This window comes from Parenemella sanctibonifatiensis (assembly GCF_002250565.1).
In the GTDB taxonomy this organism is placed as follows: domain Bacteria; phylum Actinomycetota; class Actinomycetes; order Propionibacteriales; family Propionibacteriaceae; genus Parenemella; species Parenemella sanctibonifatiensis.
The window spans coordinates 228,271-343,613 of the sequence record NZ_NMVJ01000006.1; the positions used below are offsets into that span (position 1 = coordinate 228,271).

Sequence of the window (115,343 nt, forward strand, 5' to 3'; positions counted from 1 at the left end):
AACCCCTGGGCCAGCCCGATCGCCAGCAGGCCGCCCGCGCAGGCAAAGAAGCCGAATGCGAAGGGCGACATCTGCAGCAGCCGGTTGCTGGGCTCGCTCATCGACGGCGGTGGAGCCGCGGCCGAGACTGGCGCAGGCTGCGGTGGCTGGACGACATTGCGAGCCGTGCGGCGGAGCCGGGACAGCAGCCCACGGCCCGCCTTGCCCCCACTGGGTTCCGCTGCGTCCGGGGTCGCCGGATCGGTCACGCGAGTTCCTCGGTGCGCGGGCCAGTGTCGCTGCTCTGGTCCTCGAGCTCAGCTGCGCTCAGATCGGGTTCGATGCTGGTGACCGGGGCGACTGCCTCGTCCTCGACCGACTCGTCCTCGACCGACTCGTCCTCGACCGACTCGTCCTCGGTTGACTCATCTTCGACTGCTTGCTCGCCGGCCGGCTCGGGCTCGCTCGCATCCGCTCCGGCTGGCTCGGCGGTGGCGGACTCCTCGGTGGCGGCCCTGCCCGGCACCGACTCGGTGTCGCCTGCCCGGTCGTCGGTGTCCTCGGTCTCGACGACCACCGTATCGGTCAGTTCGTCGGGCGCGTCCTGCCCGGCCTGGTCGGTCTCAGTGAGGCGGGACAGCACCCTGGTGTCCTCCTCGGCGGGTTCGGCACTGGTCGACTGATCCGAGGCCGCGGCGACCGGCTGGTCGCGGAGATCCTCGAGCTGTTCCAGCAGCGTCTCGGGCAGCGGCTCGGCGTCGGTGACCCCGGCCGCGGTCTGCTGGGCCAGGCCGGCGAGCAGCTGCAGCTGGGCGGCGACCGAGTCGCGGCGCTGCTCCATCGCGATGCTCTCGCGCTGCAGTTCGGCGCGCCGGCTGGCGTACCGGCGTTCGGCGCGCTCGGTCAACGCCTTGGCCTGTTCGTGGGCCCGGGAGATGTGTTCCTCGGTCTCGCGGGCGGCGCGGACCTTGATGTCCTCGGCGTCCCGCAGTGCGTCGCGGCGGATCCGGGCGGCCTCGGCGGCCTCCTCGGCCAAGCGCTGCGCGGACTCGGCATGGTGACGGCGGGAGTCATTGGCCAGACTGATGGTGCGGGCGCTGGCCTCCTCGTGCTCGGTGCTGAGACGGCTCAGCAGTTCCTCGCGTTCCTGGGCCGAGGCCAACCTCATGGCCGCGACATCGCGCTCCGCGCTCTGGCGCATCTGGTCTGCTTCCAGGCGAGCGGCCTGGACGGCCTGGTTGGCTCGCAACTCACCTTCCCTGGCCACCGACTCGGCGTGCCGCTGGGCGGCGGTCAGCAGCGAGGTCGCTTCCTCCCGAGCCCGGGCGATCTGCTCGCTGGTCTGGCGCTCCAGCTCGGTGCGCTGGTCCCGCAGGCTGGCGAGGCCGGCCATCTTGATGTCCTCGGCCTCGCGCCGACCCGACTGCCGGATCTCGTCGGCAGCCCGACGGGCCGTTTCGGTGATGCCGGCGGCCTCCCGCTCGGCCACGGCGACGATGTCGGCGGCCTGCGCCTCCGCGTTGCGCAGCAGGCTGGTGGCGTACCCGCCGAGATCCTCGAAGGTGGGAGGCACCGGATCCGCCTCCAGCGAGGCAATCTGGTTTTCCAGGTGGTCGATGCGCTGGTGGGCGACTCGCAGCTCGTCGCTGACATTACCCAGGAAGTCGTCCACCGCCTGCCGTTCGTAGCCGAACATCGCGTGGGGGAAGTTGGCGGAACCCTGCTGGGGTCGGCCGGGCTGGGGCCGGGTGGTTCCGGGACGACCATCAGTTGGTCGGCCCTCGGTAGGGGTGGATCGGGACGTGCCGTCGCTGCTCACCGTCTGCTCCTCTCGGTACGGTGGCAGGCTACTTGCCCCGGGCCCGATCCGGGAACCCTGGGACAACCCGCAAGAAGGGGTTGACAGTGGCCGGTCTGCCGTCGCCTGCGTGTCGCAGCCGCGATGTGACCGAGGTACGGGCAAGAATGACAGCGGTCGAGTCAGAAAGGAGGGGCCGCATGGTCAGCTGGGTCAAGCGTGTGCTGTTGGTGTTGGTCGTTGCCTTCGCGTTGTTCTTCCTGTTCACCCGCCCCGAGGACGCGGCAAATGCCGTTCGTACGTTCTTCGGCGCCTTCGAATCGCTCGCAACCTTCTTCAACGAACTCATCTCCTGAGAGCCCGCCATGGCGCAGTCCTTCCTGGACCCGTGCGTCGACCGGCATCTGTTGGTCGATGAGGGCGAGGTCATCATCGACGAGGTACGCCGCCACTGGGTGAGCGCGCTGCCCGGGTTGGCGCTGGTGCTGCTCTCGTTGCCGATCTTCGCGGCCATGATCCCGGTGCCGCAAGCGTGGCTGATCTGCCTCATCCTTGGCGCGATCCCGCTGTTCTGGGGCCTGTGGAAGATCCAGGAACAGCACATGGACCGGTTCGTCATCACCAACATGCGAGTGTTCCGGGTGCACGGAATCCTCACCCAACACACCGCAACCATGCCGATGTCGCGGATCCTCGACATCTCGGTCACCAAGACCGTCACCGGGCGGATGTTCGGCTATGGCCACTTCGTCTTCGAGTCCGCCGCCCAAGCGCAGGGGTTGCGGCTGATTCGGTTCGTTGGTCGACCAGATGAGCGTGACCTGACCATCCAGCGGGTGATCCAGAAGGCCGGCCTGCGCGCCAGCGTGCCCGGGCCCGGTGGGGTGCCGCAGCCGGCGTACCCGGCCGGGCACCAGCTGCCGCACCATGACGATGACGAGACCGGGGCGATCACTGACCATCACGGCGCGGACGACTACGGACGTCGGGCCCTGAGCGCCCGCTCGGCCGACAGTGCGGTGGTCGGCAACCGGGTGCTGCGGTCGGCGGAGTCGGCCACCGAGAGGTCGGTCTGGCGGGCGCCGCGGTGGTCCCCCTCGGAGGTCCGACGCAGGAGGAAGTCATGACCCGGGTGGTGGCGGTCGCCGACAGCGATTCCTACCTGAAACTGGCCGATCACCTGCTCGCTCAGCTGCCGGCCGACTGGCAGACCGAGCTGGCGGTCGTGGCCAACCCGGTTCAGCCCAGTCCGGCCCAGACCACTGGCCTGACAACGCGGCCGGTCGCCACGGTGGGCGTACGCCGCTGGACCGAGCTGGTCGCCGAGGCCGACGTGGTGCTGCTCAGCTGCACGGGTCCGGCGATGATGCCGCTGCTGCGCCGGCTGCGGTCTCTGGCCAACCGTCCGGTGCTGGTGTCGGCGCTGCCGGGCATCAGCCTGCCGGCCAACGACCGCGCCGTCTGGGTGCGCAGCCAGACCGACCTGCTGGTGGTCAACAGCCATCGGGAACGCGAGGCGTTTCGCGGTCATCGGCTCGCCGAGGGGCTGCGGGTCGGCCTGGGCCACCTGCCGCAGGTGGGGAGCCCGGCGCCACGGGTCGAGGGCGATGAGGTGGTGTTCGCGGCCCAGTCGTTGGTGCCAGCGAAGGCGGAGCAACGCCGCGCAGTGCTGGCCACGTTGGGACACCTGTCCGACCCGTGGCGGGCCGTGCTCAAGGTGCGGGCGCTGGGCGGCGAGCGGCAGACCCACAATGAACGCTGGCCCTATCCCCAGCTGTTGGCAGCCCTGGAGCAGGAGGGCGCCGTGCCGCGCGGCAGCATCGAGGTCCGGGCGGGCAGCATGCAGCAGGCACTGGGGCGGGCCGGGGCGATGGTGACGGTGTCCTCAACGGCGGCGCTGGAGGCGATCACCGCCGGCGTACCGGTGGCGGTCATCAACGACTTCGGCGTCAGCGACGATCTGATCAACCCGGTCTTCGAGGGCTCCGGGCTCTTCACCAGCCTGGCCCAAATCCGCGCCGGTTGGTTCCCCGCACCTGATCCGGCCTGGCTGGAGGCCAACTACTTCCACGACGTCGCCGCTGACGATTGGACCGCCGAACTCGACGGACTGGTGGCGCAGCGCGGTGCCGGCGAACTGCCGCAGCGTCCGCTACGGCCGGAGGCGATGGCCGGTCGACTGCGACAGGAGCTGCGGTTGGCGCCGCCCGGCTGGCTCTGGCAGGCGGCGCGGCGCATCAGGCGCTAGGTGCCGGCGTACGCCTCCCAAGATGGGGTCGTGGAGTCAACAGCCGTGCGATAACGACGGTAACTTCCGCCGATTTGCTGCTGAGAAGCAAACCGCCCGAAGTTACCGTCGTTATCGCACGACCGGGGGCGTACGCGCGGCCGGTGCGTACGCCTCAGGGCCGGTCGGTCGTCGGGGCGTCAGGGGTGGACAGCGCCGACCAGGTCTCCTCGGGGCGTACCCGAGAGGCCAGGATCCGGTCACAGGCCTCCCGCACGGCCCCCTTGCCGCCGCTGGCGGTGAGCACCAGTCGGACTGCCTGGCGTACGGCCGGATGGGCGTCGGCGACCGCGATCGGCCACCCCACCACCTGCATCGGCGCGAGATCGTTGACGTCATTGCCCACGTACGCGACGCGCTGTGGATCCAGACTCTTGTCGGCCATCCAGTCCCGCAGGGCGCTCGCCTTGTCGTCGATGCCCTGCAGCACCTCGGCGCCGACCTTGCGGGCGCGGGCCGTCACGACCGGGTTGCGTTCCCGGGACAGGATCAGCAGCGGGACCCCGGCCTTGCGAAGCATCGAGATGCCCATTCCGTCGCCCCGATGCACCTGGACGTGTTCGTGGCCATCCTGGTCGATGAAGGCCGTGTCGGGGGTGTGGACGCCATCGAAGTCGGTCACCAGGGCATCCACGTCGAGCACGTCGCCGACATCGGAGGGCGCCCGATCCAGAACGCCGGCGAAGGCGTCGGCCAGGGCGAGTTCCTCTGCCGTGTCGATCTCCAGGGCGGACAGTTCTGAGACCGGGACCACTGCCGTACGCCCGAAGAACCGGTGGCCGTGCTCTCGGAAGCCGGCCACGCTCATGACATAGAAGGCGCCGGTCTCCCGATAGTCGGGTTCGCGGTCCTGCCGGCGGGGTCGGTGGCGGGCATCATGGTTCTGGCCCTGGACCAGACCACTGCCGGGCTCGGCCTCACGCCACAGGAACTCATACGTGGCGATCGCGGAGAAGGCCGAGTCGGCGGCACCGGAGCGGATCAGTTCGATGCCACGATCCAGGTCCTCACCGGAGACGAACGGGCTGGTGCACTGCACGAAAGCCAGCTCGGTGGCTGTGACCCCGCTGGCGGCGATCTGGTCCAGAGCATGGACCAGAGCACTCTCGGAGCTGGCGTGGCTGCCGGACAGGTTGTCGGGGCGCCGAATGATCTGGGCGCCGGCGTCCTCGGCGACCACGGCGATACGGTCGGAGTCGGTGCTGACATAGATCACGTCGATGCTGTGCGCGGCCCGGCAGGCCCGCACCGCGCGCGCCACCAGGGGGACGCCGCCGATGGGTCGCAGGTTCTTGTCAGGGATTCCGACAGAGCCGCCTCGGGCCGGGATGATCGCCACCGTTGTCATGGACGACCACGCTAGTCGAGAACGGCACTGGGCGGCCACAGACACCGTTTCCGGGCACCTGCCGGGCTTGTGAGGCAGATCACTGGCGGTGGTCTCGCCAGCGGCTGTTCCGCTGTCGTAGCATTAACTACGACAGCAAGTAGTACTAGAGGAAAGGTCCCCACCATGACCGCCGTCAAGCCCATCAAGATCACGGGTATCGCCAGCCTTGTCCTGGCCATCGTCTTTGTCCTCGCCGGTGCCGTGACCTGGGGCATGGTCACCAGCCAGTTGCGCGCGGAGAACATCAACGTTCCTGGCGACAGCTCGCTGCTGCCCGGGGCTCGCGTCCAGGGCCCGGTCTCGGCCTACGCCCAGGCGCAGATCATCAACGAACACGCACTCAAGGCGACCGGCGGCAAGACGTACGCCGAGCTGGGCAAGCTGGCCACCGAGGCTGAGAAGGCCGGTGACGCCGACGCGGCCGCCGAATACCAGAAGCAGCGCGCCACCATCATGAACGCGTCCTTCCTGCGTGCGTCCCTCTTCACCTCTGTGGTGGCCTACGGCGTCGCCCTGCTGGTGATCGGCCTCGGATTCTTCATTGGGCTGGTCGGCTGGTCGCAGCTGTCCATCGCCAAGGCGGTCGAGGCCCGCACCGAGCCCGCAGTCGAGTGAAACTCGGTTCCCAGACCAGCTGAACTCCTACCTCAGCTGAAGCTGCCACCGCCCCGGACGTCAGGTCCGGGGCGGTTGCCTGTGCTGCGTGTGCACAGATTCACACTCGATGGCCAGATCGGCACCTCAACCCCCTCGAATCGGGATCGAGTGTGACCTGGGCGCACGGCGCAGGGCTCAGGAGCCCAGCACCTCATCCACCAGTGCCGCCGCCTCCTGCTGCACCTGCGCCAGGTGGTCGGCGCTCAGCAAAGACTCGGCGTAGATCTTGTACTTGTCCTCCGTGCCCGAGGGCCGGGCGGCAAACCAGGCGTGCTCGGTGGTGACCTTGAGACCACCGATCGCCGCGTCGTTGCCGGGCGCGTGGCTCAGCACCGCGGTGATCGGTTCGCCGGCGAGTTCAGTGGCGGTGACGTCCTCAGGGGAAAGGTTGCTGAGGCGCTCCTTCTGCTCCCGGTTGGCGGCCGCATCCACCCGGGCGTAGTGGGACTCGCCGTGCCGGTCCTGGAGTTCGGCGTACAGCTGGGAGGGCGACTTGCCGGTGACGGCGATGATCTCGGCCGCCAGCAGGCACATGACGATGCCGTCCTTGTCGGTGGTCCAGGTCGAGCCGTCGCGCTGCAGCAGGCTGGCGCCGGCGGACTCCTCGCCACCGAAGCCCAGTGTGCCGGCCGAGAGACCGTCGACGAACCACTTGAAGCCGACCGGGACTTCCACCAGCGTCCGCTCCACCTCGGCGGCGACCTTGTCGATCAGGCTGGAGGACACCAGGGTCTTGCCGACCCCGGCGTTGCTCGGCCACTCGGGACGATTGCGGAAGAGGTAGCCGATGGCGACCGCCAAGTAGGCGTTCGGATTCATCAGCCCGCCATCGGGGGTGACGATGCCGTGCCGGTCGGAGTCCGCATCGTTGCCGGTGGCGAGGTCGTACTTGTCGCGGTTGGCGACCAGCGAGGCCATCGCATCGGGGGAGGAGCAGTCCATCCGGATCTTGCCGTCGGTGTCGAGGGTCATGAAGGACCAGCGCGGGTCGACCTCAGGATTGACCACGGTGATGCCCAGGTCGAACGTGTCGGCGAGCCGCTGCCAGTACTGCACCGCCGCGCCGCCCATCGGATCGGCGCCGATGGTCAGCTTGGCCTCGCGGATGGCGTCGAGGTCGATCACGCCGGCGAGTTCGTCGCAGTAGGGGGACAGGAAGTCGTACGTGGTGACCGCGCGGCTGGCTTCCTCGAAGCTGATGCGGCGGATCCCCGAGGGGTCGGCGAGCAACTCGTTGGCGCGTGCCGCGATCGCCTTGGTGGCCGTCGAATCCGCCGGGCCGCCGTTGGGCGGGTTGTACTTGAAGCCACCATCACGGGGCGGGTTGTGGGAGGGCGTCACCACGATGCCGTCGGAGATGGTGTCACCGCCGGTGTTCTGGCGGATGATCGCCCGTGACAGCGCCGGGGTGGGGGTGAAGTCGTCCTCGGCGTCGGCGCGTACCTCGACACCGTTGGCGACCAGCACCTCGATGGCGGTACGCCAGGCCGGCAGCGACAGCAGGTGGGTGTCCTTGGCCAGATACAGCGGCCCCGTCACCCCTTCCTGGTCCCGGTGCTCAGCGATCGCCTGACTGATCGCTGCGATGTGCGCGTCGTTGAAGCGGGTGTCCAAGCTGGAGCCGCGGTGACCGGACGTGCCGAACACCACCTGCTGATCGGGGTCGCTCGGATCCGGCGTCAGATCGGTGTACGCCGCGAGCACCGCATCGACGTCGATCAGGTCCTCTTCACGGGCCGGTTGCCCTGCGCGTTCATGTGCCATGCGCACATCATGCCAAGCCGGACGGCTCTGCAAGACTGGGGGCATGAGCGCAGCGAACTTCAGCCGTCCCGGAGCGATTGACCTGTCCAGCCTCAAGAAGAAACCGGAGGCGCCAGCCCCCGCCGGAGGCCGGCCGAAGACTTCCGGTGGTTATGTGGTCGACCTCACTGAGGCCAACTTCGACCAGATCATGCAGGGCTCCCTGCAGCACCTGATCGTGTTGGAGTTCTACTCGCCCCGGGCGCAGGGATCCGAACAGCAGAGCGCCGAACTGCAACGGCTCGCCAATGCGGCCGAGGGCCGCTACCTGCTGGGGCGGGTGAACGCCGACGAGCAGCCGCGGATCGTGCAGGCGCTGCAGGTGCAGGGTGTTCCCTTCGTCGCCGCCGTGCTGCAGGGGCAGTTGGCGCCGCTGTTCGAAGGGGTACAACCCACCGAACAGTTGGCAGCGGTGTTGGACCAGGTCGTCCAGGCTGCGGTCGCGAGCGGCATCACCGGCCGCGCTGAGCCGGTCGGCGGGGCGGTCACCGACGAGACCGATGATGACGAGCAGGCCGATCCGCGTTACGCAGCAGCGGACGAGGCGATGGGTGAGGGGGACTTCGCCCGCGCCGAGGCCGAATTCGACAAGCTGCTGGCGGCCGACATGAACGATGCCCACGCCAAGGCCGGGAAGGCCCAAGCCGGGCTGCTGGCGCGTACCACCGGGGTGGACGTGGCTGCGGTGGTCGCTGCCGCCCAGGCCAACCCTGCGGACGTGGACGCCCAGCTCGCCGCCGCCGACGCGCTGGTGGTCAGCGGCCGAGCCGAGGAAGGCTTCACGCTGCTGATCGAACGGATCAAGGTGACGGCTGGTGATGACCGCGGCAAGCTGCGGGCGCACTTGCTGGCGCTCTTCGAGACCAGTGAGGCCGCCGACCCGGTGGTGCTGCGGGCGCGTCGCTCCTTGATGAGCGCCCTGTATTGATGGCTCCTTGATGAGCGCTCTGTATTGATGGCTCCTTGATGAGCGCCCTGTATTGATGGCTCGTTGATGAGCGCCCTGTATTGATGGCTCGTTGATGAGCGCCCTGTACTGATGGCCAACGAGCATGAATGGGCCGGGCGGTGCCCGCGGCAAAAATGTCCAGCCGCGGGCCAGCCCGGTGCACGGTCGTCCCTCTCGTGCGCCCACTCTCGCCGCAACTGAGCCCACCTACTACCGTGGTCCCATACCGTTGTGAGACAAAGGAGTTGCAGTGAGCGACAAGTACGTCATTGCCATTGACCAGGGCACGACCAGCACCCGCGCGATCGTGTTCGACAAGGGCGGCAACATCATTTCGGTCGGTCAGCTCGAGCACGAGCAGATCATGCCGAAGCCGGGCTGGGTCGAACACGACGCCATGGAGATCTGGAACAACACCCGTGAGGTGGTCGGCCAGGCCCTGTCGAAGTCCAACCTGACCCGTCACGACATCGCCGCCGTGGGCATCACCAACCAGCGCGAGACCGCAGTGGTGTGGGACAAGAACACCGGCGAGCCGGTGTACAACGCCATCGTGTGGCAGGACACCCGCACCCAGAAGATCGTCGACGAGCTCGCCAAGGATGGCGGTGAGGAACGCTTCAAGGACAAGGTCGGTCTGCCGCTGGCGACCTACTTCTCCGGCACCAAGATCAAGTGGATCCTCGACAACGTCGAGGGGGCCCGCGAGAAGGCCGAGGCCGGTGACCTGCTCTTCGGCAACACCGACTGCTGGCTGCTGTGGAACCTCACCGGCGGCACCGACGGCGGCGTTCACAAGACCGATGTGACGAACGCGTCGCGCACCCTGTTCATGGACCTGCCCTCGCTGTCGTGGGATCAGGAGATCCTCGACGTCTTCGGCGTACCGGCCTCAATGCTGCCCGAGATCTGCTCCAGCTCCGAGGTGTATGGCACCGTGCACGGCTCGCAGCTGCTGCGCGAGACCCCGGTCGCCGGCATCCTCGGCGACCAGCAGGCCGCCACCTTCGGCCAGGCCGGTTTCGAGAAGGGCGCCGCCAAGAACACCTACGGCACCGGTAACTTCCTCATCGTCAACACCGGCGAGGAGATCGTCCGCTCCGAGAATGGCCTGCTGACCACGGTCTGCTACCAGCTCGGCGACGACAAGCCGATGTACGCCTTGGAGGGGTCGATCGCCGTCACCGGTTCGCTGATCCAGTGGCTGCGCGACCAGCTCGGCATCATCTCCTCGGCGCCGGAGTCGCAGACCTTGGCCGAGACCGTCGAGGACAACGGCGGGGTCTACTTCGTGCCGGCCTTCTCGGGCCTGTTCGCGCCGTACTGGCGTGGCGACGCCCGCGGTGCCATCGTCGGCATGACCCGCTACGTCACGAAGGCCCACCTGGCCCGCGCTGCTCTGGAGGCCACCGCCTTCCAGAGCCGCGAGGTCCTCGATGCGGCCAACGCTGATGCTGGCACCGACATGCCTGACCTGCGCGTCGACGGCGGCATGGTCGCCAACGACACCCTGATGCAGTTCCAGGCCGACATCCTCGGCATTCCGGTGATCCGCCCGAAGGTCATCGAGACCACCGCGCTGGGTGCCGCGTACGCCGCCGGTCTGGCCGTCGGCTACTGGGACTCCATCGAGGACTGCCGCAAGAACTGGCAGGAGGACAAGCGCTGGGAACCGCAGATGGACAGCGAGGAGCGCGACCGTCAGCTGCGCCTGTGGAAGAAGGCGGTCACCCGCACCTTCGACTGGGTCGACGACGACGTGCAGTGACATTCGTCGCCTGACAACACTCAACAAGCGGTTAGGACTGGGCGAACCGGTCCGGCGCGAGACGACGCCCGGGGCTTTGGCGCCCCGGGCGTCGTCCCGACTCCGAGGCATTGCTGATTGGGGGCGACGAGGGTTGAATGGTGGCACGGGGTTGTACATCGGGGAGGATGGAAGATGAAGAAGCTCATCAATGATCCGGACAATGTGGTCGCTGACGCCCTCAAGGGCATCGAGACAGCCCATGGTGACCGGATTCGGGTGGACCACGAGAATCGATTGATCGTCCGCAAGGACGCACCGCGCACCGGCAAGGTCGGCTTGGTGTCCGGCGGCGGTTCGGGACACGAACCGTTGCACGGCGGCTTCGTGGGACTGGGCATGTTGGATGCGGCCGCGTGCGGCGAGGTCTTCACCTCTCCGGTGCCCGACCAGGTGCTGGCTGCCACCGAGGCCGTCGACGCCGGTGCTGGCGTGCTGCACATCGTCAAGAACTACACCGGCGACGTGATGAACTTCGAGATGGCAGCCGAACTGGCGACCGCCGAGGTGCGTTCAGTGGTGGTCGCCGATGACGTGGCCGTTCAGGATTCGCTCTTCACCGCCGGCCGCCGAGGGGTCGGTCTGACGGTGTTGCTGGAGAAGATCCTCGGTGCTGCAGCCGAGGCAGGTGCGGGTCTGGACGACCTGGTCGCGCTCGCGGAACGGGTCAACGGGGCGGGGCGCTCGATGGGCATGGCGCTGACCCCCTGCACGGTCCCGGCCGCAGGTAAGCCGACATTTGAGTTGGGTCCCGATGAGATCGAGATCGGCATCGGCATTCACGGGGAACCCGGTCGGGAACGCCGGCCGCTGGCCACGGCCGACGAGGTCGCCGAGATGCTGGTGGAGCCGATCCTCGCTGACCTGGACTTCAGCGGGGCCCCGGTGATCGCGTTCGTGAACTCGATGGGCGCCACTCCGCTGCTGGAGCTCTACACCGTGTACGCCAAGGTCGCCGAGATTCTCGCTTCCAAGGGCGTCACCATTGCCCGAAACTTGGTGGGGCCCTACATCACGTCATTGGAGATGGCAGGCTGTTCGGTGACCTTGCTCAAGGCTGATGAGGAGATGCTGAAGATGTGGGACGCGCCCGTGAACACCCCCGGCCTGAGGTGGGGTGTCTGATGCTCAACCAGGACACCGCCAAGGCGTGGATCCGGCGCGCCGCAGAGATCATCACCGAGAATGCCGGCGTACTCACCGAGCTGGACTCGGCCGTCGGCGACGCCGACCACGGGTCCAACCTCAAGCGCGGCATGACTGCCGCGGTCGAGCAGCTCGACCAGGACTTCGCCTCCCTGGAGGCACTGCTGAAGAAGCTCGGCATGACGCTGGTGAGCACCGTCGGTGGCGCCTCCGGACCGCTGTACGGCACCTTGTTCATCCGAATGGCCAGCGCCGTGGTCGGCCATGATGAGGTCGGTGGCGAGCAACTCGCCGATTCCTTCGAGGCGGGCGTCGGTGGGCTGCGGCAGCGCGGGCACGCCGAGCCGGGCGAGAAGACCATGATCGATGTGTGGGTGCCGGCGCTCGCGGCGTACCGGGCATCCTGGCAGGCCGACGGTGACCAGGCTGCCGCACTCAAGGCGATGGCGGAGGCGGCCGATGCCGGCCGTGATTCGACCAAGGATCTGGTCGCCACCAAGGGCCGGGCCAGCTATCTGGGGGAACGCAGCCGCGGTCACGTCGACCCCGGCGCTGCCTCCAGCGCAATGCTGATCCGCGCCGCCGCTGAGATGCTGGGCTGAGCCCCGTGGTCGGCATCGTCGTCGTCTCCCACAGCCGCGCCCTCGCCGAGGCAGCGCTGCAGCTGGCGCTGCAAATGGCAGGGGATCAACCGCCCCCGGTCCGGCTGGCGGCAGGCGCTGCCGACGGCGAACTTGGGACCGACGCGACAGCGGTGTCGGCGGCACTGGAGGAGCTGGGCGACCAGGAAGGCGTCGTGGTGCTGGCCGATCTGGGCAGCGCGCTGCTGAGCGCTGAGATGGCGCTGGAGTTCATCGACGCTGAGCTCGCCCAGCGCACCACCATCTCGGGTGCGCCGCTGGTGGAGGGCCTGGTCACTGCGGTGGTCGCGGCGGGCTCCGGTGCGAGCGCTGCTGACGTCGTCGCCGAGCTCGATCAGGTCGCCGCAGGCAAGGCCGCTCAGGTGCAGCCGAGTGCTGCCGGTGCAGCCGACGGCGAACCGCTGCACTCCGCCGGCCAGCCAGCGGCTGATGCCGTGGTGGCCGAGTTGGAGGTCACCCCGGCGCACGGCCTGCACGCCCGACCCGCCGCGGCCTGGGTACGTCTGGTGCGGGAGCACGACGCCCAGGTGCAGGTCGAGAACCTCACCGCTGGCACCGGACCGGTACGCGGCGATTCCCTCACCTCGATCGCGATGCTGGGTGCCCGCCGCGGCCACCAGCTGCGGATCACCGCCACCGGACCGCAGGCCGAGGACCTGGTCGCCGCGCTGACGGCCTTCGCCCGCGCGGGCTTCGGTGACGAGCCCGAGGCGACGGCGACCGAGCCGGAGCCGACTGGGTGGATGCTGCAGGTGCCGGGGTCGGGACTGGACATTGCCATGGGCCCGGCCTTGGTGCGCGGTGGCGAGGTCGACCTGAGCGGATACGAGCCCAGCGCTGACGAACACCAGCGCCTCAGCGACGCGATCGCTGCGGTGACCGGAGAACTGCAGGAGTTGATCCTGGCCAGCCATGGCGAGACCGCGATGATCCTCACCGCGCAGCTCGAGTTGTTGGACGACCCGGCGCTGCGGGAGGGGGCCGACGAGGCGATCGCCGCAGGGGAGAACGCTGCCCAGGCCTGGGCCGACGGGTTGCTGCGGATCGCCGAACGTTATGCCGCGCTGCCCGACAGCTATCAGGCTGCGCGCGATCAGGACGTGCTGAGCGTCCGCGATCAGGTGCTGCAGGCACTGCTGGGCGCAGCCGAGGACACCGGCGCCCCCATGGAACACATCTTGGTCGTCGACCAGCTTGATGCGATCTCGGCTGCCGGTCTGGACGGATCGATCACGGCCGGCGTCATCACCCGCCGGGGCGGGGCGACGGGGCACGGCGTGATCGTGGCGAGGTCGCGTGGCATCCCGGTCTTCACCGACGCCGAGGCCGACCATGGGGCGACGCTGAGGGCGATGCGCTCGGGGATGAGGGTGGCCTTCGACCTGCGTGGTCGGCAGATGGTCGCCGATCTCGATGAAGGGCAGCGGCGGGCGTACACCCAGGAGATCGGTGCGCGGGCCAAGGCGCTGGCGGTCGCCGAGGCGGAGGCGGGGGAGCCCGCCCGCACCCAGGACGGCACAACGGTGCTCGTCATGGGCAATGTCGGCAGCCGCGGCGACGCCGAACAGGTCGGCAGCAGGGGAGCGGACGGTTCCGGCCTGGTCCGCACCGAGTTGGTTTTCGGCCATCGCCAAACCGCGCCCAGCGTGGCCGGACAGATCACCGAGCTGTCGGCGATCGCGGTAGCCGTCGGGGGTCCGGTGACGGTGCGGACCTGGGATGTCGGCGCCGACAAGCCGTTGGCCTATCACCACCAGGACCCGGAGCAGAATCCCTTCCTGGGTGTACGCGGGTTGCGGTCCTTCCGCAACAACCCCGGTTTGCTCGACGACCAGCTTGAGGCGATCTGCCGGGTGGCAGCAGACCACCCGATCGATGTCATGTTTCCGATGATCACCACCCGGGCCGAGGTCGACTGGGCGCTGGAGCGGCTCGCCGCCGCTGCGGAGCGCGCCGGACACCGGCCCCGCGGGGTCGGCATCATGATCGAGGTGCCGGCCGCGGCGCTGAAGATTGCCGACCTGAGCGCCGGGTTGGACTTCGTCTCCATCGGCACCAACGACCTGACCCAGTACGCCTGTGCTGCCGAACGTGGCAACGCCGGCGTCGCGGACCTCGGCGACGTCCGGGATCCCGGCGTGCTGCGACTCATTGAGATGGTGTGTGCCGAGGTCAGCGAGGGCTGCCTGGTCGCGGTCTGCGGCGATGCCGCCAGCCAACCGGACCTCGCCGAGCAACTGGTGAGGTTCGGCGTACGCGAACTGTCGGCGACGGCTCCGGCCGTGCCGCTGATCAAGCAGATCATCCGCGGGCTCGACCTGTCCTGAGCTGTCGGCGCAGGTGGCCTTCTCCGCGTACTAGGGTGAGCGCAGCCGCGGGCCTCCCGTGGCATGACACGAGAGGGGACCTGGTGACCGAGGAACTAGTGCGGATCGGTGATGTCGAGCGGGATCGCGCCGCCGGGAAGTTGCGGGACCATCTGGTCGCCGGTCGACTGACCGCCGAGGAGTTCAACAGCCGACTCGACCAGGCCATGCAGTCACGCACCAATGATGATCTGAGTGGGCTGTTCACCGACCTGCCGGGCGGCGCTGAAGTCGTGCTCGCCAGCGAGACCTCACCTGCCCCGGTCGAGCCGGTCGAACCGGAGCCCACCACGACCACCGCGGTCGCCGAACGGGATCCCGACGAGGATCCGCGGCTGTGGACCGGGGCACCGTTCGTGCTCGCGGGCGCCGGGGCGCTGCTGTTGGCGGTCCTGGTCGTGCTCGTGGTCCTCGACGGGCCGGGCGCTGGCGCGATCATCCTGCCCATCGCGGCCCTGATCTGTTTCGTGATGGCCGGTGTCACGCACCACGAGGTCGGCAAGAGGCGCCGCCAGCGCGGGGTCTGAGCGTCGATCCCGCCCCGCGCCTCAGGCCAGCGGCCGACCCGCCTCGGTCGGCACCGGATCGGAGCCGTCGATCGCCGCGACAGCGATGCGCAACCGTTCGGCGATGGCGGGCTGGAGATGCCCGCTGGCCTCCTCCACGTCGGTCCAGTGCAGGTCAGTGATCTCGCTCTGCTGCAACCGGATCGATTCGACCTGGGCCGGGGTCAGGACGCCCCCGTCGAAGATGAACTCGATGGCATCCGACCAGCCCTGGTAGGGCGGCAGCCAGTCCACGACCAGGACGCGGCTCAGCGGCACCTCGATGCCGAGCTCCTCGGCCACCTCGCGTTCGGCCGCCGTACGCGGTGACTCGCCCCGTTCGGCGACGCCGCCGGGCAGCTCCCAATCGTTCTTGTAGTTGGTGCTCAGATAGAGCAGCCGGCCGGACTCGTCGCGCAGCAGCGCGTGCGCGATCAACCGCTTGGTCGGCAGCACCGAATCCATCACCGAGGTGAAGCCCCGCTCGCCATAGACGATGTCCTCGGCCAGCCGGGCGTACAGGGCGACATCGACCTCCTCGCCGTCGATGCGCACGTAGCGCCGTTTGATGCCCTCGAGCCGGAAGCCGGCCGCGTGGACGGCGCGACGTCCGATCCGGTCATCGGTGCGCAGGTTGATCTCCAACCGGCGCAGTCCATGGGCCATCAACGCGTCATCAGCAGCCAGCGAGACCCCGCGGCGCAGCGTGTCGGCATCCGGTGGGTCGTCCCACTGCATCTCGCCGACGCCGTCGGCACCGACCTTGACGTTGACCTTGAATTCGGCCTGGGCCATCGAGGCTCAATCCTCCCGCAGCAGCCACACACAGCTCAGCGGCGGCAGGTCCACCGCAGCCGACTGGGCGGCGCCGTGCCAGGGCGTCTCCTCGGTGTGCGCGACATGGTTGAGGTGCTCGCCGGTGCCGGCGTAGCGGCGGTCGTCAGTGTTGATGATCTCGCGCCAGCGACCCGGCTCCGACAGTCCGAGTCGGTAACCCCGCCACGGCTCGGGGGAGAAATTGGTGATGCAGGCGACCCGCTGCCCGTCGGCCGAATGCCGCTCGTAGGCAAAGACGTTGTGGCCGGCGTCGTCCGCCTCGAGCCAACGGAAGCCGGCCGGTTCGTTGTCCAGCTGCCACATCGCCGGCAGACCCCGATAGGTGTCGTTGAGGTCCTTGGTGAGCAACTGCAGGCCGCGATGGTCGGGTTCGTTGCTGGTCCACCACTCCAGCCCGGAGATCTCGTTGAACTCGCTGGCCTGGCCGAACTCATTGCCCATGAAGGTGAGCTGCTTGCCCGGGTGGCTCCACATGTACGCCGAGAAGGCCCGCAGCGTCGCGAACTGACGCCACCGGTCCTCGGGCACCTTCGCCAGCATCGAGCCCTTGCCGTGGACGACCTCGTCGTGGGAGATCGGCAGGATGAAGTTCTCGCTGAAGGCGTACACCATCGCGAAGGTGAGCTCGTTGTGGTGGTACTGCCGATAGATCGGTGGCACCTGCAGATAGCTCAGCGAGTCGTTCATCCAGCCCATGTTCCACTTGAAGCCGAAGCCCAGACCGCCCTCGGAGACCGGTCGGGTGACCCCGGGCCAACTCGTCGACTCCTCGGCGATCATCATCACGCCGGGCACCCGCCGATACAGGTGCGAGTTGACGTAGCGCAGGAAGTCGATGGCTTCGAGGTTTTCGTTGCCGCCGTACTGGTTGGGCACCCATTGGCCGGGCTGACGGGAGTAGTCGAGGTAGAGCATCGAGGCGACGGCGTCGACGCGGAGCCCGTCGATGTGAAACTCGCTGACCCAGTAGAGCGCGTTGGAGACGAGGAAGGACTTCACCTCGTTGCGGCCGTAATTGAAGATGTAGGTGCCCCAGTCACGGTGCTCGCCCTGCCGCGGATCAGCGTGTTCATACAGCGCCGTGCCATCGAAGCGGCCCAGCGCCCACTCGTCCTTGGGGAAGTGGCCCGGCACCCAGTCCAGGATGACGCCGATGCCGGCGCGGTGCAGCCGGTCGACCAGATGACGGAACTCATCGGGCGTACCCAGGCGGGACTGGGGCGCGAAGTAGCCGGTGACCTGATAGCCCCACGAGGGAACGTAGGGGTGTTCGGCGACCGGCATGAACTCGACGTGGGTGTAGCCCTGCCAGGTGACGTACTCGGTGAGTTGGTCAGCCAGCTCCAGGTAGGTCAGACCAGGTCGCCAGGAGCCCAGGTGGACCTCGTAGATGCTCATCGGCTCGGCATGCGGTCGGGCTGCGGCCCGCTGCTCCAGCCACTCGTCGTCGCCCCAGTCGTAGGTCGACTCGTAGACGATTGATCCGGTGGCCGGCGCGGACTCGGCGAAGGCTGCCATCGGGTCGGCCTTGTCGCGCCATACGCCGTCGGTGCAGTGCACGGCGAACTTGTAGACCTCACCGCTGGCCACGCCGGGGGCGAACACGCCCCAGACGCCGGTGCCGGGGATCAGCTTCATGGGCGTACGCGAGCCGTCCCAGTCGTTGAAGTTGCCCTTCACGTGGACCTCGCGAGCATTGGGCGCCCAGACGGTGAAGCTGGTGCCCGCGACGCCGTCGACCGTCGTGACCCGGGCGCCGAGCCGACGCCACACCTCGGTGTCGCCACCGGTGTGGAAACCTTCCAGATCCCAGCCCGTGATCGGCGACGGCGTCCAGTGCTCGGAGGCGGCGGGCTGCGGATCGGCGCTGAGCTCCTCGACGACCAGGTCGCCCGAGTCGCTGCGCCCCTCGGCCGTGGCGGCCTCGTCGGTCGTGTGGGTGTCGGTCGCGATCAGCTCGGGTGCCGACTCGGCCTCGGCCGTCGCCGGCAGGTCAACTTGGCGGGCCACGCCGGCCAGCGGGATGTGCAGCCAGTCCGGGCGATGAGCGGCCTCGTAGCCGACCTCGTAGATCGCCTTGTCCATTTCGTACGCCTGCAGCACCACGGCCTCGTCGCCGTCCAGCGGCTTGCCCCAGTAGCCGTCCAGGAAGGCAGCCCGGCAGGCCTGCTCCCAGCGGTCACCAGCAGCCTCGTCGGAGGCGGCGGTGCGGGCGTACGCGAAGGAGCGCAACATGCCGGCGACGTCACGCCACGGGGTGTCCAGGCGGAGCCGTTCGGCACGTGCTTTCATCGGTTCACCCTCGAAGTCGATGATCCGCCAGCCGCCGGGAGTGGCGAGCGTCTGGCCCAGATGGAAGTCACCGTGCACCCGCTGGCTGGGCAGTTCCTCGGCCTGCAGTGCGGTGAACAGCTCCACCAGGGCCGGTGCGTGAGGGCGCAGCTCGGGCACCACTGCGACAGTGTCGGCGAGCCGTTGCAGCATGCCCTGACCGATCTCGGCGGCGAGCAGCGTACCGGTGGGAAAGGCGCGACGCAGCCGACTGTGGACGTCGGCCAGGGCCACACCCAGGTCGTGGGCCTGCTCGGTGAAGTCGGCGTCCTCGGCAGCCGCCTGCGCTGCCATCGCCCAGCCGTCGCTGGCCTCGGTCAGCAGCTCCAGCGCCACCGCGATGTCGGAGCGGCACAGCTCTTCGTGGCTGTTGTACCAAGCGGCCTCAGCGCTGGCGTAGAGCGTGGCGGTGGTGGGGCTGCGTCGACCCAGCGCGGCGTGCACCTCGACGTCGGGATTGCCGCCCAACTCGAGGCGGCGGAAGAACTTCACGATGGCTCCGCCGACCAGCACCGAAGAGTTGGACTGTTCGCCGGCGAAGAGCCGGATGGGGTCGGATTCAGTCACCGGCAGCGGCTCCACGGCGTGCCACTGCCAGCCCTCGGTGTCGGTGTCGCCGATGCCGCCGGCCACGATCGCGGCCCGGATCCGGTCCAATCCCGCGGGCAGGGCGAGCGCGTCGACGATCGCCTCCTCGTCGGCGACCATGATCGGGTCGAGATCCTCAGGTACGTCGCTGGCCGGCAGGGCAGCCAACAGCAGCTGGTAGTACTCCAGTTCGTCGGTGTCGTCGTAGCTGATCTCGCAGATCACCGGGCGCACCGTCACGGCGTCGTTGGTCCCGTCGCCGTGATGGTGGCCGTCCGCGCCCAAGGCAGGCAGCAGGCTGAGGTCGGTGATGCGGAAGGGGCGGCCCTTGCCGGCAAACCAGCGGGCGGACTCGAGGTGACGCTTGAGTTCCATGGTGACCTCCGGGTGTGGTGATGGGCTGGCGCTGTGGGTGATGGGGACTGTGGGGTGAGGCCCGTGCTCAGGCGTCGGGCTGGGTCTCGGGTTCGATCTCTGGGAAGTCGGGGGTGTCGTCCTCGGGCCAGCTGCGGGCCAGGACGGCTTCCTCGTGTTCGGCCGGTGCCGGCACCTCGGGCACCAGCTCGTCCTTCAACTGCAGCCAGAAGAAACCATGCGGGGCGACCTCCAACCGATAGGGCTCGCTGCCGACCAGTGGGTGGTCCAGGTCACGCAGCAGGTTGACCGGGCGTACGCCGTTGAACATCGCCAGGTCCAGGCTCACCTGTTGCGGCTCGCTGGAGAGGTTGTTGACGCACAGGATGGAGCTGTACTGGTCGTAGCGCAGGAAGGACAGCACCGCATCGTTGTCCCCGCCCAGGTCCAGGAATGCGCCGGTGCCGAAGACGGCGTGGTTGCGACGGATCACCAACATGGCGCGCAGCCACTGGAGCATCGAGCCCGGATCGACCATCTGGGCCTGCACATTGATGGTGGCCGGGTCATAGCCCGGGTCCTGGATCATCGGCAGGAAGAAGTGCTCGTCGGGGGCGGTGGAGAAACCGGCGCCGCGACCGTCGTGCCACTGCATCGGCGTACGCACGCCGTCGCGGTCGTTGAGCCAGATGTTGTCGCCCATCGCGATCTCGTCGCCGTAGTAGAGCACCGGCGAGCCGGGCAGCGCCAGCAACATCGCGTGCAGCAGGTGGATCCGAGCGTGGTCGCCGTCCACCAGCGGGGAGAGCCGACGCCGGATGCCGATGTTGGCTTTCATCCGCGGGTCCGGGGCGTACTCGGCCCACATGTAGTCGCGGTCCTCCTCGGTGACCATCTCAAGCGTGAGCTCGTCGTGGTTGCGCAGGAAGGTGCCCCACTGACAGCCCGGCGGGATCACCGGGGTGTCGGCGAGGATCTCGGAGATGCACGTACGCGACTCCTGCCGCAGCCCCATGTAGAGCCGGGGCATCACGGGGAAGTGGAAGGCCATGTGGCACTCGTCGTCGTTGCCGAAGTACTCGACGACGTCGATGGGCCACTGATTGGCCTCGCACAGCAGGATCCGCCCCGGATACTCCTCATCGACCATCGCGCGGATCTCTTTGAGGATCGCGTGGGTGCCGGGCAGGTTCTCGCAGTTGGTGCCGTCCTCCTCGATCAGGTAGGGGACTGCGTCCAGTCGGAAGCCGTCGATGCCCCGGTCCAGCCAGAACCGGATTGCGTCCTTCACCTCGGCCAGGACGCGGGGATTCTCGAAATTCAGGTCGGGCTGGTGGTCAAAGAAGCGGTGCCAGTAGTACTGGCCGCGGACCTCGTCCCAGCTCCAGTTGGACGGTTCGGTGTCCACGAAGATGATCCGAGCATCGGCGTACGCCTCGTCGCTGTCGGCCCACACGTAGAAGTCGCCGTAGGGACCCTCGGGGTCCAGTCGGGATTGGATGAACCAGGGGTGCTGGTCCGAGGTGTGATTCATGACGAAGTCGATGATGATCCGGATGCCGCGGTCGTGGGCCTTGGCAACGAACTCGGTGAACTCCTCGATGGTGCCCAGCTCGGGCATGACCCCGGTGTAGTCGGCGACGTCGTAGCCGCCGTCACCCAGTGGGGAAGGGAAGAAGGGCGGCAGCCACAGACAGTCGACGCCGAGCCACTGCAGATAGTCCAGTTTGCTGGCCAGTCCGGCGAAGTCGCCGATGCCGTCACCGTTGGAGTCGCAGAAGGAGCGGACCATCACCTCATAGAAAACGGCGCTCTTGAACCACTCGGGGTCACCCGACAGCCCACGGCTCGTGGCCGGGGTCACGGGTAGGGGTGTGGCCTGTTGTGCCGACCACCCGGTGACGGACTCCGCCTGTGTCATCTGACCCCTTCCGATGTGCAGGTGTGCCCAACGCTATCCAAGTCGTCGCCCAGTATTGCGGGGGGTCGGGGCGCACCGAAAGTTCAACTGACGATGCGCCGTTTTTTGGGAGCGGAGCCAGTACCCTTGGGCCGTGCGCGCGATTCGACGACTCAACGTCCACCCCGTCCTGCCGGCGGCTCTGGAACCCCTCAAGGAACTGGCTCTCAACCTGCGTTGGGCCTGGCACCGTGACACCCAGCTGCTCTTCCGGGCAGTCGACCCCGAGTTGTGGGACGAGATGGGCCCCGACCCGACCCGACTGCTGGGCCGGGTCAGCCCGTCCCGGCTCGCCGAGCTCGCTGAGGACACCACCTTTGTGCGGAATGTCGAGCGAGCTGCCCGCGATCTTGAGGACTACCTGTCGGCCGACCTGTGGTATCAGCGGCAGGCCCGCGAGGAGGCGCTGCACGGCATCGGCTACTTCTCGGCCGAGTTCGGCATCACCGAGGCGTTGCCGCAGTATTCCGGTGGCCTGGGCATCCTGGCCGGCGATCACCTCAAGGCGGCCTCGGACCTGGGCGTGCCGATCATCGGCGTCGGGCTGCTTTATCGGGAGGGCTACTTCCGGCAGTCGCTCAATGCCTCGGGCTGGCAGCAGGAGCGCTATCCGGTGCTGGACCCCCATGACATGCCGCTGCGGCTGCTGCTCGAGGACGGCGAACCGGTGCAGATCACCGTGCCGCTCGGCGACGGCGAGCTCACCGCCCAGGTCTGGATCGCCCAGGTCGGTCGGGTGCCGTTGCTGATGCTGGACTCCAATCTGGCCGCGAACACGCCCGAACAGCGCCACGTCACCGACCGGCTCTACGGTGGCGACGCCGACCACCGGCTCGCCCAGGAAGTGCTGCTGGGTGTCGGAGGCGTACGCGCGCTGCGGGCGTACTGCCGCATCACCGGCCGCCCCGCGCCCGCGGTCTATCACTGCAACGAGGGCCACGCCGGCTTCCTGGGCCTGGAGCGGATCCGCGAATACATGGCCGAGGGCCTGGACTGGCAGACCGCGGTGGAGCACACCCGCGCCGGCAATGTCTTCACCACCCACACCCCGGTGCCGGCCGGCATCGACCGGTTTGGCCGTGAGAAGGTGGCCGACCAGTTCGGCGGCTTCGGGGACCTGCCCGTTGACCGGGTGCTGGCGCTGGGCAGCGAGGACTACGAGGGCGGCGACCCCGGTGTCTTCAACATGGCCGTGATGGGCTTCCGTCTGGGGCAGCGCGCCAATGGTGTGTCGAAGCTCCATGGGGTCGTGTCGCGCGAGATGTTCCAGGGCCTGTGGCCGGCCTTCGACACCTCCGAGGTGCCGATCCGCTCGGTCACCAACGGCGTCCACCATCGGACCTGGATGCACCCCGAGCTGCTGGAGCTGGTCGAGGCTCGCACGGGCGATGCCGCCTCGGTCACCGACGGCAGTGACTGGTCGGCCATCGACCGGATCGACGACAACACGTTGTGGTCCCTCAAGCGACAGATGCGCGGTGAGCTGGTCACCGATGCCCGCGTCCGACTGGCGCGCTCCTGCCGCCAGCGCGGTATCGGCGGGGAGTGGGTCAGCAATGCGCTCAGCCCGCACACCCTGACGCTGGGCTTCGCGCGGCGGGGCGCCTCGTACAAGCGGCTCACGCTGATGCTCACCGATGCCGACCGACTGGCACGGCTGCTGAACGATCCGGACCGCCCGGTCCAGATCGTCATTGCCGGCAAGTCCCATCCGGCCGACGACATCGGCAAGTCGCTGATCCAGCAGATGGTGCAGTTTGCCGACCGGCCCGACGTACGCGGCAAGATCGTCTTCCTGCCCGACTACGACATTTCGCTGGCGCGGACCCTGTATCCGGGCTGTGACGTGTGGATGAACAACCCGCTGCGCCCCTACGAGGCCTGTGGCACCTCGGGCATGAAGGCGGCCATGAACGGCGCCATGAACCTGTCGGTCCGCGACGGCTGGTGGGACGAGCTCTACGACCGGCGCTGGGGTTGGGAGATTCCCTCGGCCGAGGCCACCATCGATCCGCAGTTGCGGGATCGACAGGAGGCGGAGTTCCTCTACGAGATCATCGAGAGTCAGATCGTGCCGCTCTTCTACGAGCGCGACAGCCAGGGCCTGCCGACCGGCTGGCTGCGGATGATGCGCGACTCGATCGGCCGACTCGCCCCGCAGATCACCGCGGGTCGGATGGTGCGCGATTACGTACAGGAGCTCTACCTGCCGGCCGCCGACGCGAGCGCCGATTTCGATCGGGACGGCTTGGCGGCCGACCTGGCGCAGTGGAAGCACCGCGTACGCGATGCCTGGTCCGGGGTCGAGGTGGTTTCGGTCGACCAGGACGACCGGGTCGCTGCGCTGGGGGACACCCTCGACTTTGCCGTCGAGGTCCGGCTCGGTTCGCTGTCGCCTGGTGACGTGGCCGTCCAGGTCGTCACGGGCGAGGTCGACGACCACGACGTGCTGCACGAGGTCAGCACCCACGTGTTGAGCCACGCCAACGGCGGGGACGGAACGTATCGGTACGAAGGCCAGGTCACCCCGGCAGTGGCCGGCACGCTGGGCTACACGGTGCGAGTGATTCCGCACCACCGCGGCCTGGTGTCGGGCGCCGAGATGGGCCTGGCGGCGGTCGCCGAGGGCTGAGCCGGGCACCGCGACAACGGTCACAAACAGCAGAGCCCCGCCTCGACCGAGGCGGGGCTTTGCTGTGTCAGCGGACTGGTCGGCTCATTCCTCTTCGTCGGAGCCGGCGGTCCCGACCTGCTCGATCTCGTCGTCCCGGAAGGTCGCCTGCAGCATCAGCAGGCTGTGGCCGTGCAGCTCGACCTGCGCGCCCGCGGCGTACTCGGCGGCGTGTTCGCCGGGCACCCCGGAGCTGGCGACCACCTTCCAGTGTTCGGCCCACGGCTCGCTGGGCAGCGTCAGCGTGGTGCCGTTGCCGCTGCTGTTGTGCCACACCAGGAAGGCGTCGTCCTCGTCGGAGACGTACATGCCCAGGCTGCGTCGACCGTCATCGTTCCAGTGGCCATCGGTCATCGGTCCGTCCTCGGCGAACCAGTAGACCTCCTTGCGTCCCAGGTCAGCGCCCTCGTCGTCGACGATCTCCTCGGCCTCCCGGAACACTTCGGGCCGCAGCACCGGGTGCTGGGCACGCAGCCGCAGCAAGTTGCGGGTGAATTCGTAGAGGTCGCCCCACTCCTCGCGGGTGTCCCAGTGCACCCAGGAGATCGGGCTGTCCTGGCAGTAGGCGTTGTTGTTCCCCTGCTGGGTGCGTCCCATCTCGTCGCCGGCGGTGAGCATCGGTACGCCGGCCGCCAACACCAGGGTGCCCATCAGGTTCTTGGCCTGCCGGTGCCGTAGCGCGGTGACGGCCTCGTCGTCGGTGTCACCCTCGGCGCCACAATTCCACGACCGGTTGTCGGAGTGGCCGTCGCGGTTGTCCTCGCCGTTGGCCTCGTTGTGCTTGTCGTTGTACGACACCACGTCGCGCAGCGTGAAGCCGTCGTGGGCGGTGATGAAGTTGACCGAGCTGGTCACCGGTCGGCCGCCGTGGTTGAAGACGTCCGAGGAGCCCGACAGCCGGGTGGCAAGCTCGCGTACGCCGGCGACCTGGGAGCGCCAGTAGTCGCGGGTGTAGTCGCGGAACCGGTCATTCCACTCCGACCAGTCCTGACCCCACTGACCCACCTGGTAGCCGTAGGGACCCATGTCCCAGGGCTCGGCGATCAGCTTGACCTGGCTCAGCACCGGATCGTTGCGGAAGGCCTGCTTGAAGGGATGGTTCTGGTCGACGTGGTGCTGTTCGTCGCGGATCAACTCGGTGGCCAGGTCGAAGCGGAAACCGTCCACACCCATGTCGGTCACCCAGTAGCGCAGCGAGTTCAGGATCAGATCCAGGACGCCGGGCTGGGAGGTGTCGACCGAGTTGCCGCACCCGGTCACGTCGTAGTCGTTGTGCAGGTCGTCGGTGAGCCGGTAGTAGCCGGCGTGGTCGATGCCACGGAAGGACAGCGTCGGGCCCTCGTGTCCGCCCTCGCCGGTGTGGTTGTAGACGACGTCGAGGATCACCTCGATGCCGGCCTCGTGGAAGGCGCTGACCATGTCCTTGAACTCGGTGACCTGGTGGCCCAGGGTGCCGACCGCGCTGTAGGCGGCGTGGGGCGCGAAGAAGCCCAGCGTGTTGTAGCCCCAGTAGTTCGACAGCCCGCGTCCCACGATGAAGGGCTCGGAGACGAAGTGCTGGACCGGCAGCAGTTGGATCGCGGTGACGCCCAGATCGAGCAGATGCTCGATGACGGCCGGGTACGCCAGCCCGGCGTACGTCCCGCGCAGGTGCTCCGGCACGGCCGGATGAAGCTGCGTCATGCCTTTGAGATGGGCCTCGTAGACGATCGTCTCGCTCATCGGGCGGCGGCGGTCCACTGGCTTGGGCGGCGGGCTGGGCGCGACGACAACGCTGAGCGGCACGGCCATCAGCGAGTCGGTCGGGTCCAGCTCATAGTCGTCATGGCTGGGGTGGTCCAGGATCGGACCGTTGTAGTCCACGCCACCGGTGATGGCGCGGGCGTACGGGTCCAGCAGCAGCCGGGCCGGGTTGAAGCGCTTGCCCTGCGGCGGCTCCCAGTCCCCGTGGACGCGATAGCCGTAGCACTGCTCGGCCTCGACGCCGGGCACGAAGACCGACCAGACGCCGTCGTCGCCGCGGGTCATGTCGTGGTTGCGTTGGCTGCGGTCCTCGGCGACCAGCGCCAGTTCGACGCGGGACGCACGCGGGGCCCAGACAGCGAAGTGAGCGCCACCGTCGCGGAGATGGGAGCCGAGCGCCGCCGAGTTTTCCGGTCGCGGCAGCGGGCCGAGCTCCTCGCGCGCCTCCTGGATGGGATCAACCGAGGGGGCATCGGTGGTGCTGTTGGCGTCCATGGACCTACTTTCTCGCTGCGGACATGACAAACCTCGCACGCGGCGAGGCAGGACCATTGTGCCTTGCCCGGCAAAGCAGTGGCACAGCGGCGCCGGGGCCGGGGTGTCGCAGCGGGCACAGCCGGGGCCCGCGATGGTGCGGATGTGGTTTGCTCGGGGCATGGACCAGCCGCGCGCCCGTGATGATCGCAGCTATCTCGACCACGCTGCGTCCTCTCCGCTGCGTCCCGAGGCCGCCCGGGCGATGACCGAGGTCTGGGCGATGGCCGGCAACCCGAGCTCCCGGCACGGCAGCGGCCGCGCGGCCAAGGGGCTGCTGGAGGATGCGCGGGAGTCGATCGCGGAGGATCTGGGGGCCGATCCGGCCGAGGTGATCTTCACCAGCGGCGGGACCGAGGCCGCCACGCTGGCCGTGTTGGGCAGCATCGGCGCCCGCCCGGAGCGACCCGCGTACGCCGTCAGCGCGGTGGAGCATCCCGCCATCGACGGCATTGCCGTCCCGTACCGGGAACGCATCGAGCTGCCGGTGGGGCAGGGCGGTGCCGGATTCGGCAGGGTCGATCCGATCGCGGTGGCTGATGTCGCGCCCCGGTGCAGCGTGGTGTCGGTGCAGTGGGTCAACAACGAGACCGGCATCGTGCAGCCGCTCACCGATGTGGTCGCCGCGGCCCACGAGGGCGGTGCCTGGATCCACACCGATGCGGTGCAGGCGCTCGACACCATGCCCGTCGACTTCGCCGCGCTGGGGCTGGATCTGCTGAGCGCCAGCGCCCACAAGTTCGGCGGGCCGGTCGGCGTCGGGATCCTGCTGGCCCGACGGGAGGCCGAGTTGGTACCGGTGGGGGCCGGCGGTGGCCAGGAACGTCGGGTGCGCAGCGGCACGGTGCCGATGGCACTGGCCGTGGGGATGGCGGCCGCGCTGCGGGCCGCCCGCGCCGAACGCGAGCAGCGCCACGAGCGCGACCGGCGCTGGCGCGCGCAGATCATCGAGGCTGCCCAGCGGCTGCCCGAGGTCGAGGTCCGCGGTCTCGATGGCGTCGATGGTGGGCAGCAGCCCAGCATCCTCAACCTGGGCATCCTGGGCGCGAAGTCGGAGGATCTGCTGGTGTTGCTGGACCGCGCCGGCATCGATTCCTCTGCCGGGGCCGCCTGCCAGGCCGGCGTCCAGCGCGACAGCCACGTGCTGGCGGCGCTCGGGATCGACCAGGCCCGCAGCGGCAGCGTACGGCTGTCATGGGGATGGAGCACTGGCCAGGCCGACATCGACCGGGTCTGCGCGGCGCTGCCCGACGTCGTGGCCAAGGCGAGGGCTGCCGGTGCAAAGAAGGTGGGTTTTTGACGGTTCGGCCTTAGGCTGGTGGGGCTTCCAGGGCGTGTGCCCTGATGTGACCGAGGAAGGACGTGACCGTGCAGGTACTCGCAGCCATGTCAGGCGGGGTGGACTCCGCCGTCGCCGCTGCCCGGATGGTGGCGCAGGGCCACGACGTCACCGGCGTACATCTGGCACTGTCGCGCAACCCGCAGTCCTACCGTTCCGGCGCGCGTGGCTGCTGCTCGCTGGAGGACAGCAACGACGCGGCCCGCGCGGCGACCAAGCTGGGCATCCCGTTCTACGTGTGGGACCTGTCGGAGGAGTTCCACGAGGAGGTCGTGGAGGACTTCCTCGCCGAGTACGACGCCGGGCGTACGCCGAACCCCTGCCTGCGCTGCAACGAGAAGATCAAGTTCGCCGCCGTCCTCGACCGGGGCATCGCCCTCGGCTACGACGCCGTCGCCACCGGCCACTACGCCCGCCTGACGACCGGGCCGGACGGGCTCGAGCTGCGCCGCGCGGTCGACCCGGGCAAGGACCAGTCCTACGTCCTCGGCGTGCTGGACGCCGACCAGTTGGCGCACTCGCTCTTCCCGCTGGGCGACTCGTTGAAGTCCGACGTGCGCGCCGAGGCGGCCGCGCTGGGCCTGTCGGTGGCGAAGAAGCCCGACAGCCACGACATCTGCTTCATCCCCGACGGTGACACCGTCGGCTTCCTCACCGACCGTCTCGGCGCGCGGCCCGGCAGCATCGTCGACGAGTCCGGGGCGACGCTGGGTGAGCACGACGGCACGTACGGCTTCACCGTCGGCCAGCGCAAGGGCCTGCGGCTGGGCCGGCCCGCCGACGACGGCAAGCCCCGCTACGTCCTGGACATCGAACCCGTCACCAACACCGTGACCGTCGGCCCGCGTGAGCACCTCGCCGTCGACCGCATCACCGGCATCCGGCCGATCTGGACCCAGCGGCCGCTGGTGGGGACCCACCGGCTGGAGCTGCAGTTCCGCGCCCACGGGGCTCCCGTACCGGTGACGGCGGAGTTGTCGGCCGACGGCTGCACGCTCACGCTCGACGAGCCGGTCCAGGGCGTGGCGCCGGGCCAGGCCGCCGTGCTGTACGACGGCGACCGGGTGGTCGTCGCGGCGACCATCGAGAGCGCCGCGCGGACCTCGGAACTGGCCGGCCGTGGCTGACCCGGCCCCCCGCGTCACCGGCCTGGGGTCCTGGCCCGGCACCGACCAGGCCGCCGCGACCCGCCTGACGCTCGGCGAACTGCCCGACCTGGCCTACCTGCCCGAGCTGCCCGACCGCGGCCCCGAGTCCGGGATGATCGGGCGTGGCTGCGCGCTGCTCGACGGCGTCGACACCGACCGCGTCCCCAGCGGCTGGCGGCTGTCGCCCGGGACCGGGCTGGAGCAGGTCCGGGCCGCCCGCCGGCTCCGCGAGAACGTCGACCTCCTCGAGGAGGAGGCCCAGGAGTATCCGGGCCGGGTCACGCTCGGCGTGGTCGGGCCGTGGACGCTGGCCGCCTGCCTCGAGCTGCAGCGCGGCGAGAAGGTGCTGAGCGACCTGGGCGCCGTCCGGGACATCGCGCAGGCGCTGGTCGGTGGTGTACGCCGCTGGCTCGCCGACGTGCAGCGCCGCCTGCCGGGGCCGGTGGACCTGAGGTGGGACGAGCCGTGCCTGTCAGGTGTCCTGCAGGGCCGGATCCGCACCGCCTCGGGCTACCGCCACTACGACCCGGTGCCGCTCGAGATCGTTGCCACGGTGCTGGGAGAGGCCGTGGGCGCGATGACCTCGACCGGGGCGCGGGTCGCGGTCCACAGCTGCGAGAACCTGCCGCCGCTGGAGGCACTCGCCGAGGCGGCCGTCCCGGCGTGGTCGGTGCCGGCGGCGTACGTGGACCCGGCGAAGATCGAGCGCTCCGATCGGCTGGACCGCGTCGGCGTGCACCTCGAGGCGTCGATGCGGAGGGACGAGGGGAGCGGGCTGTGGCTCGGGCTGGGCCCGGCCGACCCGCGTACGCCGCTGCCGAGCGTCGACGCCCTGGTCGACGAGGCGCTGGCGGTGCTGCGGCCACTGGAACTGGGGCCCGGTGTCGCGCAGCGCACCGTGCTGACGCCGACGTGCGGTCTGGTCGGCTTCCGCGAACGCGATGCCGTGGAGCTGCTGCGCCGCCTCGGCTCGGCCGCCGCGCTGCTGCCGGAACTGCTGTCGCGCTGACTCAGAGCATCCACTCGACGGTGCTGTCGGCGTGCTCGTCGACGATGGCTTGGGCTTGGCGGTCGGATTCGGCGACGGCGTCGCGGATGAGGGCAGTGTCGTCGAGGTAGGCCTTGATCAGTTCCTGACCCTCGGCAGTCCGGTTGCTCGCCTCTAGCTCTGCGGTGACCGGCATCCATCCCTGCATGAGTTCGACAAGGAAGAGCCATTGGTCGCGGCGAAGGACGAGCATGACGGTGGTGTCGTCGGTGTAGGAGGGCAGTTCTCCGTACGTGCGCGGGTCTTGCGCGTCGACGGCGTCGCGGATCTCGGCGACGCGGGCATGGAGACCGCGCCAAGGCGCGTCCCCTTCGCCGAGGTCTCTGCTATCCCCGATGACCTTGGCGAGGTGTCTCCAGACGAATCCTGGGGTAGCGGCGATGGGGATGACGCGGTAAGGGTCGATCATGCGGGCCACCACCATTCGGGGGCGCTGGTGAGCGGGAGCCACCGGCGCATGTTGGCGCGGTGGTCGTTCGCGGCGACGTCGCGGTCTATGCAGGCGAAAGCCTCGGGGAGGTCCACGCTGGATTCCACAAAGCTTCGGACGTAGGCCCATTGGTCACGGCGCAGACAGATGCGCTGGGTGTGGTTGGGATTGCCGGGGCTCGATGGTTGAGCGTCCCAGGCCACGAGGATCGCCTGCCAGAACGACATGTCGGCGGTCATCCCCTCCAACGGTGGATCTGGGACGTAGGGACCCTCCAATGCCTCGCGTACGGCCTTCGCCTCCGGAGTCGGCAACACGACCGGGACGATCTCGATAGTCGACACGGCGATCTGGGGAGAGTCGTGGGGGGGGTCAGCGGTACTCGCCATATGGAGGGCCTCCTGGTACCCACGTGATGAATCCGTTCTCGAAGAAGGAGATTCGCGCTCCTGCCGCTGCCGGGCTGGCTTCCTCCGTTCCTTGCGGGTAGCCGAACGGGCCGTTCTCGGCGCCGTTCTCCACCCAGTGGGCTTGGATCAGACCATGAACACTGCCGACGCCACTGGTGGGTGACCAGTAGATGGATCCGTGCTCGAAGTGGCTGACGCAGCCTCCATCGCGGAGGCCGCACGACTCGTTCGCCACTGGGTAGCCCAGTGGGCCTGTCTCCCACGAGAGGGTTGAGTAGTGGTTTAAGATCTCGCCGCGGACAAACCGGGGCGGGGTTGCTTGGGACGAGTAGATCATGCCCCCTTCGAAGCGCTGTGCGCATCCTCCGTTGCGGAGGCCGCAGAACTTGGATCCGGTCGGAACTCCGAGCGATCCACCCTCGTAGGACTGCTGTCCGTAGGGAGAAAGGAATGCGTTGTCGACCCGGAAGGCGTCTGTCTTGAGGGTCCAGTAGATGTTGCCCTTGGAGAACCGCTGGACGCGCACATGAGTGGCCGTGCCGGTGAATTCGTCGCCGAGAGGGTAGCCGAGGCCTGCGAGAGCGCCGTCCTGTCGGAAGCGGTCGAGGATCCTGCCCTTGACGAGGTCCACATGCGGCCGTGACGACCCTTGCGCGAGAACTCCCCGTTCGAAGGTCTGGTTGCAACCGCTCGTCGTGCACTCCGCGCCCGAGGTCGGCAATCCGAGCTCGTGGGCGCCGCCCTCGGCGTCGTAGCGATCAAGGAACTGGCCGTCGAAGACGGGATGGGCTCCGGACCTCAGCGACCAGTAGACTGTTCCTTCGTCGAACGTCTGGCTACAGCCGCCGCCGGGAACGTCGCAGTGCTCGTTCTCGAGGGGGAGGCCGAGGCCTCCGTAGGCCGAGTAGCCAGCGTAGATTGCGCCGTGGACGACCAGCGCCTCACCTCCCTTCAAGACTGCCATTCCGTGCGCGAACATCATGATGCAAGCGCCTCCGGCACAGACGGCAGGGCCGAGGGGGGCGCCAAGCTCGTGGGGCTCGACAGCGTCCTCCAATTGCTGCTGCTCCTCCTCCGTTGGCTGGTCTTCCTCTTCTGGACTGCCGTCGGTGAATGCAATCCTGAACTTGTCTCCGCTCAGAACTCTGTTCGCATCGTATCCTTCGAGCAGCTTTTGGCCGGCGACGGCATTATGTTGGGCATTAATGAAGCACTCGCTGATGCCGGTTCCATCGTTCTCGGGAAGGGTGGGCATACTGCACCAAGGGAAGGTGTGGCGGACTCCAGTGCCGGCAGGATTGGCTGCTCCCTCCACCGTGCTGGCGAAGGGGAACTCGTCGCACTGCGTTCCGTCGGGCCGGTCCGCTGGCGTCCAATGGCAAGAGCGATTTCGGTTCTTACCCTTCTCAGCAGTAGTGGCCCGGGTGAGTTCGGAATAGTTCGACATGGCGAGGAAGCCCTCAACGTGTCTGGCGAACTCCGGAGCACTGGATCGCGAGAAAACCACCGTTGGTATAAAGCCTGGAAAAATGCACCCCGCCCGCACTCTGACGCCCCGCTCGTGATCGCACCGGGCCTGGGCTGTGCCGTAGGGAACCTCCTCGTACGCGTCCCAGTCGTCGGGGAACGGCCCCTGCCAGTCCGTGATGCGCATGGTAATCGACCAATCAGCGCTGACGGCCCGTCGGGGTGCTCGATTGCCGATCGAGACGACTCCCGAAAACTCGGAGAACCAGTGATCCGCATCAATCTGCCGGGTCTCGCAGTTGGCGGGTGAGCCGGCGAGGGTGCACCCGAAGCTGGTCGGCCGGATCTGGTCGGCCTGGTATCCTTCTTGATTCACTCGGTAGACCTCGATCTTTGACGACCATGCGGGAGAATTACTGGTCGTCGTGACCTCGATCCGGATGAGGAAGGTCGCGGCGGCCTCCTCGAAGATGCCACCAAGCGCGGGTCGGGTGACGCGCTTCTTATGGTAAACGCAGGCGGTCGTGCGGCTGCCCAGCTCCCAGCCCTCGGGGCCAATTTGGGGGTCGGTGGCGCCGCACGGCTTGGTTGCATCCGGAGGGTCCCTCCGGGCCACCCTCGGACTCGAGTCCAGCTCGGCGAGATACTCCTCAAGGGTCAACTCCTCGACCTTCGGCGCGCAGAGAGCGTCGGCAGTCCAGGAGCAGGTCGCGGTTGGGAGTGAGGGCGTCGGCCCAGGAGAGGCCAACGACGGCCTGGGCGTCTGCCCGCTGGACGGGGTGACCGCAGGGGAGCCCGGGGATGGAGGCGGACTGGGGGAGGGAGTCCGATCGCTCGTGGGTTGATCGCCAGTTGGTGTCAGCTGCCCCGGAGACGGCTCGGTCGTGGTGGGTGAAGCTTCGGTAGGTTCCACCGGCGGGCTGGACGCACTGCCAGGGGTGATGGCCGGGGTTGCTGGCGGTACCGGGTGCGCTTGTGCGACCAGCAACACCGCGACCCCCAGGCTCAGGGCCAGGATCGATCCGGATCTGACCCAGCGTCGAGCCTTGCTCATCCTATGCCTCCAATGCTTTATGTCCTGCCAGAACGCTAATGCCGATCTCTCGGATGCGTCCCCAGCAGATGGTGGCCGCTTGGAGCCATGGCCCCAGACGGCCTCGACTCGGGCGTCCCGTCGGTGGTCCCGCCGACGTCTGCGCGACGGTGGCGTCACTCGCAACGAGATTGACCCCCATGGGTTCCGAGACCTCGATCCGTCATCGTGGGACCGGCACCATGAGCTGTGCCAGATCCTCGATGACCATCGGTGGCGCTATCACGTGCTCGATTCACCGACGGTGAGCGACGGCGAGTATGACGCGCTGATGCGCGAGCTGGAGGGGCTAGAGGAGAAGTTCCCCGACCTGCGTACGCCCGACTCACCCACCCCAGCAGGTCGGCGGGCCGCCGACCACCACCTTTGCCCCGGTGGAGCACCTGCGCCCGATGACCAGCCTGGACAATGCGTTCAGCCGCGAGGAACTCGACAAGTGGTTCGTCCGGGCCGAGACCGCGGATCCGGCGTACGACTGCGAGCTCGAGATCGACGGCCTGGCGGTCGACTCCGTGAAGAGGAGGAGGCCCAGGAATACCTGGGCCGGATCACGCCGGGACTGGCCGGCCCGTGGACCTTGGCGGCGCACCTGGATCCGGCGCGGGTGGGGCGGATGGATCGGATGGACCAGGTCGGCGAACACCTGAGCGCGGCGCTGCACAGCGACGGTGCCCGCGGCGAGGGGCTCTGGTTGGGCCTGGGGCCGGTGGACCGTGGTGAGGCGCTGCCGAGCGTTGACCGGCTGGTGGACCAGGCGCTGGCGGTGCTGCGTCCCCTCGAGCTCGGCCCCGAGGTGTGTGGCCGGCTGGTGCTGACTCCGACCTGCGGGCTGGTGGGCTTGCGCGAGCCCGAGGCACTCGAGCTGCTGCGCCGACTCGGGGCCGCGGCGGAGCTGCTGCCCGAGTTGCTGTCACGCTGACCTGGGCGGGCGTACGGCGCAGGCCGGTCTGCCCTGAGCGCCGGCTCAGAGCATCCACTCGATCGTGCTGTCGGCGTGCTCCTCGACGATGGCTTGGGCCTGTCGGTCGGAGGCGGTGACCGCGTCGCGGATGATGGCCATGTTGGCAAGGTCGGCCTGTACCGATTCCTCGAGTTCGTCCGGGGGGATCCGGCATTCTGGCCACCGCGAGACCTCCATCCAGCCGTGGATGAGTTCGACGAGGAAGAGCCATTGGTCGCGTCGGAGGACCAGCAAGACGATCGTGTCATCAGTCTCGGAGTGGAGTTCGCCAGCCGCTCGTGGGTCTTGCGCGGCGATCGCGTCCTGAATCTCGTGGACCCGTGCGGTGAGTCCGCGCAACGTCTCGCGGCCCTCCAGGAAGTGTTGCCAGCTGGCTTCGGTTGGAGCGGCGAGGCCTCCCCACGCGAACTGGGCGGTGACATGGATGGGGATCACTCGGTAGGGGTCGATCACGGCAAGGTCCACCACTGCATCGGTTTGTCGCCCACGAGGAAGTACCAGCGTCGATCGAACGAGCGGCGGTCATTGGCGGCCACGTCGTGTTCGATGCACTCGAAGGCGGCGTTCAAGTCTGTTTCGGTGCTCAGCAGGCTGCGGATGTACGCCCATTGGTCTCGGCGCAGACAGACGCGGCGGGTGGGGTGTGGGTTGTCAGGGTTACGTGGCTGGGCGTCCCACGCGGTGAGGATGGCGTGGTGGAACGGAAGGTCGGCAGCCATGCCATCCAGGGGCGCTTCCACTGGCCAGTCCAGAGCCTGGCGGATGGCGTCGGCTTCGGCCATCGGGAACACCACCGGCACCAGTTCGATGGTCGAGACGGCGATCTGTGGCAGCGGCCCGGGACGGTGCCGAGGCGGCAGAGCGGGAGGCTTGTGCTGTTCCTGCTGCTGGCGCTCGCGCTCGGAGTCCGAGTCCTCGCGGGGCTGGGGCAGGGGGCGGCCCGCCTTTCGCATTTCCTGGACGTACTCTTCGATGGTCAACTCAACGGCTGTCGGGGAGGCTTGGTCGGGGGTGGCGCGACGCCGAGGCGGATCTTCCCCACCTGTGTTCGTCATGGTCGTCCTCGTCGTGGGCGTTGGCTGTCTCCTGAATGACTGCGTGCGGCCGGTGAACCCAAACGCTATCTCTTGACGGGAGGACGTGTGCACGGGGCCTCGGCGCACCATTGACCGATAATCGACGATGTGCCAGCCTGTGACCAGGGGCAGTGTTGCCCGCGGAGGGAGATGCTTGCCCCAGCCTGCCCTGTTTCAGAATCCCTCATTTCAGGAATCACATGCGCATCGTCCTCAATGTCATGATCGGCGCCGTGGTCGCCCTTGTCCATGTTCTTTTCGGCGGGCTCATAGCTGTGCAGATCTCGGCCACTGAAGGTGGCGCCGTCGTCGACCTGAGCAACGCCGTCGCTTCCGTCCGCGACCCTGGGCCGGCGCCACTGGCGAACGTGGCCCTCGTGATCCTCGGATGCGTGGCGCTCGGCCTGATCGGGGCGCTCCCGGGACAACGGCGTGACCAGCGCCGGACGGCGCGACCCATCGCGTACGTGGTTATCTCGCTCGCCCTGATCGTGACGGCCCTCCGCGTAGAGGTCTTTCCGCCGGAGGGGTTCTTCCTCGGCCCGCTGGGTTGGCTGGTCGAAGGTGGCCAGGACTCCTCGGTGCAGCTCAGCTGCGCCCTCGCTGCGGTCGTGGTCGTGATGTCGTCGATCCGTGGCCGGGTCAGTGCCGACCGCGACGGATCGGAAACTGTCACCGACGACCACTAGATTGACCTGCATGACCGCAGAGTCCGAGCCCGACACCGCCGATCTGCCCGCGACCACCGCCGAGGCGGCGCCGGCCGCGGATCCGTCATCGCGGGACCGGCACCATGAGCTGTGCCAGATCCTCGATGACCATCGGTGGCGCTATCACGTGCTCGATTCGCCGACGGTGAGCGACGGTGAATATGACGCGCTGATGCGTGAGCTGGAGGGGCTGGAGGACCGATTCCCCGACCTGCGCACGCCGGACTCGCCGACCCAGCAGGTCGGCGGGCCGCCGAGCACGACCTTTGCTCCGGTGGAGCACCTGCGCCCGATGACCAGCCTGGACAATGCGTTCAGCCGCGAGGAACTCGACAAGTGGTTCGTCCGGGCCGAGACCGCCGACCCGGCGTACGACTGCGAGCTCAAGATCGACGGCCTGGCGGTCGACCTGGTGTATCGCAACGGCCGGCTGACCGGCGCCGCCACCCGTGGCGATGGCCGCACCGGCGAGGACGTCACCGCGAACGTTCGGACCATCTCCTCGATCCCGCAGCACCTGACCGGCGAGGACGTGCCCGACCTGCTCGAGGTGCGCGGCGAGGTCTTCCTCGGGGTCGCCGAGTTCGCCGACCTCAACGCCAGCCTGGTCGAGGCGGGCAAGACGCCGTTCGCCAATCCCCGCAACTCGGCTGCCGGATCGCTGCGCCAGAAGGATCCACGGGTCACGGCCACCCGGCCGCTCGACTTCATCAGCCACGGCCTCGGCGTCGTCGAGGGAGTCGAATTCACCTCGCTGTCGGAGGCCTTTGCCAAGCTGGAGGAGTGGGGGATCCCCACCAGCAGCGACCGCCGGCTGTGCCGTACCCCCGATGAGGTGTGGGCCTTCATCGAAGAGGTCCAGGACCGCCGCCACGCCTACCGACACGAGATCGACGGGGTGGTCGTCAAGGTCAACGCCTTCACCGACCAGGAGCGGCTCGGCTACACCACCCGGGCGCCACGCTGGGCCATCGCCTACAAGTACCCGCCCGAAGAGGTCACCACCAAGCTGCTCGACATCCGGGTCAACGTGGGCCGCACCGGCCGGGTCACCCCCTACGCCGTCATGGAGCCGGTCAAGGTGGCCGGCTCGACGGTGGAGATGGCAACCCTGCACAACAGCAACGAGGTACGCCGCAAGGGCGTCCTGATCGGCGACACCGTGGTGCTGCGCAAGGCCGGCGACGTCATCCCCGAGGTGCTCGGCCCGGTCGCCGACCTTCGTGACGGCAGCGAGCGAGAATTCGTGATGCCGACCGAGTGCCCGGCCTGCGGCACCACCCTGGCGCCGGCCAAGGAGGGCGACGTCGACATCCGCTGCCCCAACCAGCAAAGCTGCCCCGCCCAGCTGAGGGAACGCCTCTTCCACCTCGCCTCCCGGGCCGCACTCGACATCGAGGTGCTCGGCGAACAGGCCGCAGATGCGCTGGTGTCGGCCGGACTCATCACCGACGAGGGTGACCTGTTTGCGCTGACGGCCGAGGACCTGGGCCGCTCACCCTTCTTCACCCGCGACGACGGCGAACTGACCAGCAACGCCCACCGGTTGATCGCCAACCTGGATCAGGCCAAGACGCGGCCGTTCGCCAAGTTTCTGACAGCGCTGTCGATCCGGCACGTCGGCAAGGGCGTCGCCCCCGATGTGGCGGCCGCCTTCGGCTCCATCGACAAGTTGCAGGCCGCCAGCGAGGAGGACCTGCTGGCCGTCGACGGCATCGGACCCACGATGGCCAAGGCCATCCGCGAATGGTTCGAGGTCGACTGGCATCGCGAGATCGTCCGCAAATGGCAGGAGGCTGGCTGCGTCATGGCCGACCCCGAACCGGAAGCCGGTGCGGAGACAGTCGAGCAGAATCTGGCCGGAGTGACCGTCGTGGTCACCGGCAGCATCCCCGGCCACACCCGCGACTCCGCCGCCGAGGCGGTCACCAGCCGCGGCGGCAAGGTGTCCGGATCCGTGTCCAAGAAGACCGCGATCGTGGTGGCAGGCGACAGCGCCGGCTCCAAGCTGGAGAAGGCGTACGCGCTGGGCCGCCCGGTGCTGGCGGCCGAACACTTCGAGGTGTTGCTGGAGCAGGGACTGGAGGCGGCGCTCGAGTTGGTCGAGGCTCCCGCTGAGGAGTGAGGTGCGCCGGCCGGATCAGCCCTGGCCGGTGGCCTGCTCAAACATGGTGATGATCTGGTCGATGATGTACCAGCCCCAGGCGAACACGGCGACCGCGCCGATGACCAGGGCCACCACCACCAGCCAGCGCTGAATCTTCTTCCAGCGGGTGGTCGGCACCTTGCGGGGTCCCCACGCACCCAGTTTGGGCTGCACGCGGACCGGAGTCCGGCCGTTGAGGTTCAGCTGCGAGGTGAGGCGAGGCACGGTGACACTGTAACGCGGCAACACTCGAGCGCGGGCACACTCCAGCGCGGGCACACTCCAACGCGGGCACGCGCCGGGCTCAGGCCAGCCGGGCCAGGTAGCGCAACCGCACCAACTCGCTGTCGACGAACGGCGGGCCGCCCTGGCGACCGACCACGATGCTGAGGTTGCGGTCCGGCACATTCACCGGGGCGCGGGCGACCAGGGTCTCGCCCCAGTCCGGCAGCCAGCCCTCGGGCAGCACCAGCGCGTCGGCGGTGCCGCGAGCGCTGCCGTCGGTGGCGGGCCAGGGGCCCAGCCGGTCCCAGGCGTCACCGGCCAGATCGGGGGCCATCGGAGAGGCGTGCAGCACCTCACGGCTGTCGACATCGGCCAGCAGTGCCCAATGGCAGTGGAACACCGCCGGGGCATGCTCGGTGAGCAGCCACGGCGCCCGCTCCGGGTCCGAGGCCATCTGCTCCAGCAGCGACAGATCCGAGAGCAACCCGGCCGTGGTGGGGTATCGGCTCAGCCACAGCACCTCGACATCGGGCAGCGCATTGCACGCCGACACCAACGCATCGGGCAGCACCTGGGTCGGCAGACTCACCATGAAGTCATCCAGAGCTGTCTCCTCGTCGCGCTCGACGATCTCCACGGCCAGGATGTCGGCACCGACCGAGCCCATTGCGGTCGCCACCGCACCCAGGGATCCGGGACGGTTGGGGACGACGACACGTACGAGCAGCACGCCTGTCAGTCTCCGCGAATCGCGGCCGGGAATCAATCCCGATCCCGGTCGTCGGGGCAGCCGGACGGCGTTGCCGGCACTGCTTGGTCGCCGCCTCATCAGGAATCTCCGAACCCACTACACTGCCCAATGACCTTGCGGCGTGGCCCGCCGCAGGGGTGGGCCATCGCCCACAGCACTGTGTTTTTTGAACGGCATGTTTGAACGGCATGACATTTCTGACGAGGAGAGCGGCGTGGCGCTGAGCGCACAGGACGTGGCTCGACTGGGCGATCTGGCCCGGATCGAGCTGACAGCCGAGGAACAGGAACGACTCGCCCCCCAGCTGGACCAGATCCTGGAATCGGTGTCGCGGGTGCAGGAGGTGGCTGGTGAGGACGTGCCGCCGACCTCCCATCCGATGCCGCTGACCAACGTCTTCCGGGACGACGAGGTGCAGCCCTCCCTCACCGCCGAGCAGGCCCTGGATCAGGCGCCGTCGGCCGAGATGGACCGCTTCCGAGTGCCGCGGATCCTCGGGGAGGAAGCATGAGCAGCGAGATCCTGCGCAGCACCGCCGCCGGACTGGCCGAGGCGATGGCTGCTGGCGACCTGACCAGCGTCGAGATCACCCAGGCCCACCTGGACCAGATCGCGGCCGTGGACGAGCAGGTGCATGCCTTCCTGCACGTCGACGGCGAACGCGCGCTGGCCGCCGCGAAGTCCGTCGACGACCGCCGCGCCGCAGGGGAGAGCTTGGGCGCCCTGGCCGGCGTACCGCTGGCCCTCAAGGACGTGCTCACCCAGCAGGGCGCGCCGACCACCTGTGGCTCGAAGATGCTGGAGGGGTGGCACCCGCCCTTCGACGCGACCGTCACCCGTCGGCTCATCGATGCCGGCGTGATCATCCTCGGCAAGACCAACATGGACGAGTTCGCGATGGGCTCCTCCACCGAGAACTCCGCCTACGGCCCCACCCACAATCCGTGGGACCTGGACCGGATCCCCGGCGGCTCCGGCGGCGGCTCGGCCGCAGCCCTGGCCGCCTTCGAGGCGCCGCTGGCGATCGGCACCGACACCGGCGGTTCGATCCGCCAGCCCGCAGCCGTCACCGCCACCGTCGGCGTGAAGCCGACCTACGGCGGCGTCTCCCGCTACGGCCTGGTGGCGCTGGCCTCCAGCCTGGACCAGGCGGGGCCGTGCGCGCGTACGGTGCTCGATGCCGCCCTGCTGCATGAGGTCATTGCCGGCCACGACCCGCGCGACTCGACCTCCATCGATGCGCCGGTGCCCGACGTGGTCGCCGCAGCCCGCGAGGGTGACGTGTCCGGCATGAAGGTCGGCGTGGTGCGCGAGCTCGGCGGTGAGGGGTACGCCCCCGGCGTCGAGGAGAACTTCCAGCGCAACGTGGCCCTGCTGGAGAAGCTCGGGGCCGAGATCGTCGAGGTCTCCTGCCCGACGTTCGACTACGGCCTGGCCGCCTACTATCTGATCCTGCCTTCGGAGGCCTCCTCCAACCTGGCGAAGTTCGATGCGATGCGATTCGGCCTGCGGGTCGGCGACGACGGCCTCAACTCCACCGAGGACGTGATGCGACTCACCCGCGGCGCCGGCTTCGGCGACGAGGTCAAGCGCCGCATCATCATCGGCACCCACGCCCTGTCCGCGGGCTACTACGACGCCTACTACGGCTCGGCCCAGAAGGTGCGTACGCTCATCAGCCGCGACTTCGAGCAGGCCTTCAGCCAGGCCGACGTGCTGGTCTCGCCGACCACGCCCACCACCGCCTTCAAGCTGGGGGAGCGGGTCAACGATCCGCTCGCGATGTACAAGAACGACCTGTGCACCATCCCCTCCAACCTTGCCGGGAACGCCTCGGCGTCCTTCCCCGGCGGCCTGTCCAGTGACGACGGTATGCCCGTGGGCTTCCACGTCATGGCGCCGCCGATGGCCGACGACCGGCTCTACCGGGTCGGCGCAGCGTTGGAGCGGGAACTCACCCAGGAGTGGGGCGGCGCCCTGCTCGACCAGGCACCGGCGCTGGCCGGCAGCCTCGCCGCGAAGGGAGCGTCCAAGTGAGCATCGATGTGATGGAGTACGACGAGGCGCTGGCCAACTTCGACCCCGTGATGGGACTTGAGGTGCACGTGGAGCTCGGCACCCGCTCCAAGATGTTCTGCGGCTGCTCCACCACCTTCGGCGCCGAACCCAACACCCAGGTCTGCCCGGTCTGCCTCGGCCTGCCCGGCTCGATGCCGGCGGTCAACGGCAAGGCCATCGAGTCGGCCATCCGGATCGGCCTCGCGCTCAACTGTGAGATCGCCGAGTGGTGCCGGTTTGCCCGGAAGAACTACTTCTATCCGGACATGCCCAAGGACTACCAGATCTCCCAGTACGACGAGCCGATCGCCTTCGACGGCTGGATGGACGTCGAGGTCGACGGCGAGACCTACCGGATCGAGATCGAGCGCGCCCACATGGAGGAGGACACCGGCAAGTCCCTCCACGTTGGTGGCGCCACCGGACGCATCCACGGCGCGGCCTATTCGCTGCTGGACTACAACCGCTCCGGCGTCCCCTTGGTGGAGATCGTCACCAAGCCCATCGAGGCGACCCGGGAGAAGGCACCGGCCGTGGCACGGGCGTACGTGCAGCAGCTGCGTGACCTGATGCGTGCCCTGGACGTGTCCGAGGCCAAGATGGAGCAGGGCAACCTGCGCTGCGACGCCAACCTGTCGCTGCGACGTACGCCGTCCGACCCGCTGGGCACCCGCACCGAGACCAAGAACGTCAACTCGCTGCGCAGCATCGAGCGGGCGGTCCGCTTCGAGATCTGTCGGCAGGCAGCGGTGCTGACCGCCGGTGGCAGCATCCGCCAGGAGACGCGCCACTGGCAGGAGGACTCGGGCACCACCAGCCCCGGTCGTTCCAAGGAGACCGCCGAGGACTACCGCTATTTCCCCGAACCCGATCTGGTGCCGGTGGCGCCGTCGCGGGAATGGGTCGAGGAGCTTCGCGGCACGCTGCCCGAGCCGCCGGCCGAGCGCATGAAGCGGCTGGTGGAGCAGTGGCAGTTCTCCGACCTCGAGATGCGCGACGTGATCGCGTCGGGGGCGACCAATGTCATCGAGGCGACCGTCGAGCAGGGCGCCAGCCCGCAGTCGGCCCGCAAGTGGTGGATGAGTGAGCTGGCGCGCCGGGCCAACGAGGCCGGCGTGGAACTGGAGGCCGTCGGGATGACCCCGGCCCAGGTCGCCCAGCTGCAGCGGCTGGTCGACGCCGGCACCCTCAACGACAAGATCGCCCGTCAGGTCATCGACGGCGTGTTGGCCGGCGAGGGTGACCCCGAGGCCGTCGTCGCGGCCCGCGGGCTCGCGGTGGTGTCCGACGACGGTGCGCTGTCGGCCGCCGTCGACGAGGCGATCGCCGCCAACCCTGATGTCGCCGACAAGATCCGCGGCGGCAAGGTCCAGGCCGCGGGTGCCCTCATCGGTGCGGTGATGAAGCAGATGAAGGGTCAGGCCGACGCCGGACGGGTACGCGAACTGATCCTCGAGAAGCTGTCGTGACCGAGTCGGAGCAGGCCCCCATCGTGCGCAAGAGCTTCGACGTGTCGGGGCTGCCCTGGCCCGACAACGGCCTGCTCCCGGTCATCGCCCAGGAGGCCGACACCGGCACCGTGCTGATGTTGGCCTGGATGGATGCCGAGGCGCTGCGGCGTACGCTCGCCACCGGCCGGGCCACCTATTGGTCGCGCAGCCGGCAGGAGTACTGGGTGAAGGGCGCCACCTCCGGGCATCACCAGCGAGTCCGTTTGATCCAGCTCGACTGCGACGGCGACGCGATCCTGCTGAGCGTCGACCAGACCGGGCCCGCCTGCCACACCGGGGCGCACTCCTGCTTCGAGGTCGGCGTACGCCTGACCCCGGATACGCCCTGAGGTCAGCGCGAACCACCACGACGTCACCACCCGACATCAGCCCCACCCGAGAGGAATGCCACCGATGGACCTCCAGCCGAGCCTGGCCGACTTCGTGTCCCAGGCCGACCACCAACGTGTGATTCCGGTGTGGACCACGGTGATGGCGGACGACTGGACCCCGGTCGGGCTCTACGACCACCTCACCGGTGCCGCGGCGGACAGCTTCCTGCTGGAATCGGTGGAGGCCGGCGTGTGGTCGCGCTATTCCTTCATCGGCATCTCCAACGTCGCCACCCTGACCGCCCGAGATGGGGCCGCAGTCTGGCGGGGGCAGCGCCCCGAGGGGTTGCCCGAGACTGGTGACCCGCTGCAGGTGCTGGAGGAGACCCTGGCCGCCCTGCACACCGAACGCGCCGACGAACTGCCGCCCCTGGTGAGCGGACTGGTCGGCTACCTCAGCTATGACGTGGTCCGCCGCTGGGAGAACATCGGCGACAGCAACCCCGACGAGCTCGGCATCCCGGAGCTGAACTTTGCCTTGGTCGGCGACATCGCGGTGTATGACCACCACACCGGCCGCCTGCACCTGGTTGCCAACGCGATCAACCTCGACGGTTCCGCCGACCGGGTCGAGGAGGCGTACGCCGATGCGGTCGCCCGGGTCGAGAAGCTGCGCGCCCGGCTGGATGAGCCGCGCCGACCGTGGGGCGAACACCACGACCCGAGCCGGACCCCCGGTGAGGTGGTGCGTCGCACCTCGAGCGAGGACTATCAGCAGATCGTGCGTGACGCCGTCGAGGAGATCAGGGCCGGCGAGATCTTCCAGGTGGTCCCGAGCCAACGCTTCGAAATCGAGACCGCCGCCAGCCCGCTGGCGATCTATCGGCAACTACGCCACGCCAACCCCAGCCCGTACATGTACCTCTACCAGTACGAGGACTTCGCGGTGGTCGGCTCCAGCCCGGAGGCCTTGGTGACGGTGTCCGGTGGCAGGGTCACCACCCACCCGATCGCGGGCACCCGGCCCCGGTCGGAGGACCCCACTCAGGACGCCGCCCATGAGGCCGACCTGCTCGCCGACCCGAAGGAACGCGCCGAGCACCTGATGCTGGTGGACCTGGGCCGCAACGATGTCGGCCGGGTCAGCAAACCCGGCACCGTTGCGGTCACAGAATTCATGCAGGTACGCCGCTACAGCCACGTGATGCACCTGGAGTCCACGGTGACCGGCGAACTCGCCGACGGGCAGACCCCGCTCGGCGCGGTTCGTGCCTGCTTCCCGGCCGGAACGCTGTCGGGCGCACCGAAGGTGCGGGCGATGGAGATCATCGAACGGGTGGAGTCGACCCGGCGCGGCCTCTACGGCGGCGTGGTGGGCTACTTCGACCTCGCTGGCAACGCCGACATGGCCATCGCCATCCGCACCGCCGTGATCAAGGACGGCAGGGCCATCATCCAGGCCGGCGGCGGAGTGGTGGCCGACTCGGATCCGGTCGCCGAAGACACCGAGACGGTCAACAAGGCCAAGGCGGTGGTCCGGGCGATCGGGCTGGCCGAGCAGTGGTCCTCGTGAGCGGATCCGACCATCCCACGAGCGCGACGCATCCCACGAGCGCGACGCCATCGGTGTCGCGCTCGCTGGTCGGGCTGGTGCTGATGGCGGCGGCAATCGGAGGTCTCGCCGCCGCCGCGCCGGACTGGTGGTCGGTGCAGGCCGAGCAGTCACCGGAGGTGACGGTCGCCGGGGCCGCGGTGCTGGGCCGCGGGTTGGCCCTCGCAGTGCTCGCCGGCAGCGTGCTCGGCTGGCTGCTGCACGGGATGGGGCGCCGCATCCTCGGCGTCGTGATGGTGTTGCTCGGCATCGGCATGGTGGCCGCCGTGCTGGCCGAGCCACTGCCGTCCGAACTCGAAGTGCTCACCGAACTGCGGCAGGTGTCGCTGGCGACTGAGTACACGCTGGTACGCGCGCCGTGGCCGTGGCTGCATCTGGCCTGCGGCGGTGTGGTGTCGCTGGCTGGCGCTGCGCTGGCGTATTGGTCGTTGCGCTGGCCCTCGGCCAGCCGCCGCTTCGAGACCGGCGATTCCGACAGCTCGGCCGATTCCACCGGAGGAGCGCGTGCTGCCGAGGAGCCCTCGCTGGACCTTTGGCGCAGTCTCGACGAGGGCCAGGACCCGACCGTCGACGACGACCAGCCGGAGGAATCGGAGCCGGGCGCTGAGCCAGCGACCCCGGATCATGGGGCCGACGCCGAGGACCGTCGCGCCGAGTAGCCCATTCCCGGGGCACAAGCACTAGTCTGGGGCCATCGACCCCGTGACGGGCGGTCTGTCATGCCGTCAGTTGGATGAAACGGAGCAGAAGTGAGTGAAGACGTGAGCAAGTCGGGCGACCAGCGCACCCCGCGTGACTACCACCATGGGCGCAGCCCCGCGGCCTGGGCCGGGACCATCCCGGTGACCATCGCCTTCCTCATCGGATCCATCGCCTTCCTCCTCCCCGGCGGCGTCAACTGGCTGCTGGTGGGCATCTCCGCGGTCATCGTGGTGCTGTCCCTGATCGCAGCGATCGTGCTGCGTGAGCTCGGCTACGGCCAGAAGTGAGCGCCGGCATGAGCGACATCCGTGACACCGGCACCGCCCCGGTCGCCGAGCCGATCCCCGACGTGCTGGCCGACCTGGTGGCCTCCTCGCTGGCCGACATGGTCCAGCGGCAGGACCAGATCCCGCAGGCCCGGGTCGAGGAACTCGCGGCGTCCGCGCCGCGCCCGATTGACGTGCTGCCCGCCTTCCAGTCCCAGGGGCTGTCGGTCATTGCCGAGGTGAAGCGGGCCAGCCCCAGCCACGGCGACCTGGCGGCAATCCCGGATCCGGCGTCGCTGGCACGCACCTATGCCGAGGGTGGCGCGACCGCGATTTCGGTGCTGACTGAGCACTCCCGTTTCCGCGGCTCCCTCAACGACCTGGTCGCAGTCCGCGCCGCCGTGGACATCCCGGTGCTGCGCAAGGACTTCATCTGCGACCCCTACCAGGTCTGGGAGGCCCGCGCCGCCGGTGCCGACCTGGTCCTGCTGATCGTGGCCGCCCTGGAGCAGCAGCAGCTCGTCGACCTGCAGACGCTGGCCGGCGAGCTCGGCATGCGAGCCCTGGTCGAGGTGCACACCGAGGACGAGGTCGCCCGGGCCAACGATGCCGGGGCCGCGATCATCGGCGTCAACAACCGCAATCTCAAGACTCTTGACGTGGACCGCGACACCTTCGCCCGCCTCGCGCCGCTGGTGCGCAACGACGCGGTGAAGGTCGCCGAATCCGGGCTGCTGTCCGCAGCCGATGTCCACAACGCTCACCACCACGGCGCCGATGTGGTCCTGGTGGGGCAGGCGCTGGTGACCGGGGACGACCCGGCCCAGGTACTGCGTACCTTCCTGGAGGACTGAATGACCTCATCCCAGCTGCCCGACGCGGCGGGTCACTACGACCGATTCGGTGGGCGCTACGTCCCGGAGGCGCTGTACGCCGCGCTGGACGAGCTGACCGAAGCCTTCGAGGCCTCGCGCACCGATGAGTCCTTCGCTGCTGAGTTGGCCGACTTGCACCGCAACTACGTCGGTCGACCCTCGCCGATCACGGAGGCGAAGCGGCTGTCCGAACACGCCGGCAACGCGCGGATCCTGCTCAAGCGCGAGGACCTCAACCACACCGGGTCGCACAAGATCAACAACGTGCTCGGTCAGGCGCTGCTGACCCGTCGGATGGGCAAGACCCGCGTCATCGCCGAGACCGGAGCGGGCCAGCACGGCGTCGCAACCGCGACAGCGGCGGCGCTGTTCGGGCTGGAGTGCCGGGTCTACATGGGCCGCGTCGACACCGACCGGCAGGCTCTCAACGTGGCCCGGATGCAGCTGTTGGGCGCCGAGGTGATCGCGGTCGACGCGGGCAGCCGCACCCTCAAGGACGCAATGAACGAGGCCATGCGCGACTGGGTCAGCACCGTCGACACCACCCACTACCTGATCGGCACGGTGTCGGGCCCGCATCCCTTCCCGGCGCTGGTGCGGCACTTCCAGTCGATCATCTCCGAGGAAGCTCGCCAGCAGCTGCTCGACGAACACGGCGGGCTGCCGGATGCGGTCGCGGCCTGTGTCGGCGGCGGCTCCAACGCCATGGGCGCCTTTGCCCATTTCATCGATGACGCCTCGGTGCAGCTCTACGGCTTCGAGGCCGGCGGTGACGGGGTCGAGACGGGCAAGCATGCCGCCTCCATCACCGGCGGTGAGGTCGGCGTGCTGCACGGCACCCGCACTTACATCCTGATGGATGAGGACGGCCAGACCATCGAGTCGCATTCGATCTCGGCCGGCCTGGACTATCCCGGTGTCGGTCCCGAACATGCCTGGCTGGCGGACCGCCGGCGGGCGGTCTACGAGCCGGTCACCGATGCCGAGGCGATGGAAGCACTGCGGCTGTGCGCGCGGACCGAAGGCATCATGCCGGCCATCGAGTCGGCCCATGCCGTCGCCGGCGCCCTGCGGCTGGGCCGGCGCTGGGCGACCGAACGGCCCGACGAACAGCCCACCATCCTGGTGTGCCTGTCCGGGCGCGGCGACAAGGACGTGTCGACGGCCATGTCGTGGTTTGGGCTGTCGGGCGAGGTTGACGGAAGCAGGGGCGGGCTGTGAGTGAGACGACACCGGCCGGTGACGGCCGCAGCGGAGCCACCATCAGGGCCGCCCGCGAGGAGGGCCGGGCCGCACTGGTCGGCTACCTGACGCTGGGCTATCCCACGGTGCCGGGCTCCATCGAGGCGATGCGAGCGTTGGTGGACCCGGGGGAGGGGCCGGGCGTCGACCTGGTCGAGATCGGCCTGCCCTACTCGGATCCGATGATGGACGGCCTACGCATCCAGCGCGCCGCCACCACCGCCCTGGAGCGGGGCGCCCGGGTGCGGGACGTGTTTGCTGCGGCCAGCGCTGTCGCCGAGGCAGGCGCCACCCCCACCGTGATGACGTACTGGAATCTGGTCGATCGCTACGGTGTGGACGCCTTCGCCCGTGACTTCGCCAACGCCGGCGGCGCCGGGGTGATCACACCGGACCTGACCCCCGATGAGGCCGAGGAATGGATCGAGGCCTCCGAACGCCACGGCCTGGACCGGATCTTCCTCGTGGCACCGTCCTCGACAGATGCCCGCATCAGCGCGACCGGCCTGGCCGGCTCAGGGTGGCTGTACGCCACCGCCGTCATGGGTGTCACCGGCGCCCGCGACGCCAACTCCGACGCGGCCCCGGAATTGGTGGGTCGGATCCGCGGGCTGGCACCCAACCGCCTGGTCGGTGTCGGGTTGGGCGTGTCCAACGGCAACCAGGCTGCCCACGTGGCCGGCTTCGCCGACGCGGTGATTGTCGGGTCGGCGCTCATCGCAGCCCAACAAGCGGCCGAGGATGCCGGCCGCCCGGAGGACTTGACCGGTTTGCGTACGGTTGTCAGCGATCTCGCCGCGGGAGTACGCCGCGGCTGACGGCGACCCCGGTCCGACCGGCGGAGGCCCGGGACACGGACGAGGGACGGTGATGGTGGTGCGCACGCTGGCGGTGATGGTCGTGGTGCTCGCCTGTCTGATGGGCTGTTCGGCCCACCGCCCGAGCGCGGAAAGCTCCGCGCAGCCGCGGCCGAGCTGGGTCGGCATGGAGGCGCCGGCCGGCTATCGGCTGCCGGACATGGCACTCAAGGACACCCGTGGCCACTCGTTCAACCTGCGCTCCACCGCCACTGCGCCGATCGTGGTGGTGACCTTCGGCTACTGCGACTCACCCGGACTGACCCCGACCAGCCTGAAGCGGCTTGCTGACGCCCTGGCCGAGCTCGACGCGGGGCAGAGGGCCAAGGTCGAGGTCGTGTTCATCAGCATCGATGACGACGACTCCGGACCCGAACTGCGCGAATGCCTGGGCCATTACGACTCCGATTGGATCGGCTTGCACGGCTCGGGCAGCAAGGTCAAGGAGGTCGCCCGCGCGATGGGCGTCGACATCCGCAAGAACGAGTCCGACAGCCGCGAGAAGTACGCCTATTCACCCCAGATCGTCGGCTTCGGCCCCGACCGATCGGCGCGCGTGGTGTGGCTGCCCGACCACGACGCCACCGCCATTGCCGCGGACCTGACGGTGCTGACCAGCCAGCCCTGACGGCCAGCAGGCCCTCGGCGGCGCAGTACGGCCCCGCTAGGATCTAGCGAGCCCCATCCACCCTGCCCGACTGACCCGACAGGTGACCATGCCCCCAGCATCACCGGACCAGCCCAGCCGCGCCGACCTGGCGACGAGCGTGGCCGCGTTCGCGTTGGTCACGGTCGCGGCTGCCTGGGGTCTCAACCTGGTCCAGCAGACCTGGGCCGAACCGCTGACCGCCGCCGGCATCCGGCTCAGCTGGTTGGCACCCACCCTCGGCGCAGTGGCGGCGCTGCCACTGCGAGGCACCCGGCTGCGGATCGGCCGCCGGTTCTCCTGGGTCGTGGTGGGCCGAGCACTGGTCGCCATCGGCTCGATTGCGCTGTGCTGGATGGTGCTGGTGCAGCTCTACCGGGCCGACGCCCGACCGATGCCGGTGGTCAACTTCGGCCAACTGCCGTGGCCCCTGACGATCCTCGGGGTGGCGTTCGGGACCTTGTTCACAGAGTTGGGACTACGCAGCGTGCTGCACCCGACGTTGCGGACCCGACTGCCGCTGCTGGCCGCCGCAGGCATCACCGGGCTGGTCACAGCAGCTGCCAATCCCAAAATTTGGACGTTCGCACCGGTGGTGTTGACTCTCGCGATCGTCCACCATCTGGCGTACGCGGCCCTGGCGGCCGTCTGGATCGACCGTTTGAAGGGGGGACAGCTCGTCGTGGCGACCTCGGCGGGATTCGTGATGAATCTGCAACTTGTCCTGATCCTCAACGAGGAGGCAGGTGTGCTTTATGCTTGGGCCTGCTTGGCGGCGGTGTGGCTGCTGTCCGCCGCAGGAGCTTGGTGGCTCAACCGCTCCCACTTGTGGTCCAGGCAGCAGGCCGGCACTGACCGCGTCGCCTCCGACGTGCGCTGATTGCGTACGAACTGCACCTCCGCCCTCGGAGCTGTGAGTCGGTGGCGTACCCCGGCCGCACGGAAGTCCCGTCGGCCTCCTGCAGAGCGGAGATCGCGATGGTTGAGTGGACCCCTCAAGGTGGTGGCCCAGCTGCCCAAGGCTTGTATGACCCTGCATTCGAACATGACGCCTGCGGTGTCGCGTTCGTGGCCCAACTGAGTGGGGAGCCCTCACACGAGATCGTCGCGAAGGGCCTGCAGGCGCTGCGCAATCTCGATCACCGTGGTGCCACCGGTGCCGATGCGGCTGCCGGCGACGGCGCCGGCATTCTGATTCAACTGCCCGACGCCTTCCTGCGTGCCGTCAGCGACGTCGAGCTGCCCGCTCCGGGCGGCTACGGCGTCGGTCTTGCCTTCCTGCCCGTCGACGAGACGCTGGCCGCTGATGCTCGCGCCCAGCTGGCGTGGTTGGCGCGTCGCGAAGGGCTGGAGGTCCTTGGTTGGCGAGTCCTGGAGACCAACTCGGCGTCGCTGAGTCCGGTTTCCCTGCGAAGTATGCCGCGATTCGAACAGTTGATCGTCCAGGCCTCCGACGGCGCCACCGACATGGTGCTCGAGCGGAGGCTTTTCTGTTTGCGGCGGCTGGCCCAGCGCGAAGCAGGCGTCTACTTCGCCTCGCTGTCCAGCCGCACCCTGGTCTACAAGGGCATGCTCACCACCGATCAACTCGGCGAACTCTTCCCGGAGTTGGCCGACGAACGGATGGCCAGCGCGTTGGCGTTGGTGCATTCCCGCTTTTCCACCAACACCTTCCCGAGCTGGGAGCTGGCACAGCCGCTGCGGCTGATGGCGCACAACGGCGAGATCAACACGGTGCGAGGCAACCGGAACTGGATGCGCGCCCGCGAGATCCTGCTGGCCAGCGACCTGATCCCCGGTGACCTGGAGCGACTGTTTCCGATCTGTACGCCCGGCGCCTCCGACTCCTCCTCCTTCGACGAGGTGCTGGAGTTGCTGCACCTGGGTGGGCGCAGCCTGCCCCACGCGGTGCTGATGATGATTCCGGAGGCGTGGCAGAACCACGCCACCATGGACCAGAAGCGGCGCGACTTCTACGCCTACCACGCCGCCCTGATGGAGGCTTGGGACGGGCCTGCGGCGGTCACCTTCACCGACGGCAGCCTGATCGGCGCCACCCTGGACCGCAACGGCTTGCGGCCGGGCCGCTACTGGGTGTGTGAGGACGGGCTGGTCGTCTTTGCGTCCGAGGCCGGCGTCCTCGACCTGGATCCGGCCACCATCACCCGCAAGGGCCGGCTGCAGCCGGGTCGGATGTTCCTGGTGGACCTGGAGCAGCACCGGCTGGTCAATGACGAGGAGATCAAGGACGAACTGGCCGCCGAGCATCCCTACGGGGAGTGGCTCGCGGAGGGCAGCGTCAGCATCAACGACCTGCCGACCCGGCAGCACACCATCCACTCCCATGCCTCGGTGACGCGCCGCCAGCAGGTCTTCGGCTACACCGAGGAGGAGCTGCGGCTGCTGATCGCGCCGATGGCCAACACCGGAGCCGAAGCGATCGGATCGATGGGCTCGGACACCCCGATCGCGGCGATCAGCGACCGGCCACGGCTGCTGTTCGACTACTTCACCCAGCTGTTTGCCCAGGTCACCAACCCGCCGCTGGACGCCATCCGGGAGGATCTGGTCACATCGCTGACCAACCGGCTCGGCCCCGAGTCCAACCTGCTGGCGCCGACGGCTGAGTCCTGTCGTCAGATCCTCATCGAGCATCCGATCCTGGACTCCGATCAGCTGGCCAAGTTGGTGCACCTGCACCAGGACGGCGTACCGGCCAGCCACGTGCTGCGCGGCCGCTATCGGGTCAGTGAGGGAGCCGACGGGCTTCGCAGCGCGCTGGCCGAGCTTGCTGCCGAGGCCGACGACGCCATCGACCGCGGTGTGTCGGTGTTGGTGTTGTCGGATCGGCATTCCAATGCTGACGAGGCGCCGGTGCCCTCGTTGCTGCTGACGGCCGCGCTGCATCAGCACCTGGTGCAGCGCAAGACCCGCACCAAGGTCGGACTGATCGTCGAGGCCGGTGACGTACGCGAGGTGCACCACGTCGCGCTGCTGCTCGGCTACGGCGCGGCCGCGGTGAACCCCTACCTGATGTTCGAGTCCGCCGAGGACATGTCGCTGCGCGAGCAGTACGTCACCGTCGGCCGGGAGCGGGCGGTGCAGAACCTCCGGTACGGCTTGGGCAAGGGCGTACTGAAGGTGATGAGCAAGATGGGCGTCTCGACCCTGCAGTCCTACACCGGTGCCCAGATCTTCGAGGCCGTCGGCCTGTCCAGTGAGCTCGTCGAGGCCTATTTCGCCGGCACCGCCTCGCGGATCGAGGGGATTGGGCTGGCGGAGATCGCCGCCGACGTCGCGGCCCGGCACGCCGAGGCGTACCCCAGCGACGGCGTGCCGGTGAAGCGAGAGTTGCAGGTCGGCGGTGAATACCAGTGGCGTCGGGAGGGACCCACCCACCTGTTCGACCCGGAGACCGTCTTCCGGCTGCAGCACGCCACCCGGACCGGGCGTTACGACATCTTCAAGAAATACACCGAACGGGTCAACGCGCACGCCAAGCAGCTCAGTACGCTGCGTGGCCTGTTCGCCTTCGCCAGCGACCGACCCAGCGTCCCGCTGGCGGAGGTGGAGCCCGTCAGGGAGATCGTCAAGCGATTCTCCACCGGCGCCATGAGCTATGGCTCCATCTCGGCCGAGGCGCACCAGACCCTGGCGATCGCCATGAACCGGCTGGGCGGCAAGTCCAACACCGGTGAGGGCGGTGAGGACCCGGAGCGTCTCCACGACCCCGAGCTGCGCAGCTCCATCAAGCAGGTCGCCAGCGGCCGCTTCGGCGTCACCTCGGAATACCTCAGCAATGCCGATGACCTGCAGATCAAGATGGCTCAGGGCGCCAAGCCCGGTGAGGGCGGTCAGCTGCCCGGCCCGAAGGTCTATCCGTGGGTGGCCAGGACCCGGCATTCCACGCCCGGGGTGGGATTGATCTCGCCACCACCACACCACGACATCTACTCCATCGAGGACCTCAAGCAGCTGATCCACGACCTGAAGAACGCCAATCCAACGGCTCGGGTCCACGTCAAGCTGGTGTCGGAGGCCGGGGTCGGCACTGTGGCGGCCGGGGTGAGTAAGGCCAAGGCAGATGTGGTGCTGATCTCCGGCCACGACGGTGGCACCGGCGCGGCGCCGCTGACCTCGCTGAAGCATGCCGGCGGTCCCTGGGAGGTCGGGCTGGCCGAGGCGCAGCAGACGCTGCGGCTGAACGGTCTGCGGGACCGAATCGTGGTGCAGGTCGACGGCCAGCTCAAGACCGGTCGCGATGTCATCATCGGTGCCCTGCTCGGGGCAGAGGAGTACGGCTTCGCCACTGCGCCGCTGATCGTGTCGGGCTGCGTGATGATGAGGGTGTGTCACTTGGACACGTGCCCGGTCGGCGTCGCCACCCAGAATCCGGAGCTACGGGAACGCTTCAGCGGCAAGGCCGAGTTTGTCGTGAACTTCTTCGAGTTCATCGCCGAGGAGGTACGCGAGCTGCTCGCCGAGCTGGGCTTCCGCAGTCTGCAGGAGGCGATCGGTCACGCAGAGGTGTTGCAGATCAACGAGGCAGTGGAGCACTGGAAGGCTCAGGGGCTGGACCTGGCACCGCTGCTGCACGTCCCCGAGGTGGCCGCGCCGCTGGTGCGCACCACCGAACAGGATCACGGCCTGGACCAGGCCCTGGACCAAGAACTCATTCGCGCCTGCGAACCCGCGCTCACGGACGGCCTGGCGGTGACCTACCAGAGCAGCGTGCGCAACATCCATCGCAGCGTCGGCACCCTGCTGGGACACCACGTCACCATGGCCAGCGGCGGCCCCGGGCTGCCGGACGGCACCATCGACCTGACCCTGACCGGCACCGGCGGGCAGAGCTTCGGTGCCTTCCTGCCCCGCGGCATCACGCTGCGGCTCGTCGGTGACTCCAACGACTACGTCGGCAAGGGGCTGTCGGGCGGTCGGATCGTGGTCCGGCCAGCGCCGGAGTCCCGATTCGAGGCCGAGCAGCAGATCATCGCGGGCAACGTGATCGGCTACGGCGCCACCGCCGGCCAGCTCTTCCTTCGCGGTCAGGTCGGCGAACGGTTCTGCGTACGCAACTCCGGCGCGCAGGCGGTCGTGGAGGGCGTCGGGGATCACGGCTGCGAGTACATGACCGGCGGAGAGGTGTTGATCCTGGGCCCGACCGGACGCAACTTCGGTGCCGGCATGTCCGGTGGCATCGCGTACCTGCTTGATGCCGACCCGGCCCAGATCGTGACCGACCTGGCCGATCTGCGACCGGTCGACGAAGCCGAACTGGAGCGGATTCGTACGCTGCTGGAGCAGCACCTCAGCCACACCGACTCCAGCGTTGCGGCAGCACTGCTGGCCCAGTTCGACCGCGCCGCCGAGGTGGCTGCCCGGTTCTCCGCCTTGGTCCCCAGGGACTGGGCCCGAGTGATGAATGCCCGCCGCCAGGCCGAAACCAACGGTCTGGACACCGATGCGACCACCCGACTCATGATGGAGGCAGCACATGGCTGATCCGCGCGGATTTCTCAAGCACGACCGCCAGGAGGCAACCCGCCGTCCCGTCGAGGAACGGTTGCAGGACTGGAAAGAGGTCTATCCAGGCGGTCCGGGCAAGGCGCTGTTGCCGATCATCCAGACCCAAGCATCACGCTGCATGGACTGCGGCATTCCGTTCTGTCACAACGGCTGCCCGCTGGGCAACCTGATCCCGGAATGGAACGACCTGGTCTCCAAGGACCAGTGGGACGTTGCTCTGGACCGGCTGCACGCCACCAACAACTTTCCCGAGTTCACCGGCCGGCTGTGCCCGGCGCCCTGTGAGACGGCCTGTGTGGTCGGCATCTCGATTCCGCCGGTCACCATCAAGAGCGTGGAGGTGTCGATCGCCGATCGGGGCTGGGCGGACCGCCGCATCACTCCCGTATCGCCGGAATGGCACACCGGTCACACCGTGGCGGTGATCGGATCCGGTCCGGCGGGACTGGCGGCCGCTCAGCAGCTCACTCGCGCCGGCCACACCGTGGTCGTCTACGAACGGGCCGACAAGCCCGGCGGACTGCTGCGCTACGGCATCCCGGAGTTCAAGATGGAAAAGGCGGTCCTGGACCGACGGATCCGCCAGATGACCCAGGAAGGCACCGTCTTCCGCTGCGGCGTCGAAGTCGGCCGCGACATCAGCATGGCTGAGCTGCGGGAGCAGTTCGACGCGATCGTGGTGGCCATCGGGGCGACCCAGGCCCGGGACCTGCCGGTCAGTGGCCGGGAACATGGCGGCATCCACCAGGCGATGGACTACCTGCCGCAGGCCAACCGGGTCGCGCTGGGGGAGCAGGTGCCCGATCAGATCACCGCTGCCGGCAAGGACGTGGTCATCATCGGTGGCGGCGACACCGGCGCCGACTGCCTGGGCACCGCGCTGCGTCAGGGTGCCCGGTCGGTCACCCAGCTGGAGATCATGCCGCAGCCTCCGGCTGATCGGCCCGAGCACCAGCCGTGGCCGACCTATCCGATGATCCTGCGGGTGGCTTCGGCGCACGAGGAGGGCGGGGAACGGGTGTACGCCTCCTCGACCTCGGAGTTTGTCGCCGATGAGCAGGGGCAGGTGTCCGTGCTCCGGCTCAGCGAGGTGGCCTTCAGCGAGGGCCGGTTCCAACCGGTGCCCGGCACGGAACGGGAGATCCCGGCCCAGTTGGTGCTGCTCGCGATGGGCTTCACGGGACCCCAGACGCACGGCCCGATCGACGAGCTCGAGCTGGAGACCGACGAGCGAGGCAATGTGGTCCGGGACCAGGCGTACGCCACCAACGTGCCCGGCGTGTTCGCCTGCGGTGACGCCGGTCGGGGTCAGTCCCTGATCGTGTGGGCGATCGCGGAAGGCCGCTCGGCCGCCAACGGCGTGGACGCCTTCCTGCGTGAGGAGCGCAGCCGGTTGCCGCGGCCGATCTCGCCGCAGGATCGGCAGTTGTTGGCCTGAGGCCGCATCGATGTCGGACGGGGCAGGGCGCGCACCAGCGCGTCCTGCCCCCATCCCGTTGCCGGCGTGTGGTTGGCTTCGACGGGCAGAACTGTCGGGGGCCTCGGCTAGTCTGTGACGACGCTGCCGGGTGAGGTCGGTGGGTCTGTTGGCCAGTGCTTGAACCTGTGAGGAATGACGCGACGTGAGTGACCAGTTCGTCCATCTGCACGTACACACCGACTTCTCCATGTTGGACGGCGCGGCGCGGATCAAGGACCTGTTCGCCGCGGCCGAGCAACAGCAGATGCCGGCGATTGCCATGACCGACCACGGCTTCCTGTTCGGCGCCTACGAGTTCTATCGCGCTGCGAAGGCCACCTCGGTGAAGCCGATCATCGGGCTGGAGGCCTACCTCACGCCCAAGACGCATCGCAGCGAGCGCAAGCGGGTCCGTTTCGGTGACGGCTCCGGCGACGACGTCTCGGCCAGCGGGGCGTACACCCACATGACAATGTGGGCCGAGAGCACCGCCGGCATGCACAACCTCTTCCGGCTCGGGTCGCGGGCGTCGATGGAGGGCTTCTTCTACAAGCCGCGCGCCGACCGGGAGCTGCTCAACGAGTACGCCGGCGGCCTGATCGCCACCACTGGTTGCCCCTCGGGTGAGGTGCAGACCTACCTGCGGCTGGGGCAGTACGAGAACGCACGGGCGTCGGCGGCGGAGTTTCGCGACATCTTCGGCGCCGGCAACTTCTACGTGGAACTGATGGACCACGGCCTCAGCATCGAGAATCGGGTCCGGCAGGACCTGCTGCGGCTGGCCAAGGACCTCAACCTGCCGCTGGTGGCCACCAACGACCTCCACTACGTGCACGAGCACGACGCTGAGGCCCAGGACACCCTGCTGTGCGTCTCCTCGGGCTCCAACAAGGACACCCCGGGCCGGTTCAAGTTCGACGGATCGGGCTACTACCTGAAGTCCGCCGAGGAGATGCGACACCTCTTCAAGGACCTGCCCGAGGCCTGCGACAACACCCTGGCCATCGCCGAGCGCTGCCAGGTCGAGTTCACCGAGGGCGAGGGTCGGTACATGCCGAACTTCCCGGTGCCGGCAGGCGAGGACGAGACCTCCTGGTTCGTCAAGGAGGTTGAGCGCGGCCTGCACGAGCGCTACCCGGGTGGCATCCCCGACTACGCCCGCAAGCAGGCCGACTACGAGATCGACGTGATCGTCGGAAAGGGCTACCCGGGCTACTTCCTGGTGGTGTCCGACTTCATCAAGTGGGCCAAGGGCAATGGCATCAAGGTGGGCCCGGGACGTGGCTCAGGTGCCGGTTCGATGTGCGCGTACGCGATGCGCATCACCGACCTCGACCCCCACGTGCACGGGCTGATCTTTGAGCGCTTCCTCAACCCGGAGCGGCAGTCGATGCCCGACTTCGACGTCGACTTCGATGACCGGCGCCGCGGTGAGGTGATCAAGTACGTCACCGAGAAGTACGGCGACGACCGGGTCTGCCAGATCGTGACCTACGGCACGATCAAGGCCAAGGCCGCCGTCAAGGACTCCTCCCGGGTGCTCGGCAAGCCCTATGCGCTGGGCGAGCAGATCACCAAGGCGATGCCGCCGGACGTGCAGGGCAAGGGCGTCAGCCTCAGTGACCTGTTCCACGAGAAGCACGAGCGCTACCACGAAGGCGTCGAGGTGCGCGGCATGTACGCCGAACAGCCCGAGGTCGCCCAGGTCATCGACACGGCCCGCGGCATCGAAGGGCTGCGGCGCAACTGGGGCGTCCACGCGGCCGGCGTGATCATGTCCTCCGATCCGCTCCTGGACATCATCCCGGTGATGAAGCGCGAGAGCGACGGCGCCATCATCACCCAGTTCGACTACCCGACCTGCGAAAACCTGGGTCTGGTCAAGATGGACTTCCTGGGGCTGCGCAACCTCACGATCCTCTCGGACGCCATCGCCAATGTGAAGCTCAACCGCGACATCGAGCTGGACCTTGACGAGCTCAGCAAGGACCCCACCGACACGAAGACCTATGACCTGCTGGCCCGCGGCGAGACGCTGGGCGTGTTCCAGTTCGACTCCACCGGCTATCGGCAATTGCTGAAGCTGATGAAGCCGGACAACTTCGAGGACATCTCCGCCCTCGGCGCGCTCTACCGACCCGGTCCGATGGGTGCGGACTCGCACACCAAATACGCCCTGCGCAAGAACGGACAGCAAGCCGTCGAATATCCGCACCCGGAGCTGGCCGAAGCGCTGGAACCGATCTTGGGCGACACCTATGGCCTGATCATCTATCAGGAGCAGGTGATGCAGATCGCGCGCCAGCTGGCCGGATACAGCCTGGGCGCGGCCGACCAGCTGCGGCGCGCGATGGGCAAGAAGAAGAAGGAAGTGCTGGAGGCCGAGTTCGTCACCTTCGAAGCAGGCATGAAGGCCTCGGGCTATTCCTCGGCGTCGATCAGCACGCTGTGGGAGATCCTGATTCCCTTCTCCAGCTACGCCTTCAACAAGGCCCACTCAGCGGCGTACGGCCTGGTGTCCTACTGGACCGCCTATCTCAAGGCGAACTATCCGGCCGAGTACATGGCTGCGGCGCTGCAGTCGGTCAAGGACGAGAAGGACAAGATGGCGGTCTACCTGTCCGAGTGCCGCCGGATGCGCATCAAGGTGTTGCCGCCGGACGTGAACGAGTCGGTCGGCTTGTTCACCCCGGTCGGCGACGAGATCCGATTCGGGCTCGGCGCCATCCGCAATGTCGGCGCCGCGGTGGTGGAGGGCATCGTGGCAGCGCGGGAGGAGTCTGGCCCCGCCGCCGACTTCAATGCCTTCCTCGACCAGGTGCCGTTGCAGGTGTGCAACAAGCGGATGATCGAATCGCTCATCAAGGCCGGTGGTTTCGACTCGATGGGCCACACCCGGCACGGCCTGATGGAGGTCTTCGAGGAAAAGGTCGATGCCGTCATCGACCTCAAGCGCAACGCCGCCAACGGCCAGGACGACCTCTTCGGCGCCGACTTCGGCGAAGGCCCGGGCGGGCTGGAACCCACCCCGGTGCCGGACACCCCGGAGTGGGACAAGCGCACCAAGCTTGCCTTCGAACGCGAGATGCTCGGCCTCTATGTCTCCGACCATCCACTGTTTGGGTTGGAGCACGTGCTCGAGTCGGCACGGGACGTCTCCATCGCGGCGTTGGTGGGGGAGGACGGTCCCCGTGACGGCTCGACCGTGACCATCGCCGGGATGATCACCCAGGTGCAGCGCAAGCAGACCAAGAACGGCGACTTCTGGGCCATCATCACTGTCGAGGACCTGGATGCCTCGGTGGAGGTCATGCTCTTTCCGAAGGTCTACCAGTTGGCCTCCACGGCACTCGCCAACGACATCATCGTGCGCATCAAGGGCCGGGTCCGGGAGCGGGACGACTCCCGTGAACTGCAGGCCAACGAACTGACACTGCCCGACGTCAACGAGGGCCCGACCGGCCCCGTGGTGATCTCGCTGCCGGCCAGTCGCTGTACGCCGCCGGTGGTCCAGGAGTTGCGGCAGGTGTTGACCAACCATCCCGGGGCCACCGAGGTGCGGTTGCGGCTGATCAGCTCCAGCCAGACCACGCTGTGGCGGTTGGACCAGGGGTTGCGGGTGACCCCGTCGATGCCGCTGATGGCGGACCTGAAGGCACTGTTGGGACCCTCATGCCTGAGCAGCTGACCCGGGGGCGGCGGTCCCGACTGCAGTGGGGTGGGGTGTTTGCCTCCCTGGTCCTCTTCGTCGGTGCACTCGGCGGGCTGACGTGGCGACTGGTCTCGCCGTTGCCCAGCTACACCGTTTCCACCGACTATTCGGCCTGGACGACCGAACGTGGTCTGGCTGCGCAGTTCGGCGCCGATGCCTGGTTTGCCGCGATTGGTCTGCTGACCGGGATCGGCCTGGGGCTGGTGGCGTGGCGCTGGTTCCACCGGCTCGGCTGGCCGGTGGCACTGATCGGTTTCGCCAGCGCGACCGCGGCGGCCCTGATCTGCTGGGCCATGGGCACGTTGTTGGATCCGCCCGACTTCGCCACCCGGCTCGCGGAGGCCGCCCCGGGTGACCAGGTCCCGATCGACCTGGAGCTGTCGGCGTACTCGGCCCTGGCGGTGTGGCCCACCGGCGCGATGCTGGTGATCCTGCTCGCCTCGGCCCTGATGCCCGATCCGGAGGATCCGGGGTCCCGGCGCCTCAGCACGGGGGACACGGACGAGCAGGCCGACCAGGACGGCAGGGTGTTGCGGGCCAGCAACGCGACCTCACCCCGATCGCCGACCCGCCCCGAGTCAGCTTCGCCGGCGAGCGCCCCGGAGTCGCCGCTGCCCAGCGGTCAAGAATCGCCAGCAGCCCCCCATGTGCCGCCGATAGACTCGCGGCATGATCAGAACCCTTGACCTGCGTGCGGAAGAACTGGCCGACTACGGCCAGGTCGTGCCCCGCGCCGATGTCGACGTCGATGCGGCGCTCGATGTGGTGCGGCCGGTGTGCGAGCAGGTCGCCCATCATGGCGAGGCGGCGCTGCGAGAGTTCAGCGAGCGCTTCGACGGGGTCGTTCCGCCCAGCTTCCGGGTGCCGGCCGAGGTCATCGACGAAGCTCTCGACAGCCTTGAGCCCGAGCTCGCCTCGGCGCTGACCGAGGCGATCCGGCGACGCCGAGCGGTGGCTCGCGCCGAAGCCGACCTCTCCCCGGTCCAGGTTGGACTGGCCGACGGGGCACTGGTCGAGCACCGAATCGTGCCGGTGGAGCGAGTCGGTCTGTACGTGCCCGGCGGACTGGCTCCGCTGGCCTCCTCCGTGCTGATGAACGTGGTGCCGGCCCAGGCCGCCGGCGTCGAGGAGATTGCCGTGGCCTCCCCGCCGCAGAAGGAGTTCGGCGGCTGGCCGCACCCGACGGTGTTGGCCGTCTGCGGCCTGCTCGGGGTTGATGAGGTGTACGCCGTCGGCGGCGCCCAGGCGGTGGCGATGTACGCGTACGGGGTGCCGGACGTCTGCCCCAAGGTCGATCTGGTCACCGGACCCGGCAACATCTACGTCGTGGCGGCCAAGCGGCTGCTGCGCGGCCGGATCGGCATCGATTCCGAGGCCGGCCCGACCGAGATCGGCATCCTCGCCGACGACAGCGCCAATCCGGCCTGGGTCGCGGCCGACCTGATCTCGCAGGCCGAGCACGACCCGCTGGCCGGATCCGTGCTCGTCACCGATTCCGAGGAACTCGCCCGCGGTGTCGAGGCCGAGCTGGAACGGCAGGTGGCCGACGCCCCGCACCGGGAGCGGATCCTGACCGCCCTGGGCGGAAAACAGTCAGCCATCGTGCTGGTGCGTGACCTGCTCCAGGGTCTGGATGTCGTCGACGCGTACGCCGCCGAACACCTCGAGATCCACACCCGGGACGCCGACGTGGTCGCCCAAGAGGTACGCAATGCCGGTGCGATCTTCGTCGGTCCGCACTCGCCAGTGTCACTGGGCGACTACGCCGCCGGCTCCACCCACGTGTTGCCCACGGGCGGTGCTGCCCGGCACTCATCGGGACTGGACGTCACCAGCTTCTGCCGACGGGTCCACGTCGTGCGCTACGACCGGGCAGCCCTGGCCGAACTGTTGGATGCCATCCAGACCATGGCTGCGGCGGAGAACCTGCCCGGCCACGGTGCCGCGGTCAGGATCCGGTTTGCCGGGGACGGCGCCGATGCGACTGACCAACCGGAGGGCCAGGCGTGAGCGAGATCAGCCTGGCGGACCTGCCGTTGCGGCCAGAACTGGTGGGGGAGGAGCCCTACGGTGCGCCCCAGCTGGACGTCCCGGTGGCGCTCAACGTCAACGAGAACCCTTATCCGCCGAGCGCCGCCGTCGCCGAAGCGATGGGGCGGGCCGTGACCGAACTCGCCACCACCATCAACCGCTATCCCGACCGTGAGGCCCAGGCCCTGCGGGAGGACTTGGCGGCCTACCTCAACAACCGGCACGGCACCGCGCTGACCGGTGCCCAGGTGTGGCCGGCGAACGGCTCCAACGAGGTGATGACGCAGCTGCTGCAGACCTTCGGTGGCCCCGGGCGTACCCTGCTGACCTTCACCCCGACCTACTCGATGTATCCCGAGTACGCGCGCAACACCCACACCACATTGGTGACCGCGCCGCGGGCCGACGACTTCACGTTGTCGGTCGAGGCTGCGGTGGCGGCGGTCGAGGAGCACCAGCCCGATGTGGTGCTCATCACCTCGCCCAACAACCCGACCGGGACGTCGACGCCGGCTGAGGTGGTGGCCGCGGTCTGTGCGGCGGCACCCGGCATCGTGGTCGTGGACGAGGCCTACCAGGAGTTCGCGGGGCAGCCGCGGGAGTCCTGCGTACGCCTGCTGTCCGAGCAACCGAAGCTGGTCGTGACCCGGACCCTGTCGAAGGCGTTCGCGCTGGCCGGTGGCCGTCTCGGTTATCTCGCCGCGGCGGCGGCGGTCGTGGATGCCTGCCGGATCATCCGGCTGCCCTACCACCTGTCCGCGACCAGCCAGGCGGTGGCGCGAGTGGCGCTGATCCACGCCGAGGAGATGTTGGCGCGCGTCGACGACCTGCGACACGAGCGTGACGCGCTGGTGGCCTGGTTGTCCCAGCAGGGGCTGCAGGTGGCCGACAGCGACGCCAATTTCGTGCTCTTCGGTCGCTTCTCGGACCGGCACCAGGTGTGGCAGGGACTGCTGGACCGCGGGGTGCTGATCCGCGAGACCGGACCGGCCGGCTGGTTGCGGGTCAGCGCTGGTACGCCCGAGGAGATGGCCGCGTTCCGCGACGCCATGCTTGAGACCCAACCTGTTTGGCAACCCCTCCTGGAGGACTCATGAGCACCCACCGCACCGCCAGTCTGGAGCGCCGCACTTCCGAGTCGGAGGTCCACGTCAGCCTCGACCTGGACGGCACCGGCGAGAGCACGATTGACACCGGGGTCGGTTTCTTCGACCACATGCTCACGGCGCTGTCGCGGCATTCGCTGATCGATCTCGACGTGCGCACCGAGGGTGATGTCCACATCGACGGCCACCACAGCGTCGAGGACACTGCCATCACGCTGGGTCAGGCCCTGCGGACCGCGCTGGGCGACAAGCGTGGCATCCGCCGCTTCGGTGACGCGTTGGTGCCGCTCGACGAGGCGCTGGCCCGCGCCGTGGTGGATGTGTCCGGCCGGCCCTACAGCGTGATCTCCGGTGAGCCCGAGGGATACGCCCACGTGCTGATCGGCGGCTCCGGGGTGCCCTACGCCGGGTCGATGACCACACACGTGATGGAGTCGATCGCCTTCCACGCCGGCATCTGCCTGCACCTTGAGCTGATCGCGGGCCGGGATCCGCACCACATCGCCGAGGCCCAGTACAAGGCCGTGGCCCGCGCCCTGCGGACCGCAGTGGAGCCCGACCCGCGGGTGGTGGGGATCCCCTCCACCAAGGGCGCCCTGTGACCGAGGCGAGTGGATCCGAAGTGCTGAACCGCAGGCCGCAGGTGGTGCTGTTCGACTACGGCTCGGGCAACGTCCACTCCGCCGCCAAGGCGCTGGCATTGGCCGGAGCCGAGGTCGTGCAGACCAGCGACGCCCGGGTGGCGGCCGAGGCACGGGCGGTCGTGGTGCCGGGCGTCGGCGCCTACGCGGCCTGCATGGAACAGCTGGAGGCAGTCGGGGGTGCGGAGATGATCCGGCTCCGGTACGCCCTCGGCGGCGCGACGCTGGGGATCTGTGTCGGCCACCAGGTGATGTTCGGGGCCGGACTGGAACACGGCCTTCGTGCACCCGGCGTCGGTGTCTGGGGCGGTGAGGTGGCGCAGTTGGAGTCGCCGCGACTGCCGCACATGGGTTGGAACACGCTGCTGAGCGAGCCGGATTCCTGGTGGGCCGAGGCGGTCGGGGACGCGCGGGTCTACTTCGTGCACTCCTATGCGGCGCTGACCGCCGAGGGTGTGCCGGCGGGCGCTGACGTCGCCTGGACCGGGCATCAGGGCCACCGGTTCGTCTCGGCGGTCCGCGACGGCAGCTTCACCACGACCCAGTTCCACCCCGAGAAGTCGGGGCCGGTCGGGATCGAAGTGCTGCGGCGCTGGGTCGCCGAGACGGCCTGAGCTGCTTCAGTCCTGGACCGCGCCGCGCAGCCGTTCCTCGACGCGGCGTTCCAGGGCGTACAGGTCTCGCGCGGTGCGCCGCAGCAGCGGCTTGGCTCGGGCGGCGAGGCTACGGCGGCCGCCGGGCAGCCCCAACTCGCCGAGCCGGCCGACCGGAAACCACGCCCGGTCCCGGTCGCCGAACTGCGCCAGATAGGCCGCGGCATGGTCGTGGAACTCGGGCCGCAGCCCCGGCTGCATCGTGTACGCCAACACTTCCAGCACCGCCTGCGGGTCGCGGTCGACACCGTGCTCGGCGCCCAACAGCAGGTCGGTGAGCACCACCGGCACCCGGTTGGAGTTGGCGTACGGCTTCAAGCCGGCAGCCAACTGGGCGGCACCGACGCTGCGCGCCGGTAGCCCGAAACAGGCCCGGGCGGTGAACAGTCCGGTGGAGAAACAGCCGAACACCTCGGTGATCGGCCACGCCCCGTAGAGCCGTTCCGCCAGCACCTGTGCCGGCGCCACGTGGGCCGTGACGCCGAGCCGCTGTGCCCGATCCAGCACCGCATCGGTGAAGCCGGCGGGTGCGGCGGGATGCGGCTTGAGGATGACCACGTCGTGGCCCGCCGCCCGGGCGGATTCCACCATCGCCACGTGCAACTCGGTCTCGTCGGCGACCGAAAGGATGCCGAGCTGGGACAAGAATTGGCCCAGCAACAGCGCGGCTGGTCGGTCGGTGGGCGCCGGGGGAGCGGCCGGTAGCAGATCCAGGGTGGGCAGCAGCTCGGCTGCCGGGATGATTTCGGCGGGCACGTCGAACTCCCGCAGCAACTGCGGGGTGACCTCGGGCACCAGGTCCAGATGCAGCAGCCGATCGATCCGCAGCCCCACCTCGCCGGGCAGTCGCACCCGGGTCGGACCGTAGCTCATCAGGCCCTCGCCGAGCACCGTGATGGAGGCCTGCGCCACGATCGCAGCCACCGAGCGCGCCGGCGGCACCTGGATCGATTCCAGCACCAGCTCCACCGGACCCGACAGGCCCAGCTCCCGGCTGAGGTGCCGCTCCCACAGCGGTAGGTCCTCCGGGCGTGGCTCCCAGTCCGAGGGGTGCAGCGGCCAGATCAGCTCGTTCCAGCTCAGCACCTCATCACCGGCGGTGAGCTCGGCGACACCGGGTGCCTGCGCCAGCGGGGCGGCAGCCTCCGGGGCTTCGGTGGTGTCGGCGAGCAGCCAGATCCGCCGCTCGGGATCTCCCAATTGCCCGGTCCGGATCGCCGTCGCGGCGATGGCGACTTGGAAGGCCCGGCTGAGGCAGATGATCTGCGTGGTCATGCGGCACTCCTGTGCTGGTCGCGGATCCGGCGTACGGTGGCGGCGCGTTCGGCGGTCATGGTGGCGAGGCCTTCCTCGAGACCGGCCAGGTCTGTCAGCCAGTCGCTGGCCGCGGCTTCAAACCGGGCTCGGAGTTCGGCGGTGAACCGGTGCCGCAGCGACCACTGCCGCAACAACAACTCCAGGCTACGGCGTCGGGCCTTGGGCCAGAACCGGTCGCCATCGGGATCAGTCCTCAACAGCTCCGCGATCGCTCGTTGCGCAGCGAAGAAGTCGAGTTGTCGTTCGTCGGCGACCCGCGACAGCGACTGCGGCAGGTCGCGGCGATAGAGATAGCCGACCTGCTGGGCCACCGCGTACCGCTCGGTCGCCAGCAGCAGCCGCCAGATCCAGGGCCGGTCTTCGGCGGTTCGTAACGCTGGATCAAACCGCAGCAGCCCGGCCTCGGCGAGCCTGCGGTGATAGATCCCGGCCCACGCATACGGGTGGTCGACGATCGTGGGCTGGTCGGCGGGCAGGATCGCATCGCGGGGGGAGCCGACCCGGCCGCCGCGGTGACGGCTCGGCACCCGCCGCAGTGTGCGGCGGCGGCCCTCGGCCACGACATGGTCGGTGCGCAGCAGATCCACCTCGAGCCGGCCGGCTTCGCTGACGAGCGCCGGCAAGTAGCCGGGCCGCAGCCAGTCATCGGCGTCCAGGTAGGTGACCCAGTCGGTGCGCAGGTCCTCGCTGGCCAGATTGCGCGCCGCGCCGGCACTGGCGTGTGGACCGGACAACTGTTGCAGCGACCAGTGTGGGTGCCGGTCCAGTGCCGGGGCCAGCGCCGCAGCCGGGTCGTCGGTGCTGCGGTCGTCGACGAACCGCACGTGGAGCCGGGCCGGATCATTGCGCTCCAGACAGCCCAGCAGACCGGGCAGGTGGACGCTGGAATTGTGCAACGGCACAATCACCGTGACCTGCGGGTCGGGATGGGCCTGCGGGGTGGGATGGGCACGCGTCATGGCTGTCCTCCCAACAGGCCACGGACCTGGTGGCGCCGGTGGTCTGCCAATCCGGCGTACGCCTGCCGCACCAGCCCCTGGTCCAGTTCACCGACCAGGTGGCGGGCGTCGTGACGCAGCCGGGTGGCCAGTCCCGGCGCCAGTCGACCGCGGTGCTGCCAGTGATGGCCGAGCTGGGAGAGCACCGTGCGGGTGGCCTTCAGCCCCCAGCGATCGGCCTGCCGGTCCGCGGCGGCGACCTGGACCAGCGTGCGCAACGCCGGGACAGTGTCGAGTTGCCGCTCGTCGCCCGTGCGCGACAGCGACCCGCTCAGGTCCCGGCGATAGAAATGACCCAGCTGGGGCGGCACCGAATAGCTGTCGGCACCCAGGTAGAGCCGCCAGATCCACGGCCGGTCCTCGGCCGTTCGCAGTCCCTCGTCGAAGTGCAACAGCCCGGCTTCCAGGAGCCGGCGGTGATACAGGCCGGCCCAGGCCCAGGGCAGGTCGACACCGGTGGCGCGGGCCGCCGGCAGGATGTCCTCGCGCGGGCAGCCAACCCGGCCCCGGGCGGTGCCGGTCATCCGCACGATGCTGCGGTCCCGGCCCGACACCTGGACGTGGTCGGAGCGCAGCATGGCCACGTCCAGTCGCTGCGCGTAGTCGACCAGGCTCGTCCAATGGTCGCGTGCCACCCAGTCGTCTGCGTCGACGAAGGAGAGCCAGGTGCCGGTGGCGTGGTCCAGTCCGGCATTGCGGGCGCCGGCCAGACCGCGGTTGTGGGGCAGCGGCAGCACCTCGACGTCCAGCCCGGGCAGCTTGACCTCGGCCAGCAGCGCATCCGTGCCGTCACCGGAACCGTCGTCGACCAAGATGATCTGGCTGCCGGCCGGGCAGGCCCGACCCAACGAACCGATCATGGTCCAGAACATGCCACGAGCGGGCTCCCCGGCGAGCCGGTGACAGGGCACGATCACCGACAGCTGCGGACGGGTGGAGGTCACCGGATCACTGTAACGGGACCATCACGACCACAGCCGGGAGCACGCCGACGAACCAAGGGCTGGACATACTGGAGCAGGTCGACCCTGAGGAGAAGCATGCTGACCCGTACCGCCCGGATGTTTCGTGTCGTCGCTCTGGCCGTGATGGTGGGGGTGCTGGCCGTCCCGGTGCTGCGGGCCAGCCCTGCGTACGCCTGCAGCTGCATGCCGATGACCCTGGACGAGAGCATCGAGAATGCTGACCTGATCGCCGAGGTGACGGTGCACCAGCAGATCGGCATGGATGACTACAAGGAGGTCTACGAGGTCGAGGTGCGGGAGATCTGGAAGGGCGAACAGACCGGCCGGATCCAGCTCGCGACCTCCTCCCAGACCACGGCCTGCGGGCTCGGCGCCATCCCGCGTGGCACCGAGATGCGGCTGTGGGCGTCCGGCGAGAACGGCCGCTATTCGGCGACTTGGTGCGCTCTGCCGCCCGGAAGCGGCGGACCGGGGAGTGTCACCGCCGCGCTGGAACACTGGTTCGGGCAGCCCACCCCGGCACCGGCGTACGAGCCGCCACTGAGCGTGCGCGCCCTGGGCTTCATTCTTTCGCCCGGGGGTGTGGTGACCGGTGTGGCCGTCGTGTCGGGTCTGGTGCTCGGCGCCACCTGGTTGCTGTGGCGTCGTGCCAACCGACCGCGCCCCACGGCCTGATCGGCGACACGGCACGTTGCCGGGCGGATCTGTGAATCCCGGTGCTAGCCTCAACAACGCCGGTGGCTGCCGGCATTCCGAGTGCTGAAGGAAGTGTCATGTCTGATTCCCCCGTGAATGACCTGCCGGGTGCAGGCGCCGGCGAGCGCAGGATCGGGAGCCGCATCGTCGGCCCGGGCCACCCCGCTTTCATCACCGCCGAGATCGGCATCAACCACAACGGAGAGCTCGACTATGCGCTGCGACTGATCGATGTCGCCGCCGAAGCCGGCTGTGACGCGGTCAAGTTCCAGAAGCGCACCAACGAGATCTGTGTGCCTCGCGACCAGTGGGATGTCATGCGTGAGACCCCGTGGGGCAGCATGAAGTACATCGACTACCGCCACCGCGTCGAGTTCGGCCAGGAGGAGTACGCGGCGATCACCGAGCGTTGCCAGAAGCTGGGCATCGAATGGTTCGCCTCCCCGTGGGACGTACCCTCGGTCGACTTCCTGGAGGAATTCGACGTCCCGGCCCACAAGGTCGCCTCCGCCTCGCTGACCGACGACGAACTGCTGACCAAGCTGCGCAGCACCGGGCGTACGGTCATCCTCTCCACCGGAATGTCGACCCCCGAGCAGATCGCTCACGCCGTCGAGGTGGTGGGCACCGACAACCTGGTGATGTGCCACGCCACGTCCACCTACCCGGCGCCGGCGGAGCAGCTCAACCTGCGCATGATCCACACCCTGCAGCGCGAGTTCCCCGAGGTTCCGATTGGCTACTCCGGCCACGAGACCGGCCTGCAGACCACCGTCGCAGCCGTGGCGCTGGGCGCCCGCTTCATCGAGCGTCACATCACCCTGGACCGGGCGATGTGGGGTTCGGACCAGGCCGCCTCGGTCGAGCCCGGTGGACTGGAGCGACTGGTGCGCGACATCCGTACCGTCGAGGCCGCGCTGGGTGACGGCGTCAAGAAGGTCTACGACGAGGAGAAGAAGGCCATGAAGAAGCTGCGCCGCGTCGGCGGTGACGCTGGGTGACCAGAGGCCAGGCACTCGCCCTGACCGAAAGCCCCACCCAACTCCTGAACGCCACCGAATGGTGGTGGCGGCACCAGGACGAGGCCGATCTGCATGCGGTCATCCTCGCTCCGCGGGCCGAACGCACGCGACTCCAGTTGCGCAGCGTGATCGAGGAACTGCCGGACCAGATCCGGGTCACCTGGGCGGAGGTCCGTGGCCCGAACCGTGCGATCATCCTGCCCCGGGTGCTGCGGCACCTGCGGCGCAGCGACACCTTGGTGATCGGTGACCCGTTCTCGGGCATCATCCAGTTCCTGGTCGGCCAGTTCCCGGTCCATCACGACTTGGTCGTGGTGGATGACGGCACGGCCACGCTGCGCTACATGGAGGTCGTCGCCAGCGGTGGCGAGCTGGTGCGGTGGCACCAACGCAACAAGCCCGGGGCGGTGCGGCGTACGCTCGCCGCCCGCGCGCTGTCCCGGCTCCGAGAGGCCGATGTGACGCTGTTCACCGCCCTGCAACTGGACGGCAGCGGCATCGAGCCCAACGACTACGCCTGGGTGCGGGAGACCTACCCGGAGCCCACGATTCTGCCCGGTGTTGACCTGCTGGGCACCTCGCTGGTGGAGACCGGCGTGATCGATGAGGACAAGTTCCTGATCGGGTTGGCCAAGCTGGTGCGGGAGCGTGACGTACGCCGCTACTTCCCCCATCGCAAGGAGAGCACCGCGAAGCTCGCCCGCATCGCACGCCTGGGCGTGGAGGTGGTCCACAAAGCGTTGCCGATCGAGATCTGGGCCCGCCGTGACCCGGTCGCCGGCACGCTGCTGACGTTTCCCTCGACCGTGGTCCACACGCTGCCGCTGGTGCTGACCGGATCCGGGGTGGACATCGAGATCCAACAGGTCCCCGATGCCTGGTACGTCGCCGGCACCGACGAGTCGGCCAAGGACTTCGTTCGGCGCAGCGCCGAGCCCGGCTCCGCCTGAGCGCCCGACCGGTGGTGGGGACCGCTGTCAAGCGTCCCGGTCCGGTAGGGTCGCGCGGGTGGAAAACTTGACTCTGCTGCCCGCCGTCGACATCAAGGACGGCCAGGCTGTCCAGCTGGTCCAGGGCGTGGCCGGGACCGAGAAGACCTTCGGTGATCCGCTCCAGGCCGCCCAGCGCTGGATCGATGCAGGCGCTGAGTGGATTCACATGGTTGATCTCAATGCGGCCTTCGGTGACGGGGACAATGCTGACCTGATCGCCGCGTTGGCCGAGCAGTTGCGTGGCCGGGTGAAGCTGGAACTGTCCGGCGGCATCCGTGACGACGCCACCCTGGATCGGGCGCTGGCCACCGGCTGCGCCCGGGTCAACATCGGCACCGCGGCTCTGGAGTCGCCGCAGTGGTGTGCCGAGATCATCGGCTCCCACGGCGAGCAGATCGCGATCGGGCTGGACGTCCGCGGTGACCGACTTGCCGCCCGCGGCTGGACGCGTGAGGGTGGCGACCTGCTGGAGACTCTGGCTGCGTTGAACGAGGCCGGCTGCCAGCGGTACGTGGTGACCGACGTTGCCTCCGACGGCATGTTGACCGGACCGAACTTGGAGCTGTTGGGGCGGGTCTGTGCCCGGACCGATGCCAAGGTGATCGCCAGTGGCGGCATCTCCTCGCTGGAGGACATTCGGCGGCTGGCCGGCCTGGTGCCGATCGGGGTTGAAGGTGCGATCATCGGTACGGCGCTGTACGTGGGGAACTTCACCCTCCCCGAAGCACTCGCTGTCGCCAACCGCGACGACGTGGACTCCGACCAGTCAGGACTTCCGCTGTGACCGCTGAGACTTCCCGTCCGCTGACCCCCGACGCCAGCGAAGCCCCCTCGACGCTGCCCCCGCCGCCCCCGTTGCAGGGCCGGCTCAAGGACCTGCTGGCAGACAAGCACCTGGTGCTGACCGGTGTGACCGGCTTCATCGGCGAGCAGCTGCTGTGGAAGATCCTCACCGAGCTGCCCACCACGACGACCCACGTGTTGGTGCGACCGAAGGCGGAGCAGACGGCCGAGGACCGGGTCGCGGAGCTGCTGGCCAAGCCGATCTTCGCCGACGTGGTGCAGGCGGCTGGATCCATCGAGGCGTTGCTGGGGGACCGGGTCCGGGTGCTCAGCGGTGACCTGCCCGACGTGCCGGCGCTGCCCCCCGAGCTTGACGTGGTGATCCACTGCGCCGGCGACGTCTCCTTCGACCCGCCGGTCGACCATGCCTTCCGCACCAATGTGCTCGGCACCAAGGCCCTGATGCGAGCGATGCGCGATGCCGTCAGCGACGACTCGGGGAACCTGGTGAAGGTGCCGCACTACCTGCATGTCTCGACCGCCTTCACGGCGGGGCGGCGCCGGGGTCCGATCCCGGAGTCCAGCCATCCGCACGAGGTCGACTACCAGCACGAGACCGAGGCTGCGCTGCAGCTGGCCGAGGCGACCGAGGACCGGTCCCGCTCGAGCGAGGTGCTGGTGGAGCTGCGGCGTCGCGCCCAGCGCGACTACCGCCGCGCCGGCTTCCTCACCACCGCCGCGGAGACCGAGCGGCTGCGTCAGGAGTGGGTCAACGACGAGCTCGTCACCGCCGGCACCGAGCGCGCCCGGTCGCTGGGCTGGACCGATGCGTACACCTTTGCCAAGGCGATGGCGGAACGCGCCGTCGAGGAACTCGGCGCCGACATCCGGGTCTCGGTGGTCCGCCCCGCGATCGTGGAGTCCTCCCTGAAGCATCCCTTCCCGGGCTGGATCGAAGGCTTCAAGATGGCCGAGCCGATCATCCTGGCGTACGGCAAGGGGCAGCTCCCGGAGTTTCCGGCTTCCCCGGATGCCGCGATCGACATCGTGCCCTGTGACCACGTGGTCAACGCGATCATCGCGGTCGCCGCCACCACGCCGGAGATCGGCGAGCCGGAGTACTACCACGTCGCCTCGGGGGCCCGGAATCGGCTGACCTATCGCGGCGTGTACGGCCACGTCCAGGCGTACTACCGGGAGCACCCGCTGCGCCCGAACGTGAAGCTGCCGACCTGGAAGTTCCCCGGTGCGACGCCGGTGGAGCGAGCCCTGAACGTGGGCGAGCGGCTCCAGAAGATTGGCCTGACCGCGCTGCGGGTGGCGCCACGCACCCGCCAGTCGCTGGGGCTGGGCCTCAAGCTGACCAAGCAGGGGCGCCAGCTCGGCTTCCTGCGCCGCTACCTCGACCTGTACGGGGAATACCTGCGCGCCGAGCTGCACTTCCTCGACGACCGGATGCTGGCCCTGCACCGCAACCTGCATCCCGAGGATGTGGAGTCCTTCGGTTTCGACACCGCGAGTTTCGACTGGGCCCATTACATGCAGGAGGTGCACATTCCCGCGATCAGTGCACCCGTCCAGGAACGCGACGCGGCGCGTCGTCACGCCGGCAAGCCCTCCACCTGGGTGGAGCTGGCAGACGCGCCGGCGGCGGGCCAGGCGCCGGTCCTGGCGATCTTCGATCTCGACGGCACCGTGCTGCGCACCAATGTCATCGAGACCTATCTGTGGTCCAAGCTGCCGGATCTGTCGCTGCTGGGCAAGATGCGCGAGCTGGCCGACCTGACCGTGCGATTGCCGCTGCTGCTGGACACCGAACGCCGCGACCGGGGTGACTTCCTACGGGCGGTCTATCGCCGGTATGCCGGCACCGACATGGCCGAGTTGGAGGCCTACGTCGATGAGCAGATGGCCCCGCACATCTTGGGCCGGTTGGCCCCGGAGGCGGAGCAGCGGATCAAGGAACACCGCGACGCCGGGCACGTCACCGTGCTGCTGACCGGAGCGATCTCGGTCCTCACCCGGCCGCTGGCGCCACTGTTCGACGTGATCTCGGCTGCCGAGCTCGAGGTCGACGAGGACGGCATCGCCACCGGCTTCCTGAGCCAGCCGGCGCTGGTGGGGGAGTCGCGGGTCGCGTGGCTGCAGCAGCTCGCCCAGCAGCGCGGCGCGGACCTGGCCGAGTCCAGCGCGTACGCCGACGCGATGGTTGATCTACCGCTGCTGGAGGCGGTGGGTCATCCGGTCGCGGTCAACCCGGACCTGGACCTCTTCCTGGCTGCCCAGGATCGCGGCTGGACCACCCAGGAGTGGCATGCGGGATCGCGGATCCCTGCGTGGCGGATGCCGGCCAAGCCGCGGGCCTCGCTGCTGCGGCGCAAGCCGGCTTATCGCTAGGATCGGTCAACATGGCTGGTCACTCCAAATGGGCAACGACAAAACACAAGAAGGCTGTCATCGACGCCAAGCGCGGCAAGCTGTTTGCCAAGCTGGTCAAGAACGTCGAGGTCGCAGCCAGGCTCGGAGGCGGTGACCCCGCCGGCAACCCGACGCTCTACGACGCGATCCAGAAGGCCAAGAAGTCGTCGGTGCCGAATGACAACATCGACCGCGCTGTCAAGCGTGGCTCCGGTGCCGAGGGCGGCGGCGCTGCGTACGAGACGCTGATGTACGAGGCGATGGCTCCCGGCGGCGTACCGATCCTGATCGAGTGCCTGACCGACAACCGCAACCGTTCCGCCTCCGACGTGCGGGTGGCTGTCACCCGCAACGGCGGCACCATGGCCGATGTCGGCTCGGTGTCGCGGATCTTCCAGCGCAAGGGCGTCGTCGTGGTGCCCAAGGAGCAGGAGGGGCGCGCGGTCAGCGAGGACGACCTGTTGGAGGCGACCTTGGATGCCGGTCCCGAGGACGTCGCCGACAACGGTGAGACCTTCGAGGTGATCAGCGACCCGAATGACGTCGTCGAGGTCCGTAAGGCCGTGCAGGCTGCATCCCTTGACTACGACTCCGCCGAGGTCCAGTTCGTCCCGGACTATGACCAGGAAGTGGATGCCGACATCTTCCAGAAGACCATGCGGATCATCGACGCGTTGGAGGACCTGGATGACGTCCAGAGCGTCTTCAGCAACGTGGCGCCCAACGAAGAGGCCCAGGCCGCGCTCGCCGAGGAGGACTGAACGAAAAGTTTTCGTCCCAGATCGGGATTCCGATGTCGATCTGGGGTGAACTCGTTCGTGTAGGGGGTGAAACCTTGGCAACCGGCCGGGGCCACACCGAAGGAGTACCTCATGACCCAGTACCTGCTCAAGATGATCCAGCCCGTCGGCGGCACCCCTGATCCGGAGGTCCTGCAGCCGATCATGGCGAAGATGGCCGACCTGCAGCAGCGCCTGACCGATCAGGGCAGTTGGGTCTTCGCCGGCGGTCTGCACCAGCCGGAGGCCGCCAGCGTCGTCTCGCCTGATGCCGTGGTCACCGACGGCCCGTACGCCGAGGGCCGCGAATTCGTCGGTGGCATCACCATCATCGACGTGCCTGATCTGGATGAGGCGCTCGGCTGGGCCAAGGAGTACGCCGCCGCCTCGGGGATGGCGATCGAGGTGGCGCCCTTCATCGGAGGTCGGGCCTGACCGCGGTCACCCCGGAGCGCATCGCCGCCGTCTTCCGGGAGGAGTACGGCAGATCGGTGGCGGTGCTGACCCGCGTCCTCGGTGACCTTGATCGGGCCGAGGACGCGGTCCAGGCCGCTGTCGAGATCGCCCTGCAGCGCTGGCCCACCGATGGCCTGCCGGCCAGCCCAGCCGGCTGGCTCATCACCACCGCCCGCCGCCGCGGCATCGACGACCTGCGCCGCGAGGGCCGTCGACCCGAGAAGGAAGCCGAGGCCGTTCGGCTCGACGACCAGGAACGCCCCGAGGCCGCGCTCGGGGACGCGGCCGATGAATCGGGTCTGTTGGCTCAGGCGGCGGACGATCAGCTACGGATGATCTTCACCTGCACCCACCCGGCCCTCTCGCCCGCGTCCCAGACCGCGTTGACGCTACGCATGGTGGCAGGGCTCACGACCGCGGAAGTGGCCCGAGCCCTGCTGTCCAGCGAGACGGCGACCGCACAGCGGCTGGTCCGGGCCAAGGCCAAGATCCGCAACGCCCGGATCCCGTTCCGAGTGCCGCCCGATGCGGCACTGGCGGAACGGCTGGACGGGGTGCTGCGGGTGATCGAACTGATCTTCACCGAAGGGTACGCCGCCACCAGCGGCACCGATCCGATCCGGGAGGACCTGTGTCGGGAGGCGATCCGGCTGGCCCGCACCGTGGTGGCGCTGCTGCCGGAGCAACCCGAAGCAGTCGGCACCCTGGCACTGCTGTTGCTGACGCAGGCTCGACAGCCGCAGCGGCTGGACGCCGACGGCGAGCTGGTCCCATTGGATCGCCAGGACCGGGGCCGATGGGACCACGAGCTGATCGCCGAGGGCCAAGCCTTGGTCCGCGCCTGCCTGCGTCGCAACCGGCCCGGCCGACACCAGATCGAGGCGGCGATCGCGGCTGTGCATGCCGACGCGGCCAGCTTTGCCGCCACCGACTGGGACCAGATCGTACGGCTCTATGACCAGCTGAGCGTCCATGATCGGTCCCCGGTGGTGGCGGTGCATCGAGGCGTGGCGATTGGCCAGCGGGACGGGGCAGCAGCCGGACTGGCAGCCCTGGACGAGATCGCCGACCAGGGCCGGATCGCGAGCTATCCGGTGCATGCCGCGGCCCGCGCGGATCTGTTGCGCCGCTGTGGGCGTACGGAGCAGGCGCGCGCCGAGTATGACCGGGCGATCATGTTGACGACCAACGAGGCCGAACGCCGCGACCTGCGACGCCGACGGGATGACGTGGTTGACTGACACGACACGCGACACGCGTCGCAGAGCGCGCCGGTACGCCTGCCGGCCGCTAGTATTCGAACGTACTTTCCACTGAGGTGGCGGATGTACACCTGAGCTTCAGTGGCCATAGTCGAGCAGGGGACCGGAGGTGGGGGCGATGCGTGTCCTCGGCATCGACCCCGGACTGACCAGATGCGGGGTCGGTGTCGTCGAGGGAGCGTTGGGGCGCCCGCCACAGTTGGTCGGCGTGGGCGTGGTGCGGACTGATGCCAGCGAGGACACCTCCATCCGGCTGGTGCGTCTGGAGGCCGCGTTGGAGGAATGGCTCACCGAGCACCGCCCCGATGTGGTCGCGGTGGAACGAGTCTTTGCCCAGCACAACGTCCAGACCGTGGTCCCGACCGCGCAAGCCGCTGGCGTGGCGATGTTGGTGGCGGCCCGGGCCGGGATCCCCGTCCATCTGCACACCCCGAGCGAGGCCAAGGCGGCGCTGACCGGCAGCGGTCGGGCCGACAAGAAGCAGGTGACCGCGATGGTGACCCGCATCCTGCGCCTCGACGCTCCACCCAGGCCGGCCGACGCCGCCGACGCCTTGGCGCTGGCCGTCACCCATCTGTGGCGCGGCGGTGCCAACAATCGATATGCCGCTGCCGTCCAGACGGCTCGCACCCAGCAGCGCGGTATTTCCAAGCAGAACCATCTTCGGGGGAGCGCATGATCAGTCATCTCACCGGCACCGTCACCCACGTTGGTGCCACCCAGGTCGTGATCGACCTCGGCGGGTTCGGGCTCAGTGTGCAGTGCCCGCCGAACACGACCAGTGAGTTGCGGAGCGGCTCGCGCGCGACGTTGGAGACGTCGCTGGTGGTCCGGGAGGACTCGCTGACCCTGTTCGGTTTCGCGACCGCGGCCCAACGGGACTGCTTCGAACTGGTCCAGTCCGCCTCCGGCGTGGGGCCGCGGCTCGCCCAGGCGATCGTCGCCGTTTTCGAACCGGACGACCTCTACCGCGCGCTGAGCGATGAGGACGACGCCGCACTGGCGCGGGTGCCCGGTATCGGCCGGAAGACCGCACAGCGACTGATCCTCGAACTCCGCGACAAGGTCACCGTGACCGGCGCCGCGGGGGCCGTCACCCCGGCTGACGACGGTGCCGGTTGGCGTCGCCAGGTCAGCGCCGGCCTGGAGGGCCTGGGCTGGTCGACCAAGGATGCCGAGACCGCCACCGAGAAGGTCGCCGAGTTGCAGCAGCAGGGTGCCGGCGTACCGGAACTGATGCGGGCAGCACTGCGCAGCCTCGCGAAGTAGGCTGCGCCCGATGGAGCCTTCACCGGTCGACCCCCACCTCGCACCCGAGGAAGCTGCCGCCGACTCCGCACTGCGCCCCACGGCACTCGCGGAGTTCGGCGGTCAACCACGCGTACGCGACCAGCTCGGGTTGGTGCTGGCGGCCGCTCGGCAACGTGGCGTCGCCGCCGACCACGTGCTGCTGTCGGGCCCGCCCGGACTTGGCAAGACGACCCTGGCCGGCATCATCGCCGCCGAATTGGGCGCCCCACTGCGGGTGTCCTCGGGGCCGGCGATCCAGCATGCCGGCGACCTCGCCGCGATCCTGTCCGGACTCACCGAAGGGGAAGTGTTCTTCCTGGACGAGATCCACCGGATGGCTCGCCCCGCCGAGGAACTGCTCTACATGGCGATGGAGGACTTCCGGGTCGACGTGGTGGTCGGCAAGGGCCCGGGCGCCACCGCCATCCCACTCGACATCCCGCGTTTCACCCTGGTCGGCGCCACCACCCGGTCGGGTCTGCTGCCCGGGCCGCTGCGGGACCGGTTCGGATTCACCGCCCAGCTGGAGTTCTACGAACCGGCCGACCTCGCCCGGATCCTGCACCGGTCCGCCTCGCTGCTGGGGATCACGTTGCACGAGGACGCCGCGGTGGAGGTGGCCGGGCGGTCCCGGGGCACACCGCGGATCGCGAACCGGCTGCTGCGTCGGGTGCGGGACTTCGCCGAGGTGCATGGCGCGGGCAGCGAGGTGATCGACCGGCGTACTGCCTCAGCTGCCCTGGAGCTGTACGAGGTGGATGAGTTGGGGCTGGACCGACTGGACCGCGCAGTGTTGGAAGCCATCTGTGTTCGTTTCGACGGTGGACCGGTGGGGCTGTCCACCGTCGCGATCGTGGTGGGCGAGGAGCCCGACACCGTCGAAGAGGTCGCCGAGCCCTTCCTGGTCCGGCAGGGGTTCCTGATGCGCACCAATCGGGGACGGGTCGCGACCCCGCGAGCCTTCGCCCACCTGGGACTGGCCCACCCGGGCGGCGACACTGCCCTGTTCTGAATCGGGCTGTTCTGAATCGGGCGGTTTGAATCGGGGCTGGGGTGAACCGGGCGCTGTCCTGGCATGACGGAGTGGACACTGCCGCGAGGGGAGTGCTGGTCACAGGTGCGCGAATTTTCCAATTCTCGCTAGTGTGGCGCGAGTGCGTCCGCTGGTGTTTCGGCACCCTTTGCTTCGACACCCTTTGCTTCGACACCTTCGCGCACGGTTCGGCGGGGTACACTCGCGCGGGCGGTTGTTGGTCAAGCGAAACGGATGTCTGTTGTGAATGCTGTGCTCTTCGAAACTTCGGGGCTCCTCCTGAATGGCGTGCTCCTCGGCAATACCGGGTTGGTGCAGGTGCCGATGCAGGGTGACACCTCGATGCTGATGAGTCTCGGCATGCTGGTGCTCTTCTGTCTGGTGTTCTACTTCCTGCTGATCCGCCCGCAGCAGAAGCGCCAGAAGGAACAGGTCGCCAAGATCGCCGCCCTCGAGGTCGGCTCACGGGTGATGCTGGGCGGTGGCCTGATCGGCACCCTGGTTCACCGCGGTGACACCGAGGACACCATTGAGTTGGCCCCCGGCGTACAGATCCAGGTCGCCAAGGCGGGCGTGGTGGCCGAAGCCCCGGCCAGCGCCGACGACGACGCACCCCGCTACGACCCCGCCGAGGACGAGGCGTACGCCGATGACGCCGACCTCGAGGCTCAGGACACCGACTCCGAGGAGTTGGCCTCCGAGGAGACCTACCGCGAGATTCCGGTGCAGCGGACCGACGACGACCGTGACCTCGATCTGGCCGACGATCCTGACGTGGCTCCCGGCCGCGACGAATCCCAGCGCTGACCCCACCCTCGAAGGAAGTACATCGACGTGTCGGAGACACCCACTCCCAAGACCGCGCCGCCGGTGGCCAAGCGCCCGGGTCTCACGCTGGTCGGGTTTCTGCTCGCCATCGCCGTGATGTTCGGCATCATGGCCGTCAACGGGACCTGGCTGCCTCGGCTCGGTCTTGACCTGCGTGGTGGCACCACCATCACCCTGACCGCCTCTGCCGGTCCGGACGGTGCTGTGAGCCAGGAGGCACTGGAGCAGGCCCAGGACATCATCCGGCAGCGCGTCGACTCGCTCGGCGTCGGCGAGGTCGAGGTGACCACGCTGGGCAGCAACCAGATCCAGGTCAGCATGCCCGGTGGCGACACCGACGAGATGTTGCGTCTGGTCGGCCAGACCGCGCAGCTGGGCTTCCGGCCGGTGTATTCGATGGACTACGCCGCCCAGCCCACCGAGCCGGTTCCCTCCAGCGACCCGTCGCCCGCGCCGACGGGCGAGCCGAGTCCGGGTGCGTCGGTCTCGCCGGCTCCCGAGTCGCCTCAGGCCAGTGCGCCACAGACCTCGGCGCCCGGCACGGAGGGCAACGGACGCCCGGCCCTCCCCGCTGCGTTGCCGACCAATCCGGCCCCTGAGCCGACCCCGACCACGCCGCCGGAGGACTACACCCCGGCGCCGCGGCCCACCGAGGTCGGTCAGGGCACTCCGGCCGAGCAGGCCATGGACTGGCAGCCCTCCCAGGAGGATCTGCTGGACTTCCAGATGTACACCTGCGACCAGGACTTTCCCGACGTCGTCGACCAGCCGCTGATCTCCTGCGATCCGACCGGACAGATCAAGTATCTGCTCGGCCCGACGGTGATCCCCGGCACCATGGTCACCGACGCCAGCTCCGGCATCCCGCAGGGTCAGCTGAACTATGTGGTCAATCTCGAGTTCAACGCCGAGGGCGCCGACCGCTTCGCCGAGGTCACCGGGCGTCTGGCCCAGAACCCGCAGCCGCAGAACCAGTTCGCGATCGTGCTGGACGGCGTCACCATCTCCGCTCCGTCGGTGAGCCAGTCGATCGTCGGCGGTCGCGCCACCATCGACGGGTCCGGCATCAACCAGCAGACCTCGGAGGAACTCGCCCGGGTGCTGCGTTACGGTGCCCTGCCGCTGGAGTTCGAGCAGTCCGGCGTCGACACAGTGTCACCGACGTTGGGTGGCGAGCAGCTGCGTGCCGGCCTGATCGCCGGAGCGATCGGCATGATCCTGGTGGCCGCGTACTGCCTGCTCTACTACCGCCTGCTCGCCTTTGTGGTGGTCGCCACCTTGGTCGTTGCCGCAGCGATGACGTACGCCGTGATGGTCCTGTTGGGCGCCTCGGCCGGTTTTGCGTTGAGCCTGCCCGGCATCGCCGGTGCGATCATCGCCATCGGCACCACGGCGGACTCCTTCATCATCTACTTCGAACGCATCCGTGATGAGGCCCGCGAGGGCAGAACCTTGCGCTCGGCGGTGGAGCTCGGCTGGCGCAACGCCCGGCGCACCGTCGTGATCGCTGACGTGGTGTCGTTGCTGTCTGCGGTGGTGTTGTTCTTCCTGGCAATCGCCTCGGTGCGTGGCTTTGCCTTCACCCTGGGCTTGACGACGCTGATCGACCTCGCGGTGGTGTTCTTCTTCACCAAGCCGTTGATGAGTGTGTTGGCCCGTACCGAGTACTTCGGCCGGGGCCACAAGTGGTCTGGTCTGGACCGGGAGCGGCTCGGTGCCGCGGCTGTCGGCGCACGTGACCCGGAGAAGGTCAAGGCCCGCAAGAAGGCTCGTGCCGAACGCCTCAAGGCCGAGAAGTTGGCCCGCAAGGAGGAGCGGGCAGCAGCCCGCAGGGAGGCCAAGGAGCAACGCGCCCGCGACAAGGCGATTGCCCGCGGCGAGGACCCCGACGATCTGGATCTCGACGAGATCGAGGACGAGGACCTGGACGAGGCGGACGTCGAGGATGACGAGCTGGACGACGACCTCGAGGGCGACAACCTCGACGAGGATGAGCTCGACGACGATGAGGATGACCTCGACGAGGACGAGGACCTCGAGGCGGACGAGTTCGATGAATCCGAGGATGACGAACTCGAGGATGACGAACTGGACGACGCCGACGAACTGGACGAGGACGACGATCGTGACGAGCCGAAAGGGGGCCGGGCATGAGCCCCGCCAAGGCTGACACCAGCAAGGACGTCGAGACTCGCAAGGACGCCCGCGACGCCGACAAGCGCGCCGCGGCCAAGCGTGCGGGCTCGAGTTCGGCCAAGAAGTCCAGCGAGAAGAAGTCGCTGCCCGAGCGCCTCTACACCGGCGACCTGGCGTACAACTTCATCAAGGGCCGCAAGACCTGGTACATCGTCTCCGCGATCGTGGTGCTGCTGTGCATCGGTGCCATCGCCCTGCGCGGGCTCAATCTCGGCATCGAGTTCCGTGGCGGCGCCGACTTCCAGGTGACTGTCGAGGCCGCCAGCGAGGAGGTCCAGAGCGACCTGCGCGAGGCGCTGCAGGACTCCGAGGTGCCCGATCTGGGTGGCACCACGATCCAGGTGCTCGGTGAGAACCGGATCCGGGTGCAGACCCGCTCCCTGGATGTGGACGAGTTGTCGATCATCCGGGGCACCATCGCCGAAACCTTGGGAGTGTCGGAGGACGCCATCGACTACGGCTTCGTCGGCGCGTCTTGGGGTGGTGCGTTGACGCAACGAGCCCTGGTGGCGGTCGGCATCTTCCTGGTGTTGGTGGCGGTCGTGATCGGGATCTACTTCCGCAACTGGTCGATGGCCGGCGCCGCGATCCTGGCGCTGTTCCACGACATCATCGTCACCGTCGGTGTGTACGCCGCGGTGGGCTTCACCGTGTCGCCGTCCACGGTGATCGCGTTGCTGACGATCCTGGGCTATTCGCTCTACGACACCGTGGTGGTCTTCGACCGAGTCAAGGAGAACGCCGCCAAGATGCCGAGAGCACAGTTCCCGGAGGCGGCCAACCAGGCGGTCAACCAGGTGATCGTGCGAAGCATCAACACGACCATCGTGGGCGTGATCCCGGTCGCCGCGGTGCTGTTTGCCGGCTGGTTCTACCTCGGCATCGGCCCGTTGAAGGACCTCGGCCTGGCGATGCTGGTCGGCATGCTCGCCGGCGCGTACTCATCGTTGTTCATTGCCACCCCGTTGCTGGTCGACATGGCCGGTGGCACCGGCAGCAAGGCGGCTGGCAAGCGGCGCCGCGCCGAGGCCAGGGCGGACGCCAAGGCCAAGGCGAAGGCGGCTCCCAAGCCCACTGTGGTGGTCACTGCCGATGAGGAGGACGCGGAGGCGCTGGCGGCCACGAGCACAGGCGGCTCGGCCACGGCAGAGGATGCGAAGAAGTCCGGCGCCAGCAAGACGACCGCGGAGAAGGACGCAGCCGCGGACCGCCGGGCCAAGGCCGCCGATGCCCGTGCCAAGCGGCGCCAGCAGCGAGCCGATGCCCGTGATGAGGCTGGCGACACCTCCGATGCTGCGAACGCCGGCGAGTCGGCCGATGAGGTGAAGGCCAGCAGCTCCGACAGCACAGCCAAGCCTGCTCCCGGCACCCGCAGCCAGCCGCGTCGTCGCCCCCGGAAGCGGCGTTCGTGAGCGAGCTGGCCGGCCTGATCCGGCGCGTCCCTGACTACCCGACCCCGGGCGTCCTGTTTCGGGACCTGACTCCGTTGTGGGCCGACTCGCAGGTCTTTCACCGGACCGTGGTGGAGCTGTCCAAGGTGAACCAGGTTCCCGACGTGGTGATGGGCATCGAGGCGCGGGGCTTCATCTTCGCGGCACCGATGGCGTTGCACCTGGGTGCGGCCTTCGTGCCACTGCGCAAGCCCGGCAAGTTGCCCGGCCCCAGCCATCGGGTCGAGTTCGATCTGGAGTACGGCTCGGCTGTCCTGGAGGTCCAGGAGGGCGCCTGTGGTCCCGGCAGCCGGGTGCTGGTGGTGGACGACGTGCTGGCCACTGGCGGCACCACCCGGGCCGCCGCCGAACTGGTCGACCGGCTCGACTGTCAGCTGGTCGGCATCTCGGTGTTGCTGGAACTGGCCGACCTGGGCGGGCGTGCTCTGCTGGAGGATGCTGGCATCGGCCCGGTCCACAGTCTGGTCCGGGAGTAGCCGATGGCCGGGCAGTCGCGTCTGGGCCGGGAGTCCGCCTTCCGTACGCTGGTGAGCCTGCCGTACCGACCCACCACGCCGTTGGCCGAACTGACCCGGCGCGGACTGATGGCCTTCGGGCTGCTGCTTGCCTCGACCCTGCTGGTGTGGTTCGACCGCGCGGCGTACATCGACAACACCAACGGTGACGGCGTCGGGCTGGTCGACGCGCTCTACTACTCGACGGTCACGATGACCACCACGGGCTACGGCGACATCACCCCGGTGGCACCGCACGCTCGACTGCTCAACGCGGTCCTCATCACCCCGATGCGGGTGGGCTTCCTGGTCCTGTTGGTCGGCACCACCATTGAGGTGCTCGCCAACCAGGGTCGCCGCATCCTGCTCGACAACCGCTGGAGGAAACGGATGCGCAACCATGTCGTTGTGATCGGCTACGGCACCAAGGGCCGCAGCGCGATCGCCACCCTCGTGATGAACGACACCGACCTGTCCAAGGTGGTCGTCATCGACAACCGCAGCTCCGCGGTGGCCGAGGCCAACCGTGCCGGATTGGCTGCGATTCACGGCGAGGCCAATGACCGCCAGACGTTGCGGGCCGCGGAGATCAGCAAGGCCCGGCAGGTCGTCATCACCCTGGACCGCGATGACACCGCCATCCTCAGCACCCTGACAGTGCGCCAGCTCAACCCCTCGGCCCACATCGCCGTCGCGGTGCGTGAGCACGTCAACGTCGCGCTGGTACGCCAGTCCGGTGCCAACGCTGTGGTCACCTCCTCCGACGCCGTCGGCCGGATGCTGGGTCTGGCGACGGTGTCGCCGACGGTGGGGGCGGTCATCGATGACATGCTGTCCTCGGGCGCTGGACTCGAGGTGCACCAGCGCCAGGTGGCCCCCGACGAGGTCGGTCTGGAGCCCAGTGAGGTGCGCGGGGAACGGGTGCTGGCCGTGGTCCGCCACGACAGCGTGCGCAGGTTCTACGACCCCACCGTCGGCGCTTTGCGCACCGGTGACGAGGTGGTGGTGATCCGACGGGCGGTGGCACCGGTCGGCAAGCAGCGTCGGGCCAGTGACCCCCTGCGGGTGGAAGGATCGGCGTACACCGAGGGCCCTGCCAGCGACGACGACTGAGGACCCTCGCGCTAGGCTGACATGTCAGGCAGCTGACAGCACAACAACAGCCGCAGCATCGGTTGAGCACTCCAACCGGGCGGCGGTGACCAGGCCGGAAGGTGGTGGACACGGTGGCGGATCGCACTCGGACGCCCGACCCTGCTGAGACGGCGACGCCCACATCACCCCAGAGCCCGGACCGACGCCCCGGACCTCAGGAAGCGGGGCGGGCCTGGCGGGAACCGTCCAAACTTCGGGTACGCCAGCGGCTCGCCCGACTGGGCGGCGCCCGGACCTCGACCAATGCGGTGCTTGACCCGCTGTTCACGGTGGTCCGGCAGAACCATCCCAAGGCCGATCTGGCGCTGCTGCAGCGGGCCTATCGCACCGCCGAGCACTATCACACCGGGCAGAGCCGCAAGTCGGGCGATCCCTACATCACCCATCCACTGGCAGTCACCACCATCCTGGCCGAGCTGGGCATGACCGAACCGACCCTGTGCGCGGCGCTGCTCCACGACACCGTGGAGGACACCTCCTACACGCTGGCGCAGCTCACGGCTGACTTCGGCGGCGAGGTCGCCGCGATGGTCGACGGGGTCACCAAGCTGGACAAGGTCCGCTACGGCGATTCGGCCAAGGCGGAGACGATCCGCAAGATGATCGTGGCGATGAGCCGCGACATCCGGGTCCTGGTCATCAAGCTCGCCGACCGGCTGCACAACATGCGTACGCTGCAGTCGCTGCGCCCCGACAAGCAGCACCGGATCGCCACCGAGACCTTGGAGATCTTCGCCCCGCTGGCCCACCGGCTCGGCATGAACACGATCAAGTGGGAGCTGGAGGACCTGTCCTTCGCTGCGATGCACCCCAAGGTCTACGACGAGATCGTGCATCTGGTGGCCGAACGGGCGCCCGCCCGGGACCAGTACCTGCGGGAGGTGATCGCCCAGGTCGAACAGGACCTCAAGGCGGCCCGGATCCGCGCCACCGTCACAGGCCGACCCAAGCACTACTACTCGATCTACCAGAAGATGGTGGTGCGGGGCCGCGACTTCCGCGACATCTACGATCTCGTGGGTCTGCGCATCCTGGTCGATGAGGTCCGCGACTGCTATGCGGCGATGGGCGTCATGCACGTGCGATGGAACCCGCTGCCGGGTCGGTTCAAGGACTACATCGCGATGCCGAAGTACAACATGTACGAGTCGCTGCACACCACGGTGCTGGGGCCCGGCGGCAAGCCGGTTGAGCTCCAGTTCCGCACCCACGAGATGCACCGCCGTGCCGAGTACGGTGTCGCGGCGCACTGGAAGTACAAGTCCGGTGCCCGAGGCGAGGACGTCGAGGACACCGCGGATCTGTCTTGGGTACGCCAGCTGACCGAATGGCAGAAGGAGACCGACGACCCGGGTGAGTTCCTCGATTCGTTGCGCTATCAGATCAACTCCAACGAGGTCTACGTCTTCACGCCCAAGGGTGACGTGCTGGCGTTGCCGCAAGGCGCGACTCCGGTGGACTTCGCCTACCAGGTGCACACCGAGGTCGGTGCCCGGTGCATCGGCGCCCGGGTCAACGGCCGTCTGGTCAGCTTGGAGTCTGCGCTGAACAACGGCGACGTGGTCGAGGTGCTGACCTCCAAGGCCCCGGACGCCGGCCCGAGCCGGGACTGGCTGGAGTTCGTGCGTACGCCTCGGGCCCGATCCAAGATTCGGCAGTACTTCAGCCGGGAACGGCGCGAGGAGTCCATCGAGAGCGGCCGGGAGGAACTGGCCCGCGAGATGCGGCGCCATGGCCTGCCGCTCCAGCGCCTGTTGCGATTGGAACACCTGGCCGAGGCTGCCGAGCACTTCCGGGTCGGGGATGTGCCTGGCTTGTACGCGGCGGTGGGGGAGCGCCACGTCTCCGCGAGCGCGGTGCTGGACCACCTGGTGACGATCGCCGGCGGCGAAGAGGACGCCGCCGAGGAGTCGCTGGAGGAGGCACCTGCGATCGCGTCCCGTCGCGAACCCACCTCCGAGAGCGGCGTCCTGGTGCACGGCGACACCGGCATGGCGGTGAAGTTGGCCAAGTGTTGTACGCCGGTGCCCGGCGACGCGATTCTCGGTTTCGTCACCCGCGGCCAGGGCGTCTCGGTGCACCGCCGGGACTGCACCAACGCCCAGGACCTGCTGCGCAGCCCGGAACGGGTCATCGACGTCAGCTGGGACACCGGCGCCGGCAAGACCTTTCTGGTTGGCGTCCAGGTCGACGCGCTGGACCGGCCCGGGCTGTTGTCCGACATCTCCCGGAGTCTGTCCGACCACCACGTCAGTATCGTGTCGGCCAACCTGCAGACCACCCGGGACCGGCTGTGCAAGGTGCGCTTCACCTTCGAGGTCGCTGATCCCCTGCACTTGGACGACATCCTGCGGGCCGTCAGCTCGGTGCACGGCGTCTACGACGTCTACCGGCTGCGCCACTGAGCGGGGCCCTCGGCGCCCTCGCACTGAGGACACCGGGGCACTGAGGACATACTGGAGCCGGCCCGGGCGCCCAGCCAGGGACGGCCGGCCAGCTCAGCCGCTGAACTCGGCGGCCGCCTTCTCAGCCTGGTCCACCCAGCTGCGGTAGGTCTCGATCGACGCGCGCGCCTCCTTGGCTCGCTTGTCGTCACCGCGGCTCTCGTAGCTCGCCAGGTCCTTCTCCAGCTTGGCGATCTGTGCGTTCAGCATCGAAGCGGTGCCCTCGGCGCGCTCACGAGCCTCCGGGTCGGTACGCCGCCACTGCTCGTCCTCGGCTTCCTTGATGCCCTTCTCCAGCGCCCGGACCCGGTTGTCCAACGGCTTGATGGCGTCACGCGGCACCTTGCCCAACTCGGCCCAGGCGTCCAGGAAGCGACGGTAGGCCGCCTTGGAACGCTCCAGATCCTTGACCGGCAGCACCTCGGCCTCAGCCTTGTCGAGCAATTCCTCCTTGGCGGCCTGGTTGCCACGGAACTGTTCGTCCTGTTCGGCCATCGAGGCGTTGCGCGCATCGAAGAACTGGTCCTGCAGCCCCCGGAACTTCGCCCACAACTTGTCGTCAACCTCGCGCGGCGCCGGGCCGGCAGCCTTCCAGCGCTGCATCAGGTCACGGAAGGACCGGGCAGTGTCGCCCCACTCGGTTGAGTCAGCCAGCGTCTCGGCCTCGGCGATGATCGCTTCCTTGGTCTTGCGGGCACCTTCGCGGTCCTCGGCCTGCTGGGCGAACTGTGCCTTACGGCGGCGGGTGTAGGTGGTGCGGGCACTGGAGAATCGGTGCCACAACTCATCGTCGGTGGCCTTGTCGATCCGGGGCAGCGCCTTCCACTTCTCCAGCAGGTCGCGGAACTTGTTCACGCCACCGCGCCAGTCGTTGCCGGCAGCGATCTTCTCCGCCTGGCCGACCATCTCTTCCTTGGCCTGCTTGGTCTGCTCGTTCTGCTCGGCCTTGGCCTGCTTGCGGGCCTGGGCCTGTTCCTCCAGCAGCGGCGTGAGGGCATCCAGCCGGGCGGCGAGCCCTTCCAGGTCACCGACCGCGTTCGCGGTCAGGATGGCTTCACGTTCGGTCTTGATCGACTTGCGGGCCTCGTCGGGGCTGATCCGGCCAGATCGGATCCGGTCGGCCAACAGTTGCACCTGCGTCTCCAACGCGGCGTACCGGCGGGTGTAGAAGGCCATCGCCTCCTCGGGTGTGGCGTCGGGCACCTGGCCCACGGTCCGCTCACCATCGGAGGTGCGTACATGGACCGTGCCGTCCGCGTCGGCACGGCCGAAGGACTGGGGCTCCTGCGAAGTCATGCGGCCCATCTTGCCCGATCCGGGCCTGCGGCGCATTGCGGGTGGCCGCGTGAGCACAGGCGCGGGCCGGCTGACCGGTATAGCCTTGCGGAGTCCGCTCGGCGGACGATCTGATGCCGGGCCAACCGGCATTGCCCACACGACTCCAGATAATCGCGACAGAAGGTGAGTGCAGCATGGCGGCACGGGTCCGGCCGATCTCAGGCTTCCCCGAGTTCCTGCCCAACGGACGGATCGTGGAGCAGCGGGCGCTCGCGGCGCTGCACCACACCTTCGAACTCCACGGCTTCGGCGAGATCGAGACCCGTGCCGTGGAGCCGCTGTCGGTGCTGCTGCGCAAGGGTGAGATCGACAAGGAGGTGTACGCCGTCCGCCGACTCCACGCCGAACCCGGCCGGGAGAGTTCCGAGGAGGATCTCGCCCTCCACTTCGACCTCACGGTGCCCTTCGCGCGCTACATCCTTGAGAACGCCGGGCACCTGGCCTTCCCGTTCCGCCGCTGGCAGGCGCAGAAGGTGTGGCGTGGCGAACGCCCCCAGGACGGGCGATACCGCGAGTTCCGCCAGGCTGACATCGACATCGTTGGTCAGGACTCGCTGGCCGCCCACCACGAGGCTGAGATCGCGCTGGTCGCGCTGGAGGCGTACGCCCGGCTGGAGGCCGAGTTGGGGCTGCCTGCCGTGGTCCTGCACGTCAACAACCGCAAGCTCTCCCAGGGCTTCTACGAGGGTTTGGGCATCGAGGACACCGCCGCGGTCCTGCAGCGGGTCGACAAGTACGACAAGATCGGCCCGACCAAGGTCGCCGAGCTGTTGGTGACCGAGCTGGGGCTGAGCCAGTCCGTCGCCGACCAGTGTGTGGCGCTGGCTGGCATCCAGGCCAGCGACAGCGGCTTCATCGACGCGGTGCGGGCGTTGGGCGTCACCAGCGAACTGTTGGACGCCGGCCTGGCGGAGTTGTCGACGCTGGTGGACACCGTGACCACGCAGGGCCTGTCCGGTCGGATCCTGGCCGACCTCAAGATCGCCCGCGGACTGGACTACTACACCGGCACCGTCTACGAGACCGAGCTGCTGGGCCACAGCAAGCTCGGCTCGGTCGGTTCCGGCGGTCGCTATGACCAGCTGGCCAGCGACGGCAAGCGGACCTTCCCCGGGGTCGGCTTTTCCTTCGGGATCTCCCGGCTGTTGGTGCCGCTGATCAATCGGGACGAGATCCGGGCCAGCCGCGACGTTCCCACCTGTGTGCTGGTCGCGGTGACCAGCGACGAGGCGCGCGCGGACTCGTTGGCCACCGCTCGCGAACTGCGGGCGCGCGGCATCAGCGCCGAGGTGGCGCCGAGCGCCGACAAGTTCGGCAAGCAGATCAAGTACGCCGATCGGCGCGGCATCCCCTTCGTGTGGTTTCCCCAGGGAGCAGACAGTGGCGAGGTGAAGGACCTGCGCAGCGGCGACCAAGTCCAGGCCAGCGCGACCACCTGGACCCCGCCCGCCGAGGATCTGCGCCCCAGCATCATCGGCCCCGGGCAGACATCCTGACCCCGCAAATGCGATGCCTGGCCAGCCCGGGCAGCACTAGGATGACCTACAGCACGGGGTCTCCGCTTTGAGGCCGCCACATCAACGACAGCACATCAACCATCCGGAAGGACCGCTGTGATTCGCAGCCATGAGGCCGGCACCTTGCGTGCCGAGCACGTCGGACAGACCATCACCCTGGCAGGTTGGGTCGGCCGTCGCCGTGACCACGGCGGCGTCGCCTTCCTGGATCTGCGCGACGCCAGTGGCGTCGTCCAGGTGGTGGTGCGCGACGAGATCCTCGAGGCCTCCGGCGCGCACAATCTGCGCAACGAGTACTGCATTGCCGTCACCGGCGCGGTCGAGCTGCGCCCCGACGGCAACGCCAACCCAGACCTGCCCACCGGTGAGGTCGAGGTCGCGATCAGCGAGCTGACGGTTCTCAACCCGTCCGCGCCGCTGCCCTTCCAGATCGACGAGCGGGTCAATGTCGGTGAGGAGGCCCGCCTGCGTCACCGTTACCTGGACCTGCGCCGACCGGCGCCGGCCGCCGCGCTGCGACTGCGGTCCAAGGCCAACGCTGCCGCTCGCGCGGTGCTGGCCGACCGCGACTTCATCGAGATCGAGACGCCGACGCTGACGCGCTCCACGCCCGAGGGTGCCCGCGACTTCCTGGTCCCGGCCCGACTGGCGCCCGGATCCTGGTATGCGCTGCCGCAGAGCCCGCAGCTGTTCAAGCAGCTGTTGATGGTGGCCGGCATGGAGCGCTACTACCAGATCGCGCGTTGCTATCGCGACGAGGACTTCCGCGCCGACCGGCAGCCCGAATTCACCCAGCTCGACATCGAGATGAGCTTCGTCGACCAGGACGACGTGATCGCGCTCGGCGAGGACATCGCGGTGGCGCTGTGGAAGCTGATCGACGTCGAGCTGCCGACCCCGTTCCCGCGGATCACCTACCGCGAGGCGATGGACCGCTACGGCTCCGACAAGCCTGACCTGCGCTTCGACCTGGAGATCCACGAGGTCACCGACCACTTCGCCAACACCAACTTCCGGGTCTTCCAGGCGCCCTACGTCGGTGCCGTCGTGATGCCCGGTGGCGGCTCCCAGCCGCGGCGTACCTTCGATGCTTGGCAGGAATGGGCCAAACAGCGTGGCGCGAAGGGGCTGGCCTATATCACCATCGGTGAGGACGGCACGCTGGCCGGTCCGGTCGCCAAGAACCTCTCCGAGGAGGAGAAGGCTGGCCTGCCCGAGCTGGTCGGCGCCAAGCCCGGCGACTGCATCTTCTTCGGCGCTGGCAAGCGCAAGTCCTCCCAGGAACTGCTCGGCGCGGCCCGGCTGGAGATTGGCCGCCGTTGTGACCTGATCGACGAGGACGCCTGGTCGCTGCTGTGGGTCGTTGATGCGCCGCTGTTCGAGCCGGCCAGTGACGCTGTCGCTGCCGGTGACGTCGCCGTGGGAGAGGGCGCCTGGACCGCGGTGCACCACGCTTTCACCTCACCGCAGGATGTCGACGGTTTCGACGCCGACCCCGGCAACGCGTTGGCGTGGGCGTACGACATGGTCTGCAACGGCAACGAGATCGGCGGCGGGTCGATCCGTATTCACCAGCGCGATGTCCAGGAACGGGTCTTTGCGATCATGGGCCTGGACCAGGCCACGGCACAGGAGAAGTTCGGCTTCCTGCTGGATGCCTTCGCCTACGGCGCCCCGCCCCACGGTGGCATCGCGTTCGGGTGGGACCGGATCGTGGCACTGCTGGCGAAGGAGGATTCGATCCGTGAGGTGATCGCCTTCCCCAAGTCCGGCGGCGGCTACGACCCGCTGACTCAGGCACCGGCCCCGATCACCGCGCAGCAGCGCAAGGAAGCTGGCGTGGACGCGGTACCTGAGAAGAAGGACGGGTCCGAGAAGAAGGACGCGCCGACCCAGGCCTGACCTCAACTCGGCGACAGCAGCAACGCCCGGTCCCTCAGAGGGCCGGGCGTTGTCGCGTCCGCGGTGGGGGAGGGTCAGTCCTCGTAGGGCGTGCCGCCCTTGCTGCGCAGGTAGTCGTTGTAGGGCTGCTCCCAGGTCTTGGTCGCGTCCCGAGCCGGCACCTTGGGCTGATAGCCGAAGTCGGCCTCGAACTTCTGGGTGGGCACGTGGTACGCCAGGAACATCTCGCAGGGCAGCTCGCGTGCCTCCTGCTCGAACGCCGCAGCAATCTTGGAAGCCTCGTCGGCGACCAGGCTGCCCAGCGATTCCTGCCGGTCGCTGTCGTCGTCGACCGGTTCCTTGAGTGCAGTGTTGACGGCGTACTGCTCCACCACCTGGCCGTTGATCTTGTAGAAGATGCCGGTCGCCTGGCTGCGGTTCTCGAAGTTCGTGTACGCCCAGATGTCCTCGACCTCGGCGTCGTTGTTGCCGACATATTCGAAGGCCAGGGACAGGATCTCCTGGCTGGCGGATTCGAAGACTTCTTCGAAGGACATGAGGCTCCTCGCGGTGTGGGTGTCGGTAGGGGGAGATTACTGCTTGATGACCTCGGTCTTGACCTTGCCCGGGGGCGTGACGGTGTAGTTCACCTTGAATTCGGTTGGTCGCATGCCGTCGCCGTCATATTTGGGTTCGACCTTGACTTTGACGTCCTTGCCCGCTTCGAGCGCGTCAGCCCATTCGTTCTCGAGCTTCTTGTACGAACCGAGGTTGACGTCGGCTGCCTGCGACAGCAGGTTGTCGACCTCGGGCGAGCCGCCGAACCGGTCGCCGAAGACGTGCCCGGCGTGGTCGCCGTCCCGCTTGCCCGGGGTCTTGTCCTGGTGGGAGAGCCGGTCGTCCCGCTTGGTGAGTTGGAGCTTGTCGGCCTCGGCCTTCTTGATCCGGCCCAGATCGTCGGTTTCGTACTTGTAGTTGAACTCGCCCGCGGTGTACTTCTGGTTCGGCTTCAGCTGCTGGGGCCGATAACCACGGGTGGGCGGCACGAAGTGGTCCAGGTATTCGTCAGCCTTCTTGAAGATGCCCTTGAGCAGCGCCTTCGGCGGCTTCTTGGCCATGGTCAGCCTCCCATCAGGACGATGCCGACGATCTCGCCGATGACACCGTCGATGATTCGCTTGGCGGCCTCGCGGGCCGCGAACGCAGCCGCGGTGCCGATACCGGCGGAGGCGACCGCCGCAGCGATCGCGGCGGCCAGGATGGCCAGCTGAGCGATCACGACACCCTTCAGCCCGAGCACCAGCTGGGCGCAGACCTGGCAGACCTGGCCAACGACATCGGCACCGTGACCGAACTTCTCCAGCGAGTGCAGCGCGGCGTCGCCGCCGGTCATGTAGGACTGGAAGGCCTCGACGCCGGGACCACTGTTGTTGCTGGCGATGTGCTGCAGGCCGTTGTTGAACTGGCCGTGTGCGCCGCTGACCGTGCCCTGCACGCCGCTGTACGCCGTCGCCCACGCGTTGAGAGTGTCCTCGTTGGAGGCGGGCCACTCGTAGCCCAGGAAGTTCAGCGCCTCACGCAACCATCCGGGAAGTTCCAGTGCCATGGTCAGCTCTCCCCCGCGTTCGCGATGTCGGTGTTGGTTGCGTTCGCGGTGTCGGTGTTCGTCTGCTCGGTCTGTTCATAGACCGCTGCGGTGTCGATCATCGAGGTGCCGTCGGCCGCCAACCCGTCTGCGATCGAGTTGATCGACTCGGTCAGCCGCTCGAAGACCATCGGAAACACGGTCGCCAGCGCCGCATCGGCCAAGGTGCCGCCGTTGCCGGCGCCCATCGCGCCCATGTCGCTGTTGGCTGAGATCACCGACTGGACGGCCTGCGCCACCGACGCGGCCTCTGACTCGAAGGCGTCGCCGCTGCTGCGCCAGGTTTCGGGACGGAACTCGACCTCACTCATCGGATCTCCTCACTGCGGGCCCGGACGTTGGAGAAGTGCTGGTTGAAGGCGTGCTCGAGGTCACGCTGGGTCTCGGTGAGGAGCTTGTTGAGGTTGGCAAACCCGACGTCATGCTTCGACAGCTCCTCCAGCTGGCGTTCGTTGTGCTCGGTGAGCGCCTGGTTGAGGGCCGACTTCAGCTCCGTGACGAAGCGGTGGTGCGGGTTCTGGGTGAGCCAGTACTGGTCGATGTCGAGACTGGTGACCAAGCCGTTGATCACCTCAACAGTGACCGCCTGCTCCGGGCCGGTGCCGCTGCCGCGCACCTGCACGTCATCGGCCGGCTTCGCGGGCGGATTGCCGCCCAGCTCACGGATCTGTTGGGCCATCCGGTCGTACGCGTCGGGAATGCTGGACATGGCTCCTCGAGGGGGTGGCTGGGGGACACTGCCATCAAAGTAAGCGTGTGGTGGGGTCACGCCGAGGAGTCCGCAGGTGAACTTTCGGTGACCTCGCCGGTCGAGGGAGCGACCTGGTCAGAGGCTGATCACGAGGAGAACGAAGCCGCCGATCACGGCGAGGCCGCACGCCAAGCCGATCACGTGGGCGAGCTTGTGCTCCCGCAGCATCGCCACGTACTCGCGCAGGATCGCCGAGGGCAGGTAGTACGCCGCTGTGGGCGCGCCGACCGCCTGGGCCGGCAGCCCGAGCCGGGACGCCAGCGCAGCCGCGCGAGGCGCGTGGAAATTGTTGGTGACCAGCACCATTTGCGGCTGCTCGACGGCGGGCGTGGGTGCGGAGCGTTCCGGCTCCTGGGTCAGCGCGCGGGCCGTGATCAGTTCGTCGGTGAAGCGCAGGTTCTGTTCGGTGTTGCTGGAGCGGTCCTCGGTCAACACGTGCACCGGCTCCAGGCCGCGGGAGACGGCGTACCGCTTCATCGCCTCGGCCTCGCTGATCTGCTCGTCGCTGCCCTTGCCGCCCGACATCACCAGCAGCGGCTGCTGGCCACGGTCCCAGGCTTCCTTGTGGATCTCCAGTCCCCGGTCGATGCGGCGGGCCAGCAGCGGGGTGACCTTCTCACCGCGAATGCCGGAGCCGAGCACCACCACGGCGCTGGTGGGCATCTGCCTTACCTTGCGGCGGGCCCACAGCAGATAGAAGCCGCCATACAGCAGGTAGCCGACCAGCGCCGCACCGAAGTAGGCCGCGACCAACCAGATCGCGCCCACGACAGTCAGCGCGATCGGGTGCAGGATCCCGATCGGGACGATCACGAGCATCGCGGCCAACCCCAGTCCCAGCAGCAGCGAGAGGAGGTTGCCCAGCCGGGTGCCCTCGTTCTGCAGCATCACCAATCCGTTGGCGAGCAGCAGGATCATCAGCGCCACGATCAGCACCGGCGTGATCACCGCGACCGCGAACAGAAAGCCGGTCACCCCGATCAGCGGGTCGCCGCCCAGGCTGGCGATCCAGAGCATGCCCGCCACGATCGAGGCGCCGAACCAGCCGGCGTTGTTGAGGCGGCGGATGTCGCGGACCATGCGGCGGGCCGTGTACGCCGCCATGACGGCAAAGACGACGAACAAGATCCAGCTCATGGTGCCTCCTGTCCTGGCGGGGCCGGACGGAACGGTGCAATTGGTCGCTCCCATCTTGCCGTCCCGGCTTATCGCCACTGAGGCACCTGCGTCCTGTCCGGCCCCGGCCGCAGTGCCAGGCGTCGGTTGCGGTGCTGGCACTAGAGTCGGGCAGATGAGCGAGGACCTGTTCGGCGAGGTGACACCGCCGCGGACCAGTGGCTCCGACTCCGGGGGCACGTTGGGGTCCCTCAGCGCTGCATCGATCGGCGGCCAGCTGCACCCGGACACTCCGCTTGCGGTACGCCTGCGGCCCCGCACCATCGACGAGATCGTCGGCCAGACCCACCTGCTGGCGCCCGGTTCGCCACTGCGCCGACTCGCCCAGGGGCAGCCGATGTCGGTCTTCCTGTGGGGACCTCCCGGCGTGGGCAAGACGACCATCGCCTCGGTGGTTTCGCTGACCTCGGGGCGTCGCTTCGTCGAGGTCTCCGCCGTCACCGCCGGCGTCAAGGAGGTGCGCGAGCAGCTCGCGTTGGCCAAGAAGGAGCTGGCTCGCGGCCGCGGCACGGTGCTCTTCGTCGACGAGGTGCACCGATTCTCCAAGGCCCAGCAGGACGTGCTGCTGCCGGCCGTCGAGAACCGGCTGGTGACCCTGATCGCCGCGACCACCGAAAATCCGAGCTTCTCCGTGATCTCGCCGCTGCTGTCCCGCTCCCTGCTGCTGACCCTGAAACCGCTCACCGAAGCCGACCTGTCCACGTTGGTGGATCGGGCGCTGCAGGATCCGCGGGGGTTGCCGGTCAGCGGGCAGGCGTACGCGCTGACCGACGACGCCCGCAGTGACCTGCTGCGGCTGTCCGGCGGCGACGCACGCCGGGTGCTGACCCACCTGGAGGAGGCCGCGGCCGGCGCTGCCGCCGACGTTGCTGGGGACAAGGAGGGAGCTGAGCACGCCGCCGAGATCACCATCACCGCCGAGCACGTCAGCCGCGCTGCCGACCGCGCCGCGATCCGTTACGACCGCGACGGCGACCAGCACTACGACGTCATCTCTGCCTTCATCAAGTCGGTCCGCGGCTCCGACGTGCAGGCATCGCTGCACTACCTGGCACGGATGTTGGAGGCGGGGGAGGACCCTCGCTTCATCGCCCGGCGCCTCATCATCTCGGCCAGTGAGGACATTGGCATGGCGGCGCCCGGGGTGCTCCAGACCTGTGTTGCTGCGGCCCAGGCGGTGCAGCTGATCGGCATGCCGGAGGCCCGGCTCACCTTGGCCCACGCCACCGTCGCGGCCGCCACCGCACCCAAGTCGAATGCGGTGACCCTGGCCATCGGTGCCGCCACCGAGGACGTGCGCGCCGGCCGGATCGGTCAGGTGCCGCCACACCTGCGCGACGCGCACTACCGCGGCGCCGAGGCGTTGGGGCACGGCAAGGGATATCTCTACGCCCACGACCATCCCCACGGGGTGGCGCGGCAGCAGTACCTGCCCGACGAACTGGCCGACGCCCGCTACTACCAACCCACCGACCACGGCCACGAGGCCGTCATCGGGGAGAGCCTGGCCAGCCTGGAGCGGCTGCTCGGGCGTACGCCGTCGGCAGACTGACCGGGCACGAGAGGCACGCGGGCCGTACGGTTCGCGGTGGCCGTGTGGCGCCGGCCGATGTGCACTAGGCTGGCCGATGTTTCGTTCCGCGCCGTGAGGATGAGTTATGACCATTGGTGACATCGCCGCTCTGATCGCTGCCATCGCTGCGGTCGCCTTCGTCGCCTTCATCGCCGTGCCCCTGATCAAGTTGGGCGGCGTGTTGAGCGAGCTGAGGTTGTCCGTGCGGGAGGTGAGCCACCACACCCTGCCGATCCTGACCGAGCTGCGCAGCACGGTGGCCAACACCAACACCGAGCTCGAGAAGGTCGCCGTGCTCACCCAGGACGCGGCCACTGTCACCACCCACGCCACCGTGGTCTCCGAGAACGCCGCGCAGCTGGCGACGCTGTTCAGCGCAACGCTCGGCGGCCCGCTGGTCAAGGTCGCGGCCTTCTCCTACGGGATGCGCCGCACCCTGACCGGCCGTCGCGCGGCGGCTCCGCGCCGCAAGGGGGCCTGATGCGTACCTTCCTGACCTTCGCGCTGGGCGCCGGCGTCAGTCTCTTCATCGCCTTCAAGGCGAAGGAGTACCTGCGCAAGATGACCCCTGATGCTGTTCGTGAACAGGCCGCACAGAAGCGTGACGACCTCCTCGGCGAGGCGCGCGAGATGTGGCGCGACCTGCGCTCAGCCATGGACGAACGCGAAGCCGAACTGCGTGAGGTGCTGGGCCTGGATGAGGAGTCCGACAGCGCCGAGACCCAGGCGTACGCTCGACGCGTCCAGTCCGACGCCTGAGCGACCCGCCTGACCACGGCTCGGCGACCGGGCCCTCCCGCACTCCAACCGGGACCAGGGCGGTCGTCGGGCATCACACCGACCCGAGAGTTTCCCTGCCATGAAGACCGCGGAGATCCGCCAGCGCTACCTCGACTTCTTCGCCCGCCACGGCCACGCTGTCGTGCCGAGCGCGCCCCTGATCCACTCCGACCCCAACCTGCTCTTCGTGGTGGCCGGCATGGTGCCGATGGTGCCCTACTTCACCGGGGCGGAGCCGGCACCGTGGAAGCGCGCGGTGAGCGTGCAGAAGTGCATCCGTACGCTCGACATCGAAGAGGTCGGCAAGACCACTCGGCATGGCACCTTCTTCCAGATGCTCGGCAACTTCTCCTTCGGTGACTACTTCAAGGCTGAGGTGATCCCGTGGACCTGGGAGTTCCTGACCGGCTCGGTCGAGGACGGCAACCTCGGCTTTGACGGTGACCGGCTCTATGTCAGCGTGCTCGGCCCGGGCCATCACCCCTCCTATCCCGACGGTGATGTCGAGGCCCGCGAGATCTGGCGTTCCATCGGGCTGCCCGATGAGCGGATCGTCTCCCGGAATCTGACCGAGAACTACTGGCACATGGGTGTCCCCGGGCCGGGCGGCCCGGACTCGGAGATCTTCTATGACCGCGGCCCCGAGTACGGGCCGGCGGACCTGGATGCCGGCGAGGACCGCTATCTGGAGATCTGGAACAACGTCTTCCAGCAGGAAGAGCTGTCGGCAGTACGCGGCAAGGACGACTTCGACGTTGCTCGGCCGCTGCCCAGCAAGAACATCGACACCGGCGCCGGCCTGGAGCGGATGGCGTACCTGCTGCAGGGCAAGAACAACCTCTACGAGATCGACGAGGTGTTCCCGGTCGTCCAGCGGTCCGCGGAGTTGGCGGGCATCAGCTATGGCGACCGCGAGGAGGCCGACGTCCAGCTCCGCGTGGTCGGTGACCACGTCCGGTCTGCCCTCATGTTGATGACCGACGGCGTCACCCCCGGCAACGAGGCCCGCAGCTACGTGCTGCGCCGGCTGCTGCGCCGCACCGTACGCTCGCTGCGCCTGCTGGGCGTCACGGATGCGGTGCTGCCCGAACTGCTGCAGGTGAGCCGCGATGTCATGAGCGCCTCTTATCCCGACGTGCTGACCCAGTGGGAGCGGGTCAGCAGCGCCGCCGCGGCCGAGGAGCAGGCCTTCACCCGCACCCTGGATGCCGGCACCCAGATCTTCGACACTGCGGTGCGGCAGACCCTGCAGGAGAGCGGGTCCACGCTGACCGGCGAGCGCGCCTTCGCGCTGCACGACACCTACGGATTCCCGATCGAGCTGACCGTGGAGATGGCCCAGGAGCAGGGCCTCGAGGTCGACACCGAGGCCTTCCGGTCCCTGATGACCGAGCAGCGGGAGCGCGCCAAGGCCGATGCCCGCGCCAAGAAGGGCGGCGCTGCCAGCGTGGAGGCGTACCGGGAACTGCGCGGCCAGGGTGAAACCACCTTCGTGGGCTACACCGATCTGGTTGCCGACACCACCGTCGCCGGTCTGATCGTCGACGGTCAGGTCGTGGACCGGGTGCCGGCCGGTCAGGTCGCCGAGCTGGTGCTGCCGGTGACCCCGCTCTATGCCGAGGCCGGCGGCCAGGACGCTGATGCCGGCCAGATCACCGGCGACGGGCTGGCGCTGGAGGTGCTCGACGTGCAGCGCCCGGTGCCGGGGCTGGTGGTGCACCAGGTCCGGGTCGATGCCGGCGAACTGCATCTGGGCCAGCAGGTCCACGCCGCAGTCGATCCGCAGGCACGGCTGGCGGCCTCCCGAGCCCACACCGCCACCCACATCATCCATGCGGCGCTGCGGCAGGTGGTCGGCCCGAATGCGCTGCAGGCCGGCTCCTACAACAAGCCCGGCTATCTGCGTTTCGACTTCAACGCCAGCGAGGGTCTCAGCGCCGACATGCGCGCCGAAATCGAGGGCATCAGCAACGAGGCGATCGGTGCGGACTATGCCGTCACCGACCAGCAACTGCCGTTGTCCGAGGCCAAGGAGCGCGGCGCGATGGCAATGTTCGGCGAGAAGTATCCGCCGATCGTGCGGATGGTCGAACTGAACGGGCCGTGGTCGCGGGAGCTGTGTGGCGGCACCCATGTGGAGCGGACCGCACAGATCGGGCTGTTGTCCTTGCTGGGTGAGTCCTCGGTCGGCGCTGGCGTACGCCGCGTGGAGGCTCTGGTCAGCAAGGAGGCGTTCCAGCAGTTGGCCGCCGAGCGGGCCCTGGTCGCGAACCTGTCCGGCATGCTCAAGGTGCAACCCGACCAGTTGGCCGAGCGCATCGAGAAGCTGGTGACTGACCTCAAGAGCGCTGAACGCACCATCGCCCAGGCCCAGAAGGACCAGGCGCTGGCGGCCGTGCCGACGCTGGTCGCTGCCGCCGAGGAGATCAATGGGGTACGCCTGGTGGCGAGCCACCAGCCCCAGGTCACCGGCAATGACCTGCGCGGGATGGCGACCGCGGTTCGCGACCAGCTGGGGCAGGGCCCCGGCGTCGTCGCGCTCATCGGCGGTCAGGACAAGCCGCAGCTGGTGGTGGCCACGACCGCCGCCGCGCGCGAGCAGGGCTGGAAGGCCGGTGATCTGGTGCGCGACGTCGCCGCGGTGCTGGGCGGACGGGGCGGCGGCAAGCCGGACCTGGCCCAGGGCGGTGGCACCGACGGCACGAAGATCCCCGACGCACTGGCGGCCGTGCGAACCGCGCTCGCGGGTTGAGCGTGGCCGACCACAACGATGACCAGCAGCCCCCGGGGCCGCAGTTGCGGCCCGGGGTGCGGTTGGCGCTGGACTGGGGCCAGGCCAGGATCGGGGTCGCGGCCTGCGACGCCCGCGCCACGTTGGCCTTTCCGGTGGAAACCGTCGATGCCCGGCAGCGTCCCACGGCCCGGATCAAGGAACTCATCAGCGAGTACGAGCCGATTGAGGTGCTGTTGGGTCTGCCCCGCAACCTCGCCGGCGCCGAGGCCCTGGCAGCAAGCCAGATGCGCGAGCGTGCCGCCGGGATTGCGAAGGCCATCGGCGTACCGTTGCGGTTGGTCGATGAGCGGATGACGACCGCCACGGCACACCGGCAACTGGCAGATGCGGGCAAGTCGTCGCGGCAGCGACGTAAGATCGTGGACCAGGCGGCAGCGGTCGCCATCCTGGAATTCGCGCTGGCCGCTGAGGCGGCCACCGGTGAGCCTCCGGGTGAAGTGGTCGAACAGAAGGAGCCGGGAGCATCATGAGCCGCAACATGCTCGACCCCGAAGAGGATTCCCGCGCCGAGTTGGTGCGCCGACTCAAGAGCGCCTTCGCGGTGCTGTTGTCGCTGGCGATCATCGCTGGCGGTGGCTATTTCGTCTACACCAAGGCATCCGACCTGTGGTATTCGCTGCAGACCCGCGAGGACTACATCGGTGAGGGCACCGAACCGGTGGAGGTGCAGATCCCCCGCGGCGCGACGCTGAGCCAGATGGGACGGCTGCTCACCCAGGCCGACGTGGTCCGCAGCACCGACGCCTTCCTGGAAGCGGCGCGCGCCAACGAGGAGGCTTCGTCGATCCAGCCCGGCACCTACACACTGAAGAAGCAGTTGCCTGCCGCGAAGGCGGTGGAGATGCTGCTCGACCCGGACAATCGGGTGGTGCCGACCTTCCGGATCCGGGAGGGGCTGTGGCTGGAGGAACAGATCCGCCAGCTCTCCGAACAGACGGGCGTCCCCGAGGACGCCTTCCGGCAGGCCATGGAGGACCCGGGCAGCTTCGGCCTGTCGGCGTGGGCCGAGGGCAACCCGGAGGGTTTCCTCTTCCCCGACAGCTACCAGTACGAAGGTGACACGCCCCAGGACGTGCTGCGCCCGATGACGGCCCAGTTCGACGCGGTCGCCGCCGACCTGAGGTTCCTGGAGAAGGCCGACGAGCTCGGCGTCTCGCCCCGGGACGCCATGATCGTCGCCTCTCTGATCGAGGCCGAGGTACGCCGCCCCGAGGACCGCCCGATGGTGGCCCGGGTGATCTACAACCGGTTGGCACAGGGACAGAGGCTCGAGTTCGACACCACCGTGAAGTACATCTTCCGGGAGCGTCAGGGCGCCGACACCACCGCCAACCAGCGCGAGAGCGACGACCCCTACAACACTTACCGGTACGAGGGATTGCCGCCCGGGCCGATCAACTCACCCGGTCGCACCGCGATGGAGGCGGCCGTCAACCCCGCTGACGGTGCCTGGCTGTACTTCGTCGCGGTCAACCTGGACACCGGCGAGACCCGCTTCGCCGAAACCTATGAAGAACATCTGGCCAACGTGGAGGTGTATCGGCAGTGGTGTCGGGACAATCCGGGCAAGTGCAGCTGAACCAGTCCGAGGAGCCGTCGGGCCCGGTGGCCTGCGGCGTGATCGGATCGCCGATCGCGCATTCGCTGTCGCCGGCGCTGCACCGGGCAGCGTACGCCGCGTTGGGGCTGGACTGGACCTATGACGCCCATGAGGTCACCGAGGAAGGCCTGTCCGGCTTCCTGGCCGGGCTGGGGGAGCAGGTCCGCGGTCTCAGTGTCACCGCCCCGCTCAAGGTGGGTCTGATGCAGCACGGTACGCCGGATGCCGGCGCGGTTGCGGTCGGCGTGGCGAACACCTGGGTCCGCGCCGCGGACGGCAGCACCACGGTCCACAACACCGATGTCGCCGGTCTGGTGGGCGCCATCCGCGCGGCTCACCTGACGGTCGATGACTATGCCGTCATCATCGGCAGTGGTGCCACGGCCCGTTCGGCGGTGGTGGCCCTGCAGCGGATCGGCTGCCCCCGGGTCGGGGTGATGGCCCGCAGCGAGGAGAAGGCCGCCGGCGTGGTCGACTTCGCGACCGGACTGGGTCTGCAGGCCAAACTGGCGCCCTTCCTGATGCCGTCGGCCAACGACCTGATCATCTCCACGGTGCCGCTGGAAGCGGTCGCCGACCGGGCGCTGGGACTGGTGTCCTCGACCAAGGCCGTTTTCGATGTCGTCTACGACCCGTGGCCCTCGCCGCTGGCCGATCAGGCGCTCCGGGACGGCAAGCCTGCCCTGTCCGGACTGGACCTGTTGGCGCACCAGGCGGTCGGCCAGATCGAGCTGATGACCGGGCGCAAGGTGGACGTCGAGGTGCTGCTGTCTGCCGGTCGGCAGGAGCTCAATCGACGCGCCGAAGCGTGACAGACTGACCCTCATGTTGCGTTACCTGACGGCCGGGGAGTCCCACGGCCAAGGCCTCGTTGCCACCATCGAAGGAATCCCGGCCCATGTCCGGGTGACCAGCGAGGACATCCGTGCCGAGCTCGCCAGGCGGCGGCTGGGACATGGCCGCGGGGCCCGGATGAAGTTCGAGGCGGACCAGGTGACGATGCTGGCCGGCGTACGCCATGGTGAGACGCTCGGATCGCCGATTGCCATCACGGTGGGCAACACCGAATGGCCAAAGTGGGAGGACATCATGTCTCCCGACCCGGTCGATCCGTCGGTGCTGGCGGGCAAGGCGCGCAATGCGCCGCTGACCCGTCCCCGCCCCGGGCATGCCGACCTGGCCGGGATGCAGAAGTACGACTGGGCCGAGGCTCGGCCGATCCTGGAGCGTGCCTCGGCACGGGAGACTGCTGCCCGGGTCGCCATGGCCACCGTCGCCAAGAACTTCCTGCGTCAGGTGTTCGGGATCGAGGTGCTGTCCCACGTCGTCGAGCTCGGCCCGATCAAGGCACCGACCGGCGTGGTGCCGGGGCCTGATGACCTGGCCCGGATCGATGAGGATCCGCTGCGCTGTGCCGACCCGCAGACCAGCAAGCTGATGTACGACGAGGTCGAGAAGTGCCGCAAGGAGGGCGACACCATGGGTGGTGTCGTCGAGGTGCTGGCGTACGGACTGCCGCCCGGCCTGGGCTCCCACAGCCAGGGCGATCGCCGTCTCGATGCCCGGCTGGCCGGCGCCCTGATGGGGATCCAGGCGATCAAGGGTGTCGAGCTCGGCGACGGTTTCGAACTGGCGCGCACCCGCGGTTCGCTGGCCCATGACGAAATGGAGCCGGTCGCCGGTGGCGTACGCCGGCTGACTGGCCGGTCCGGAGGCACCGAGGGCGGGATGAGCACCGGTGAGGTGCTGCGGGTGAAGGCTGCCATGAAGCCGATCGCCACGGTGCCGCGGGCGCTGCGCACCCTCGACGTCGACACCCACGAACCGGCCACCGCCCACCACCAGCGTTCCGACGTCTGTGCCGTGCCGGCCGCTGGTGTGGTCGCCGAGGCGATGGTCGCGCTGGTGCTGGCCGAGTGTGCGCTGGAGAAGTTCGGTGGCGACTCGGTCGCCGAGACCCGTCGCAACCTCGAGGCCTACCTCGCTGCGGTCGCCGAACGGGACCTGCGCGTCGGTGGAGCCGCCGAATGATCGTCCTGGTGGGTCTGCCGGGAGCCGGCAAGTCGAATGTCGCCGGCCGGTTGGCGCAGGTGCTGCGCGGGTCGGTGACCGACGTCGATGCCCGGATCGAGGCCAGCGAGGAACGCTCCATCACCGACATCTTCGCCACCGATGGCGAGGAACGCTTCCGCGCACTCGAGCTGGAGCACACCCTGGCGGCGTTGCAGTCTGACGCGGCGGTGGTCTCGTTGGGCGGCGGGGCCGTGCTCACCAAGGAGATCCGAGACGCACTGAAGGGGCACCAGGTGGTCTGGTTGCAGGTCTCCGCCCCGCAGGCAGCCCGCCGGATCGGCCTGGCGGCGGATCGACCGCTACTGGTCGGCAACATGCGGAGCCGACTGGTCCAGCTCGCCCGGGAGCGGCACCACCTCTACGACGAGGTCGCGACGCTGGCGATCGACACCGACAAGCGCGACGTGGAGCGGGTCGTCAACGCGATCCTGGCCCGGATCACCCCGCACGTCATCACGGTGCGGACCGCGAATCCGTATCCGGTGGAAGTGGTCGCCGGTGCCCGGCAGCGGCTCGCTGGAGCGGTGAGCGGTGCGGACCGGGTGGCGCTGCTGCACCCACCCGCCCTGGCGCAGGCGGCCGCCGAGCTGACCGACACCATCGAGGCGCGCACCACGTTGATCGAGTTGCCTGATGGTGAGGGGGCCAAGACGCCGGCCGTCATTGCGCAGTGCTGGGATCGGCTCGCAGCCGAGGGCTTCACCCGCTCGGACATGGTCGTCGGCTTCGGCGGCGGGGCAACCACCGACTTGGCGGGCTTCCTCGCCGCGAGCTGGTTGCGTGGCGTCAGCTGGGTCGCGGTGCCGACCACCGTGCTCGCGATGGTGGATGCTGCCGTCGGCGGCAAGACCGGCATCAATCTCGGCGCAGGCAAGAACTTGGTCGGCGCCTTCCACGAGCCCGCCGCGGTCCTGTGTGACCTGGACTTGCTGGCAACCGTGCCCGAAGCAGACCTTCGGTCCGGCCTGGCCGAGGTCGCGAAGGCCGGTTTCATCGCCGATCCCAGGATCCTGGAGATGATCGAGGAAGACCCCGCCGATGCCGTGACACCGGGCAGCGAGCGGCTGGCGGAACTGATCAGGCGCGGCATCAAGGTCAAGGCCGAGGTGGTGGCAGGCGATCTGCGGGAGCGGACCTCCAGCGGCGCGGCGCGGGGCAGGGAGATCCTCAACTACGGCCACACGCTGGCTCATGCCATCGAACGCCACAGCGGCTTCAGCTGGCGCCACGGCGACGCCGTCGCCGTCGGGATGCGCTACGCGGCCCGGCTGGCTGGTCGGCTCGGCCTGCTCAGCAAGGCCCTGGTGACGCGCCACGACGCCGTGCTTGATGCGCTGGGGCTGCCCGCGGCTTACCAGTCGCAGGCGTGGCCCGAGCTCCGTGAGGCGATGAACCTGGACAAGAAGACCCGCGGCAGCCAGCTGCGCTTCGTGCTGCTGGAGGACCTGACCCGGACCGTCATCGTGCCCGGCCCACCCGAGGAAGCCCTCGCGGCGGCGTACGCCGACCTGGGATGAGCCGGGCCGAGTCCTCAGTAGTAGTTGCCGGCCGTCGTGAGCCGTGACCGATCGCTGGGCAGGTCAGGGCAGTGGTCTGACCCCTTCCAACGGGCATCGCCCGTCATCATCCAGGCAGGCAGATTTGCGCTGCTGTTGATGAGATAGGTGCCCAGGTCGTTGTACGCGAACCGGTTGCCGTAGGAGGAACACTCGCCGGCCGAGGTCGCGACCTGTTCGTCGTAGTGCGCCGTGGTGATGGTCCTGCTGTGGAAGTGGTTGGCGCCGAAGGTGTTGTATTCGATCGAGTTGAAGTTGCTCGCGTCACGCACCTTGACCGGCCCCGCACTGACGCCGGTGACGTTGTTGTTGTGGAACGTGTTGTGGGAGCTCTTGTGCGTGATGTAGAGCGCGTGAATGTAGCTGTTCTCGGAGTTGCGCAGGTCGATGAAGTGGTTGTTTCGGATCGAGTTGTGTGATGACTCAGTCAGGACGATGCCTCCGTAGCCACAGCGAAGGAAGTCGGGGGTGTCGCAGCGACCGCCGGTGTAGAGGTTGCCGATGTCGGTGAACACCATGCCGAAGACGGTGGTGCCGTCCAGACCCCGTGCCGATGGCTGGCCGGGGCCGGAGCTCGGCGCGTACGAGCCGCTGCACCGCCCGGTGCCGGTGATGGACAACCCGGCATTGGCGTACTTCTGGACCTGGAGGTAGTAGAACCGCAACCCACCGTCGCCACCCTCGCTGAGGGGGCCGTCGCTCGGCAGGCAGGCTGTCAGCCAGGCTCCGGTCAGATAACGTCCGGAGCCGTCGGCGCGCTTGTTTTCGAAGATCGGCATGGTGTCGAAGCCGTCGCGGCCCTCACCGGGGGTGTAGTCGGCGGGCATGAAGCTGATGGTGTGACCGGGACGGTAGGTGGTCCAGGTGACCGGCGACTGGACGTAAGTGCCGCCGGCGATGCGTACCTCGACATCGGCCGAAAGGTTGGTCTGCGCAACGATGGCCTGGACGCGTTGCAGGGTGCGCACCGGACTGGCCTGGCTGCCGTCGTTGGCATCGTTGCCGGTGGGGGACATGTGGATGCGTTGCACCGTTGCCGCTGTCGCGGGCGGTGCGGGGATCGTCAGGGCGACCATGGCGAGCAGCAGGGCTGGGAACATCAGCGCGCTGCGGAGGCGGGGGAGAGTGATCATGGTGATCATCCAACACAGCGGGCGCGGCGAGCGCGGCACCGGGTCCTGACGAAGGGACCTGTGTGACCTCGCCGCAGCCGCAACGCGGCGTACGCAACCACTGTGAGCTGTAGATATGCAGGCAAAGCAGGCCAGATCACCTGCGTGGCGACTGCATGCTGTAGTTGTGCAAGTCCGGAGCTCCTGGCGTACGCCGATGTCCGACTGGTCGGGAGGTCAGCCTTGGTGAGGCGCCGGTTCGGATCAAAGACGCAGCAACGAGGGCAGGCGGCCGGGCCGCCTGGCAGCTAGGGCCCCTGCGGGGCGCAACTACAGGATCCTGTAGTTGTGCAGGTCAAACGGCCCGAATCGCCTGCGCAGGTACGCGATGCTGTAGTTGTGCAGGGCCCGGCTCCCGGCGTACGCCTTGGCTGCACGCAGGTTGGAATCAACACCACACCCCCAAATTGCTCAACCCTCGTTCGATTGATCGCCCCGTTTCCAGTACCTCCTCCGACTCGGCCCCGGAGACGCGTACGTCGATGTGGCGAGAGGCGGCTACCGGCGCATCATGGCTCGCGCACCATCGCATTGTCGGGGGATTGGCACTGATCGGTGCAATGGCAAGCGTCGGCTACATGCTGCCGTTCTCGATCCTGGTCCTCTTCGCCCAACAGCAACTCTCACACGACAGTGGGGGATACGGCCTGATCCTCGCCATCTCGGCACTCGGTGGCTTGGTCGGTTCCTTCGCGACGGCCCGGATCCGCCCGCAGATCGGCTATCGCTGGACGATTGTCGCCAGCCTGGTCACAGGAGCCGCCGCCCTGCTGGCCCTCGCGGTCACGGACAACGCGATCGTCGCGGCCGTCCTCCTTGCGGTCTACATCCTCCACGCGGTCGTGTGGGGAATCTGCTCCACGTCGCTGCGGCAGCGCCTGGTGCCAGATGAGCTCCGGGGCCGCGTCAATGCGGCGGCGCGGGTGCTGGGTCTGCTCGGGCTCGCTCTCGGGGCGCTCCTCGGCGGCGTGCTCGCTGCGGTGCACATCGCGCTGCCCGTGGCAGTCGGCGGCGCGGTCTTCGTGGTCTGTGCATGCGCTGCTCTCGTCCTCGTGCGGACCAGCGAGATTGACTGACCGCCGCGCGTCCAAACTGTCGGGCGAGGCGGTCGTTTCACGCCGACTGCCGCCACAGGGTGGCGCCGTCGGCGCCGGTGATCGTCACGGGCGGAGTGCCCCCGAGGTCGATGACGACGTCGAGATGGTCCGAGCCGTCGGCTGCGCTGGACCGATAGGCGTACCGCGTGTTGCTGAGCTCGGTCGCTTCGGTGGTGGCGGTCACCAGCCAGGCGTGCCGACGACGCAGGGCGATCAGCGCCCGGTGGGCATCCACGACGGTCGGACCGTGGTCCGGCATACCCTGCTCGGCCGGGCTGACGGCCAGCTCGGGGCGTACGGCGTCATCACCGCCGACGCGTTCCTCCTTGGTGCCGGTGAAGCCGTACTCGTCGCCGTAGTAGATCGAGGGGATCCCACCCAAGGTCAGCAGGACCGCGAGTGCGCTGACGGCACCGCTCGGACCCAGCGTGGTGGCGATCCGGGTGACGTCGTGGTTGCCGACGAAGGTGTTCGGGGTGAAGTGGTTCAGGAAGCCTTGGTGGCGCTGCACAGCATGGTCGAGTTCGTAGAGGTTGCCGTCGTTGATGCTGGACCAGATCGCCTTCCACAGCTCGTACTGGGTGAGGCTGTCGACACCAGCTTCGGCAACGAACTTCGGATAGTCGCCGTGGATCACTTCGCCGAGGAACCAAGCGTCGGGAAACTCCTCGCGTACGCCGGGCAGCACCGCCGACCAGAACTCGACCGGCACCGAATAGGCCGCATCCAGCCGCCAGCCGTCGACGCCGCGCGCCAGCCAGTGCCGCATCACCGATGCGACCAGCTCGCGGGCCGGTTGGCCGGCATGGTCGAGGCGAGCCAGCTGTCCGTGGCCCTCCCAGACCCGCGGTGCCCGCGTTTCCCAATCGATGTCGAAGAGCCCAGCGGCCTCGCTTTCCGGTCCCTCTGCAAGAGCATCCAGCAGGGCGGGGTGTTGGTCGGCGACGTGACTGAACACACCGTCCAACAGGATCCGTAACCCGCGGCGACGACACTGCTCGACGAGTTCGTCGAAGTCTGCGTCATCGCCGAGCCGCGGGTCGATGGTGAAGTGATCGAGCGTGTCGTAGCCGTGGCTGGCCGAGGCGAAGATCGGGCCGAGCAACAGGCCGGAGGCGCCGAGCTCGATGACATGGTCGAGCCAGGGGAGCAGCCGCTGCAGGCCGTGCGCGGGAGCCGGCTGGGCGTCCCTGATGGGAGCGCCAGCCAGCCCCAATGGGTAGGTGTGCCACCAGATGGCGTGATCAACCCAGTTCATGGCGTCAATCTACTGCGAGATGAGCCGCCACCTGGTGGCCGACCCAGCGGGTCAGTTGCAATGCGTCAGCGCTGCACGCGCGCGGAACCGCCACCAGCGAGCTTGAGCACCTCGGCCTTGGTGACCATGGTGGTGTCGCCGGGGGTGGTCATCGCCAGCGCGCCATGGGCGGCGCCGTACTCGACCGCGGTCTGGATCGGCTCGCCTGTCATCAGGCCGTAGATCAGGCCCGAGGCAAACGAGTCGCCGCCGCCGACGCGGTCCAGGATCTCCAGGTGCTTGCGGTGGGTCGCCTCGGCGAAGCCCTCCTCACGCGACCACGCAATCGCGCCCCAGTCGTTGTCGGAGGCGCTGTGCACCGTACGCAGGGTGTTGCCGATGGCCTGGAAGTTCGGGTAGCTCTCGGCAACCTGGGCGATCATCGCGCGGAAGCTGGCGGTGTCCAGATCGGAGAGGTTCTCGTCGACACCTTCCACCTCGAAGCCGAGGCTGGCCGTGAAGTCCTCCTCGTTACCGATCATGACGTCGACGTGCTTGGCGATCTCCCGGTTCACCTCCTGCGCCCGGGCCTCGCCACCGATGGACTGCCACAGGCTGGGGCGGTAGTTCAGGTCGTAGGACACGATCGTGCCGTGCTTGCGCGCAGCGGTGACGGCCGCCAGCGCGAGATCCGCGCTGGACTCGCTCAGGGCGGCGAAGATGCCACCGGTGTGCAACCAGCGCACACCCAACTCACCGAACAGGTGGTCGAAGTCCCAGTCCTCGGCGGTGGCCTGGGAGATGGCGGTGTTGCCGCGGTCGGAGATGCCGACGGCGCCGCGGACGCCGAAACCACGCTCGGTGAAGTTCAGGCCGTTGCGCACGGTGCGGCCGATGCCGTCGCTGGCCACCCACTTGATGAAGCCGGTGTCGACGCCGCCCTGGAGGATGAAGTCCTCCACCAAGCGGCCCACCTCGTTGTCCACCAGAGCAGTGACCACACCGGTACGCAGACCGAAGCAGCGACGCAGACCGCGAGCCACGTTGTACTCGCCGCCACCCTCCCAAGCCGTGAACTGACGGGCGGTGCGGATTCGGCCCTCGCCGGGATCCAGACGCAGCATCACCTCGCCGAGCGAGATGGCGTCGTAGCGGCACTGGTCAGCGGACTTGACGTTCAAGGACATGTGATTTCCCCTCTGGCTGTTGGGATCGGGCTGTTGCGTGTGGTTGCGGTCAGTTCGAACGAGCCTGCGACACGGCGGCGACCGCGTCGGAGGCGAGGGCAGTGATCTGTTCCCAGGCGCCGGCGGCGACCAAGTCGCCGGGCACCATCCAGGAGCCGCCCACGGCAGGCACCTGCGGCAGCGCCAGGTAGTCGGCGAGGTTGTTCAGGCCCACGCCACCGGTGGGGACGAACCCCAGGCCGGGGAACGGGGCGGCGAGAGCCTTGATGGCCTTGGCGCCGCCGTTGACCTCCGCAGGGAAGAACTTCACCGCCGACAGCCCCAGCTCCAGCGCCTCCATGATGTTGGAGGCATTGGCCACGCCAGGCAGTGCCAGCAGCTCGCCCTCGACGCTGCGGCGCACCACCGCTGCCGAAAGGCCGGGCGAGACGATGTAGCGGGCGCCAGCCTCGGCGGCCTGGTCGACCTGCTCGGCGGAGATCACGGTGCCGGCACCGACGAGCATGCCCTCGACCGAGCTCATCGCGCGGATCGACTCCACGGCGGCATCGGTGCGGAAGGTCACCTCGGCGGTGGTGATACCACCGGCCAACAGGGCCTCGGCCAGCGGCTGCGCATGGGCCGCATCCTTGAGGACCACGACCGGAATGACGCCGCAGGCGGCGACGTCGGCGAGGGTGACGCTGGACTGGTGGGACATGGGACCTCCGTACTCAGTGGTGTGGTGTGGGCATTGTCGCGCATCCACGGCGGATTGCGCTTACCGACCCTCAAGGACGAGACCGAGCGCACGGGCCAACTCCCGTGCGATGAGATCAACGTCGTCGGCGCGGATGTGGGCACCCTTCAGCGACGCCAGCGAGCCGACCTCCAGCAGGCTGCAGCCGGCCAGCCGCACCCGGGTGCACCGAACCTCGTGGAACTGGGCCTGGTCCAGTACGCAGTCGGTGAAGCTGACGTCAGTCAACGTGCTTCCGGTGAGGTCAAGCCCCGTCAGGTCGCAGTCGGTGAAAGCGACCCGGTTGAGCCGGCAGAAGCGCAGCGAGGCGGTGGCCATCTTGGCCCGACTCACCGCGACATCGGTCAGGCCAGACTCCCGCATTGAGACGCCTGTCATCCGGGCGTCACTGACCGTCACCCACGACCAGCTCGCGTGCTCGGCGGTGAGGTTGTTGAGGTCAGTGCCCTCGAAGCTGGTGTGGCGGATGTCGGCGCGACGCCAATGCGTGCCGGCCATCGAGGCCGCTGCGATCCGGCAGCCCTGCAGCTCGGCCAGGTCCGGGTCCTCGCTCAGGACGCCGCCGGTGACGAGGCGGCCCTCCAGGAACGCGTCGGGGCCCAGCTCGTCCACCTCCGCCGGGCGTAGCTGCTCGTCGATGATCGGGTCATGCGGAGTGCGGACTTTCATGCCGTCGCCCCCGCTGATCGGTGGTGCGCTGAGCTGGGATTCACACGCGCCAGTCAACAGGACCGGACCGACAGAAACCATCCGTGGGGGAGATTCGGTCAGGCGTGAACCTGGCATAAAGCTAGTAGGCTAGCATTCAGTCATGCCGGAATCAGACCGACCTTCGAAGACCGCCCGGGTGACCAAGGCGCAGTTCAATGTCTATCTGCCCCAGGACCTGATCATCGCGGTGAAGCACCGCGCCATCGACGAGGGCGCCAGCCTGTCGAGCCTGGTCGAACGCGCCCTGCGAGCCCACCTGGCCACCACCGACACCCATGCCTCTGACACCAACACCACCGAGAAGACGACCACTGAGGAGAACTGATGCTCACCGTTCAAGCGATCCGCTTCACCGACAACGTCCCTGCGATGCGTGACTTCCTCAGCGAGCTCGGGTTGGGCACGGCCGTCACCTCCGGCGACGGCTGGGCAGTGATGTCCTGCGGCGCAGGAGGTGACGTGCTGCTCCATTCCGCGGCGACGTCCTCCACCGGGGGTCGAGCCGGACAGACCGACCTCACCTTCACCACCGATGACCTGGGTGCGATCGGGGCGGAGTTCGGCGCGAGTGCGTACGACGAGGCGTACGGTCGTGCGGTCGATCTCACCGATCCGCTCGGCGCCACCGTCACCATCAACGGCGAACAAGGAGACCTGTACGGCTATCAGGCGCACGACGGCACGACCGCGGATCCGGCCCTCAGCCTGACGCCGGTGCGATTCACCGATCCAGCCGGGCCCTACGGCGATTTCCTGGCCCGGCTCGGGCTGGTCGCGCAGTCCGGCGCCGATGAGTTCTATGCCGGTTGGGTCGCGGACCGCGGCGTGGTGGGCCTGCACGTGGACCGCCCCGAGGACACCGCCCGCCTGCTGCTCGGCACCGACAGCGCCGAGGTGCACCTGACCTTCGGGTACGCCGGCGACGTCACCGAGCTGGAGCGGCGGCTGACCGAGGCCGGCCACCGGGTCACTCGGGACACCAGCTTTGGCGTCATGCTCGAGGTGGCCGACCCGGACGGACGATCGGTTCAGATCCATCAGCAGTGAGGCGTGCAGCTGGTGTCGACGTGCTTCAGAATGAAGGGGGGGCCCGGTTCGGCTAGACTCGGGCGGGCTCCGCGCGCCGTCGCTCATGACCGGCGCAGTGAACGACGAAAGGTACGTACGTGGCTTCGACCAATGACCTGAAGAACGGCATGGTTCTCGACCTGGATGGCCAGCTCTGGCAGGTGATCTGGTTCCAGCACCACAAGCCGGGCAAGGGCAACACCGTCGTGCGGTCCAAGCTCAAGAACGTCCTGTCGGGCAAGATCGTCGACAAGACCTTCAACTCCGACACCAAGGTCGACACCGCGACCGTGGATCGGCGCGAGATGCAGTACCTCTACCTCGATGTCGACGGTTACGTGTTCATGGACACCGGCAACTACGAGCAGCTGACCATTCCCGCCGAGACCGTCGGCGACGCCAAGGATTACCTGCTGGAGCAGCAGATGGCCACCGTCGCCTCCCATGAGGGCAACCCGCTCTACATCGAGCTGCCTGCCTCGGTCGAGCTGGAGATCACCTACACCGAGCCTGGTCTGCAGGGTGACCGCAGCACCGGCGGCACCAAGCCGGCCGAGCTCGAGACCGGTGCCAAGGTCCAGGTCCCGCTCTTCCTCACCACCGGTGAGAAGATCAAGGTCGACACCCGCACCGGCGACTACCTCGGTCGCGTTGGCTGAGCAGGCACCGGAGCCGACCCAGGCCCCCCGGCCGCACACGACGACGCGCCAGAAGGCGCGCAAGCGTGCGGTCGACATCATCTTCGAAGCAGATCTGCGGGAGCGGGACCTGCGCGCCACGCTGCTGGAACGCGCCGAACAGGCGGAGCCGGCGGTACGCGAGTTCACCGCCGCCCTCGTGGGTGGCGTGGCAGATCATTTGGCTGAGGTGGACGATCAGATCCGGCAGGTGCTGCCGGCTGGTTGGACTCTGGAGCGGATGCCGCGGGTGGATCGCTCGATCGCCCGACTGGCCACCTATGAGCTCAGCCACACCGACACCGACACCAACATCGTGCTCGCTGAGGCGACCCGGCTCACCGGTGAACTGAGCGGGGATGAATCGGTCCGATTCGTCAACGGTGTGACCGCGGCAGTGGCGAAACACCGAGGCTGATGGCGTACGCCAGCCATGGTCGAGGTCACGGCTTCCAGCCAATTCGTTCGGCGTGGTCGGATGTCGCCTGGGTGGTGGTGATCGCCGCCGCCACGACCCTGATCGGTCTGGCCGCGTTCGTGATCCTGGCGCGCTGGCAGTGGATCTGGCGGGACAGCCCTGACCCGGTGGCGACCGCCGCCGTTCTCACCGCGGTGATTGTCGCGATCGCCGCGGCGGGACTGTGGTTCGCGCGTGGGCGGTGGCTGCGGCGGCAGGACTGGTACCTCGACCGCCACGATCGGCGCTCGATGTCGCTGCTCACCGCCGCCTCCTTCGACCTGCTGCAGAGCGTGGCGGTCGGCGCCGTCGCCATGGTGCTGGGCATGCTTGCCCAAGCAAGTGCAGACGGCCGCATCCAGCGGGCCGGGATCATTGCACCGATCGCTGTCGTTGGCGGCTACTTCCTGCTCAGTTGGTTGCGAGTCGGCTTGGGCTGGCTCACGCCGGGCCGCAGTCAGCCGCGCGGCTGGTGGGCGCGAGCTGCCCGGGTCATGGTGCACTGGACCGCTGTGGTGCTGGGTGTGCTACCGCTGGCGTTGAGCTCCGATCCACAGGCCCTGGTGTTGGCCATCGTCGTCTGCGGGTGCGTCACCTTCCTGGCCGGGATCGTGGCGCTGGCGAGCTGGATCCGCGGGTTCGGTGGACCGATGTATCCCGAGGTCCAGGACACCCTGGCGGAGCGCTGGCTCAGCGAGCAGACCAGGCGCCGACGGTAGGCCGGCTGCCGGCATCGCCCTGATCGGCACACCAAGGATCCAGTCCGCGGGACATTTCGTCCCGACCGCCAAGCAGGAGCAGATCTGGGGACCGCTGGACCTGCAGTACGCCGGGATGGCCGGCAACCACGAGAGCTACGGCAACAAGGAACTCAACGACCTGCTGTCGACCGAGCGCAACGTCATCTTCAACTCCCACGTGAACCAGCCCAAGAATGGCGTGGTGGGGGAGTCGAACTACTCCTATGACCGCGGCGACATTCACGTCTCGGTGCTGAACTCCAACTACAGCCTGGCCGAGCAGATCGCATGGTTGGTGCAAGACGTCCGCGCCACCGACAAGCCATGGAAGGTCGTGACGGGGCACTTCTCCTACTACGGCGGCAGCCACGCCGACGACGCCGGCATGCTGGCGGCTCGCAACGTGGTGAGCCAGACCCTGGAACAGCTGGGCGTCCAGCTCTACCTGGGTGGTCACGACCACGTCTACAAGCGCAGCACCATCGCCGGTGGCGAACTGGTGCCGGCCGAGGGTGCGACCGTGACCGGTGGCACCACCTACGTGACGCTGGGCTCTGCGGGGCCGAAGTTCTACGAGAACCAGGCCTTCTGGTG

General features: G+C 68.5%; 103 protein-coding genes and 1 pseudogene (2 of these 104 only partly in view). 74 read left to right on the forward strand and 30 right to left on the reverse strand.

The window, feature by feature from the left end; genetic code table 11:
* On the reverse strand, window positions 1–101 hold the start of the coding sequence (locus tag CGZ91_RS05665; RefSeq protein ID WP_144276801.1) for an AI-2E family transporter. 949 nt of this gene lie to the left of the window's left edge; the window shows 101 of its 1,050 coding nt (coding positions 1–101); it begins with the start codon at window positions 99–101; its stop codon lies beyond the left edge, outside the window.
* 143 nt (window positions 102–244) lie between these two features.
* Window positions 245–1,798, reverse strand: a complete 1,554-nt coding sequence (locus CGZ91_RS05670; protein WP_144276802.1) for a DivIVA domain-containing protein — start codon at window positions 1,796–1,798, stop codon at window positions 245–247.
* Window positions 1,799–1,977: 179 nt separating this feature from the next.
* Between CGZ91_RS05670 and CGZ91_RS14240 the strand changes: the two genes are divergently transcribed.
* Genes CGZ91_RS14240 through CGZ91_RS05680 form a run of 3 tightly spaced genes read left to right on the forward strand, consistent with a single transcriptional unit; the run spans window position 1,978 to window position 4,025 of the window.
* Window positions 1,978–2,133, forward strand: a complete 156-nt coding sequence (locus CGZ91_RS14240; RefSeq protein ID WP_179229068.1) for a hypothetical protein — start codon at window positions 1,978–1,980, stop codon at window positions 2,131–2,133.
* A 9-nt stretch (window positions 2,134–2,142) separates the two neighbouring features.
* On the forward strand, window positions 2,143–2,904 hold the full coding sequence (locus CGZ91_RS05675; RefSeq protein ID WP_094453321.1) for a PH domain-containing protein: 762 nt from the start codon (window positions 2,143–2,145) through the stop codon (window positions 2,902–2,904).
* On the forward strand, window positions 2,901–4,025 hold the full coding sequence (locus tag CGZ91_RS05680) for a DUF6716 putative glycosyltransferase (RefSeq protein WP_094453323.1): 1,125 nt from the start codon (window positions 2,901–2,903) through the stop codon (window positions 4,023–4,025). Before CGZ91_RS05675 ends, CGZ91_RS05680 begins: the two co-directional genes overlap by 4 nt.
* Before the next feature lie 154 nt (window positions 4,026–4,179).
* Here CGZ91_RS05680 and CGZ91_RS05685 read toward each other — a convergent pair whose 3' ends face one another.
* On the reverse strand, window positions 4,180–5,412 hold the full coding sequence (locus CGZ91_RS05685; RefSeq protein WP_094453325.1) for an acylneuraminate cytidylyltransferase: 1,233 nt from the start codon (window positions 5,410–5,412) through the stop codon (window positions 4,180–4,182).
* A 165-nt stretch (window positions 5,413–5,577) separates the two neighbouring features.
* Here CGZ91_RS05685 and CGZ91_RS05690 point away from each other — a divergent pair, with 165 nt between their 5' ends.
* Window positions 5,578–6,069 carry a hypothetical protein gene (locus tag CGZ91_RS05690; protein WP_094453327.1) on the forward strand — a complete coding sequence of 164 codons (492 nt, stop codon included), beginning with the start codon at window positions 5,578–5,580 and terminating at the stop codon, window positions 6,067–6,069.
* Between the two features lie 177 nt (window positions 6,070–6,246).
* Here CGZ91_RS05690 and pgm read toward each other — a convergent pair whose 3' ends face one another.
* Window positions 6,247–7,875 (reverse strand): phosphoglucomutase (alpha-D-glucose-1,6-bisphosphate-dependent), encoded by a 1,629-nt coding sequence (pgm, locus tag CGZ91_RS05695; protein ID WP_094453329.1) that lies wholly within the window; start codon window positions 7,873–7,875, stop codon window positions 6,247–6,249.
* Between the two features lie 43 nt (window positions 7,876–7,918).
* Between pgm and CGZ91_RS05700 the strand changes: the two genes are divergently transcribed.
* The 7 genes and pseudogenes from CGZ91_RS05700 (at window position 7,919) to CGZ91_RS05725 (ending at window position 15,350) form a co-directional block, all read left to right on the forward strand.
* On the forward strand, window positions 7,919–8,842 hold the full coding sequence (locus CGZ91_RS05700) for a tetratricopeptide repeat protein (protein WP_179229238.1): 924 nt from the start codon (window positions 7,919–7,921) through the stop codon (window positions 8,840–8,842).
* A gap of 271 nt (window positions 8,843–9,113) precedes the next feature.
* On the forward strand, window positions 9,114–10,631 hold the full coding sequence (glpK, locus tag CGZ91_RS05705) for a glycerol kinase GlpK (protein ID WP_094453333.1): 1,518 nt from the start codon (window positions 9,114–9,116) through the stop codon (window positions 10,629–10,631).
* 174 nt (window positions 10,632–10,805) lie between these two features.
* A complete protein-coding gene (gene dhaK, locus CGZ91_RS05710) occupies window positions 10,806–11,795 on the forward strand; it encodes a dihydroxyacetone kinase subunit DhaK (RefSeq protein ID WP_094453335.1) in 990 nt (329 codons plus the stop codon).
* Window positions 11,783–12,418 (forward strand): dihydroxyacetone kinase subunit DhaL, encoded by a 636-nt coding sequence (dhaL, locus tag CGZ91_RS05715; protein WP_407670849.1) that lies wholly within the window; start codon window positions 11,783–11,785, stop codon window positions 12,416–12,418. The genes dhaK and dhaL overlap by 13 nt, the downstream gene beginning before the upstream one ends.
* Window positions 12,415–12,822: pseudogene (dhaM, locus tag CGZ91_RS14950) on the forward strand (dihydroxyacetone kinase phosphoryl donor subunit DhaM); the annotation flags it as partial. The gene dhaL and the pseudogene dhaM, both read left to right, overlap by 4 nt.
* 72 nt (window positions 12,823–12,894) lie before the next feature.
* A complete protein-coding gene (locus tag CGZ91_RS05720; RefSeq protein ID WP_407670850.1) occupies window positions 12,895–14,784 on the forward strand; it encodes a putative PEP-binding protein in 1,890 nt (629 codons plus the stop codon).
* Between the two features lie 83 nt (window positions 14,785–14,867).
* Window positions 14,868–15,350: a DUF1707 SHOCT-like domain-containing protein gene (locus tag CGZ91_RS05725; protein WP_179229239.1), complete on the forward strand. Its 483-nt coding sequence runs from the start codon at window positions 14,868–14,870 to the stop codon at window positions 15,348–15,350.
* A 21-nt stretch (window positions 15,351–15,371) separates the two neighbouring features.
* On the opposite strand, the gene CGZ91_RS05730 is transcribed toward CGZ91_RS05725, so the two are convergent.
* From CGZ91_RS05730 to treS, 3 genes are all read right to left on the reverse strand, one after another.
* Window positions 15,372–16,163 (reverse strand): NUDIX hydrolase, encoded by a 792-nt coding sequence (locus CGZ91_RS05730; RefSeq protein ID WP_229116454.1) that lies wholly within the window; start codon window positions 16,161–16,163, stop codon window positions 15,372–15,374.
* Window positions 16,164–16,169: 6 nt separating this feature from the next.
* Complete coding sequence (gene glgB / locus CGZ91_RS14550) at window positions 16,170–18,026, reverse strand: 1,4-alpha-glucan branching protein GlgB (protein WP_229116511.1); 1,857 nt, start codon at window positions 18,024–18,026, stop codon at window positions 16,170–16,172.
* Window positions 18,027–19,566: 1,540 nt separating this feature from the next.
* Complete coding sequence (gene treS, locus CGZ91_RS05740) at window positions 19,567–21,342, reverse strand: maltose alpha-D-glucosyltransferase (RefSeq protein ID WP_267490231.1); 1,776 nt, start codon at window positions 21,340–21,342, stop codon at window positions 19,567–19,569.
* A 190-nt stretch (window positions 21,343–21,532) separates the two neighbouring features.
* On the opposite strand from treS, the gene glgP reads away from it, so the two are divergent.
* Window positions 21,533–24,070 carry an alpha-glucan family phosphorylase gene (glgP, locus tag CGZ91_RS05745; RefSeq protein WP_094453347.1) on the forward strand — a complete coding sequence of 846 codons (2,538 nt, stop codon included), beginning with the start codon at window positions 21,533–21,535 and terminating at the stop codon, window positions 24,068–24,070.
* Between the two features lie 84 nt (window positions 24,071–24,154).
* On the opposite strand, the gene glgX is transcribed toward glgP, so the two are convergent.
* The gene (glgX, locus tag CGZ91_RS05750; protein ID WP_094453349.1) at window positions 24,155–26,347 is read right to left on the reverse strand and encodes a glycogen debranching protein GlgX; all 2,193 of its coding nucleotides are present in this window, start codon (window positions 26,345–26,347) and stop codon (window positions 24,155–24,157) included.
* Window positions 26,348–26,507: 160 nt separating this feature from the next.
* On the opposite strand from glgX, the gene CGZ91_RS05755 reads away from it, so the two are divergent.
* From CGZ91_RS05755 to CGZ91_RS05765, 3 genes are all read left to right on the forward strand, one after another.
* Complete coding sequence (locus tag CGZ91_RS05755) at window positions 26,508–27,686, forward strand: cysteine desulfurase family protein (RefSeq protein WP_094453351.1); 1,179 nt, start codon at window positions 26,508–26,510, stop codon at window positions 27,684–27,686.
* 68 nt (window positions 27,687–27,754) lie between these two features.
* Window positions 27,755–28,852 carry a tRNA 2-thiouridine(34) synthase MnmA gene (gene mnmA, locus CGZ91_RS05760; protein WP_229116513.1) on the forward strand — a complete coding sequence of 366 codons (1,098 nt, stop codon included), beginning with the start codon at window positions 27,755–27,757 and terminating at the stop codon, window positions 28,850–28,852.
* A complete protein-coding gene (locus CGZ91_RS05765) occupies window positions 28,845–29,882 on the forward strand; it encodes a uroporphyrinogen decarboxylase/cobalamine-independent methonine synthase family protein (protein ID WP_094453353.1) in 1,038 nt (345 codons plus the stop codon). Before mnmA ends, CGZ91_RS05765 begins: the two co-directional genes overlap by 8 nt.
* Before the next feature lies 1 nt (window position 29,883).
* Here CGZ91_RS05765 and CGZ91_RS05770 read toward each other — a convergent pair whose 3' ends face one another.
* From CGZ91_RS05770 to CGZ91_RS05780, 3 genes are read right to left on the reverse strand one after another with little or no spacing between them, the layout of a single operon-like run.
* Window positions 29,884–30,330: a hypothetical protein gene (locus CGZ91_RS05770; RefSeq protein WP_144276803.1), complete on the reverse strand. Its 447-nt coding sequence runs from the start codon at window positions 30,328–30,330 to the stop codon at window positions 29,884–29,886.
* On the reverse strand, window positions 30,327–30,695 hold the full coding sequence (locus tag CGZ91_RS05775) for a hypothetical protein (protein WP_144276804.1): 369 nt from the start codon (window positions 30,693–30,695) through the stop codon (window positions 30,327–30,329). The genes CGZ91_RS05770 and CGZ91_RS05775 overlap by 4 nt, the downstream gene beginning before the upstream one ends.
* Before the next feature lie 28 nt (window positions 30,696–30,723).
* Window positions 30,724–32,889, reverse strand: a complete 2,166-nt coding sequence (locus tag CGZ91_RS05780; protein ID WP_144276805.1) for a NucA/NucB deoxyribonuclease domain-containing protein — start codon at window positions 32,887–32,889, stop codon at window positions 30,724–30,726.
* Between the two features lie 824 nt (window positions 32,890–33,713).
* On the opposite strand from CGZ91_RS05780, the gene CGZ91_RS14770 reads away from it, so the two are divergent.
* Both CGZ91_RS14770 and CGZ91_RS14955 read left to right on the forward strand, forming a co-directional pair.
* Entirely contained in the window at window positions 33,714–33,968 is a 255-nt protein-coding gene (locus tag CGZ91_RS14770) for a hypothetical protein (RefSeq protein WP_407670851.1), read from the forward strand.
* A complete protein-coding gene (locus tag CGZ91_RS14955; protein ID WP_094453361.1) occupies window positions 33,944–34,240 on the forward strand; it encodes a uroporphyrinogen decarboxylase/cobalamine-independent methonine synthase family protein in 297 nt (98 codons plus the stop codon). Before CGZ91_RS14770 ends, CGZ91_RS14955 begins: the two co-directional genes overlap by 25 nt.
* A 45-nt stretch (window positions 34,241–34,285) precedes the next feature.
* Here the strand turns inward: CGZ91_RS14955 and CGZ91_RS05795 are convergent, their stop codons facing one another.
* Window positions 34,286–34,747 carry a hypothetical protein gene (locus tag CGZ91_RS05795; protein WP_094453363.1) on the reverse strand — a complete coding sequence of 154 codons (462 nt, stop codon included), beginning with the start codon at window positions 34,745–34,747 and terminating at the stop codon, window positions 34,286–34,288.
* Window positions 34,732–35,337 carry a hypothetical protein gene (locus CGZ91_RS05800; protein ID WP_144276806.1) on the reverse strand — a complete coding sequence of 202 codons (606 nt, stop codon included), beginning with the start codon at window positions 35,335–35,337 and terminating at the stop codon, window positions 34,732–34,734. Before CGZ91_RS05800 ends, CGZ91_RS05795 begins: the two co-directional genes overlap by 16 nt.
* A gap of 221 nt (window positions 35,338–35,558) precedes the next feature.
* Here CGZ91_RS05800 and CGZ91_RS05805 point away from each other — a divergent pair, with 221 nt between their 5' ends.
* Entirely contained in the window at window positions 35,559–36,047 is a 489-nt protein-coding gene (locus CGZ91_RS05805) for a hypothetical protein (protein ID WP_094453367.1), read from the forward strand.
* A gap of 10 nt (window positions 36,048–36,057) precedes the next feature.
* Entirely contained in the window at window positions 36,058–38,193 is a 2,136-nt protein-coding gene (gene ligA / locus CGZ91_RS05810; RefSeq protein WP_094453369.1) for an NAD-dependent DNA ligase LigA, read from the forward strand.
* Window positions 38,194–38,208: 15 nt separating this feature from the next.
* On the opposite strand, the gene CGZ91_RS05815 is transcribed toward ligA, so the two are convergent.
* Window positions 38,209–38,439 carry a hypothetical protein gene (locus CGZ91_RS05815; RefSeq protein WP_144276807.1) on the reverse strand — a complete coding sequence of 77 codons (231 nt, stop codon included), beginning with the start codon at window positions 38,437–38,439 and terminating at the stop codon, window positions 38,209–38,211.
* Between the two features lie 79 nt (window positions 38,440–38,518).
* Window positions 38,519–39,169, reverse strand: coding sequence for an ACT domain-containing protein (locus CGZ91_RS05820; protein ID WP_094451139.1), 651 nt, complete (start codon window positions 39,167–39,169; stop codon window positions 38,519–38,521).
* A 196-nt stretch (window positions 39,170–39,365) separates the two neighbouring features.
* On the opposite strand from CGZ91_RS05820, the gene gatC reads away from it, so the two are divergent.
* The 20 genes from gatC (at window position 39,366) to hisH (ending at window position 64,362) form a co-directional block, all read left to right on the forward strand.
* Complete coding sequence (gene gatC / locus CGZ91_RS05825) at window positions 39,366–39,701, forward strand: Asp-tRNA(Asn)/Glu-tRNA(Gln) amidotransferase subunit GatC (protein WP_094453373.1); 336 nt, start codon at window positions 39,366–39,368, stop codon at window positions 39,699–39,701.
* Window positions 39,698–41,227, forward strand: coding sequence for an Asp-tRNA(Asn)/Glu-tRNA(Gln) amidotransferase subunit GatA (gene gatA, locus CGZ91_RS05830; RefSeq protein ID WP_094453375.1), 1,530 nt, complete (start codon window positions 39,698–39,700; stop codon window positions 41,225–41,227). The genes gatC and gatA overlap by 4 nt, the downstream gene beginning before the upstream one ends.
* 11 nt (window positions 41,228–41,238) lie before the next feature.
* Window positions 41,239–42,717 (forward strand): Asp-tRNA(Asn)/Glu-tRNA(Gln) amidotransferase subunit GatB, encoded by a 1,479-nt coding sequence (gene gatB / locus CGZ91_RS05835; RefSeq protein ID WP_094454101.1) that lies wholly within the window; start codon window positions 41,239–41,241, stop codon window positions 42,715–42,717.
* A 20-nt stretch (window positions 42,718–42,737) separates the two neighbouring features.
* The gene (gene hisI, locus CGZ91_RS05840) at window positions 42,738–43,088 is read left to right on the forward strand and encodes a phosphoribosyl-AMP cyclohydrolase (protein ID WP_094454103.1); all 351 of its coding nucleotides are present in this window, start codon (window positions 42,738–42,740) and stop codon (window positions 43,086–43,088) included.
* 64 nt (window positions 43,089–43,152) lie between these two features.
* Complete coding sequence (locus CGZ91_RS05845) at window positions 43,153–44,643, forward strand: anthranilate synthase component I (RefSeq protein ID WP_094451136.1); 1,491 nt, start codon at window positions 43,153–43,155, stop codon at window positions 44,641–44,643.
* Window positions 44,640–45,341, forward strand: coding sequence for a Trp biosynthesis-associated membrane protein (locus CGZ91_RS05850; RefSeq protein WP_144276808.1), 702 nt, complete (start codon window positions 44,640–44,642; stop codon window positions 45,339–45,341). Before CGZ91_RS05845 ends, CGZ91_RS05850 begins: the two co-directional genes overlap by 4 nt.
* 90 nt (window positions 45,342–45,431) lie before the next feature.
* Entirely contained in the window at window positions 45,432–45,671 is a 240-nt protein-coding gene (locus CGZ91_RS05855) for an HGxxPAAW family protein (RefSeq protein ID WP_229116094.1), read from the forward strand.
* 8 nt (window positions 45,672–45,679) lie between these two features.
* Entirely contained in the window at window positions 45,680–46,504 is an 825-nt protein-coding gene (gene trpC, locus CGZ91_RS05860; RefSeq protein ID WP_094453378.1) for an indole-3-glycerol phosphate synthase TrpC, read from the forward strand.
* Window positions 46,505–47,746 carry a tryptophan synthase subunit beta gene (gene trpB, locus CGZ91_RS05865; RefSeq protein WP_094453380.1) on the forward strand — a complete coding sequence of 414 codons (1,242 nt, stop codon included), beginning with the start codon at window positions 46,505–46,507 and terminating at the stop codon, window positions 47,744–47,746.
* On the forward strand, window positions 47,743–48,585 hold the full coding sequence (gene trpA, locus CGZ91_RS05870; protein ID WP_179229240.1) for a tryptophan synthase subunit alpha: 843 nt from the start codon (window positions 47,743–47,745) through the stop codon (window positions 48,583–48,585). Before trpB ends, trpA begins: the two co-directional genes overlap by 4 nt.
* A gap of 52 nt (window positions 48,586–48,637) precedes the next feature.
* On the forward strand, window positions 48,638–49,252 hold the full coding sequence (locus CGZ91_RS05875) for an SCO family protein (protein WP_094453382.1): 615 nt from the start codon (window positions 48,638–48,640) through the stop codon (window positions 49,250–49,252).
* An 88-nt stretch (window positions 49,253–49,340) separates the two neighbouring features.
* Window positions 49,341–50,150: a hypothetical protein gene (locus tag CGZ91_RS05880; protein WP_144276809.1), complete on the forward strand. Its 810-nt coding sequence runs from the start codon at window positions 49,341–49,343 to the stop codon at window positions 50,148–50,150.
* 98 nt (window positions 50,151–50,248) lie between these two features.
* Window positions 50,249–54,775 carry a glutamate synthase large subunit gene (gltB, locus tag CGZ91_RS05885; RefSeq protein WP_094453386.1) on the forward strand — a complete coding sequence of 1,509 codons (4,527 nt, stop codon included), beginning with the start codon at window positions 50,249–50,251 and terminating at the stop codon, window positions 54,773–54,775.
* Window positions 54,768–56,237 (forward strand): glutamate synthase subunit beta, encoded by a 1,470-nt coding sequence (locus CGZ91_RS05890; RefSeq protein ID WP_094453388.1) that lies wholly within the window; start codon window positions 54,768–54,770, stop codon window positions 56,235–56,237. Before gltB ends, CGZ91_RS05890 begins: the two co-directional genes overlap by 8 nt.
* A gap of 184 nt (window positions 56,238–56,421) precedes the next feature.
* A complete protein-coding gene (gene dnaE / locus CGZ91_RS05895; protein ID WP_094453390.1) occupies window positions 56,422–59,946 on the forward strand; it encodes a DNA polymerase III subunit alpha in 3,525 nt (1,174 codons plus the stop codon).
* Window positions 59,931–60,656, forward strand: coding sequence for a hypothetical protein (locus tag CGZ91_RS05900; RefSeq protein WP_094451127.1), 726 nt, complete (start codon window positions 59,931–59,933; stop codon window positions 60,654–60,656). The genes dnaE and CGZ91_RS05900 overlap by 16 nt, the downstream gene beginning before the upstream one ends.
* Window positions 60,640–61,980, forward strand: a complete 1,341-nt coding sequence (hisD, locus tag CGZ91_RS05905; protein WP_094453392.1) for a histidinol dehydrogenase — start codon at window positions 60,640–60,642, stop codon at window positions 61,978–61,980. Before CGZ91_RS05900 ends, hisD begins: the two co-directional genes overlap by 17 nt.
* Window positions 61,977–63,098 carry a histidinol-phosphate transaminase gene (locus CGZ91_RS05910; RefSeq protein ID WP_094453394.1) on the forward strand — a complete coding sequence of 374 codons (1,122 nt, stop codon included), beginning with the start codon at window positions 61,977–61,979 and terminating at the stop codon, window positions 63,096–63,098. Before hisD ends, CGZ91_RS05910 begins: the two co-directional genes overlap by 4 nt.
* A complete protein-coding gene (gene hisB / locus CGZ91_RS05915) occupies window positions 63,095–63,709 on the forward strand; it encodes an imidazoleglycerol-phosphate dehydratase HisB (RefSeq protein WP_094453396.1) in 615 nt (204 codons plus the stop codon). The genes CGZ91_RS05910 and hisB overlap by 4 nt, the downstream gene beginning before the upstream one ends.
* A 20-nt stretch (window positions 63,710–63,729) precedes the next feature.
* Window positions 63,730–64,362, forward strand: a complete 633-nt coding sequence (hisH, locus tag CGZ91_RS05920) for an imidazole glycerol phosphate synthase subunit HisH (protein ID WP_407670839.1) — start codon at window positions 63,730–63,732, stop codon at window positions 64,360–64,362.
* A 6-nt stretch (window positions 64,363–64,368) separates the two neighbouring features.
* On the opposite strand, the gene CGZ91_RS05925 is transcribed toward hisH, so the two are convergent.
* The 3 genes from CGZ91_RS05925 to CGZ91_RS05935 are packed head-to-tail and all read right to left on the reverse strand — an operon-like array spanning window position 64,369 to window position 67,660.
* Entirely contained in the window at window positions 64,369–65,676 is a 1,308-nt protein-coding gene (locus CGZ91_RS05925; protein ID WP_094453398.1) for a polysialyltransferase family glycosyltransferase, read from the reverse strand.
* The gene (locus CGZ91_RS05930; protein ID WP_094453400.1) at window positions 65,673–66,677 is read right to left on the reverse strand and encodes a glycosyltransferase family 2 protein; all 1,005 of its coding nucleotides are present in this window, start codon (window positions 66,675–66,677) and stop codon (window positions 65,673–65,675) included. Before CGZ91_RS05930 ends, CGZ91_RS05925 begins: the two co-directional genes overlap by 4 nt.
* A complete protein-coding gene (locus tag CGZ91_RS05935) occupies window positions 66,674–67,660 on the reverse strand; it encodes a glycosyltransferase family 2 protein (RefSeq protein ID WP_094453402.1) in 987 nt (328 codons plus the stop codon). Before CGZ91_RS05935 ends, CGZ91_RS05930 begins: the two co-directional genes overlap by 4 nt.
* Before the next feature lie 96 nt (window positions 67,661–67,756).
* Between CGZ91_RS05935 and CGZ91_RS05940 the strand changes: the two genes are divergently transcribed.
* From CGZ91_RS05940 to CGZ91_RS06025, 17 genes are all read left to right on the forward strand, one after another.
* Window positions 67,757–68,356 carry a hypothetical protein gene (locus tag CGZ91_RS05940; RefSeq protein WP_094453404.1) on the forward strand — a complete coding sequence of 200 codons (600 nt, stop codon included), beginning with the start codon at window positions 67,757–67,759 and terminating at the stop codon, window positions 68,354–68,356.
* A 98-nt stretch (window positions 68,357–68,454) separates the two neighbouring features.
* Window positions 68,455–69,378 carry an N-acetylneuraminate synthase family protein gene (locus tag CGZ91_RS05945; RefSeq protein WP_094453406.1) on the forward strand — a complete coding sequence of 308 codons (924 nt, stop codon included), beginning with the start codon at window positions 68,455–68,457 and terminating at the stop codon, window positions 69,376–69,378.
* Window positions 69,375–70,349 (forward strand): hypothetical protein, encoded by a 975-nt coding sequence (locus CGZ91_RS05950; RefSeq protein ID WP_094451118.1) that lies wholly within the window; start codon window positions 69,375–69,377, stop codon window positions 70,347–70,349. Before CGZ91_RS05945 ends, CGZ91_RS05950 begins: the two co-directional genes overlap by 4 nt.
* A 58-nt stretch (window positions 70,350–70,407) precedes the next feature.
* Entirely contained in the window at window positions 70,408–71,175 is a 768-nt protein-coding gene (gene priA / locus CGZ91_RS05955) for a bifunctional 1-(5-phosphoribosyl)-5-((5-phosphoribosylamino)methylideneamino)imidazole-4-carboxamide isomerase/phosphoribosylanthranilate isomerase PriA (RefSeq protein WP_229116093.1), read from the forward strand.
* Window positions 71,172–73,571 (forward strand): HAD-IB family hydrolase, encoded by a 2,400-nt coding sequence (locus CGZ91_RS05960; RefSeq protein WP_229116456.1) that lies wholly within the window; start codon window positions 71,172–71,174, stop codon window positions 73,569–73,571. The genes priA and CGZ91_RS05960 overlap by 4 nt, the downstream gene beginning before the upstream one ends.
* 11 nt (window positions 73,572–73,582) lie before the next feature.
* Complete coding sequence (locus CGZ91_RS05965; protein ID WP_094453408.1) at window positions 73,583–74,353, forward strand: YebC/PmpR family DNA-binding transcriptional regulator; 771 nt, start codon at window positions 73,583–73,585, stop codon at window positions 74,351–74,353.
* A 111-nt stretch (window positions 74,354–74,464) separates the two neighbouring features.
* On the forward strand, window positions 74,465–74,806 hold the full coding sequence (locus CGZ91_RS05970; RefSeq protein WP_094451115.1) for a YciI family protein: 342 nt from the start codon (window positions 74,465–74,467) through the stop codon (window positions 74,804–74,806).
* A 20-nt stretch (window positions 74,807–74,826) separates the two neighbouring features.
* Window positions 74,827–76,068, forward strand: a complete 1,242-nt coding sequence (locus tag CGZ91_RS05975; protein WP_324252656.1) for an RNA polymerase sigma factor — start codon at window positions 74,827–74,829, stop codon at window positions 76,066–76,068.
* A gap of 139 nt (window positions 76,069–76,207) precedes the next feature.
* On the forward strand, window positions 76,208–76,768 hold the full coding sequence (gene ruvC / locus CGZ91_RS05980; RefSeq protein ID WP_094453412.1) for a crossover junction endodeoxyribonuclease RuvC: 561 nt from the start codon (window positions 76,208–76,210) through the stop codon (window positions 76,766–76,768).
* Complete coding sequence (gene ruvA, locus CGZ91_RS05985) at window positions 76,765–77,358, forward strand: Holliday junction branch migration protein RuvA (protein ID WP_094453414.1); 594 nt, start codon at window positions 76,765–76,767, stop codon at window positions 77,356–77,358. The genes ruvC and ruvA overlap by 4 nt, the downstream gene beginning before the upstream one ends.
* Before the next feature lie 10 nt (window positions 77,359–77,368).
* Entirely contained in the window at window positions 77,369–78,391 is a 1,023-nt protein-coding gene (gene ruvB / locus CGZ91_RS05990) for a Holliday junction branch migration DNA helicase RuvB (protein ID WP_094453416.1), read from the forward strand.
* A gap of 309 nt (window positions 78,392–78,700) precedes the next feature.
* A complete protein-coding gene (gene yajC / locus CGZ91_RS05995; RefSeq protein WP_229116458.1) occupies window positions 78,701–79,219 on the forward strand; it encodes a preprotein translocase subunit YajC in 519 nt (172 codons plus the stop codon).
* A gap of 27 nt (window positions 79,220–79,246) precedes the next feature.
* Window positions 79,247–81,394, forward strand: coding sequence for a protein translocase subunit SecD (secD, locus tag CGZ91_RS06000; protein ID WP_229116459.1), 2,148 nt, complete (start codon window positions 79,247–79,249; stop codon window positions 81,392–81,394).
* On the forward strand, window positions 81,391–82,848 hold the full coding sequence (gene secF, locus CGZ91_RS06010) for a protein translocase subunit SecF (RefSeq protein ID WP_094453418.1): 1,458 nt from the start codon (window positions 81,391–81,393) through the stop codon (window positions 82,846–82,848). Before secD ends, secF begins: the two co-directional genes overlap by 4 nt.
* Window positions 82,845–83,363, forward strand: coding sequence for an adenine phosphoribosyltransferase (locus CGZ91_RS06015; protein ID WP_094453420.1), 519 nt, complete (start codon window positions 82,845–82,847; stop codon window positions 83,361–83,363). Before secF ends, CGZ91_RS06015 begins: the two co-directional genes overlap by 4 nt.
* A 3-nt stretch (window positions 83,364–83,366) precedes the next feature.
* Window positions 83,367–84,494 carry a potassium channel family protein gene (locus CGZ91_RS06020; protein WP_094453422.1) on the forward strand — a complete coding sequence of 376 codons (1,128 nt, stop codon included), beginning with the start codon at window positions 83,367–83,369 and terminating at the stop codon, window positions 84,492–84,494.
* A gap of 113 nt (window positions 84,495–84,607) precedes the next feature.
* The gene (locus tag CGZ91_RS06025) at window positions 84,608–86,941 is read left to right on the forward strand and encodes a RelA/SpoT family protein (RefSeq protein ID WP_094451251.1); all 2,334 of its coding nucleotides are present in this window, start codon (window positions 84,608–84,610) and stop codon (window positions 86,939–86,941) included.
* 93 nt (window positions 86,942–87,034) lie between these two features.
* Here the strand turns inward: CGZ91_RS06025 and CGZ91_RS06030 are convergent, their stop codons facing one another.
* Entirely contained in the window at window positions 87,035–88,312 is a 1,278-nt protein-coding gene (locus CGZ91_RS06030) for a DUF349 domain-containing protein (protein WP_229116460.1), read from the reverse strand.
* Between the two features lie 140 nt (window positions 88,313–88,452).
* Between CGZ91_RS06030 and hisS the strand changes: the two genes are divergently transcribed.
* Window positions 88,453–89,814, forward strand: coding sequence for a histidine--tRNA ligase (gene hisS, locus CGZ91_RS06035; RefSeq protein ID WP_094451106.1), 1,362 nt, complete (start codon window positions 88,453–88,455; stop codon window positions 89,812–89,814).
* A 117-nt stretch (window positions 89,815–89,931) separates the two neighbouring features.
* Window positions 89,932–91,737 carry an aspartate--tRNA ligase gene (gene aspS / locus CGZ91_RS06040; RefSeq protein ID WP_094453426.1) on the forward strand — a complete coding sequence of 602 codons (1,806 nt, stop codon included), beginning with the start codon at window positions 89,932–89,934 and terminating at the stop codon, window positions 91,735–91,737.
* 74 nt (window positions 91,738–91,811) lie between these two features.
* Here aspS and CGZ91_RS06045 read toward each other — a convergent pair whose 3' ends face one another.
* The 6 genes from CGZ91_RS06045 to CGZ91_RS06070 all read right to left on the reverse strand — a co-directional run bounded on the left by CGZ91_RS06045 (window position 91,812) and on the right by CGZ91_RS06070 (window position 95,249).
* Complete coding sequence (locus tag CGZ91_RS06045) at window positions 91,812–92,273, reverse strand: hypothetical protein (RefSeq protein WP_094453428.1); 462 nt, start codon at window positions 92,271–92,273, stop codon at window positions 91,812–91,814.
* Window positions 92,274–92,309: 36 nt separating this feature from the next.
* Entirely contained in the window at window positions 92,310–92,834 is a 525-nt protein-coding gene (locus tag CGZ91_RS06050) for a DNA/RNA non-specific endonuclease (RefSeq protein WP_094451103.1), read from the reverse strand.
* Window positions 92,835–92,836: 2 nt separating this feature from the next.
* Window positions 92,837–93,322, reverse strand: a complete 486-nt coding sequence (locus tag CGZ91_RS06055; RefSeq protein WP_094453430.1) for a WXG100-like domain-containing protein — start codon at window positions 93,320–93,322, stop codon at window positions 92,837–92,839.
* 2 nt (window positions 93,323–93,324) lie between these two features.
* Complete coding sequence (locus CGZ91_RS06060) at window positions 93,325–93,672, reverse strand: hypothetical protein (RefSeq protein WP_094453432.1); 348 nt, start codon at window positions 93,670–93,672, stop codon at window positions 93,325–93,327.
* Window positions 93,669–94,070 carry a hypothetical protein gene (locus tag CGZ91_RS06065; protein ID WP_094453434.1) on the reverse strand — a complete coding sequence of 134 codons (402 nt, stop codon included), beginning with the start codon at window positions 94,068–94,070 and terminating at the stop codon, window positions 93,669–93,671. The genes CGZ91_RS06060 and CGZ91_RS06065 overlap by 4 nt, the downstream gene beginning before the upstream one ends.
* A 117-nt stretch (window positions 94,071–94,187) precedes the next feature.
* Complete coding sequence (locus CGZ91_RS06070) at window positions 94,188–95,249, reverse strand: YdcF family protein (RefSeq protein WP_179229241.1); 1,062 nt, start codon at window positions 95,247–95,249, stop codon at window positions 94,188–94,190.
* A gap of 154 nt (window positions 95,250–95,403) precedes the next feature.
* On the opposite strand from CGZ91_RS06070, the gene CGZ91_RS06075 reads away from it, so the two are divergent.
* From CGZ91_RS06075 to aroB, 9 genes are all read left to right on the forward strand, one after another.
* Window positions 95,404–96,840, forward strand: coding sequence for a replication-associated recombination protein A (locus CGZ91_RS06075; RefSeq protein WP_094453438.1), 1,437 nt, complete (start codon window positions 95,404–95,406; stop codon window positions 96,838–96,840).
* Window positions 96,841–96,946: 106 nt separating this feature from the next.
* Window positions 96,947–97,342, forward strand: coding sequence for a DUF948 domain-containing protein (locus CGZ91_RS06080; RefSeq protein ID WP_094451097.1), 396 nt, complete (start codon window positions 96,947–96,949; stop codon window positions 97,340–97,342).
* Window positions 97,342–97,620 (forward strand): hypothetical protein, encoded by a 279-nt coding sequence (locus tag CGZ91_RS06085; RefSeq protein ID WP_094451096.1) that lies wholly within the window; start codon window positions 97,342–97,344, stop codon window positions 97,618–97,620. The genes CGZ91_RS06080 and CGZ91_RS06085 overlap by 1 nt, the downstream gene beginning before the upstream one ends.
* Window positions 97,621–97,720: 100 nt before the next feature.
* Window positions 97,721–100,393 carry an alanine--tRNA ligase gene (gene alaS / locus CGZ91_RS06090; RefSeq protein WP_094453440.1) on the forward strand — a complete coding sequence of 891 codons (2,673 nt, stop codon included), beginning with the start codon at window positions 97,721–97,723 and terminating at the stop codon, window positions 100,391–100,393.
* 56 nt (window positions 100,394–100,449) lie between these two features.
* Complete coding sequence (ruvX, locus tag CGZ91_RS06095) at window positions 100,450–100,905, forward strand: Holliday junction resolvase RuvX (protein WP_407670852.1); 456 nt, start codon at window positions 100,450–100,452, stop codon at window positions 100,903–100,905.
* The gene (mltG, locus tag CGZ91_RS06100) at window positions 100,902–102,014 is read left to right on the forward strand and encodes an endolytic transglycosylase MltG (protein WP_094451093.1); all 1,113 of its coding nucleotides are present in this window, start codon (window positions 100,902–100,904) and stop codon (window positions 102,012–102,014) included. Before ruvX ends, mltG begins: the two co-directional genes overlap by 4 nt.
* Window positions 102,005–102,847, forward strand: coding sequence for a shikimate dehydrogenase (locus tag CGZ91_RS06105; protein WP_229116087.1), 843 nt, complete (start codon window positions 102,005–102,007; stop codon window positions 102,845–102,847). Before mltG ends, CGZ91_RS06105 begins: the two co-directional genes overlap by 10 nt.
* A 13-nt stretch (window positions 102,848–102,860) precedes the next feature.
* Entirely contained in the window at window positions 102,861–104,066 is a 1,206-nt protein-coding gene (gene aroC, locus CGZ91_RS06110; protein ID WP_094451092.1) for a chorismate synthase, read from the forward strand.
* Window positions 104,063–105,625: a 3-dehydroquinate synthase gene (gene aroB, locus CGZ91_RS06115; RefSeq protein WP_094453444.1), complete on the forward strand. Its 1,563-nt coding sequence runs from the start codon at window positions 104,063–104,065 to the stop codon at window positions 105,623–105,625. Before aroC ends, aroB begins: the two co-directional genes overlap by 4 nt.
* 14 nt (window positions 105,626–105,639) lie before the next feature.
* On the opposite strand, the gene CGZ91_RS06120 is transcribed toward aroB, so the two are convergent.
* Window positions 105,640–106,797 carry a right-handed parallel beta-helix repeat-containing protein gene (locus CGZ91_RS06120; RefSeq protein ID WP_144276684.1) on the reverse strand — a complete coding sequence of 386 codons (1,158 nt, stop codon included), beginning with the start codon at window positions 106,795–106,797 and terminating at the stop codon, window positions 105,640–105,642.
* A 521-nt stretch (window positions 106,798–107,318) separates the two neighbouring features.
* Here CGZ91_RS06120 and CGZ91_RS06125 point away from each other — a divergent pair.
* Window positions 107,319–107,912 carry an MFS transporter gene (locus CGZ91_RS06125; protein WP_144276810.1) on the forward strand — a complete coding sequence of 198 codons (594 nt, stop codon included), beginning with the start codon at window positions 107,319–107,321 and terminating at the stop codon, window positions 107,910–107,912.
* 37 nt (window positions 107,913–107,949) lie between these two features.
* Here CGZ91_RS06125 and CGZ91_RS06130 read toward each other — a convergent pair whose 3' ends face one another.
* The 4 genes from CGZ91_RS06130 to CGZ91_RS06145 all read right to left on the reverse strand — a co-directional run bounded on the left by CGZ91_RS06130 (window position 107,950) and on the right by CGZ91_RS06145 (window position 111,765).
* On the reverse strand, window positions 107,950–109,191 hold the full coding sequence (locus CGZ91_RS06130; RefSeq protein WP_094453446.1) for an alpha-amylase family protein: 1,242 nt from the start codon (window positions 109,189–109,191) through the stop codon (window positions 107,950–107,952).
* A 65-nt stretch (window positions 109,192–109,256) separates the two neighbouring features.
* On the reverse strand, window positions 109,257–110,357 hold the full coding sequence (locus CGZ91_RS06135) for a sugar kinase (RefSeq protein ID WP_094453448.1): 1,101 nt from the start codon (window positions 110,355–110,357) through the stop codon (window positions 109,257–109,259).
* A 49-nt stretch (window positions 110,358–110,406) separates the two neighbouring features.
* A complete protein-coding gene (eda, locus tag CGZ91_RS06140; RefSeq protein ID WP_094453450.1) occupies window positions 110,407–111,057 on the reverse strand; it encodes a bifunctional 4-hydroxy-2-oxoglutarate aldolase/2-dehydro-3-deoxy-phosphogluconate aldolase in 651 nt (216 codons plus the stop codon).
* Window positions 111,058–111,117: 60 nt separating this feature from the next.
* The gene (locus CGZ91_RS06145; RefSeq protein ID WP_179229242.1) at window positions 111,118–111,765 is read right to left on the reverse strand and encodes a pentapeptide repeat-containing protein; all 648 of its coding nucleotides are present in this window, start codon (window positions 111,763–111,765) and stop codon (window positions 111,118–111,120) included.
* Window positions 111,766–111,907: 142 nt separating this feature from the next.
* Here CGZ91_RS06145 and CGZ91_RS06150 point away from each other — a divergent pair, with 142 nt between their 5' ends.
* From CGZ91_RS06150 to CGZ91_RS06175, 6 genes are all read left to right on the forward strand, one after another.
* A complete protein-coding gene (locus tag CGZ91_RS06150) occupies window positions 111,908–112,132 on the forward strand; it encodes a ribbon-helix-helix domain-containing protein (RefSeq protein ID WP_094453454.1) in 225 nt (74 codons plus the stop codon).
* A complete protein-coding gene (locus tag CGZ91_RS06155; protein ID WP_094453456.1) occupies window positions 112,132–112,854 on the forward strand; it encodes a hypothetical protein in 723 nt (240 codons plus the stop codon). The genes CGZ91_RS06150 and CGZ91_RS06155 overlap by 1 nt, the downstream gene beginning before the upstream one ends.
* A gap of 119 nt (window positions 112,855–112,973) precedes the next feature.
* Window positions 112,974–113,534 carry an elongation factor P gene (gene efp / locus CGZ91_RS06160; protein ID WP_094451083.1) on the forward strand — a complete coding sequence of 187 codons (561 nt, stop codon included), beginning with the start codon at window positions 112,974–112,976 and terminating at the stop codon, window positions 113,532–113,534.
* A complete protein-coding gene (gene nusB / locus CGZ91_RS06165; RefSeq protein ID WP_094451082.1) occupies window positions 113,527–113,970 on the forward strand; it encodes a transcription antitermination factor NusB in 444 nt (147 codons plus the stop codon). Before efp ends, nusB begins: the two co-directional genes overlap by 8 nt.
* A complete protein-coding gene (locus CGZ91_RS06170) occupies window positions 113,970–114,728 on the forward strand; it encodes a hypothetical protein (RefSeq protein ID WP_094453458.1) in 759 nt (252 codons plus the stop codon). Before nusB ends, CGZ91_RS06170 begins: the two co-directional genes overlap by 1 nt.
* 115 nt (window positions 114,729–114,843) lie before the next feature.
* A protein-coding gene (locus CGZ91_RS06175; RefSeq protein WP_094453460.1) for a metallophosphoesterase family protein crosses the window boundary here: on the forward strand, window positions 114,844–115,343 show its 5' end (the start). 3,133 nt of this gene lie beyond the right edge of the window; the window shows 500 of its 3,633 coding nt (coding positions 1–500); its start codon is at window positions 114,844–114,846; its stop codon lies beyond the right edge, outside the window.

Excerpts from the sequence above, each read along its gene's own strand:
- CGZ91_RS14240 (WP_179229068.1), top strand. The coding sequence starts at position 1,978 with ATGGTCAGCTGGGTCAAGCGTGTGCTGTTGGTGTTGGTCGTTGCCTTC.
- CGZ91_RS05675 (WP_094453321.1), top strand. The coding sequence starts at position 2,143 with ATGGCGCAGTCCTTCCTGGACCCGTGCGTCGACCGGCATCTGTTGGTC.
- CGZ91_RS05680 (WP_094453323.1), top strand. The coding sequence starts at position 2,901 with ATGACCCGGGTGGTGGCGGTCGCCGACAGCGATTCCTACCTGAAACTG.
- CGZ91_RS05685 (WP_094453325.1), bottom strand. The coding sequence starts at position 5,412 with ATGACAACGGTGGCGATCATCCCGGCCCGAGGCGGCTCTGTCGGAATC.
- CGZ91_RS05690 (WP_094453327.1), top strand. The coding sequence starts at position 5,578 with ATGACCGCCGTCAAGCCCATCAAGATCACGGGTATCGCCAGCCTTGTC.
- pgm (WP_094453329.1), bottom strand. The coding sequence starts at position 7,875 with ATGGCACATGAACGCGCAGGGCAACCGGCCCGTGAAGAGGACCTGATC.
- CGZ91_RS05700 (WP_179229238.1), top strand. The coding sequence starts at position 7,919 with ATGAGCGCAGCGAACTTCAGCCGTCCCGGAGCGATTGACCTGTCCAGC.
- dhaK (WP_094453335.1), top strand. The coding sequence starts at position 10,806 with ATGAAGAAGCTCATCAATGATCCGGACAATGTGGTCGCTGACGCCCTC.
- CGZ91_RS05730 (WP_229116454.1), bottom strand. The coding sequence starts at position 16,163 with ATGGCCCAGGCCGAATTCAAGGTCAACGTCAAGGTCGGTGCCGACGGC.
- glgX (WP_094453349.1), bottom strand. The coding sequence starts at position 26,347 with ATGGACGCCAACAGCACCACCGATGCCCCCTCGGTTGATCCCATCCAG.
- CGZ91_RS05755 (WP_094453351.1), top strand. The coding sequence starts at position 26,508 with ATGGACCAGCCGCGCGCCCGTGATGATCGCAGCTATCTCGACCACGCT.
- CGZ91_RS05770 (WP_144276803.1), bottom strand. The coding sequence starts at position 30,330 with ATGATCGACCCTTACCGCGTCATCCCCATCGCCGCTACCCCAGGATTC.
- CGZ91_RS14770 (WP_407670851.1), top strand. The coding sequence starts at position 33,714 with ATGACCAGCCTGGACAATGCGTTCAGCCGCGAGGAACTCGACAAGTGG.
- CGZ91_RS14955 (WP_094453361.1), top strand. The coding sequence starts at position 33,944 with ATGGACCAGGTCGGCGAACACCTGAGCGCGGCGCTGCACAGCGACGGT.
- CGZ91_RS05800 (WP_144276806.1), bottom strand. The coding sequence starts at position 35,337 with ATGACGAACACAGGTGGGGAAGATCCGCCTCGGCGTCGCGCCACCCCC.
- CGZ91_RS05805 (WP_094453367.1), top strand. The coding sequence starts at position 35,559 with ATGCGCATCGTCCTCAATGTCATGATCGGCGCCGTGGTCGCCCTTGTC.
- ligA (WP_094453369.1), top strand. The coding sequence starts at position 36,058 with ATGACCGCAGAGTCCGAGCCCGACACCGCCGATCTGCCCGCGACCACC.
- gatC (WP_094453373.1), top strand. The coding sequence starts at position 39,366 with ATGTTTGAACGGCATGACATTTCTGACGAGGAGAGCGGCGTGGCGCTG.
- gatA (WP_094453375.1), top strand. The coding sequence starts at position 39,698 with ATGAGCAGCGAGATCCTGCGCAGCACCGCCGCCGGACTGGCCGAGGCG.
- gatB (WP_094454101.1), top strand. The coding sequence starts at position 41,239 with ATGGAGTACGACGAGGCGCTGGCCAACTTCGACCCCGTGATGGGACTT.
- CGZ91_RS05845 (WP_094451136.1), top strand. The coding sequence starts at position 43,153 with ATGGACCTCCAGCCGAGCCTGGCCGACTTCGTGTCCCAGGCCGACCAC.
- trpC (WP_094453378.1), top strand. The coding sequence starts at position 45,680 with ATGAGCGACATCCGTGACACCGGCACCGCCCCGGTCGCCGAGCCGATC.
- trpB (WP_094453380.1), top strand. The coding sequence starts at position 46,505 with ATGACCTCATCCCAGCTGCCCGACGCGGCGGGTCACTACGACCGATTC.
- CGZ91_RS05875 (WP_094453382.1), top strand. The coding sequence starts at position 48,638 with ATGGTGGTGCGCACGCTGGCGGTGATGGTCGTGGTGCTCGCCTGTCTG.
- CGZ91_RS05880 (WP_144276809.1), top strand. The coding sequence starts at position 49,341 with ATGCCCCCAGCATCACCGGACCAGCCCAGCCGCGCCGACCTGGCGACG.
- gltB (WP_094453386.1), top strand. The coding sequence starts at position 50,249 with ATGGTTGAGTGGACCCCTCAAGGTGGTGGCCCAGCTGCCCAAGGCTTG.
- CGZ91_RS05890 (WP_094453388.1), top strand. The coding sequence starts at position 54,768 with ATGGCTGATCCGCGCGGATTTCTCAAGCACGACCGCCAGGAGGCAACC.
- CGZ91_RS05900 (WP_094451127.1), top strand. The coding sequence starts at position 59,931 with ATGCCTGAGCAGCTGACCCGGGGGCGGCGGTCCCGACTGCAGTGGGGT.
- hisD (WP_094453392.1), top strand. The coding sequence starts at position 60,640 with ATGATCAGAACCCTTGACCTGCGTGCGGAAGAACTGGCCGACTACGGC.
- hisB (WP_094453396.1), top strand. The coding sequence starts at position 63,095 with ATGAGCACCCACCGCACCGCCAGTCTGGAGCGCCGCACTTCCGAGTCG.
- CGZ91_RS05925 (WP_094453398.1), bottom strand. The coding sequence starts at position 65,676 with ATGACCACGCAGATCATCTGCCTCAGCCGGGCCTTCCAAGTCGCCATC.
- CGZ91_RS05930 (WP_094453400.1), bottom strand. The coding sequence starts at position 66,677 with ATGACGCGTGCCCATCCCACCCCGCAGGCCCATCCCGACCCGCAGGTC.
- CGZ91_RS05940 (WP_094453404.1), top strand. The coding sequence starts at position 67,757 with ATGCTGACCCGTACCGCCCGGATGTTTCGTGTCGTCGCTCTGGCCGTG.
- CGZ91_RS05945 (WP_094453406.1), top strand. The coding sequence starts at position 68,455 with ATGTCTGATTCCCCCGTGAATGACCTGCCGGGTGCAGGCGCCGGCGAG.
- CGZ91_RS05965 (WP_094453408.1), top strand. The coding sequence starts at position 73,583 with ATGGCTGGTCACTCCAAATGGGCAACGACAAAACACAAGAAGGCTGTC.
- CGZ91_RS05970 (WP_094451115.1), top strand. The coding sequence starts at position 74,465 with ATGACCCAGTACCTGCTCAAGATGATCCAGCCCGTCGGCGGCACCCCT.
- ruvC (WP_094453412.1), top strand. The coding sequence starts at position 76,208 with ATGCGTGTCCTCGGCATCGACCCCGGACTGACCAGATGCGGGGTCGGT.
- ruvA (WP_094453414.1), top strand. The coding sequence starts at position 76,765 with ATGATCAGTCATCTCACCGGCACCGTCACCCACGTTGGTGCCACCCAG.
- ruvB (WP_094453416.1), top strand. The coding sequence starts at position 77,369 with ATGGAGCCTTCACCGGTCGACCCCCACCTCGCACCCGAGGAAGCTGCC.
- secF (WP_094453418.1), top strand. The coding sequence starts at position 81,391 with ATGAGCCCCGCCAAGGCTGACACCAGCAAGGACGTCGAGACTCGCAAG.
- CGZ91_RS06020 (WP_094453422.1), top strand. The coding sequence starts at position 83,367 with ATGGCCGGGCAGTCGCGTCTGGGCCGGGAGTCCGCCTTCCGTACGCTG.
- CGZ91_RS06030 (WP_229116460.1), bottom strand. The coding sequence starts at position 88,312 with ATGCGCCGCAGGCCCGGATCGGGCAAGATGGGCCGCATGACTTCGCAG.
- hisS (WP_094451106.1), top strand. The coding sequence starts at position 88,453 with ATGGCGGCACGGGTCCGGCCGATCTCAGGCTTCCCCGAGTTCCTGCCC.
- CGZ91_RS06045 (WP_094453428.1), bottom strand. The coding sequence starts at position 92,273 with ATGTCCTTCGAAGAAGTCTTCGAATCCGCCAGCCAGGAGATCCTGTCC.
- CGZ91_RS06050 (WP_094451103.1), bottom strand. The coding sequence starts at position 92,834 with ATGGCCAAGAAGCCGCCGAAGGCGCTGCTCAAGGGCATCTTCAAGAAG.
- CGZ91_RS06055 (WP_094453430.1), bottom strand. The coding sequence starts at position 93,322 with ATGGCACTGGAACTTCCCGGATGGTTGCGTGAGGCGCTGAACTTCCTG.
- CGZ91_RS06060 (WP_094453432.1), bottom strand. The coding sequence starts at position 93,672 with ATGAGTGAGGTCGAGTTCCGTCCCGAAACCTGGCGCAGCAGCGGCGAC.
- CGZ91_RS06065 (WP_094453434.1), bottom strand. The coding sequence starts at position 94,070 with ATGTCCAGCATTCCCGACGCGTACGACCGGATGGCCCAACAGATCCGT.
- CGZ91_RS06070 (WP_179229241.1), bottom strand. The coding sequence starts at position 95,249 with ATGAGCTGGATCTTGTTCGTCGTCTTTGCCGTCATGGCGGCGTACACG.
- CGZ91_RS06075 (WP_094453438.1), top strand. The coding sequence starts at position 95,404 with ATGAGCGAGGACCTGTTCGGCGAGGTGACACCGCCGCGGACCAGTGGC.
- CGZ91_RS06080 (WP_094451097.1), top strand. The coding sequence starts at position 96,947 with ATGACCATTGGTGACATCGCCGCTCTGATCGCTGCCATCGCTGCGGTC.
- CGZ91_RS06085 (WP_094451096.1), top strand. The coding sequence starts at position 97,342 with ATGCGTACCTTCCTGACCTTCGCGCTGGGCGCCGGCGTCAGTCTCTTC.
- alaS (WP_094453440.1), top strand. The coding sequence starts at position 97,721 with ATGAAGACCGCGGAGATCCGCCAGCGCTACCTCGACTTCTTCGCCCGC.
- mltG (WP_094451093.1), top strand. The coding sequence starts at position 100,902 with ATGAGCCGCAACATGCTCGACCCCGAAGAGGATTCCCGCGCCGAGTTG.
- aroC (WP_094451092.1), top strand. The coding sequence starts at position 102,861 with ATGTTGCGTTACCTGACGGCCGGGGAGTCCCACGGCCAAGGCCTCGTT.
- aroB (WP_094453444.1), top strand. The coding sequence starts at position 104,063 with ATGATCGTCCTGGTGGGTCTGCCGGGAGCCGGCAAGTCGAATGTCGCC.
- CGZ91_RS06120 (WP_144276684.1), bottom strand. The coding sequence starts at position 106,797 with ATGATCACTCTCCCCCGCCTCCGCAGCGCGCTGATGTTCCCAGCCCTG.
- CGZ91_RS06125 (WP_144276810.1), top strand. The coding sequence starts at position 107,319 with ATGTGGCGAGAGGCGGCTACCGGCGCATCATGGCTCGCGCACCATCGC.
- CGZ91_RS06130 (WP_094453446.1), bottom strand. The coding sequence starts at position 109,191 with ATGAACTGGGTTGATCACGCCATCTGGTGGCACACCTACCCATTGGGG.
- CGZ91_RS06135 (WP_094453448.1), bottom strand. The coding sequence starts at position 110,357 with ATGTCCTTGAACGTCAAGTCCGCTGACCAGTGCCGCTACGACGCCATC.
- eda (WP_094453450.1), bottom strand. The coding sequence starts at position 111,057 with ATGTCCCACCAGTCCAGCGTCACCCTCGCCGACGTCGCCGCCTGCGGC.
- CGZ91_RS06145 (WP_179229242.1), bottom strand. The coding sequence starts at position 111,765 with ATGAAAGTCCGCACTCCGCATGACCCGATCATCGACGAGCAGCTACGC.
- CGZ91_RS06150 (WP_094453454.1), top strand. The coding sequence starts at position 111,908 with ATGCCGGAATCAGACCGACCTTCGAAGACCGCCCGGGTGACCAAGGCG.
- CGZ91_RS06155 (WP_094453456.1), top strand. The coding sequence starts at position 112,132 with ATGCTCACCGTTCAAGCGATCCGCTTCACCGACAACGTCCCTGCGATG.
- CGZ91_RS06170 (WP_094453458.1), top strand. The coding sequence starts at position 113,970 with ATGGCGTACGCCAGCCATGGTCGAGGTCACGGCTTCCAGCCAATTCGT.